General features: G+C 58.2%; 77 protein-coding genes and 1 pseudogene. 47 read left to right on the forward strand and 31 right to left on the reverse strand.

Features of this window, described 5'->3' with window-relative positions:
* The 9 genes from QPJ95_RS23605 to QPJ95_RS23645 all read left to right on the forward strand — a co-directional run bounded on the left by QPJ95_RS23605 (nucleotide 1) and on the right by QPJ95_RS23645 (nucleotide 10,330).
* A complete protein-coding gene (locus tag QPJ95_RS23605) occupies nucleotides 1-1,389 on the forward strand; it encodes an adenylate/guanylate cyclase domain-containing protein (RefSeq protein ID WP_270919698.1) in 1,389 nt (462 codons plus the stop codon).
* A gap of 204 nt (nucleotides 1,390-1,593) precedes the next feature.
* The gene (locus QPJ95_RS23610; RefSeq protein ID WP_270919697.1) at nucleotides 1,594-3,054 is read left to right on the forward strand and encodes a globin-coupled sensor protein; all 1,461 of its coding nucleotides are present in this window, start codon (nucleotides 1,594-1,596) and stop codon (nucleotides 3,052-3,054) included.
* A 154-nt stretch (nucleotides 3,055-3,208) separates the two neighbouring features.
* The gene (locus tag QPJ95_RS23615) at nucleotides 3,209-3,757 is read left to right on the forward strand and encodes a phosphatase PAP2 family protein (protein ID WP_270919696.1); all 549 of its coding nucleotides are present in this window, start codon (nucleotides 3,209-3,211) and stop codon (nucleotides 3,755-3,757) included.
* A 136-nt stretch (nucleotides 3,758-3,893) separates the two neighbouring features.
* Nucleotides 3,894-4,643, forward strand: coding sequence for a glycosyltransferase (locus QPJ95_RS23620; RefSeq protein ID WP_270919695.1), 750 nt, complete (start codon nucleotides 3,894-3,896; stop codon nucleotides 4,641-4,643).
* Nucleotides 4,636-5,988, forward strand: a complete 1,353-nt coding sequence (locus tag QPJ95_RS23625; RefSeq protein WP_270919694.1) for an LssY C-terminal domain-containing protein — start codon at nucleotides 4,636-4,638, stop codon at nucleotides 5,986-5,988. Before QPJ95_RS23620 ends, QPJ95_RS23625 begins: the two co-directional genes overlap by 8 nt.
* A complete protein-coding gene (locus QPJ95_RS23630) occupies nucleotides 5,989-6,648 on the forward strand; it encodes a response regulator transcription factor (protein ID WP_270919693.1) in 660 nt (219 codons plus the stop codon). It abuts the gene before it with no gap.
* Between the two features lies 1 nt (nucleotide 6,649).
* Entirely contained in the window at nucleotides 6,650-7,972 is a 1,323-nt protein-coding gene (locus QPJ95_RS23635; RefSeq protein WP_270919692.1) for an ATP-binding protein, read from the forward strand.
* Between the two features lie 256 nt (nucleotides 7,973-8,228).
* Nucleotides 8,229-9,350 carry an L-dopachrome tautomerase-related protein gene (locus QPJ95_RS23640; protein WP_270919691.1) on the forward strand — a complete coding sequence of 374 codons (1,122 nt, stop codon included), beginning with the start codon at nucleotides 8,229-8,231 and terminating at the stop codon, nucleotides 9,348-9,350.
* Nucleotides 9,351-9,370: 20 nt separating this feature from the next.
* Nucleotides 9,371-10,330 carry a c-type cytochrome gene (locus QPJ95_RS23645; RefSeq protein ID WP_270919690.1) on the forward strand — a complete coding sequence of 320 codons (960 nt, stop codon included), beginning with the start codon at nucleotides 9,371-9,373 and terminating at the stop codon, nucleotides 10,328-10,330.
* 57 nt (nucleotides 10,331-10,387) lie between these two features.
* On the opposite strand, the gene QPJ95_RS23650 is transcribed toward QPJ95_RS23645, so the two are convergent.
* Nucleotides 10,388-11,389 carry an IS30 family transposase gene (locus tag QPJ95_RS23650; protein WP_286018192.1) on the reverse strand — a complete coding sequence of 334 codons (1,002 nt, stop codon included), beginning with the start codon at nucleotides 11,387-11,389 and terminating at the stop codon, nucleotides 10,388-10,390.
* A 182-nt stretch (nucleotides 11,390-11,571) separates the two neighbouring features.
* A complete protein-coding gene (locus tag QPJ95_RS23655; protein ID WP_270919761.1) occupies nucleotides 11,572-12,186 on the reverse strand; it encodes a helix-turn-helix domain-containing protein in 615 nt (204 codons plus the stop codon).
* Between the two features lie 312 nt (nucleotides 12,187-12,498).
* On the opposite strand from QPJ95_RS23655, the gene gcvT reads away from it, so the two are divergent.
* From gcvT to gcvP, 3 genes are all read left to right on the forward strand, one after another.
* Nucleotides 12,499-13,596, forward strand: a complete 1,098-nt coding sequence (gene gcvT, locus QPJ95_RS23660) for a glycine cleavage system aminomethyltransferase GcvT (RefSeq protein ID WP_270919760.1) — start codon at nucleotides 12,499-12,501, stop codon at nucleotides 13,594-13,596.
* An 18-nt stretch (nucleotides 13,597-13,614) separates the two neighbouring features.
* Nucleotides 13,615-13,980, forward strand: coding sequence for a glycine cleavage system protein GcvH (gene gcvH / locus QPJ95_RS23665; protein ID WP_270919759.1), 366 nt, complete (start codon nucleotides 13,615-13,617; stop codon nucleotides 13,978-13,980).
* Between the two features lie 113 nt (nucleotides 13,981-14,093).
* Complete coding sequence (gcvP, locus tag QPJ95_RS23670; protein ID WP_270919758.1) at nucleotides 14,094-16,949, forward strand: aminomethyl-transferring glycine dehydrogenase; 2,856 nt, start codon at nucleotides 14,094-14,096, stop codon at nucleotides 16,947-16,949.
* A gap of 61 nt (nucleotides 16,950-17,010) precedes the next feature.
* On the opposite strand, the gene QPJ95_RS23675 is transcribed toward gcvP, so the two are convergent.
* On the reverse strand, nucleotides 17,011-17,952 hold the full coding sequence (locus QPJ95_RS23675; protein WP_270919757.1) for a zinc ABC transporter substrate-binding protein: 942 nt from the start codon (nucleotides 17,950-17,952) through the stop codon (nucleotides 17,011-17,013).
* 99 nt (nucleotides 17,953-18,051) lie between these two features.
* Between QPJ95_RS23675 and QPJ95_RS23680 the strand changes: the two genes are divergently transcribed.
* The 3 genes from QPJ95_RS23680 to QPJ95_RS23690 are packed head-to-tail and all read left to right on the forward strand — an operon-like array spanning nucleotide 18,052 to nucleotide 20,086.
* A complete protein-coding gene (locus QPJ95_RS23680) occupies nucleotides 18,052-18,534 on the forward strand; it encodes a transcriptional repressor (protein WP_270919756.1) in 483 nt (160 codons plus the stop codon).
* The gene (locus QPJ95_RS23685) at nucleotides 18,531-19,283 is read left to right on the forward strand and encodes an ATP-binding cassette domain-containing protein (RefSeq protein WP_270919755.1); all 753 of its coding nucleotides are present in this window, start codon (nucleotides 18,531-18,533) and stop codon (nucleotides 19,281-19,283) included. The genes QPJ95_RS23680 and QPJ95_RS23685 overlap by 4 nt, the downstream gene beginning before the upstream one ends.
* The gene (locus QPJ95_RS23690) at nucleotides 19,280-20,086 is read left to right on the forward strand and encodes a metal ABC transporter permease (RefSeq protein ID WP_270919754.1); all 807 of its coding nucleotides are present in this window, start codon (nucleotides 19,280-19,282) and stop codon (nucleotides 20,084-20,086) included. Before QPJ95_RS23685 ends, QPJ95_RS23690 begins: the two co-directional genes overlap by 4 nt.
* A gap of 17 nt (nucleotides 20,087-20,103) precedes the next feature.
* Here QPJ95_RS23690 and QPJ95_RS23695 read toward each other — a convergent pair whose 3' ends face one another.
* Together QPJ95_RS23695 and QPJ95_RS23700 are read right to left on the reverse strand one after the other, a co-directional pair.
* Nucleotides 20,104-22,383: a response regulator gene (locus QPJ95_RS23695; RefSeq protein WP_270919753.1), complete on the reverse strand. Its 2,280-nt coding sequence runs from the start codon at nucleotides 22,381-22,383 to the stop codon at nucleotides 20,104-20,106.
* A 22-nt stretch (nucleotides 22,384-22,405) separates the two neighbouring features.
* Entirely contained in the window at nucleotides 22,406-23,194 is a 789-nt protein-coding gene (locus QPJ95_RS23700) for a PhnD/SsuA/transferrin family substrate-binding protein (RefSeq protein WP_270919765.1), read from the reverse strand.
* A gap of 515 nt (nucleotides 23,195-23,709) precedes the next feature.
* Between QPJ95_RS23700 and QPJ95_RS23705 the strand changes: the two genes are divergently transcribed.
* Complete coding sequence (locus tag QPJ95_RS23705) at nucleotides 23,710-27,564, forward strand: PEP/pyruvate-binding domain-containing protein (protein WP_270919764.1); 3,855 nt, start codon at nucleotides 23,710-23,712, stop codon at nucleotides 27,562-27,564.
* 76 nt (nucleotides 27,565-27,640) lie between these two features.
* Here the strand turns inward: QPJ95_RS23705 and QPJ95_RS23710 are convergent, their stop codons facing one another.
* From QPJ95_RS23710 to QPJ95_RS23730, 5 genes are all read right to left on the reverse strand, one after another.
* Nucleotides 27,641-29,062 (reverse strand): mannose-1-phosphate guanylyltransferase/mannose-6-phosphate isomerase, encoded by a 1,422-nt coding sequence (locus QPJ95_RS23710; RefSeq protein ID WP_270919752.1) that lies wholly within the window; start codon nucleotides 29,060-29,062, stop codon nucleotides 27,641-27,643.
* A gap of 16 nt (nucleotides 29,063-29,078) precedes the next feature.
* Nucleotides 29,079-30,041, reverse strand: a complete 963-nt coding sequence (gene fcl / locus QPJ95_RS23715) for a GDP-L-fucose synthase (protein ID WP_270919751.1) — start codon at nucleotides 30,039-30,041, stop codon at nucleotides 29,079-29,081.
* 4 nt (nucleotides 30,042-30,045) lie between these two features.
* Nucleotides 30,046-31,167: a GDP-mannose 4,6-dehydratase gene (gene gmd, locus QPJ95_RS23720; protein ID WP_270919750.1), complete on the reverse strand. Its 1,122-nt coding sequence runs from the start codon at nucleotides 31,165-31,167 to the stop codon at nucleotides 30,046-30,048.
* A 97-nt stretch (nucleotides 31,168-31,264) separates the two neighbouring features.
* Nucleotides 31,265-32,542, reverse strand: a complete 1,278-nt coding sequence (gene tviB / locus QPJ95_RS23725; protein ID WP_270919749.1) for a Vi polysaccharide biosynthesis UDP-N-acetylglucosamine C-6 dehydrogenase TviB — start codon at nucleotides 32,540-32,542, stop codon at nucleotides 31,265-31,267.
* A gap of 71 nt (nucleotides 32,543-32,613) precedes the next feature.
* The gene (locus QPJ95_RS23730) at nucleotides 32,614-33,297 is read right to left on the reverse strand and encodes a hypothetical protein (protein WP_270919748.1); all 684 of its coding nucleotides are present in this window, start codon (nucleotides 33,295-33,297) and stop codon (nucleotides 32,614-32,616) included.
* Nucleotides 33,298-33,850: 553 nt separating this feature from the next.
* On the opposite strand from QPJ95_RS23730, the gene QPJ95_RS23735 reads away from it, so the two are divergent.
* Nucleotides 33,851-35,155 (forward strand): AAA family ATPase, encoded by a 1,305-nt coding sequence (locus QPJ95_RS23735; RefSeq protein ID WP_270919747.1) that lies wholly within the window; start codon nucleotides 33,851-33,853, stop codon nucleotides 35,153-35,155.
* Nucleotides 35,152-36,270, forward strand: coding sequence for a ParB/RepB/Spo0J family partition protein (locus QPJ95_RS23740; RefSeq protein ID WP_270919746.1), 1,119 nt, complete (start codon nucleotides 35,152-35,154; stop codon nucleotides 36,268-36,270). The genes QPJ95_RS23735 and QPJ95_RS23740 overlap by 4 nt, the downstream gene beginning before the upstream one ends.
* 78 nt (nucleotides 36,271-36,348) lie before the next feature.
* On the opposite strand, the gene QPJ95_RS23745 is transcribed toward QPJ95_RS23740, so the two are convergent.
* A complete protein-coding gene (locus tag QPJ95_RS23745) occupies nucleotides 36,349-37,386 on the reverse strand; it encodes an OmpA family protein (RefSeq protein ID WP_270919745.1) in 1,038 nt (345 codons plus the stop codon).
* Nucleotides 37,387-37,570: 184 nt separating this feature from the next.
* Between QPJ95_RS23745 and QPJ95_RS23750 the strand changes: the two genes are divergently transcribed.
* Nucleotides 37,571-39,055, forward strand: coding sequence for a caspase family protein (locus tag QPJ95_RS23750; RefSeq protein ID WP_270919744.1), 1,485 nt, complete (start codon nucleotides 37,571-37,573; stop codon nucleotides 39,053-39,055).
* A gap of 198 nt (nucleotides 39,056-39,253) precedes the next feature.
* On the opposite strand, the gene QPJ95_RS23755 is transcribed toward QPJ95_RS23750, so the two are convergent.
* Genes QPJ95_RS23755 through QPJ95_RS23780 form a run of 6 tightly spaced genes read right to left on the reverse strand, consistent with a single transcriptional unit; the run spans nucleotide 39,254 to nucleotide 43,575 of the window.
* Entirely contained in the window at nucleotides 39,254-40,816 is a 1,563-nt protein-coding gene (locus QPJ95_RS23755) for a DUF4384 domain-containing protein (protein ID WP_270919743.1), read from the reverse strand.
* Nucleotides 40,813-41,220 carry an ExbD/TolR family protein gene (locus tag QPJ95_RS23760; protein ID WP_270919742.1) on the reverse strand — a complete coding sequence of 136 codons (408 nt, stop codon included), beginning with the start codon at nucleotides 41,218-41,220 and terminating at the stop codon, nucleotides 40,813-40,815. Before QPJ95_RS23760 ends, QPJ95_RS23755 begins: the two co-directional genes overlap by 4 nt.
* The gene (locus tag QPJ95_RS23765) at nucleotides 41,217-41,630 is read right to left on the reverse strand and encodes an ExbD/TolR family protein (RefSeq protein ID WP_270919741.1); all 414 of its coding nucleotides are present in this window, start codon (nucleotides 41,628-41,630) and stop codon (nucleotides 41,217-41,219) included. Before QPJ95_RS23765 ends, QPJ95_RS23760 begins: the two co-directional genes overlap by 4 nt.
* A gap of 12 nt (nucleotides 41,631-41,642) precedes the next feature.
* On the reverse strand, nucleotides 41,643-42,260 hold the full coding sequence (locus QPJ95_RS23770) for a MotA/TolQ/ExbB proton channel family protein (RefSeq protein ID WP_270919740.1): 618 nt from the start codon (nucleotides 42,258-42,260) through the stop codon (nucleotides 41,643-41,645).
* A 2-nt stretch (nucleotides 42,261-42,262) separates the two neighbouring features.
* A complete protein-coding gene (locus tag QPJ95_RS23775; protein WP_390923949.1) occupies nucleotides 42,263-42,691 on the reverse strand; it encodes a hypothetical protein in 429 nt (142 codons plus the stop codon).
* A 38-nt stretch (nucleotides 42,692-42,729) separates the two neighbouring features.
* Nucleotides 42,730-43,575: a hypothetical protein gene (locus tag QPJ95_RS23780; protein WP_270919738.1), complete on the reverse strand. Its 846-nt coding sequence runs from the start codon at nucleotides 43,573-43,575 to the stop codon at nucleotides 42,730-42,732.
* A 176-nt stretch (nucleotides 43,576-43,751) separates the two neighbouring features.
* Between QPJ95_RS23780 and tssA the strand changes: the two genes are divergently transcribed.
* The 22 genes and pseudogenes from tssA to QPJ95_RS23890 all read left to right on the forward strand — a co-directional run bounded on the left by tssA (nucleotide 43,752) and on the right by QPJ95_RS23890 (nucleotide 72,780).
* Entirely contained in the window at nucleotides 43,752-44,798 is a 1,047-nt protein-coding gene (tssA, locus tag QPJ95_RS23785; RefSeq protein WP_270919737.1) for a type VI secretion system protein TssA, read from the forward strand.
* A 66-nt stretch (nucleotides 44,799-44,864) separates the two neighbouring features.
* Nucleotides 44,865-45,380 (forward strand): type VI secretion system contractile sheath small subunit, encoded by a 516-nt coding sequence (gene tssB / locus QPJ95_RS23790; protein ID WP_270919736.1) that lies wholly within the window; start codon nucleotides 44,865-44,867, stop codon nucleotides 45,378-45,380.
* Nucleotides 45,381-45,391: 11 nt separating this feature from the next.
* Nucleotides 45,392-46,888, forward strand: a complete 1,497-nt coding sequence (tssC, locus tag QPJ95_RS23795) for a type VI secretion system contractile sheath large subunit (protein WP_270919735.1) — start codon at nucleotides 45,392-45,394, stop codon at nucleotides 46,886-46,888.
* Nucleotides 46,889-46,953: 65 nt separating this feature from the next.
* The gene (locus QPJ95_RS23800; RefSeq protein WP_270919734.1) at nucleotides 46,954-47,454 is read left to right on the forward strand and encodes an Hcp family type VI secretion system effector; all 501 of its coding nucleotides are present in this window, start codon (nucleotides 46,954-46,956) and stop codon (nucleotides 47,452-47,454) included.
* Between the two features lie 77 nt (nucleotides 47,455-47,531).
* The gene (locus QPJ95_RS23805) at nucleotides 47,532-48,335 is read left to right on the forward strand and encodes a type VI secretion system accessory protein TagJ (protein ID WP_270919733.1); all 804 of its coding nucleotides are present in this window, start codon (nucleotides 47,532-47,534) and stop codon (nucleotides 48,333-48,335) included.
* Nucleotides 48,328-48,825 carry a type VI secretion system baseplate subunit TssE gene (gene tssE, locus QPJ95_RS23810; protein WP_270919732.1) on the forward strand — a complete coding sequence of 166 codons (498 nt, stop codon included), beginning with the start codon at nucleotides 48,328-48,330 and terminating at the stop codon, nucleotides 48,823-48,825. Before QPJ95_RS23805 ends, tssE begins: the two co-directional genes overlap by 8 nt.
* A gap of 1 nt (nucleotide 48,826) precedes the next feature.
* The gene (tssF, locus tag QPJ95_RS23815; protein ID WP_270919731.1) at nucleotides 48,827-50,704 is read left to right on the forward strand and encodes a type VI secretion system baseplate subunit TssF; all 1,878 of its coding nucleotides are present in this window, start codon (nucleotides 48,827-48,829) and stop codon (nucleotides 50,702-50,704) included.
* Nucleotides 50,668-51,726, forward strand: coding sequence for a type VI secretion system baseplate subunit TssG (tssG, locus tag QPJ95_RS23820; protein WP_270919730.1), 1,059 nt, complete (start codon nucleotides 50,668-50,670; stop codon nucleotides 51,724-51,726). Before tssF ends, tssG begins: the two co-directional genes overlap by 37 nt.
* Before the next feature lies 1 nt (nucleotide 51,727).
* A complete protein-coding gene (tssH, locus tag QPJ95_RS23825) occupies nucleotides 51,728-54,436 on the forward strand; it encodes a type VI secretion system ATPase TssH (protein ID WP_270919729.1) in 2,709 nt (902 codons plus the stop codon).
* Nucleotides 54,437-54,528: 92 nt separating this feature from the next.
* Complete coding sequence (locus QPJ95_RS23830; RefSeq protein ID WP_270919728.1) at nucleotides 54,529-55,764, forward strand: hypothetical protein; 1,236 nt, start codon at nucleotides 54,529-54,531, stop codon at nucleotides 55,762-55,764.
* 70 nt (nucleotides 55,765-55,834) lie between these two features.
* A complete protein-coding gene (locus QPJ95_RS23835; RefSeq protein WP_270919727.1) occupies nucleotides 55,835-56,689 on the forward strand; it encodes an ion transporter in 855 nt (284 codons plus the stop codon).
* Nucleotides 56,679-57,155 (forward strand): annotated as a pseudogene (gene tssB / locus QPJ95_RS23840) (type VI secretion system contractile sheath small subunit); the annotation flags it as partial. The gene QPJ95_RS23835 and the pseudogene tssB (QPJ95_RS23840), both read left to right, overlap by 11 nt.
* Nucleotides 57,156-57,179: 24 nt before the next feature.
* Complete coding sequence (locus QPJ95_RS23845) at nucleotides 57,180-60,428, forward strand: type VI secretion system contractile sheath domain-containing protein (protein WP_270919763.1); 3,249 nt, start codon at nucleotides 57,180-57,182, stop codon at nucleotides 60,426-60,428.
* Nucleotides 60,429-60,491: 63 nt separating this feature from the next.
* Nucleotides 60,492-62,591, forward strand: coding sequence for a type VI secretion system Vgr family protein (locus tag QPJ95_RS23850; RefSeq protein ID WP_270919726.1), 2,100 nt, complete (start codon nucleotides 60,492-60,494; stop codon nucleotides 62,589-62,591).
* A 9-nt stretch (nucleotides 62,592-62,600) separates the two neighbouring features.
* Nucleotides 62,601-63,203, forward strand: a complete 603-nt coding sequence (locus QPJ95_RS23855; RefSeq protein WP_270919725.1) for a DUF6931 family protein — start codon at nucleotides 62,601-62,603, stop codon at nucleotides 63,201-63,203.
* 19 nt (nucleotides 63,204-63,222) lie between these two features.
* Complete coding sequence (locus QPJ95_RS23860; RefSeq protein WP_270919724.1) at nucleotides 63,223-63,522, forward strand: PAAR domain-containing protein; 300 nt, start codon at nucleotides 63,223-63,225, stop codon at nucleotides 63,520-63,522.
* Nucleotides 63,523-63,530: 8 nt separating this feature from the next.
* On the forward strand, nucleotides 63,531-64,997 hold the full coding sequence (gene tagH / locus QPJ95_RS23865; RefSeq protein WP_270919723.1) for a type VI secretion system-associated FHA domain protein TagH: 1,467 nt from the start codon (nucleotides 63,531-63,533) through the stop codon (nucleotides 64,995-64,997).
* Between the two features lie 44 nt (nucleotides 64,998-65,041).
* Nucleotides 65,042-66,382: a type VI secretion system baseplate subunit TssK gene (tssK, locus tag QPJ95_RS23870; RefSeq protein ID WP_270919722.1), complete on the forward strand. Its 1,341-nt coding sequence runs from the start codon at nucleotides 65,042-65,044 to the stop codon at nucleotides 66,380-66,382.
* Between the two features lie 14 nt (nucleotides 66,383-66,396).
* The gene (icmH, locus tag QPJ95_RS23875) at nucleotides 66,397-67,815 is read left to right on the forward strand and encodes a type IVB secretion system protein IcmH/DotU (RefSeq protein ID WP_270919721.1); all 1,419 of its coding nucleotides are present in this window, start codon (nucleotides 66,397-66,399) and stop codon (nucleotides 67,813-67,815) included.
* Nucleotides 67,812-71,375 (forward strand): type VI secretion system membrane subunit TssM, encoded by a 3,564-nt coding sequence (gene tssM / locus QPJ95_RS23880; RefSeq protein ID WP_270919720.1) that lies wholly within the window; start codon nucleotides 67,812-67,814, stop codon nucleotides 71,373-71,375. Before icmH ends, tssM begins: the two co-directional genes overlap by 4 nt.
* Before the next feature lie 5 nt (nucleotides 71,376-71,380).
* The gene (gene tagF / locus QPJ95_RS23885; RefSeq protein ID WP_270919719.1) at nucleotides 71,381-72,061 is read left to right on the forward strand and encodes a type VI secretion system-associated protein TagF; all 681 of its coding nucleotides are present in this window, start codon (nucleotides 71,381-71,383) and stop codon (nucleotides 72,059-72,061) included.
* Nucleotides 72,058-72,780, forward strand: coding sequence for a PP2C family protein-serine/threonine phosphatase (locus QPJ95_RS23890; protein ID WP_270919718.1), 723 nt, complete (start codon nucleotides 72,058-72,060; stop codon nucleotides 72,778-72,780). The genes tagF and QPJ95_RS23890 overlap by 4 nt, the downstream gene beginning before the upstream one ends.
* A 42-nt stretch (nucleotides 72,781-72,822) precedes the next feature.
* Here QPJ95_RS23890 and QPJ95_RS23895 read toward each other — a convergent pair whose 3' ends face one another.
* Nucleotides 72,823-74,991 (reverse strand): serine/threonine-protein kinase, encoded by a 2,169-nt coding sequence (locus QPJ95_RS23895; RefSeq protein ID WP_270919717.1) that lies wholly within the window; start codon nucleotides 74,989-74,991, stop codon nucleotides 72,823-72,825.
* 48 nt (nucleotides 74,992-75,039) lie between these two features.
* Nucleotides 75,040-75,621, reverse strand: a complete 582-nt coding sequence (locus tag QPJ95_RS23900) for an OmpA family protein (protein WP_270919716.1) — start codon at nucleotides 75,619-75,621, stop codon at nucleotides 75,040-75,042.
* Between the two features lie 181 nt (nucleotides 75,622-75,802).
* On the opposite strand from QPJ95_RS23900, the gene QPJ95_RS23905 reads away from it, so the two are divergent.
* Nucleotides 75,803-76,636: a M15 family metallopeptidase gene (locus tag QPJ95_RS23905; protein ID WP_270919715.1), complete on the forward strand. Its 834-nt coding sequence runs from the start codon at nucleotides 75,803-75,805 to the stop codon at nucleotides 76,634-76,636.
* A 5-nt stretch (nucleotides 76,637-76,641) separates the two neighbouring features.
* Here the strand turns inward: QPJ95_RS23905 and QPJ95_RS23910 are convergent, their stop codons facing one another.
* The 9 genes from QPJ95_RS23910 to QPJ95_RS23950 form a co-directional block, all read right to left on the reverse strand.
* Complete coding sequence (locus QPJ95_RS23910) at nucleotides 76,642-77,262, reverse strand: hypothetical protein (RefSeq protein ID WP_270919714.1); 621 nt, start codon at nucleotides 77,260-77,262, stop codon at nucleotides 76,642-76,644.
* Between the two features lie 27 nt (nucleotides 77,263-77,289).
* On the reverse strand, nucleotides 77,290-78,789 hold the full coding sequence (locus tag QPJ95_RS23915; protein ID WP_270919713.1) for a caspase family protein: 1,500 nt from the start codon (nucleotides 78,787-78,789) through the stop codon (nucleotides 77,290-77,292).
* A gap of 163 nt (nucleotides 78,790-78,952) precedes the next feature.
* On the reverse strand, nucleotides 78,953-79,282 hold the full coding sequence (locus tag QPJ95_RS23920) for a hypothetical protein (RefSeq protein ID WP_270919712.1): 330 nt from the start codon (nucleotides 79,280-79,282) through the stop codon (nucleotides 78,953-78,955).
* Between the two features lie 2 nt (nucleotides 79,283-79,284).
* Nucleotides 79,285-79,671 carry a response regulator gene (locus QPJ95_RS23925; protein WP_270919711.1) on the reverse strand — a complete coding sequence of 129 codons (387 nt, stop codon included), beginning with the start codon at nucleotides 79,669-79,671 and terminating at the stop codon, nucleotides 79,285-79,287.
* A 36-nt stretch (nucleotides 79,672-79,707) separates the two neighbouring features.
* Entirely contained in the window at nucleotides 79,708-80,568 is an 861-nt protein-coding gene (locus QPJ95_RS23930) for a CheR family methyltransferase (RefSeq protein ID WP_270919710.1), read from the reverse strand.
* Complete coding sequence (locus QPJ95_RS23935; RefSeq protein WP_270919709.1) at nucleotides 80,565-81,032, reverse strand: chemotaxis protein CheW; 468 nt, start codon at nucleotides 81,030-81,032, stop codon at nucleotides 80,565-80,567. Before QPJ95_RS23935 ends, QPJ95_RS23930 begins: the two co-directional genes overlap by 4 nt.
* A complete protein-coding gene (locus QPJ95_RS23940) occupies nucleotides 81,016-83,223 on the reverse strand; it encodes a chemotaxis protein CheA (protein ID WP_270919708.1) in 2,208 nt (735 codons plus the stop codon). Before QPJ95_RS23940 ends, QPJ95_RS23935 begins: the two co-directional genes overlap by 17 nt.
* A 1-nt stretch (nucleotide 83,224) precedes the next feature.
* A complete protein-coding gene (locus QPJ95_RS23945; RefSeq protein WP_270919707.1) occupies nucleotides 83,225-83,599 on the reverse strand; it encodes a response regulator in 375 nt (124 codons plus the stop codon).
* Nucleotides 83,596-83,883 carry an STAS domain-containing protein gene (locus QPJ95_RS23950; RefSeq protein ID WP_270919706.1) on the reverse strand — a complete coding sequence of 96 codons (288 nt, stop codon included), beginning with the start codon at nucleotides 83,881-83,883 and terminating at the stop codon, nucleotides 83,596-83,598. Before QPJ95_RS23950 ends, QPJ95_RS23945 begins: the two co-directional genes overlap by 4 nt.
* A gap of 796 nt (nucleotides 83,884-84,679) precedes the next feature.
* Here QPJ95_RS23950 and QPJ95_RS23955 point away from each other — a divergent pair.
* Together QPJ95_RS23955 and QPJ95_RS23960 are read left to right on the forward strand one after the other, a co-directional pair.
* A complete protein-coding gene (locus QPJ95_RS23955; protein WP_270919762.1) occupies nucleotides 84,680-85,624 on the forward strand; it encodes a CheB methylesterase domain-containing protein in 945 nt (314 codons plus the stop codon).
* Nucleotides 85,625-85,649: 25 nt separating this feature from the next.
* Entirely contained in the window at nucleotides 85,650-86,198 is a 549-nt protein-coding gene (locus tag QPJ95_RS23960; RefSeq protein WP_270919705.1) for a chemotaxis protein CheD, read from the forward strand.
* A gap of 118 nt (nucleotides 86,199-86,316) precedes the next feature.
* Here QPJ95_RS23960 and QPJ95_RS23965 read toward each other — a convergent pair whose 3' ends face one another.
* From QPJ95_RS23965 to QPJ95_RS23975, 3 genes are all read right to left on the reverse strand, one after another.
* Entirely contained in the window at nucleotides 86,317-87,867 is a 1,551-nt protein-coding gene (locus QPJ95_RS23965) for a DUF427 domain-containing protein (RefSeq protein WP_270919704.1), read from the reverse strand.
* Nucleotides 87,868-88,048: 181 nt separating this feature from the next.
* On the reverse strand, nucleotides 88,049-88,750 hold the full coding sequence (locus tag QPJ95_RS23970) for a winged helix-turn-helix domain-containing protein (RefSeq protein WP_270919703.1): 702 nt from the start codon (nucleotides 88,748-88,750) through the stop codon (nucleotides 88,049-88,051).
* On the reverse strand, nucleotides 88,722-89,015 hold the full coding sequence (locus QPJ95_RS23975) for a hypothetical protein (protein WP_270919702.1): 294 nt from the start codon (nucleotides 89,013-89,015) through the stop codon (nucleotides 88,722-88,724). Before QPJ95_RS23975 ends, QPJ95_RS23970 begins: the two co-directional genes overlap by 29 nt.
* Before the next feature lie 167 nt (nucleotides 89,016-89,182).
* Between QPJ95_RS23975 and QPJ95_RS23980 the strand changes: the two genes are divergently transcribed.
* The 3 genes from QPJ95_RS23980 (at nucleotide 89,183) to QPJ95_RS23990 (ending at nucleotide 91,633) form a co-directional block, all read left to right on the forward strand.
* Nucleotides 89,183-89,662, forward strand: coding sequence for a hypothetical protein (locus tag QPJ95_RS23980; protein WP_270919701.1), 480 nt, complete (start codon nucleotides 89,183-89,185; stop codon nucleotides 89,660-89,662).
* 142 nt (nucleotides 89,663-89,804) lie between these two features.
* Complete coding sequence (locus QPJ95_RS23985) at nucleotides 89,805-90,422, forward strand: ribonuclease HII (protein WP_270919700.1); 618 nt, start codon at nucleotides 89,805-89,807, stop codon at nucleotides 90,420-90,422.
* Nucleotides 90,423-90,529: 107 nt separating this feature from the next.
* Complete coding sequence (locus QPJ95_RS23990) at nucleotides 90,530-91,633, forward strand: site-specific DNA-methyltransferase (RefSeq protein WP_270919699.1); 1,104 nt, start codon at nucleotides 90,530-90,532, stop codon at nucleotides 91,631-91,633.
* The last annotated feature ends 172 nt before the right edge of the window (nucleotides 91,634-91,805 follow it).

Raw genomic sequence — 91,805 nt, forward strand, 5'->3', positions numbered from 1 at the left:
ATGGCTGAAACAACAACAAACGCATCACCGAATTCCTACCGTCCAAAGCGGCATGTGGATCTTGCGGATGTTGTCGCCGATAACGCCTATGTCGTGGCCAACCTTGCGAGTCATAAACAGCGCGGGCTGGAGTGGGCCATTCGCGCCCGCTGGATTGCGATGCCTCTTATCGGGGTGATGTTGATCTTTATAAACCCGTCCTGGGATGTTCTCTACTATCACGGGGTACTGGCCTTGCTGTGCCTGAATGGCTGGCTGATGGGCCGCTTGGGGAAAGTGGGCCGGTCAAAGGCAGAGCTGTTTTTGATCTTTGTGGACCTGTTGATCATGACCTTGGGCATGGTGCTGCCAAACCCGTTTGCGCCCCAGGATTTTCCGATCGCAATACAGTACCGGTTCGATAACTTCATTTATTTTTACGTCATTTTGGCGGCTGGCACATTGGCCTATTCCTGGCGCACGGTGATCGCCATTGGCACCTGGACGGCGGGACTATGGATGACAGGCGTCGTCCTGGCCTGGTGGCTGTCGCCAGTGGATGAGCCGCTGAGGCAACAGGCGGCTGATGTCTTTGGCGACAACGCGATGCTGAAGCGGTTCATGGATCCAACCGACTTTATGATTCATCTCAGGGTGCAGGAGGTGGTGGTTTTTGTCATCGTCGCGGTGATCCTTGGGTTTTCCGTGCGCCGGTTCAATGCGCTGTTGATGAACAATGCCAGCCTGACCCGGGAGCGGACCAACCTGTCGCGATATTTCTCGCCCAATGTGGTGGAGCAGCTGTCGCAAAACGATGAGCCCCTGAAACAGGTGCGCAGGCAGGATGTGGCGGTTCTGTTCATCGACATCATCGGCTTTACCCGGCTGGCTGCCGGGCTGGATGCCCTCGATGTGATCGAGCTGCTGCGCGGGTTTCATGGTCGGATGGAGCGCGAGGTGTTTCGCCACCATGGCACGCTGGACAAGTATCTGGGCGATGGGCTGATGGCCACCTTTGGAACCCCGATGGCGGGCACTCAGGATGCCACCGATGCCCTGGCCTGTGCGCAGGACATGATCTCGTCGCTGGAGCAATGGAACCTGGTGCGCCGCCGTGCGGGGGACCCCGAAATCCGCGTTGGCATCGGTGTTCACTTTGGCGAGGCGGTCTTGGGCGACATTGGCGCCAACCGATTGGAATATGCAGTGATCGGCACTGCCGTAAATGTCGCGGCACGCCTGGAAGTTATGACCCGAGAGTTGCAATCGGACATCGCGATAAGCGACCGGCTCCGCCAGCAAATTCAGATGGAGAATATCGAGGTCGCTCTGCTCGATCCGTTTATCCAGCAGCCTGATCAAGAGATTCGCGGTCTGGATCAACCGATGAGCGTCTGGACATCGCGCTGATCCATAGCCGCTTCAGCACGCCGGAAAATGCGCATTTTGGATGGGTCCCGGCCGTTTCCTGATCTACCTCCATTTTTGCGACAAATTAATATCTTATTGAGCCATGGGCTTGTGTGGTTTCCGCAGCGACGCATGGCGGACAGTAACTCAATTGAAACCACAAGTTGTAAATATCCCACCTACAACCAGCTAGGGATGAATGCTATGACAACTGAAGCGCGGGACCTGATACGTACATGGTTTGATTTTGGCGACGAGAATGCAAAAACTCTGGCGGAGCTTGGTCAGATCCTGCGGCCAAATTTCGACCAGATTTTGGATGAGTTCTATGAGGTGATTTTAAATCGACCGGAAACCGCCCAGTTTTTTGAGGCTCCGGGTCTGATCGAACATGCCAAAGCCGCCCAGAAATCCCATTGGGAATGTCTGTTTTCAGGCAAATTTGACAGGAAGTATCTTGAGTCCGCCGAACGGGTCGGCCGTGTTCATTTCCAAATCCAGTTGCCGTTTCTGCTTTATCTTGGCGGCTATTCAGAGGCTGGGTCCAAAATGCTGAATCTGGTTCTGAACCGGGGTCGACTGGGCAGCAAAAAGAAAACTGCACAACAGGCCGCGCTTTTGATGCGGGCGATGATGGCGGATTGTGAACGGGTGATTGACGCCTATTTTCAGGCACAACAGCAAGAACAGACACGGGCGATGACCATCATGACGGATGGGATCAAACAGCTGGAACAAGGGAATCTCACTCATAAAATCCGCAAGGACGAAGGCGGTGGGTTTCCAGATAAATTCGACACCATACGCATATCATACAACACTCTGATTGACCGGTGGTGCAGCACCATCGGATCGTCGACAACCAGCGCCCATTCCGTTGACGAAAAAATGGCCTCGACCTCTCAAATGACCCGCGATCTGGCTGACCGGTCCGAACAACAGGCCGCAACTCTGGAGGAAGCGGTCGCCGCGGTCAGCCAGATATCTGCAAACACCAAGGACACCAGCGCCATGGTGTTCAAGGCGTCCAAAAAGTCGGAACAAAATCACCAGGACGCGGAAAGGGGCGGCGCCGTGGTCAAACAAGCAATTGAGGCCGTTGTCCGAATTGAAGAATCCTCCGAGCAGATTGCCAAATTTGTGGACGTGATTGATGACATCAGCTTTCAGACCAATCTTTTGGCGCTGAATGCCGGGGTCGAGGCCGCACGAGCCGGGGATGCTGGACGTGGGTTTGCTGTTGTTGCCTCAGAGGTGCGGGCGCTGGCCGCACGGGCATCGCAATCGGCAAGTGAGATCAAGTCGCTGATCGCAGCAAGCACAGTCCAGGTGCGCGAAGGCTGTGAATTGGTCCGACAGACAGGTGAAAGCCTGAAGGGCATCCGCATGGGCGCCGGTTCTGTGTCAGATCTGATGGAGGAAATCGCCGAGGTCATTTCTGCCCAGTCACAGAGCCTGGTTGAGGTCGACGCCAGTATGACGGATTTAGGCCGCACCACACAGGACAGTGCGGCTTTGGCCTCCAAGGTCTTTGAAACCACAGCCGGGTTGGCTGCAGATTCGGCGGCCCTCAAGCAAAACATGGACGGCTATAGACTCAGAACAAGTGACAGCACCGAAAGACTTATGGATCTGGAATATGAAAAAGCAGAGCGAGCCGGATAAAATGCCTCACTGCGGGACTGCCATTGTGACCGAAAGACCCGCGCCCTTGGGGGTTTTTTGGGAAATCAAAAATTGATCCTGACCTAAGTCTATTCAGTGAGGGTTCAGGATCGCCACTTAGCCCGCCTCCATTCTATCTTGGAGTGGTGCGGCGATGTTCAGAATTTTTGGCTTAACGAAGAACGGACTTGTTCTGTTTGGGGTGTTGCTTTCTATCCTCTGTGGCCGTGGTCAGGTTGAACGCACGGGCGACTATCTGCAAATTGCACTGCCTGTGGCGGCATTTGCCTGTTCTGTTTCAAATGGCGAAGCCCTCAACACGTTCCTGCGGTTTGTCTTGGTTGAAGGGGTTGTTCATGGCACCAAGAGGGGCTTGGATGCTGCGCCGATTAACCATCGACCCGGCGGTGGCCTGCAGGGGTTCCCCTCGGGTCATACGGCGGCGGCCACATTTGGCGTCAGCAGCCTGGTAAACAGCTGTGTGAAGAAAAACCCCTGGGTCCAGGGCGCAGTCATTCTGAGCGGCGGCTACGTGGGGGCATCCCGCATCGAGGTGGGGGCACACTTTCTGTTTCAGGTTGTCGCGGGCGCCCTGCTGGGCTGGCTGGGGGAACGGTCCTCAATGTTGTTTCGGATATTGCGGATTGTTACGCTTCGCCGGTATCGGCAGTTTGCACGTAGATTGATTTTGACCAGACTGTGAAGCAGGGCACATCATTGTCCTGGCCATATTGGCGGCGGAGTCGGCGCCCCACTGAAGGGGCGGATCCAAACGGGCTTAAGGTGGGCTTCAGGTTTCAGAGCGAGGAGAGCGCATTGCCGCTGCCTCTGGAGCCAAAATGAAACCGCCAAGCCTTGCGATCATTATCATCACCTTGAACGAAGAGCAGCGCCTGCCTCTGCTGCTTGGAGATTTGCAACGCCAGACATGGACCGATTTTGAGATCATACATGTTGATAGCAACAGCACCGATCAGACCCTGCGACGATCCGCCCAGATCTCGGCCCAGTTTGCTCATTACCGTATCATCGATATGCAACAGCGCGGGGTCAGTCTGGGCCGCAACATGGGCGCCCGGCAAGCCCGGGCAGACCGGCTGCTGTTTCTGGATTCTGATACACGCCTGGCGCCTGATTTTCTGGAAACCGCCCTGCAAGAGCTACAGCAGCGTGATCTGGGGGTTGGTATTGTCTGCATGGCGACAGATGGATTGGCCTTTCGCCACCGGGTCAGTTTTGGTTTGTTCAACGCAGGCATTCGCCTAACATCACATTTCTTTCCAACAGCAATTGGCGCCTGCCTGTTTTCCGCGCGTGAAATCCATGCCGAAATAGGCGGTTTTGACGAGCGGTTGAGGCTTTGTGAAGACTGCCATTACGTGCTCAAGGCATCAAAGGCGCAGCGGTCCACCGTCGGGGTGCTGCGCAGCCGGTTTGATTTTGACCCCCGGCGTCTGGATCAGGACGGATTTCTGCGAACCGGTTTCACTTATTTTCGGGCCAATCTGTACAGATTTTTCCGGGGCGAGCTGGTGCACAATCAAATCCCCTATGAATTTGGTCATTATCGGTCGGGTCCCCATGATTGAAACACTCGCGCAATTCGGAAATATGCTGCTGTATCCCGCTGTCGCCCTGATCGCCTATTTTGACACGCTGATCGGTGTCGGCTTTTTTGTGTTTGGCGAAATTGCCTTTGTCACTGCCGGCGTGCGATGGGCTGCAACCGGAGACATCTGGATTGTAATATTGGTCCTATGTGCTGCCTGCTCTGGTGATCTGACAAGTTTCGGACTGGGGCGGCGGTATGGCGCGCGCGCCGCGTCCCGATGCCTAAAGCCACTAAGTCGCAGGCGTCAGTGGCGCAGGGCGCGTCGGTTGCTGATGCGGTATGGCATCGGCTTTGTGATCGTGGCCCGTTTGCTGGGGCCGGTGGCTTGGATCACCCCATTCCTTGCGGGATCACTGGCCATGCCGGCTCGCCGGTTTGCCCTTGCAACAGTTCCAGCCGTCCTGATCGGAGCTGGCCAGTTTGTCCTGTTGGGGTATTTTGGGGCGAATGCAGGCCCGCTGTTGCAACGGGCATATGCATTTTTGAGTGACCATATGGGGATATTTGCCATGGGGTTTGCCATTTTCTGCGCCACCGGTGTGATCTGGAAAATGCAAAGGGGGGGGCGGCTGGTGCAGCTGCTCTGCGCGGTGATCACCGCTGCGGCCATAGTCCTGGGCGCAAATCTCTACTACTTTTTTGCCAGTGGTGCGCATGCCGCGACCTCACTTGAGGGGCAGCCGCAAACCGTGGGCCTATGCGATTTGAAAACAATGGATCTGCGGGTGTATCCGGGCAATACAAACATGCACTTACCACAGCCGATCAACGTGCTCCTCATCTCGGATGTTTCACCCGAAGTGGTCATGTCAGGTCTGGGGTGGCAGCAGAACATGACCTTTAGCCGCGACAGAATAGGTCTAAAAACATATGTCGAGCTTTTGGTGAAAAGAACGCCGCCCGTTTCAGAAATGTACTATTTTGGGCAACCCGCGCAATCAGCGTTTCAGTTGCCGGGGTCGCTCACTGAACGGGTCCATATTCGCTGGTGGCCGGCTGGCTGGTTGGGGGACCAGCAGATTTATGTCGGAGCGATCAGCCGAGATGAAGAAATTGCGATCAAATACTATCGTGCGATCCCGGCCTTGCTGCATGATATTGAACCCGAGGTTGACCGGGTTCGTGACCTGCTGGCAGCCCAGATCGTTGGGCATTCCGAGCTGAGCGTTCTGGGGCTGGCGCCATTGCAGAAACCAGTACACGACGGTCAGGAAAGTGACTATCAGACCGATGGTCGGCTATTGGTGGTTGGCAGTTCCTACAGGTCGCTTCTGCCTCAATATTATAATTGCCTGAGTTTGACCCAAAACGGAGAAGTCTGAATGCGTGTTTTGCTGGTCGAAGATGAAAAGTTGATCGCAGATGCGGTGAAGGTTTCCATGACGCGCGATGGTTACCATGTGGATTGGGTAGCCGATGCCAATAGCGCCGAAGACGCCCTGGTCACCTCGCAGTTCGATCTGGTTATCCTGGATCTGGGCCTGCCGGGCAGAGATGGATTGAGCCTGCTGCGCTGGCTGCGCAACACTGACCGCAATGAACCCGTGGTCATCCTGACAGCGCGTGAAGCGGTGGAGAACCGGATCGAAGGGCTAGATCTTGGTGCCGATGATTACATGACCAAACCCTTCGACATGAAAGAGCTTTTGGCGCGGGCGCGGGCGCAGATAAGGCGCGCAAACGGACGTAGTGCGCCGCGACTAACCCATGGTGACATCGAAGTGGACCCGGCGGCGCATACCGTCACCCACAAAGGAGAGGTTGTTGAGATTTCGCCGCTGGCCTTTCAGGTTTTGGTGCTGCTGCTGGAACGCAAGGGGCGTGTGGTCTCAAAGGACGATCTGGCCGAAAGCCTGTATGGCTGGGAAGAGGGGGCGGAAAGCAACACAGTCGAAGTCTATGTTTCGCAGATCCGCCGCCGTCTTACCGGCGATCTGATCCGTACCATTCGCGGTATCGGCTACATCATCGACAAGGACTGACATGCGCAAGAATTCCATTCGTTCCAGAATTCAGTGGCGGCTCATCCCGCTTATTCTGTCCTGTTGGGTGGGCGCGTCGGCGCTGGTCTACTTTGGCACCCGCTCTGAGTTGCGGGATGCGCTGAATGCCCAGGCAGATATTATGGCGACGATCATCGCCAGGATGCAATCAGATGAGATTGACGCCGCCGATTTTGGCAAAGGTCTGGAACGCTATGAAGATGACTATCTGATCCGGATCTGGTCACCGGATGGGCAATTCCTGTTTGATTCACAGACCACTTTATTGGACGGATCCTTTGCTTTTCCACGGGCCACCAAACCAGCGGAATTGGGCCCTGAGTGGCGACAGTCAGAATATCATATGCAATCGGGCGGTCGTATCCTGATTGCGCGACTGAAGGAGGAAACAAACGAGCTGATACTGCAGGTCACTTTGACCTCACTGCTGCCACTCGCCCTGGCTTTCCTCGGGTCGATCCTGGCGGTTCTGTTGTTTGTGCGCAACGGCCTTATGCCGCTGACCCAATTGTCCGATGAACTGGCCAATAGAACGGCTGCGGAACTGAAGGATCTGCCCGATCAGGATCAGGCAGAAGAGCTGCAGCCAATTGTGACATCACTGAACGGGCTGTTCGATCGCATTCGGGGGCTCCTTGCGCGAGAGAGGCGGTTTGTTGACGATGCCGCCCATGAACTGCGAACGCCGTTGACGGTGATCAAGGCACAGTGCCAGTCCATTGATCCGGCGACCCTGGACGCGGAAACAAAGCAGCGCCTGGACAGTGTGGTGGAAGGGGTTGACCGCATCACTCAACTCAGCGCGCGATTGTTGGATCAGGCGCGGGCGGAGCAGCCAGCACCCAGAATGTCCACCGTCAAAGTGGCCCCCTTGCTGAGAGGTGTTCTGGCTGATCTCATGCTACAGGCCGAGGAGGCCGGGGTCACCGTTGAACTGCTGTGCATGGACGAACCAGTGATCCTATGCGCGTCAGATGATCTTCGGGTGATTTTGAGAAATCTGGTGGAGAATGCCATCAAGTTTTCTGCTGATCCGGGACGGGTTTGCGTAACCTTGAAGACAGATTTCTTGGCCGTCGAAGACAACGGTCCGGGAGTCCCTGAGGATCAGCGTTTACATGTCTTTGATCGGTTTTTTCAAATGCCGGAAACAGAAGCGGCGCGGATGAGACGCGGGGCCGGCCTGGGGCTGTCTATCGTGATGTCTCTGTCACAGAGAAATGGAATGCTGGTGTCGGTTACCGACAGCGTTGAATTGGCCGGGGCGTGTTTCAGATTAGATTTTTCTCAAGCCAAACCATAACGCCTCCAGCTTATCTTCAGGTTGATGCCGAGGTTGAACCTGTGGAAACGGGCCGTAAGATCTCCACTTGGGCCTACCTGACAAGCTCGGCGGCTGCGATCCTTGCGATTTCGGCCGTATGGCAGGTGTCGGATCCGGTGGATCCAGCCAGCGCCTCCAGTGCTGAGTAGTGCAAAAAACAAGGCTCCCACTTTCAGGGAGCCTTCAGCTTCACCAGCTACTTGCTCACAATGCAACTCGAACCGGGAATGCGAATATGGGTAAACATCAAGAAAACAAATTTTGGTCTTTGAGCCGTAACATCAGGGATGTTGTCGGTGGGATGCTGATCTTGAACATGCTGGGCCTTGCCGCAACCGCATCGTCCGACACATTGGAAACGGTTGTTCAATCTGCGGATTTTGCCATCAATGGGGTTGCCGTCACTAGGGACGGGCGGGTGTTTGTCAGCATGCCGCAGTGGACCTCGGTGCCATCCCCGTCCGTCGGGGAAGTCCTTGCTGGCGGTGTTCTGACCCCCTATCCGGGCAATGACTGGAACCGGTTTGACGCTGACTTGGCCTTTGATCGTTTCACCAACGTCAATGCGGTTCATGCGGATGGGGTCGGCTCCCTGTGGGTGGTCGACTATGCGGCGCCACAATTTGGGCCGGTTATTGTCGGCGCCCAAAAGCTGGTACAGATTGACCTGGCCAGCAACGAGATTGTCCGCGTTTACCGGTTCGACAAAGACGTATTGCCGGACGGTGCCAAGCTGAATGACGTGCGGGTCAATGCCAAAACAGGCACCGCCTATATTTCGGAATTCGGCCTTGGTGCGATCATCGTCGTCGATCTGCAAAGCGGCGACGCGTTTCGCGCTCTCGACCAGCATAGCTCAACCCGCGCCCATCCTGATGTGGTCTCAAGCTTTTTGGGCGAAGAATTCCGCCCCAATCACCTGCAGGTCAATGATATCGAACTGAGCGCCGATGGGGAGACGCTTTATTATCAACCGACTGGCGGGCCCGTCATGTGGCAAATTCCAACAAAAGCGATTGCCGCGCCGGCGCCCAATGCCGATCTTGAACCCCTGATCCAAGTGGTCGGCAAGACCATGACCATTGGTGGCGTATCACGTGCCCCAAACGGGCATCTGATGCTTGGCAGTGTGCAGGACAATACGGTTTGGTCCCTAGACCCTGAAACCGGCGAAAAGACGGCTCTGATCCAGGATGACCGGCTGTTGTGGCCGGATACGATGAGTGTGGGACCCGATGGGTATCTCTACATTCCTGCGCCACAATTGCGCCTGCTGCCCAAGTTCAACAACGGCCAAAGCAAAGTGATCGGGGAGTTCAGCGTCTATCGCATGAAACTGCCGACAAGTTACCAGTGAAATCCAGGAAAGTTAGCCAGATGAATACCAGCAAAACCATAGCCAGAATTGCAATTTTGGGCGCATTGACTGCCGCCCCTGCGGGGGCCGACAATGTCATCCCCGATGCCCCAAGCTGGTCCACACCAGCAAGAACAGACGTAGCCGGACACGAAGCGGGGCAGGGGGATCTCACTGTCGATGGCAGCGATCAATCCTATACCCAGGTTCAGATCGACGACAAATTCAGTGCGCCTGATTGGTTCCCTGACCAGCATCTGCCAATGCCCGAAACCGTGCAATTCGGCAAAGGTCCAAAGGTCTGGGCCTGCGCGTCTTGCCACCTGACATCCGGCACCGGACACCCGGAATCTGCCAGCCTTGCCGGGTTGGACAGCGCCTATATGCAGGCGCAAATGCGGGCCTTTTCCGACGGTACGCGGGTCGATTATTCCGGCCATATGAACCGAATGGCGGCGCTGATGACGCCAGAGGAAATTCAGACGGCAAGTGATTGGTTCGCAAGTCTGACACCGCGCACGTTTATTGAGGTCATTGAGACAGAGACTGTGCCGGCCAGCTACATTGACAGTACCCGAATGCGCCTACTGACAGAGGCCGAGCCTCGTGAAGAACCCATTGCTGGCCGGATCATCGAAATTCCGGTGGATCCGGTGCAAGTCAAGCTGCGCCACCCGGTCAGCAATTTCATCAGCTATGTGCCAACAGGAAGCATTGCCCGTGGAGAGGCCCTTGTGTCTGGTGACAATGACCGAACCTATGCCTGTGCCGGGTGTCATGGGGACGATCTGACCGGCACCGAAATTGCACCGGTCATTATCGGCAATTTTGGAATTTACACGGTTCGCCAGTTGCATGGCTTCAAATCTGAAACCCGGTCCTCCGAGGAAGCATCATTGATGTCCGATATCGTGGTGGATCTTACCGATCAAGACATCATCGACATCGCCGCTTACCTCAGCGCCCAACAGATAAACTGAACAACATGTGTGAGCGATATGTGAAGTGCGACTCTTGTTGAGCTCAGGGTAGGGGGCTCATCGCATTTCCTCCAATATCTTTTCGCGGAAGACTTCGGCCGGCGTTTTCCATCCAAGGCATTTGCGGGGTGTGTTGTTGAGGCGGTCACTAATTTCCTTGATGTCGTGGTCAGACATTGACCGGATGTCACGCTTCCGCGGCAACCAGCGCCTGGCTCGTCGATTGGTGTTCTCGACTGTGCCTTTCTGCCAGGGTGAAGATGGATCACAAAACCACGTCAGGGTCCCGATCTCGGCTTGCAGATGCGGCCAGGAAACAAACTCGGTTCCGCGATCAAAGGTGATGGATTTACGGGCCATGAAGGGCAGATCTCTGATCGCCTTGATGATCTTGCCCATGACCGGTTTTGTGCGCTTGCTTGGATTCTTCAGCAGCACCGTGAAACGGCTCACGCGTTCAACCAGAGTAGTAACGTTCGTCTGCCCAAGCTTCTGTTTGAACAGGATCAAGTCTGCTTCCCAGTGGCCAAATTGACGCCGGTGGGCCACATCATCCGGGCGAAACAAGATGCTGACATCGCGGTTAAATTTCGGGAGTAGGTGCTTTCTGGCGCGCCGCGGTGTACGTGATTTGCGGTGTGTTGGAAGATACCACCACAGCTCTTTGTTCAGGCCTTCCTTTGAGTAGATGTAGCGATAGATTGTCTCTTGGCAGACCCGCAGTGCTGCGTTGTCGTAAATCATGCGGTTGCCGATCTGCTCAGGTGTCCAACCGTTTTTGAGACGTTCGACCACGTACTTACGTAATGCCCGATGCTTGATCAGTTTACGTTCTCGCGCACGCCGCCCGGACGCCACCAACTGGGCAGCAGCACCGTAGTACCCATCACACTTCGGCATACACGGGTCAGAGAAATGGTTGCGCTTCAGCTCTCGAAATATCGTAGATCGACAACGCTTCAAAACACGTGCCATCTCGTCAACAGGGACCTTTGCGTGTCTCCAGCGTTCTATTCTGCGTCGTTCTGTGATACTAAGTTGGCTATAAACGGTTCCCATGCCGATTCCTCTTGTTAGATAAACTACTGTTTTCTAACAAGAGTCGCAGTTGGGGGTAGCGCGCACCGCTACACAAACACCGCACGCATAATCGGTCTTATGTTAAATCAAAGCCAAGTCACATTTACCTTCAAGACCCGGCCCAAACGTCCAGAATGCACAGCCGGGACAACCCAATTCGGTCATATCTCTAAAGACACCCACAACACCCGAGCGTCCTCGTCGCTGGTGGATACACAGCCATGCCCCATGCTGCTATCATAGTAGACGCTGTCACCCGCGACCATCATCAGAGGCCGATAATGTTCCGTGTACAGCGTCAGCGAGCCACTGATCACATACATGAATTCTTCGCCTCGATGGCGCACCCAGTTTTCATATTCACTGACATCGCGTGCTTTGATGGTGCTGATATACGGCAGCATCCGTTTGCTGGTAAGCTCGGTACACAGCAACTCGTGATCATAGGTTGCGGTTTCCTGATGTTCACCCTTACCGGTCAACGTATAGTCACGACGCCCCGAGATATCGCTTTTACCCGACTGCACAAACAATTGTGGTGTCTTCAGTTCCAGCGTCTGCATCAGCCGTCGAATGATGTCGAAACTGGGCTTAGTCAAATTATTCTCGATCTTGGACAAAGTGGACCGGCCAATCGCAGCCGCCTTTGCCACGTCCTCCAGCGTCAGCCCCTTTTCCTTGCGCGCCACGCGAATCATCTGCCCCAGAACCTGGCCATCAGGCGCGTCACCGACCTCGGCCATGGGGCCTGCGTCTTCTGTCTGAACCGGTTCCATGCACGTTTTCTCCCATCTGCAAGCAATTTAGTCCCGTGCCTGCATAACTCAAAACAACCTTATGATCAATTATGTTGCCAATAGGGGAAAAATTTCCTAAACGAACATTATGAGCCCTTTACGTATACAAGTGCATACACTGTTGATTTGAACCCGCCACTCTCCGAGGCCGCCAGATGACCTTTGTCCGACCAGAAGTGATCCACTGTTGTTCAACCGATCAGAATTATCCAAACTCCGGTTGGGCACATTGCATTCGACAGGTTTCAAATTCCGCACACCTGAACCGCCCCCAACCGAAAGGCCCCAGCCATGACTGACGCGCCCAAACGCACCCCGCTGTATGATCTGCACGTCGAACTTGGCGGCAAGATGGTTGATTTTGCCGGCTGGGAAATGCCGGTGCAATATCCCATGGGCATCATGGGCGAGCACAATCACACCCGTGCCAAGGCCGGGCTGTTTGATGTCAGCCACATGGGCCAGGTGATCCTGCGCGGGGCGGATGCAGCGGCCAAGCTGGAAACCTTGGTGCCCGCCGCCATCACCACCCTGAAAGAGGGCAAGGCGCGCTATACTTTCTTCACCAATGACGACGGCGGCATCATGGATGACCTGATTGTCGCCAATGCCGGCGATCACCTGTTTGTGGTGGTCAACGCCTCGATGCGGCACCAGGACATCCCGCACATGGCCAAGCATCTGGACGGCATCGAGGTCACCGAGATCTTTGATCGCGCCCTGGTCGCGGTGCAGGGCCCCGCCGCACAAAACGTGGTCGGCGATCTCTGCCCCGCCGCGCGTGAGATGAGCTTCATGCAGACCATGGTTGCCGACATCATCGGCGTCGAATGCCGCATCTCGCGGCTGGGCTACACCGGTGAAGACGGCTTTGAAATCTCCATCCCCGAGGACAAGGCGGTTGAAGTCTGCCGCGCCTTGCTGGCGCATGAGGATTGCGAACCGGTTGGCCTCGGCGCCCGCGACAGCCTGCGGCTGGAAGCCGGCCTCTGCCTCTATGGCAACGACATCGACAATTCCACCTCCCCGGTGGAGGCCTCGCTGACCTGGGCGATGCAGAAACGCCGCCGCGAAGACGGCGGCTTCCCCGGTGCCGCCCGCATCCAGCGCGATCTGGCGCAGGGCACCGCCCGGAAACTGGTCGGCATCAGACCAACCGGCCGCGCCCCGGCCCGCGCCGGTGTCGAGCTGCAGGATCTGGACGGCACCGCCATCGGCGCCATCACCTCAGGCGGCTTTGGTCCCACCGTCGGTGCCCCGGTGGCAATGGGCTATGTCGCCACCGAATTCAGCACCCCGGGCCAGAAAATCAACCTGATCATCCGCGGCAAGGCGCAGCCCGCTGAAATCACCGCGCTGCCCTTCGTCGCGCAGAACTACAAACGCTAAACCCCAGGAGAGTCGAAAATGACCACCTATTATTCCGAAGAGCACGAATGGCTCACCGTTGACGGCGACACCGCCACCGTTGGCATCACCCAACACGCCGCCGACCAGCTGGGCGAGATTGTTTTTGTCGAGCAGAAAGAAGTCGGCGACGATTTTGAAAAAGGCGACGACATCGGCGTCATCGAATCCGTCAAGGCCGCTTCGGAAATCTATGCCGCTGTTGATGGCGAAGTGCTTGAGGCCAATGGCACGCTGGAAGAAAACCCCGGCGCCCTGAACGACAGCCCCGAAGGCGACGCCTGGATCTACAAGATCAAGCTGACCAATACCGATCAGCTTAACGATCTGATGGACCTGGACGGCTACAAAGCCTTCATCGGCTAGCCCTTTGCGGATCCAGCCGCCAATCGGATCCGCATTTTCATCTGGCTAAAAATATCCCCGCCGGAGGCTCCCCCTCTCCCGGCCCGCGCTGATCTCTCCAAAGGAACACCAACATGGCCTTCAAGCTGACCGATTACGAAGCCTATGACTTTGCCAACCGCCGCCACATTGGCCCCAGCTCCCGCGAAATGGCGGATATGTTGCAGGTGATCGGCTTCAAAACCCTGGACGAGCTGATCGACGCGACGGTGCCTGCCTCGATCCGCCAGGCTGAGCCGCTGGACTGGGGCCCCGCTATGACCGAGCGCGACGCGCTGTTCCACATGAAAGAAGTCGCAAGCAAAAACAAGGTGCTGACCTCGCTGATCGGTCAGGGCTATTACGGCACCTCCACCCCGGCGCCGATCCTGCGCAATATCCTGGAAAACCCGGCCTGGTATACCGCCTATACCCCCTATCAGCCGGAAATCTCGCAAGGTAGGCTTGAGGCGCTGTTGAACTTCCAGACCATGGTCAGCGATCTCACCGGCATGGATATCGCCAATGCCTCGCTGCTGGACGAGGCCACCGCCGCCGCCGAAGCCATGGCGATGGCCAAACGGGGCAGCCGCTCCAAGGCCAATAACGCCGCCTTCTTTGTCGATGAAAACTGCCACGCGCAGACCATCGCGGTGATCAAAACCCGCGCTGCCCCCCTGGGCGTCGAAGTGATCGTTGGCAATCCCGATGATATGGTCGCCGAGATCGTCTTTGGGGCGATTTTCCAATATCCCGGCACCTATGGCCATGTGCGTGACTTCACCGCCGAGATCAAGGCACTGCATGATAACAAAGGTCTGGCCATTGTTGCCGCCGACATTCTGGCGCTGGCGCTGCTGAAATCGCCCGGTGAAATGGGTGCCGATATTGCCATTGGCTCGACCCAGCGCTTTGGGGTGCCGATGGGTTACGGTGGCCCACATGCCGCCTATATGGCCACAACTGACAAACTGAAACGCGCCATGCCCGGCCGTATCATTGGTGTGTCGATCGATTCCCATGGCAACAAGGCCTACCGGCTGGCGCTGCAAACCCGCGAACAGCATATTCGCCGCGAAAAGGCCAACTCCAACGTCTGCACTGCGCAGGCACTACTGGCGGTGATGGCGTCGATGTATGCGGTCTATCACGGCCCCGACGGCATCAAGGCCATCGCCCAATCGGTGCACCGCAAAACCTCGCGGCTGGCTGCCGGTCTCGAAGAAAACGGTTACACAGTTGAGCCCGAGGTGTTCTTTGACACCATCACCGTTGAGGTCGGACCGCTGCAGCGCACCGTGCTAGAGGCCGCTGTTGCCCGTGGCATCAACCTGCGCAAGGTCGGGACAACCAAGGTTGGCATCTCCCTGGACGAACAGACCCGCCCCGAAACCATCGAGGCGGTCTGGGGTGCCTTTGGCATCAACAAGACAGACGACAGTCAGGCCAACCGCGCCTATCGCCTGCCCGAGCACGCGCTGCGCGAAAGCAGCTATCTGACCCACCCGATCTTCCACAAGAACCGGGCCGAGGCCGAAATCGTGCGTTATATGCGCCGTCTGGCGGATCGTGATCTGGCGCTGGATCGCTCGATGATCCCGCTGGGCTCCTGCACCATGAAACTGAACGCCACCATCGAGATGATCCCGGTGACCTGGCCTGAATTTTCCAATCTGCACCCCTTTGTGCCGCAGGATCAGGCGCTGGGTTACGCCCAGATGATCGACGATCTGAACGACAAACTGTGCCAGATCACCGGCTATGACGCGATCTCGCAGCAGCCCAACTCGGGCGCGCAGGGCGAATATGCCGGCCTTCTGACCATCCGCAACTACCACGCGGCCAGGGGCCAGGGTAATCGCAACGTCTGCCTGATCCCCACCTCGGCACATGGCACCAACCCGGCCACCGCGCAGATGGTTGGCTACAAGGTGGTACCGGTAAAGGCGGACGAGGACGGCAATATCGACATCGCCGAATTCCGCGCCAAGGCCGAATTGCATTCGGACAATCTGGCCGCCTGCATGATCACCTATCCCTCCACCCACGGCGTGTTTGAGGAGACCGTGCAAGAGATCTGCCAGATCACCCATGATCACGGCGGTCAGGTCTATATCGACGGTGCCAATATGAACGCCATGGTCGGACTGGCCCAGCCGGGCAAGATCGGCGGCGACGTCAGCCACCTGAACCTGCACAAAACCTTTTGCATTCCGCACGGCGGCGGCGGTCCCGGCATGGGTCCGATCGGGGTGAAATCGCACCTGACCGAGCACCTGCCCGGCCATCCGGAATACGGCTCGGCGGTGGGGCCAGTGTCGGCAGCGCCCTTTGGCTCGCCCTCGATCCTGCCGGTCAGCTGGGCCTATATCCTGCTGATGGGCGGCGCGGGCCTGACCCAGGCCACCAAGGTTGCCATCCTCAACGCCAACTATATCGCAGCCCGCCTGAAAGATGCTTACGGCATCCTTTACAGCTCCAAAACCGGCCGCGTCGCGCATGAGTGCATTCTGGACACCCGGCCACTGGCGGATGCGGGCAATGTGACCGTCGATGACATCGCCAAGCGCTTGGTCGACAGTGGTTTCCACGCCCCGACCATGTCCTGGCCAGTGGCCGGCACGCTGATGGTGGAGCCCACCGAGTCCGAGCCCAAGGCCGAGCTGGACCGGTTCTGCGACGCCATGCTGTCGATCCGCGCCGAGGCGCAGGATGTGATCGACGGCAAGATCGACCCGGACAACAACCCATTGAAAAACGCGCCTCATACGGTGCGCGATCTGGTGGGCGACTGGGACCGTCCCTACAGCCGCGAGATCGCCTGTTTCCCTCCGGGATCTTTGGGTGTCGACAAATACTGGTCACCGGTCAACCGCGTCGACAACGCCTACGGAGACCGCAACCTGATCTGCACCTGCCCCCCCATGTCAGATTACCAAGACGACGCCTGATACCGGCAGGCCGACCAAAACAGCGCAGCCCCGTCCCTTGCGGCGGGGCTGTCGCATGGTGCTAGGGGCAACCCGCCATCCGCTGTCCCAGATCCAATAACAAGGCCGGGTAAAACTGCGGCCCCAGCGGGATTTCCGTCCCCATCGGGTCAATCACTGCCGTCTTGGCCCCGGTGCCATCCAGCACTGCCGCAACCAATCCCGGATTGAACTGTGGTTCCGAGAACACGCAGCTCACCCCCAGCTCCGCCACCGTATCCCGCACCTCGACAATCCGCGCCGGGCTGGGAGAGCTCGCATCCCCCAGTGAAATGGCCGCCAATGCCGACAGCTCAAAACTGGTCTCAAAATACTGAAAGGCATCGTGGAAAACTACAAATCCACCGTTGCGCAGCGGCGCCAGAGCAGCGTCAATGGTGACCACAGCCTGATCGATTTCGGCCCTGCCAGCCGCAGCATTTGCACGATATGTCTCGGCGTTCACCGGATCAAACTGCGCCAGTTCAATGGCGATCAGTTCCAGCCACAGCTTGCCATTCTCTGGCGCTAGCCAGGCATGCGGATCAATGCCCTCATGGCCGTGAGCGTCATCATGCCCGTGATCATCGTGCCCATCCTCTTCGGTCTCACTGTCATGGTCGGCAAACCGCGCTCCCTCGCGAAACGGCAGCACAGTTATCCCGTCGCTATCCAGCAGCTCTATCACCGTTGCATCCCGCGCCAGCGTTTCAACCGATCCCTCCAGCCAAGGGGTCAGACCCTCGCCCATCCAGATCACAAAATCCGACCGGCTCAGCGCCATCGCCTCGGACGGTCGCATCGAATAGCCATGCGGCGAGGCCCCCGGTTGCATCACCAGATCCGGGGTGCCAACCCCCATCATCACCCGCGCCACCAGCCCATGCACCGGCGCGATGTCAGTGGCTACACGCGGCACCTCCGCCTGCCCTGCGCCGGTGAATAACAGGCTGGCCGCAATTGTAATAAGGGCTGTTCGGAACATGGAGTGCCTCATGTGATTTTATAACATTACGAGGCTTGTTAAATGTCATACTATAACATATCAAGCGATAAATGACCTGACCCAGCGGAGACGTGAAAGATGGGATCCATCGGCTTTACCACCCACGACCATGCCACCTGCATCAGTGATTGCGTTGCCGCCGCCGACCAACGCTGCCTTGAACAGGGGTTGCAACTGACTCCGGTGCGCCGCCGGGTGCTGCAAATCCTGCTGCAACAGCACCAGTCGCTTGGGGCCTATGACATCTTGGACCACCTGCGCGAAGAGGGCCTGGGCTCGCAGCCGCCAGTGGCCTATCGGGCGCTGGATTTTCTGGTCAAACACGGCTTTGCCCACAAAATTGAACGGCTGAACGCCTTTATTGCCTGCACCCACCCCGGCGACAGCCACGCGCCCGTTTTCATGATCTGTCGTCAATGTAATGCGGTGGCCGAGACCCATACCAACCTGAACGACGGCCAGTTGGGACAGCTGGCCCAAGAGGCCGGGTTTCAGATCGAGGGCACCGTGGTCGAGGTCGAGGGCCTGTGCCCGAAATGCCAGGACCTCCCCGCATCATGAGTCTGGTCACCTTAAAAGACCTGAGCATCCGTCACAGCGGCAATCCGGTCTTAACGGATGTCAATTTCAACATCACCAAAGGTGAGATCGTCACTTTGGTCGGGCCAAATGGCTCGGGTAAATCGACGCTTTTGCGGGCCATCATCGGCGCCCTACGGCCAAGTTCCGGCCAGGTGATCCGCGCGCCCGGGTTGCGCATCGGCTATGTGCCGCAAAAACTGCATATCGACGCCACCCTGCCCCTGACCGTGCGCCGTTTTCTGAGCCTACCAAAACGGGTGTCCAATTCTGTGGCAGAACAGGCCCTCGACCAGGCCGGAGCGGGCCAACTGGCAGGCCGACAGATGTCGCGCCTGTCTGGCGGCCAGTTTCAACGGGTTCTGCTGGCCCGCGCATTGTTGTGTGATCCGCAATTGCTGATCCTAGACGAGGCGACGCAGGGGCTGGATCAGCCCGGTTCCGCCGCGTTTTACCAGCAGATCGAAACCGTGCGCCAGCAATTGGGCTGCGCCGTCCTGATGGTCAGTCATGAATTGCATGTGGTGATGGCGGCTTCTGATCGGGTGATCTGCCTGAATGGCCACATCTGCTGCGAAGGTGAGCCCGAACATGTGGCCTCGGCCCCCGAATACCGCGCCCTGTTTGGCACCGGAACCCAAGGCGCACTGGCGCTGTACCGGCACGAGCACAATCATTCGCATGACAGCGATTGCGGTCACGACCCCCACAGACACAAGGCCGCAGAATGATGCTATTTGACAGTTTTCTGATCTACCCGGCGCTGGCCGGTCTTGGGGTTGCCATCGCTGCGGCGCCGCTGGGCTGTTTTGTGGTCTGGCGCCGGATGGCCTATTTTGGCGACGCCACCGCCCATGCCTCGATCCTTGGGGTCGCCCTGGCGCTGAGCTTTGAGATGTCGATCTTTGCCGGTGTGCTGATTGTGGCCCTGTTGATGGCCGCCACTGTCTCAACCCTCAGCAATCGAGGCTATGCCATGGATACGATATTGGGCGTACTGGCCCATTCGGCGCTGGCCTTCGGCCTGGTGGCAGTGTCATTTTTGCAAGGCGTGCGGATTGATCTGATGGCCTATCTGTTTGGCGAAATTCTGGCGGTGGATCTGCTTGACCTCACGGTGATCTGGGCCGGCGCCCTGCTGGTGCTGACCTTGCTGTGGTGGCGCTGGTCGGCCTTGCTGACCGCCACACTGAACCCGGATCTGGCCTATGCCGCAGACATCGACCCGCGCCGCGAGCAATTGGTGCTGACTTTGGCGCTGGCGCTGGTTGTCGCGGTGGCCATCAAGGTTGTCGGCGTGTTGCTGATCGCCGCATTGTTGATTATCCCCGCCGCGGCAGCCCGCCCCTTTGCTGCCACCCCGGAACGCATGGCGCTGATGGCCGCCGCTATTGGCGCGATATCCGCTCTTGGCGGGTTGCAACTGGCCTTTGTTTTCGACACCCCCACCGGGCCAACCATTGTATGTCTGGCGGCGATGTTGTTTGCCCTGTCCAGTGTCGCCAGCCTGCTGTTTCGCGGCAGCTCCGCCTGACGCCGCCCTCTGGAGAATCAGGTTCCGGTTCTTAATACATCTCCGGTTGCCAATATCTTTTCAATGGCACCCCACAGAGCCTTTTTATTGATCGGTTTGCTCAGAAACCCATCCATGCCGACCTGCAGACATCTCTCCTTGTCTGCAGACATAGCATTGGCGGTCAGCGCAATGATCGGACAATGGTCAAGGCGATCTGCAGCCTCAAGCTCGCGGATGATCAACGTCGCTTCCAAACCGTCCATTTCCGGCATCATCATATCCATCAACACCACGTCAGGACGCGAGTCGCGGTACATTTGAACAGCTTCGAGCCCATTGGCCGCCACCAGAATTTCAGCCGGTACATCCTTTAACATCTTGCGCACCACCAGTTGATTGATCTTGTTGTCCTCAGCCAGCAGCACCCGCAATGTCTTGCTCCCCTGGAAGTCTCTCACCGGGTCGGGGCCGGGATCAGCCTGCAGCGGAGCCAGGTGCAAAGACCGGCTGATCACACTGTGCAACTGCGCCGACCGTACCGGTTTCAGGGCCAGCTCATAGGGGCCAAGCATCCGTTTTGTTTCTGCATCCAGGGATTGCTCGACTGACGACAAGATCACCAGAGGCAGGTTCGCATGTTCAGGAATAGCGCGGATCCGACAGGCCAGTTCCCGGCCATCCATACCCGGCATCTGGTAGTCCTGCAGCACCAGATCAAATCTCTCACCGCGGGCCCGAGACGCCGCCAAAATCTCCAGAACTTCCCCCCCCGAAGACGCCAGAGTACAGTGCATGCCCCAGGTTGTCAGCCGCTCGAAAAGGATCGTGCGGTTCAGCTCGAGGTCATCAACAACCAGAACTTTCAACCCTTTCAGGTCAAGATTATCAGCCCAGACAGGTTCGCAATTTTCACCGCTGGCCAACAACGGCAGATGCATTGTGAACACCGAACCTGCCCCCGGATTGGACTGGGCCGAAATCGATCCTCCCATCAATCGCAGCAGCCGTGTGGAAATCGCCAAGCCCAGACCTGTGCCTTCAAAATTCCGGGTTGCGGCACCGTCCACCTGCTCGAAAGCATTGAAAATATGCTCCATTTTATCTTCAGGAATGCCAATTCCGGTGTCGGTGACAGTTATGGCCAAATCACAGAGATCACCGTTCATGCCGCCGGAGACATCAATAAAAACATACCCGTCCAAAGTGAACTTAACCGCGTTGCCAAGGATATTGGTAATCACCTGCCGAACCCGGCCCACGTCACCCTCAAAAACCGCCGGCAGATCGGGGTCATACCGCAGGGTAATTTCCACCCCTTTTTCGACAGCCGTCGGCGACAGCAATGTCACCACGTCTTCCATTGAGGTCTGGAGATTAAAGGTGCAAGATTCCAGCTTCATTTTACCGGACTCAATCTTTGAGAAATTGAGGATATCATTGATGATGGTCAACAGCGCCGCGCCGGATGTGGCGATGGTCTCCGCATACATCTTCTGATCTTCGTCCAGTTCGGTCTCCAGGATCAGTTCCGCCATCCCAATCACCCCATTCATCGGAGTGCGAATTTCATGGGACATATTGGCCAAGAACTCGGACTTGGCCCCATTGGCGACATCCGCGGCCTCGCGGGCCTGCTCCAGGGCAAACTCGCGTTCGTCTCGTTCGACAAAGGTATCCTCCATGACCCCAACCGAAAAATTCAGCGCCGAGTACTCTCGCGAGGCGTACCAGGGCAACCGCATGGATGGTCGCTTCAGGCCGGAAATCGCATCTGACATCCGTTGATGGATCATCTGCAGCGGCCGCATCGCCAGCATATGGATCAGGTACAAGACCAGCAGCGACAGCGCCGCAACCGTCAGCACTGTCCACAGAATCGTCTGATGTACCCTTTGTTGCAGCATGATCTGGCCTTCGGCGGTGGACCATTTGACAACCATATGGGCAAAAACCATGCCTTCCCATTCAATTGGCCGATCATACAACACAAAACTTCCGGGTTCCCCCGCCGCCGCCGTCCGGGCCGCCGCAATGACTATCCTGTCTTCATTCAGGATCTGGATTGTCAAAATATTGGGATTGCGCGCAATGGCCTCGGTCAGGCCGGTTTCCAGCACCGGCACGTCCTCGACAATAATGGCATCCAGCATCAGGCCGCCCAGCAAGGAGACCGTGAGATCCGCCTGCGCAGACAGTTGCTGCGTCATTCTCTGTGTCTCGTAGCGACGTGCCAGATCACCGACGACCCAGGCGACCAAAGAGGCCGCCAGCGCCATCGACACTACAATTTGGAAAAGGATACCCGTTCGCTTCATCAAAGAATGTCTTTCATGCTCTTTAAAATAAGGTGCTTCGGGTCATTGCTCGGCGGACAAAATCGAAATCCGCATCGGTGCCCTCCAAAAATCCGTTTTTCGAAATCTGGCGCACGATCTCATCGTTCTCAGACGAGAGCATGACCCGTCGCATGGCTGCCACAATCCGGGGCGGCACATCTGCACTGGCCAGCCAGGGTTTGGTGACATTATCAAACGACACCAGCTCCCGAATGGGGACTCCTTTGGCAACCAGCTTCTTGTAAGTGCTCTCTTTCAGGGCGCCAGCAGAGAACCGGCCGGCCCCCACTGCTTCGCCAACCAGATCATGGCGACCAAGGTAGGCAAAATCCTGCAGCGCGGCACTGCTGATGCCAGCCTCCAGCAGATGGGCCTGCGCCAGGTAGCGGCCAATCGTCGACAGCTCATCGCCAAAGGCAAAGCTGCGTCCGGACAATTGGTCCAGCGATTGAATGTCGCTGTCCGCATGAACCACGATGACACCTTTGAAACGCTTGGCGCCATTTTTGGATTCCATTGTCACCAATTGAACGCCCGAATTTCGCGCCATGACATGCACATAAGAGGCTGGGCCAAAACGGGCGAAATCCACCTCGCCACTGGCCAGCTGGTCAATCCCGGCTTGGTATTCCTTGGCGATTTTCATCTTGATGGTGACCGTTTCCCCCAGCTCCATGCTCATCCGTTCGGCCAGGAACAATAGGAACGGGCGATATTGCCGAACTGTGTCGGTTGGTTTGTCGGCGGCATAGGTGCCAAAAGTCAGAGTCAGATCTGCCTGGGCAGTCATTGGCAGGGCACTGAGCCCGGCGGCAATAGCAACAGCCCCGAGCTGGGCGGCCAAGCGACGTTTGGGCAAGTAACGACTGATTTTTCGAACAATGGAAAATACAAAGGTCATAACGTTTCCTCAGGTTGCAAGTCTGCCACTTAATCCAGTTGATTCCCAAACCCAACCTGATCACACCAATTAGAAGATAAGGTTAACTTGATCCAAATCCCCCCCCAATTTGCCGCTTTGAGTGATTTCTTCTGGTCCGTTAACCAAACGGTAAGATTCATGACGTTTTCATGACAACTTGACATAAGTTTTATGGACCGGCGCAAAATCGACCGGCGCGGACACACGTGAAAAATTACATTGAACCCTTTCTCCTGCAGTGGGCTACCCGGTTCAGCCGTGCAATTGCGGCTGCCGCCGCAGCGGTTCTGCTGCTGCCCGCCACCGCACACGCAATCCCCTCACCCGAACTGGTGATCGGCTCCGTCTCCTCCCTGGGGCAGGTGCTTGCCGTTGGCTTTGCGATGCTTTCAGGCGTCGGCGCACTGGTCGCGACAAAGCTTGGCTTCGCGCCCAAAAAGGGCGGAGCCGCATTGCGTTACCCGGTCCGGCTGATCGCAACCCTGGTCCTTTTTGCAGGCGGGCTATTGGCCCTAAACTACTGGCAATACACAAAACAGGCCTCGACTGAACTGGCCCGATTACAGGCCACCCTGGTGCGACCGGCACAGTTTTCCGGCACTTCGATCAAGGATGCCACGCTGAAGGAAACCAGCTTTTTAAAGCAAGAGGATCATCCGTTGGCGATTTCAACCCGGGAGGCAGCTGCTTTGCTAGAGGGCGGTGTTACGCAGTTTTACGATGTCCGTGAAACAGGCGAAAACGCCATGGGCACGCTTCCGGGTGCAACCCACATCCGGTTCCCAGATTTCCTGCAGTCGCAGCCGGTGACCGGCAATCAGCCCGTCGTTCTGTTCTGCCACAATGGCAACCGCAGTTCGGAAACCTGCGAAAAACTGGCTGCAATGGGTATTGACTGCCGCTTTATCTCAGGCGGTATTGAAAAATGGATTGTTGAGGGCAACGGCTTTAGCGACGCGCAGGTCAAATCGCTGTCCGACCTGCGCGCCATTCCAGAATACCCAGGCAAGGACGTCTTGCTGGGCACCGATGATTTCAAATCACTGCTCGACACCGAAGCCCTGCAGATCGTCGACACCCGCTATCCCGGCGACTTTGAAACCGGCCACCTGCCGGGGGCGGTGAACATCCCCATTCGCGCCCTGCCAACGGACGAGCTGATGCGTCGCATTGAGGCGCTGGACCCCAGCAAACCCACCATTGCCGCCTGCTATGATCGCCGCAGCTGCTTTATGGGTCAGGTGCTGGGGCTGGAACTGGCACAAAAAGGCTTTGATTTCCGTGGCCGCTATACCCTGCCGTGGGAGTTCTTTATTCCGCCCGCACCAAAACCGCATATTCAGGACTGGCAAGCGGCCCAACAGCTAGGCCTGTGGGATCAGGCTATATCTGCCGTTGCTACCGGATTGCTGTGGATCCACGCGCGCAGCCATATCCTGCTGGGGCTATTGGGTCTGTCACTGCTGACCCGGTTGCTGATCCTGCCGGTGGCGCTGAAATCCGAACGCGATCAGATCACCACCGCCGCAACTGCGGATGAGCTGAAGGCCGTCAAGGATAAGCTGACCGGCGATCCGGTCCGCAAGGCCCGCGCGGTGCAGGCCTTTTACGCAGACAAGGGGCTGACCCCGATGCGCAACCTGACGGCGCTGCTGTTCCTGCCGGTGATGATGATCGGTGTATCCGCTGCCCAACAGGCCAGCACCACACTGCAAATCCCGTTCCTGTGGATGTCGGATCTGGGCCAGCCCGATCCCACCTTTATTCTGCCGCTGCTGTTCACCGCGCTGGCCGGGATCTATCTGGCCTGGGCCGTGGCCAAGACCCCACGCCAGACCATGCTGTGGCTTGGTCTTGGCATGCCGGCGCTGTTTGCCATGGTGTTTGCCCTTGGTGCAGCGGCCAACGCCTATTTGTGCTGCAGCCTGACGCTGCTGCTGGTGCAACGCGCCTATGTCACCGGCCTGTTCAGTCGCCTGCGCCAAGCTCTTGCGGTTCGCTCACACAAGACCGCGCTGCGCAGCCTGCCGCGTGGTGTCATCCCCATGGGCTATAGCGAGGAACTGGCAAGCTCGGGCAACAAAGCTCTGCGGCTGTCGATCCTGAAAAACGCCGGCCTGCCGGTGCCCGGCGGTGTTGTGGTTCGGTCTGAGGCGATTGCCGATCTCCGTCAGATGTCTGCTGCCCAAAAAGATGCATTTGCGGCGCAAATCTGGCGTCTTGCCGGTGAAAAACCCTGTGCGGTGCGCAGCTCGGCCAGCAACGAAGACGGCGCCGATCAAAGCTTTGCCGGGGTGTTCGATTCCGTGCTGGATGTGACAGCTAACACCATGCGCGATGCGCTGGACCAGGTGGTCGCCAGCTTCACCTCTGACCGCGCTGCCAGTTATGATCTGGGCGCCACTGACGAAAACGCGGGCAATATTCTGGTGCAGCAGATGGTGCAGTCGGAATACGCCGGAGTCATGTTCACCCAAGACCCCACCGCCCCCGGTATGGTTATGATCGAATGGGTCAATGGCTGTGGCGAGGACCTGGTCTCGGGTCGCGTCACCCCAACCTCGCTGCGCTTTGGCCGCTATACTGGCATGCCCGCCGATGCCGAGCAGGATCAGACCCTAGACCTGGCCCCACTATTGGAATTAGGCCGCCAGATCGAGCAGACCTTTGGCTGCCCCCAAGACGTGGAATGGGCCTATGCCGATGGCCAGTTTCAGATCGTCCAAAGCCGCGACATCACTACGCTCAATCTCGGCTCCGAGCAGGAAAAAATCCGTCTCGCCGAATGGCGCGGCGTGTTGGACCGCTTTGCCGATGCCGATCCGGATCGACCCATACTGGAACAGGATGAAATGTCCGAGGTGCTGCCGCGCCCCACCCCGCTGTCCTTCTCGCTGATGGGGCGCATGTGGTCGCCCGGTGGCAGCGTCGATCTGGCCTGCCGTCAACTGGGAGTGCCCTATGGCCTGCCCGAAGGGCCGGATGGCCATATGGTCAACCTGTTTGGCAAAACCTACGTTGATGTGGCGCTGAAACAGGGCATGACGCTGAACGTCAGCACCTCCAAGGCCAAACAACTGCGCAAGCAGGCCCGGCCGATGGTCGAGACGTTCCGGGGTGAAGTGATGCCCGAACTGGCCGCGCAATTGGCCCTGTGGCAGGCGGTGGATTATACCGCCCTGCCGCTGCCCAAGCTGGTTGAGACCATCGACACGCTGCAACAATTGCTGGTGCAGGACATCTATGTCGAAGCTGAAAAGATCAACATTCTGGCCGGTTTCACCATGGGCGAGGCCAGTGCGGCAGCGCAAGACAATCCCGCCCTGCGCGCGCAGCTGATGCAGGCTGCACTGCCCAATGCGCCGTCTAGCCTGATCGCCAGCTGCAGGGGAAAATCCGCCCAAACACGGGCGTTGCAACTGATGGGCCACCGCTCAATCTTTGACTACGAGCTGAGCTCGCCGCGCTATATTGAGGCCCCTACCCTGCTGTGGTCGCTGCTTGACACCACGGCAGACCTCGCCCCCACGACCCCGCCACCTGCAAATCTGCCGGGAGAGCTAAGCGAGGTGCTGGAACTGGCGGTGGCCTTCCAGGATCTGAAGGAACAGGCCAAACACGAAGCCCTGCGCGTGGTCTGCGAAATTCGCCGCGCTGTGCTGGCCCTTGGCCGTGTCACCAAACTGGACGCGTTGATCTTTCACCTGACACTGGATGAGTTGCTATCCGCTGACTGGAGCCAGCCCGAGGCTCGACAGACGGCGCAAATCCGCAAGGATCAGGCCGAGCTGCGCCAGAAATCGGCCCCCACGGCGGTCAGCCTGACCCTGCGCGACTGCGAAATGCTGTCACTGGGCAGGCTAGCTCAAGCAGGCGATGACAGCCTTGGCGGCACCTGTGTCTCGGGCCAGCAAAACGTCACCGGGCGGGTGTTCTGGGTCGAGGACGAAAGCGCCATTGACCCGGCCACATTTGACGGCTTCAGCGATGGGGACATTCTGGTTTGCCGGATGATCAACCCTGCCTGGCTGCCAATGGTGCAGCGCTCCGGCGCGGTGCTTTCCGAGGTCGGCGGCTGGCTCAGCCATATGGCGATTGTTGCCCGCGAGAAAGACATCCTGATGCTGGTGGGCTGCAAGGGGCTGGATCAACTGGAGACCGGCAGTCGGATCAAGGTCAGCAATGACGGCACCATTGAAATGGCTCAGATCACCGAGTTGAAAGTTGTCTCGGCCTGACCTTTGAAACAAAAATGGCCCGCCTGCCAGAGTGGCGGACGGGCCATTTAGACCAACGACCTAGAGCCCAGCCCCTTTAGCTGCGCGCATAAACATCATCGTAGCGAATGATATCGTCCTCACCCAGATAGCTGCCGGTCTGCACCTCGATCAGCACCATCGGCAGTTTGCCGGGGTTTTCCATTCGGTGCACCGCGCCCAGCGGGATATAGACCGACTGGTTTTCCGTCACCAGTTTCACCTCACCGTCCACCGTCACCTTGGCGGTCCCTTCAACCACGATCCAGTGCTCAGAGCGGTGATGATGGCTTTGCAGGCTCAGCGCCGCACCGGGATGCACCACGATGCGCTTGACCTGGAACCGCTCGCCCACCACTAGGCTCTCAAACCAGCCCCAGGGGCGGTGATCCTTGGGAAAGGCGGTCGCCTGAGCCGCCTGCTTCTCTTTCAGCGCCGCCACTGCCAGCTTCACGTCTTGCGCCCGGCTGACATCCGCCACCAGCACCGCATCCGGCATCGCCACGGCAATGATGTTCTTCAGCCCGATACCGACAACTTCCAGGCCCGCGTCCTCGGACCTGAGCAGGCTGTTTTCGCAGTCGATCGCGGTGGCATTGGGCGACAGCACCACGCCATTCGCATCCGGCCCGGCCTCGCGCCAGACCGCATCCCAGCCGCCCAGATCGGACCAGCCGGCGGCAAAGGGCACAACGGTCAGGTTATCGGCCCGCTCCATCACCGCATAGTCAATAGAGATATCATCGGCGCCGCCCCAGGCCTGTGGATCCAATCGCAGGAACCCAAGATCGGGCTGCCCCTGATCCACCGAAGCCTGCACCGGATCCATCAGTTCTGGCGCATGGGTGCGAAACGCATCCACAATCGTCTGCACCGAAAACAGGAAGATACCGGCGTTCCACAGGTAGTTGTCCGCCGCCAGCATCTGTTCTGCCGTCTCGGCATCGGGTTTCTCGACAAAGCGCTTCAGCCCAATGGCCCGCGGCGAGAAATCACCCGCGTCCCCCTGCAGCTCCAGATAGCCATAGCCGGTTTCGGCGTGGGTCGGCTTGATACCAAAGGTCACCAGCTGCCCCTCACGCGCCGCCGCCTCACCTGCTGCCACCGCAGCGCGAAAGGCTGCGGCATCGGGCACCACGTGATCTGACGGTGCCACCAGCATCAGCGCCTCGGGGTCGGTCTTTTGCAAATACAGCGCCGCCGCCAGAATAGCCGGAGCGGTATTGCGGCCCTCGGGCTCGATCAGAATGGCACCGGGATCAATGCCTACCTGCGCCAATTGCTCGGTCACGATAAAGCGAAAATCCGAGTTGGTCAGCACCAAGGGCGCGCCGTAGCCATCCCCGGCCAATCGCTGCGCCGAGGCCTGAAACAGGGTCGTCTCCCCCAACAGTGGCGAGAATTGTTTTGGGTAGCTTTTACGCGACAGCGGCCAAAGCCGGGTGCCAGAGCCGCCGCAAAGAAGAATGGGGGAAATCATAAAACGATCCTAACCGCTATTTTTGACGTAATTCGTCCGTGTCTAAAGTTAAAAACCAATCATAAGTGCCCTTGATGCCGTCCTCTAGCGCAATGCTGGAGTGCCAGCCCATCTGGGCCAAGCGCGACACATCCATCAGTTTACGCATGGTGCCATCAGGTTTTGAGGCGTCTTGCGTGATCTTGCCAGTAAATCCGGTGATACCTGCAACCATCTCGGCCAGCTCTCGGATGCTGATATCACTGCCCGAACCGACGTTGATGTGGCTCAGCATGGATTCGGTATTGGCGGCATAGATTTCGGCGTCCAGACCCAGCACAAACAGGCTGGCTGCCGCCATGTCATCCACATGCAGAAACTCCCGCCGGGGCTTGCCCGATCCCCAGATCACCACCTCGTCAGCACCAGACTGCGCCGCCAGGTGAAAGCGACGGATCAGCGCGGGAAGCACATGGCTGTTCTCGGGGTGAAAATTATCACCGGGCCCATAAAGATTGGTCGGCATCACCGAGCGATAATCCGTGCCATATTGCCGGTTATAGCTCTCGCACAGCTTGATACCGGCGATCTTGGCAATGGCATAAGGTTCGTTGGTGGGTTCCAGGGGGCCAGTCAGCAGCGCCGCCTCAGCCATCGGCTGATCGGCCATTTTTGGATAGATACAGGATGATCCAAGTTGCAGCAGTTTCTGCACCCCAGCCAGATAGGCGGCGTGGATCACGTTGCACTCAATCATCAGGTTTTCATAAATGAATTGCGCCGGATAGCTGTTGTTGGCGACAATGCCACCCACCTTGGCGGCCGCCAGAATCACCTGATCGGGTTTCTCCTCGGCAAAGAACGCCTGCACTGCTGCCTGATCGGTCAGGTCCAGCTCAGCACTGGTGCGGGTGATCAACTGATGATCACCTTTCGCCTGCAACTGGCGCAGGATGGCACCGCCGACCATGCCGCGATGGCCTGCCACATAGATCCGCATGTCCCTACCCCTCGACCGCGACCGGAAGGTCCATACCGTGCTGCTGCAACAGCGCGTGACGGCGTGCAGCTTTCAGATCCTCGGCCGCCATTTCAGCGCACATCTCTTGCACGGTGATTTCAGGCACCCAGCCCAGTTTCTCCTTGGCCTTGGCCGGATTGCCCAACAGGGTTTCCACCTCGGCGGGGCGGAAATACCGCGGGTCAATCCGCATCACCACATCGCCGACGCTCAAAGCCGGGGCATTATCACCGGCAATTGCAGCAACCGTTGCGATCTCGTCTAAACCACTGCCCGAGAATTCCAGCGTGATTCCCAGCTCTTCGGCTGACCATTGCACAAACTGGCGCACCGAATACTGCACCCCGGTGGCAATGACAAAATCCTCAGGCGCGTCTTGCTGCAGCATCATCCACTGCATCCGCACATAATCCTTGGCATGGCCCCAGTCGCGCAACGCATCAATATTGCCTAAGTACAGACAGTCCTCCAGCCCCTGCGCGATATTGGCCAGCCCACGGGTGATCTTGCGGGTGACAAATGTCTCACCGCGGCGCGGGCTCTCGTGGTTGAACAGGATGCCGTTGCAGGCATACATGCCGTAAGCCTCGCGGTAGTTCACGGTGATCCAATAGGCGTACATCTTGGCCACGCCGTAGGGGCTGCGCGGGTGGAACGGTGTGGTCTCCGTCTGCGGGGTTTCCCGCACCAAACCGTAGAGTTCCGAGGTCGAGGCCTGATAGAACCGGGTTTTTTTCTCCAGTCCCAGAAAGCGGATCGCCTCGAGCAGCCGCAGGGTGCCCATGGCATCCACATCGGCGGTGTATTCGGGAGCATCAAAACTGACCGCTACATGAGACTGCGCCCCGAGGTTATAGACCTCGTCCGGCTGCACCTCCTGCAGGATCCGGGTCAGGTTGGAGCTGTCGCTGAGATCACCGTAATGCAGTTTAAAACGGGCATGATCGGTGTGGGGATCCTGATAAATGTGATCCACCCGCTGGGTGTTGAGCGAGCTGGCGCGGCGTTTGATGCCGTGCACTTCATAGCCTTTTTCCAACAGAAGCTCCGCTAGGTAAGAGCCGTCCTGACCGGTCACCCCGGTGATAAGTGCTGTTTTGGTCATTCAGTTGCCAATCGTTAATCTGTCCCGCAGCCCGGGTAGGCATCAGGCATGCCACTGCCGCGGCGGCAGTTCAATAGCCGCCCCCAAAGAACAAGCTCTAAAGGCGCAGGTCGGATTGTTCCGCAGATAAAACATATTTCAAATCATACACCACCGCACCGGAACGGCCCAGAGCGCGAATCTCTGCCTCACCCATGGCGCGGAATTCGTCATGCGCCACCGCCAGAATAATGCCCTCATAGTCGCCCTGCTTCGGATTCTGAACCAGATCCAAGCCAAACACCGCCTGCGCATCGGCGGCGGCGACATTGGGGTCATGCACATCCACCGCGACGCCAAACTCCTCAAGCCCCCGCACCACATCAATCACCCGGGTATTACGCAGGTCGGGGCAGTTTTCCTTGAACGTCAGCCCCAGCACCAGCACCCGCGCATCCGCCATCTGAATACGACGCTTCAGCATCGCCTTGATCATCTGCTGAGCCACATACGCGCCCATACCATCGTTCAACCGCCGTCCGGCCAGCAGGATTTCGGGGTGATATCCCACCTGTTCCGCCTTGTGGGTCAGGTAATAGGGATCGACCCCAATGCAATGGCCCCCCACCAACCCGGGGCGGAACGGCAGGAAATTCCACTTGCTGCCCGCCGCCCTCAACACCGCCTCGGTGTCGATCTCCAGCCTGTTGAAAATCTTTGCCAGCTCGTTGATCAGCGCGATGTTGATATCGCGCTGGCTGTTCTCGATCACCTTGGCGGCCTCGGCCACCCGGATGCTCTCGGCGCGGTAGGTGCCGGCGGTGACAATCTCATTATACAGCGCATCCACCCGATCCGCGGTTTCCGGCGTCGAGCCCGAGGTCACCTTGACGATTGTGGTCAACCGATGGGATTTATCGCCGGGATTTATCCGCTCGGGGCTATAGCCCACATGGAAATCCCGGTTGAATTTCAACCCGGACTGCGCCTCGAGGATCGGCACGCAATCCTCTTCGGTGGCGCCGGGGTAAACGGTGGATTCGTAGATAACGATGTCCCCCGGCGCCAGCACCCTGCCCACCAGCTGCGACGCCTGTTCCAGCGGTCCCAGATCGGGGCGGCGGCTGGTGTCAATCGGGGTTGGCACGGTGACGATATAGATGCGGCAATCGGCTATTTCCGTGACATCGCTGGTAAAGCGCAGTTGGCGGGCCTGTGCCAGTTCATCCGGGGCTATCTCGCGGGTCAGATCCTGACCGGCGTTGAGTTGATCAATGCGGGCCTGATTGATATCAAAGCCCACCACATGGCGCTGCTTGCCAAATTCCACAGCCAGCGGCAGCCCGACATAGCCCAGGCCAATCACACAGATCCGATCCTCCGCCGCATTGCTCATTTCTTGCTACCTCTTGATCATCGGATACGCCTGCCGTCTCTCCTATAAGTCAGCGTCAGCCACCGCAACCATCAGGACACCACCACAATATCACTGACATCCGGGTCTACATCACGACAGGCCGCCAACAAGCGTGGGATCAGATGTGCCATCACATAGGTGGCATGGAACCGGCTCGGGGCGATCAGCGTCAACCGCCCGCCTGCTCTGCCCTGCCGGGTCAGGGCCTGAACCCATGCGGTATAGCCTGCCGGATCCTCCGCATGCATCAGCCCCTTGGTCAGGCTCCATTCACTGCCATCTGACAGATCCGGCGCTGGCGCCGGGCTGCTGACCGGCAGTGGCACCACATTGCTGGGTACTGCATCATCGCCGCTGAGGCGCTGTTCAAAGTCCGGCCCTACCGCGGCCCAGATATCCTGGGTGTCGCTGAGAATACGCTCAAGATTGATGCCGTATTCACTGACCCGGCCGCGATAGCCCTGACGTTTGACCACCAGCCAGCCCAGAGCCCGCAGCTTGGCCATCTCGCGCTTTACGGTGCGTTCATCCACATGCCACATGCGGGCCATCTCGCGCTGACCCACCGCCAGCTCATCCCGGCTCCAGTTGTAGCGGGCGGTGATCAGGGTCATGAGTCGCAGCACCAACCGTTGCTTGCCCTTGTCGGAGGCCAGCGCATGCGTTCCCAGCGCTGTGAGGATATCATATTTGATAACCGAAGCATTGCGCCCGGCGGGTTTACTAGCAAGCATCTCTGCCCTCGTGTTAACATCCTGCGCAGCCGCAGGTCTGTACCTCAGATGTCCCGGCATCACCGGCCAGGATCATGGTAGACTGATTTGCCACTGGCTGGCTCTTGGCTGTGTCTCCAACCGGGCCAACTCAGCGCTATTCGTCACCGTTGCCTGATTTGCGTCCTTTTGCTTGATTCTGTCAAGCCCTCTGTGATTTGTACGCTGACCCTAATCCCTATTTCAAAATATTTATTGGTATTAATGGTATTGGGGGACATGCTGTCTGTCCCCTATTGGCGCAAAAATGTCCCCCAATATGCGGTGTGGGGGTAAATCATGTCCCCCTAAATATGCCCTTTATATCAAGTGTTTCGAATCGCTTACGGCAGATCGCTGCGAATCGCTCGGGCCCCTTTGAATCCGCTATACAGGGCTGCGTCCCCGCGGGGACGGAACACCTCATTAGACGATAATAGCTTTTGCGTTTTTTGCAAATCCGCCGTAAATACCCAGTAAGGCGGAATTTGCGTCCACATAAAACGCAAACGTCGAGCAGAGATGAGGATCGTAAATGTTTACCCACCAAGACCTGTCACAAATGCAGGCCAAATCGCTCAAGATGCAAAGCTGGATCAGGCAGCAGACTTTCTCGCCCGAGATGGAGAAAAAGCTGCGTCGCTTTTCCAGCTGGGAGGTGGCCGAGCTGATATTCAAGGTCAACCAATCCACCCTGCGCGGTCGCCTAGCTGCCGACCCCAGCCTGCCTCAGGGCCAGGTCGAGGCCGACGGGCGGCAGCGCTGGTATTCGCTGGAAGAGATCAACGAGCTGCGGCGCCGCATCAAGGTGAACCGCAAGTCGCTGATGCCGGACCGTCCGGCGGGCAAGCGGGCGCTGCGGGTGGCGATCTCCAACTTCAAGGGCGGCGCCGGCAAATCCACCGTGGCGCTGCACTTTGCCCATGCCGCGGCGCTGGACGGCTACCGGGTGCTCTGCGTTGATTTTGATCCGCAGGCCACATTGTCCCATTCGATGGGGCTGAACGACGTGACCGAGGATTATACCGTCTGGGGCATCATGGCCCGTGATCTGGTCCGCGAGACCGAGCGGATGAACGCCACCTCTCAGGGTGCCGAATCCGGCGCCGCCCTGCCCCACCGTCGCCTACCCGAGGCGATCACCGACATGGGGTTGCAGGATCTGCGGGTCAGCGATTTCATCAAATCCACCAGCTGGCCCACCATCGACCTGGTGCCCAGCTGTGCCAATGCCGCCTTTGTTGAATTCGCCAGTGCGCAGTATCGCCACCTCAATCCTGAATGGTCATTCTTTGCGGCGGTGTCGCGCTATCTGGATCAGATCCCGGCCGAGGATTACGACCTGATGATTTTCGATTGCCCGCCGGCCATTGGCTATCAGTCAATGAATGCGGTGTTTGCTGCCGACATGCTCTATATCCCCTCCGGCCCCGGCTATTGGGAATATGATTCCACCACCTCCTTTATCGGCCAGCTGTCCGAAGCCCTGGAGGATCTGTCGGCGTTCAACGGCATTGTCCCCACCGGGACAGCCACCCTGCCCAAGGTGTTTCAGGATGTGCGGTTCCTGCTGACGCGTTATGAATCGGGCAATGATCTGCACCGGGCCATGCGCGATGCTTTTGGCAATGTGTTCGGCGAACGACTGGCCGAACACCCGATTGAAATGACCCGTGCGGTGGAGCAATCCGGCCGCTTCCTCAGCTCGATATACGAGATAGACTATCGCGATATGACCCGCGAGACTTGGCGCCGGGCGCGGGCCTCCTTTGATCAGGCCTACAGTGAATTCAAGACCAATGCCCTGTTGGCCTGGGATGGGTTGGAGGATGAGACATGAGCAAGCGTCGCGTCTTTGACATCAACTTCCCCAGTGCCCCACCCGAAGCCGCAGCCCCCCCTGTCCCCGCGGGGACAGAGCCGTCACCCGTCGCCGAACCCCGGCGCGGTCCTATGGCCACCGCGATCTCGGAAAATGCCGACGCGCTGCGGGTGCGGGCGGATGCAGAACAGAAAATCCGCGCTGAAAACGACCGGTTGGCGCATGAGTTTGTGCGGCTGAAAAAGCTGGGACTGATGGTGGATCGGATTCCGCTGGACCAGATTGAAACCACAAAACTGACTCGCGACCGCAGTTTGACCCGGGATGTGGATCTGGACGAGCTGATCACTTCGATCCGCAGTCTTGGCCTGTCCAACCCCATTAGGGTTGAACAGGATGGCGATGGCTATCAGCTGGTTCAGGGCTTTCGTCGTCTGGCGGCTTACCGGGCGCTGTACGCCGAAACCGGCGACGCGCTATATGCGACAATCCCCGCTGGGCTGGTGGCGCAAGGGGAAACCCTGCAGGGCCTGTACCGCCGCATGGTGGATGAAAATCTGGTGCGCCGGGATATCTCCTTTGCGGAAATGGCCCAACTTGCGCTGTCTTATATGCAGGACGACGCCACCGAGGCCACCACGTTGGAGCAGGCTATCAGCACGCTGTATGTCTCGACCGGTCGTCAGAAGCGCAGCTACGTGCGCCATTTTGCCGAATTGCTGGAATGGCTCGGAGAGGATCTGCGGTTCGCTGAAATGATCCCGCGCGCGCTGGGTCTGGATCTGAAGAAACGTCTAGGCGATGACGGCGATCAGCAGGCGGCGCTTCGGCGGAAACTGCAAGAGGAGCAGCCGCAAACGGCGGAGCAGGAATTGGCCATTCTGCGTGCTGGCTTGGATCGGTCGGTGCCCCGTGCGGCCAGATCTCCGGCCAGATCTGCAGCCCGTGTGGACAGCGCCAAAACCACCCTGCGCTGCACTGTCCCCGCGGGGACAGTCCGCTGTCTGGCGCGCAACGGACGCATTGAGATGGCCATGGAGAAAGACTTCTCGACCATTGACCAGCGCCGTCTTGAGGGGGCAATTGCAGCCTTTTTTGAGGCCCTCGATAATGCGCCAGAGGATGACTCCTAGGCCATTCTATCGGTGATATCGCACATCGGGTAACCCATGCGGGTTACCCGACTGGTTGTCGCCACTAGGGCAGGCGGCTTAGTTCACTACTGAGAATTCGATACGGCGGTTCTTGGCCCGGTTCTGCGCGGTGTTATTGGGCACCAGGGGCTTTGTTTCGCCATATCCGGCTACATTCATGCGGGCCTGGGCAATTCCTTTGGCCTGCAGGTAATCCGAGACCGCGGTGGCGCGTTGCTGGCTCAATCCCAGATTCCACGATGCCTTGCCCTGACTATCGGTATGGCCGCCAATTTCGATGACCAGATCCGGGCAACGGCTGACGACGTCATAGAGCGTGTCCAACAGGGCTGTTGAGCTGGGCTCGAGCCGGGCCGCAGACGGGGCAAAATTGATGCTGCCCGTGCGGGACAGGATTTCAAAGCGACCAATACAGGCGGTGCGGTCAAAATTGCCTTCGGTCTCCATTGCCGCTGAGGCGGTCACAACAGGCGTTGCCGGCGGCGGCGCAGATCCGGGGGCGGTGCGGTCAAAGGTCAGGTTCAGGCTGACAATGGCCAGCGGCGTGATCGTCACCCCCGCCGCCTCTTCCAGTTTTGCCCGTCCGGGTTCTAGCCCGAAATCCTTCATCAGAATGGGGATCGGCTTGACGGTGGCGACGTTGATCCGGTCATTCGACAGCAGAGAGACGATGACAGGTGCCGTCAATTCAGCCTTAACCCCATGTAATGACAGCGAAAATGGCAGTGTTACTTCTTTTCGGCGCAGGTCTGACAGATCGCCCAGGATTGCGGCGTCCAAATGCGTGGTGATGATAGCTTGCGGGTGCAAAAATGTTTCGAAAAACAAAAAACGCATCCGCACGTTGCGCAGATCGACTTTGGTATCAACCGAATCCAGCGCGATGGTCAGCACCGCGGTGCCGTCTTCGCTGATCTGGCCATTGACAGTGGCAAAGCTGTTTGTCTCGGCAATATGGCCCTTTTTGATCGACATATAGGTGATGTTCGACGCCGCCTGATCCAATTGCCAGCCGTTTTCAAAAGGGCTCTGTGCCAGCAGAAACCCTGGCCAAAAGATGAGCAACAACGCAGAGAGAGATGGAAATAGCCGCATGAAGAGACCTCTTTCTAAAAATTTTAAATCCAACCTCGACGAAAAAAAGTCAAAGCACAAACTTAACGGGATATATGTATACTAACAGGAAACTTGCGCCCCAAGGCAAGGAGCGCGATAGTTTGCCAAATAATTTCCGGCAGCTTTTTGTGCTGCCATCGTCAATTTGCTTGGAGATTTGTCTGTGAAAAAAGTCTGGTGGATCTTTCGACTGCTGATCCTGTGTGCGGCTGTCCCATTTGGCTGGGGCAGCCGCGCCAATGCCGAAGAACGGCTGGCGCTGATCTTTGGCAATTCCTCTTACGGCTCGGTGGCGCCGTTGGACAACCCTGTGAACGATGCTGAACTGATTGGGCAGGCTTTGACCCAGGTGGGGTTCAGGGTGACCTTGCTGAGCGACGCAAGCCAGATTGATATGAAACGGGCCATTGCCCAGTTTGGCCGCGATCTGCGCAAGGCCGGCAGTGATGCCACCGGGCTGTTCTATTACGCCGGTCACGGGGTGCAAAGCTTTGGCAACAACTACCTGCTGCCGGTAGATGTGACGCTGTCGGATGCGGCGGATCTGGATCTTGTCGCGGTGGAAGCTCAGTCGGTGCTGCGGCAGATGGCCTCGGCGCGCAACCGCACCAATATCGTGATCCTTGACGCCTGTCGCAACAATCCGTTCAGCGACATTTCCGAGCTGAACGACAATGGTCTGGCCGAGATGAAGGCGCCCACCGGCACCTTTCTGGCCTATGCCACCGCGCCCGGCAGTGTGGCGCTCGACGGGCAGGACCAAAACAGCCCCTTTACCAAGGCGGTGGTCGAGCAGATTTTGGTGCCCGGTCAGCCCATTGAACAATTGTTCAAACAGGTACGCCGGTCGGTGCTGAAGCAAAGCAACGGATTGCAGACGCCCTGGGATGCCTCCTCTCTGGTCAGCGATTTCCGGTTTGTCGAAAAGCCGGAGCAGCCCACTCAGGCCCAGGCCGGCGAGTTGCAGGTCTGGCAATCGGTGCAGGCCACCCGCGATCCGGTGCAACTGACACTGTTCCTGCGCGGATATCCGGACGGCGACTATGCCGGTGCCGCCCGTCTGTTACTGTCCGAGGTGATCGCCGCGGAACTGGCCCCTCCGGCCACCGACCCCGTTGCGCCGCCAGGTGACACGGAAAACCTGCTGTTCCAGTCGGCTCAGGCCGATGGCAACCTGGCAGCCTATGAGGCTTATCTGAAAGCCTACCCGGACGGAACCTACGCGGAAATGGCCCGATCAGAAGTGATGGCGCTGAGCAAGGGAAGCAGTGCAGATCCGCTCGCCGGACCAGATGAAGGGACTGTGGCGGTAGCCACCGCCGCGCCCTCTCCGCTACCAACACAACCCGAGGCGGGGCCCGTTACCTTTGCCAGCCCGCTGGTTTCGGGTCTGGATCCCGTCTCGGGCAAATCTCTGGCCGAGCTGATCACCGGCTCACCTGAATTTCCGCCAATCGAAGGCCTGCCCGAGTCTTATTGGAAAGATCAGACATGCTCGAATTGTCACCAGTGGAATCGCGAGCGGTTGTGCGACCAGGCAAATGCCTATCTCAGCCTGACCATGCAGCGGTCGCTGTCCAAACAGCACCCCTTTGGCGGCGTCATGAAACGCGCCCTGAAAAGCTGGGCCACGGGTGGTTGCCAATAGGACGAGCCTGTCGGCCTAAGACAATCAATACTCCCGCCCGTCGTTGGCCTTCTGACGAAGGCGCGCCTTCCGTTGGGCGTGGCACCGCGCTTGCGCGGTGCCACGCCCAAGGCCGCCAAGGTGGATCAACGCAGTTGGGGCATCTGCGGGCGCGGGAGAGGTTTGAGCAGGATTTGAATGAGCCGGGCAGCCATGCCGCTACTGCGCAGTTGTGGTGACAAAGAAATACACCCATTCGCCTTTGAAGCCGGGGTAGGTCGCGCGCGTTTCGGTGACGCGCTCGGACAGCCAGCTCAGATAGCCGGCGGCCTCTTCACTGAGCGGGCGCACCCCGGGATACAGCGGATGCGAGGCGGCAAAGGCCACTGCGATTTCCTGACCATAGGGCGGGCCGACGGTGATTTGCAGGCCACTGTCCGCAGCTGTTTTGGCGCCCACCCGCATGCGGCTTTGCGCCGTTGTCAGGCTCAGCGGCACCGCGTCATTGGGGGTCAGGTGCAGCACTGCACCTCCTGCATCGAAATAATCCACATAGACATAGGCATCATAATCGGGCGCGGTCAGATCAAAGAACATGCGCTCACCCTGAACATAGTCCAAGACCTGCGCGTGGGTGTCAGAGCCGATCAGCAGCGGATTGGTGATCTGGTCGGTGCTTTGCGGCAAGCCGACATTTGAAATGCCCGCCAGCGCGCCACATTGCGGCCGGGGCAACAGTTTCATCTGGTCCGAGACGTGGATATCGGCGCCCATTTGTGCCTGCAAAGCCGCCAGCACCGGCGCGCGCAATCCGACTTCTGGCAGGTGGCCGCGCAGGGCCAGGGTGGCGGTTTCGGGATCAAACTGGACCTGCAATCGCGAACAGGGCACCGCCGCCAGAATGCCACCCACGCCATCGCGCAATGTGTCACCCGTGGAGGCGATGTCGCCGGGCCTCATGAAGCTCTGGAAGGCGGCCAGAGACACCGGATCGGCCTGGTCTGCGCCCGCGCCGGAAAAGGCCAGCGCGGCCTTGATATGGGGCACTTCGGGGTCTGACAGGGCTGCTTTGACCGGGGCAGGGGGGTGCTCGGCCACAGCTGTTGGTTCGGGCTCTTGTTGCGGGCTGGGCTTGCTGTCCGGTTGGGTCAGCGCCAGCGGCTGGGCATCAGGGGGCAGTTGCAGAGTTGCCGTGCTGGCGGCAGCTGCGGGGAGCACGGGTCGGGGAACAGGGATCAGAGAGGCCGCAGTGCTGGGCTGCACCGAGGTCGCGGTCAGCGGCGGCAGGGCAGGGTGCGCGGTCTCGCTCGCCTGTGATACCACCAGCGCCGCTGGTTTGGCGGCAACCGGATTTGGCGCCGTTGCGGCCGCTAACTGCGGCGATGGAAGAGGGCTTGGAGGCATCGCATTGACCCGTGTTTCCAACGGCTTGGCCTGCGGTGGAGGGTCCTGTTTTGCGGTGAGTGCGGTGCTGTCAGGCTGGGCCTGGGCCAGCTGAGAGCCCTTTGGCGCGATGCTCTGGGCTGTTGACTGTGGCACCGCCCCAGCAGCGACGGCTTCGCCGCCTGCCTCGCTTTGCGCGGCGGGATCGGCCGCGGGCCGCTGCGGCACCGCTTCGGTGCGGGGAACGCGATAAGACTGCAACTGCAGCTCACTTTGGGGGCTGGGCTGTTGGTCCACCGGATCGGGTTGCAGGGACCACAACAACACGGCGGCAAAACCCAGATGCGCCAAGACCGAGCCAGACAGGCCAGCAAACCATATGGCCGGGTGTCGTGTCATTGGTCGCGCTCGGGGGTGACCACCAGAACCACATCGCGTATTCCCAGCGTCTCGGCGCGGGTGACATAGGGCAGAACATGGCGCAGCTCGGCAGCGCGGTGGGCGTTGATACGCAGGCGCAACTCGGGTTGCCGTTCCAGCTGTGCACTCAGCGCCGCATCCAGATCTAGCTTGCTGATGTCGTCGCCATCCAGCGCCAAGGCGCCATCGGCGGCAATCGCCAGAGTGATGCCGCCGGCCGGCATATCCCGCCCGGTCTGGGCGATCGGCGGGCGGACCTCAAACGGCGCGGTGGCATCCATGCGGCCGATCAGCATGAAGAACACCAGCAGGAAAAACACCACGTCGATCAGCGCCACGATGGTTTCCGACTGTGCGGCGCGTTTGGGGCGGGTCAGCTTCATCGGCGTGGCTCCAGCCGCAGCACCCGCAGGTGCTGCACCCCAGCCATTGCGGCGGCATCCATCACTGAAATCAGCGCTTGGGTCGGCGCCGCGCCCGAGGGCAGGATCAGCACCTGCATCAGCGGTTCCTCGGCCAGTTCCTGCACCAGCCGCAGGCCAAGGGCGGTGGCATCAAGCGGGGTGCCCTGCACCACCATCGCCCCATCGGCGCCAATGCGGATCATGACCGTTCCCTCTGGCGTAGCCGAGGCCTGCGCCGCGCCAGCCTCGGACGGGCGCACAGCGGGGATCATGTCGAGGTTCAGATAGGTCGAGGTGACCATGAAAAACACCAACAGGATCAACATCACGTCGACCATCGGCACCAGCGAGATCAGGGCCCCGGCATGGGCCGGACGCTTGAGGTTCATGGGAGACCTGCGCTAACGGGTCTCATGGATCAGCAGCAACCGGCCAACGGCGCTTTCGATAAGCTGCGCGGCACCATCGATACGGGCGGCAAACAAGCCGGCGGCGATGGCGGCGGGAATGGCCACCAGCAACCCGGCGGCAGTGGTCAGCAGCGCCTGCCAGATGCCGCCCGCCAGCACCGATGCATTGGCTGCTCCCTGCGCCAGTTCCAGCTCCTGAAACGACTGGATCATGCCCAGCACCGTGCCCAGCAACCCCAGCAAAGGGGAGACCATGGCGATCAGCTCCAGCAACCGGATCAGGCTGTTCATCTGCATCACTTCGGCGTTGCCGCGGCGCATCAGCTCGCCCTCAAGACGCGGGCCGCTCAGGCCTTCGCTCAGGGCCTGCATGGCATAGCGCATCACCCGGTCTGCCGGCGAGCGCCCGTCGGACATCGCCGACATGGCTTTTTCAGGCGCGCCTGCTTTCCAGAACTCCAAGGCCTGGCCACGGCTGTCTTCGCCGGACCGTACCCGCCACAACTGCGCCAGTTTGACCCCGATCAGGGACAGCGAAAACACCGACATCACCGCCAGCAACATGATCACCGGACCGCCGGTGGTCAGCATTTCGAAAATCGCCGCCATCGCTATTTCACCAGCTGCGCAGAGGATTTCGAGCCCAGCTCTAGGATTGGGAAACAATCCATCTGATCCTCGTTCTGCGGTTGGCATGAGGTCACATCATGCAGTAGAATTTCCGAGATATTGGCGCAGGAAATCTGCGGAATTTCGAATAGTTTCAAGGTTGTACGCTGTACCGGTAGCGGTGCGGCGTCAATCGACAGCAACCGGTCGATCACCCCTTGTCCGTCCAGAATCGCCAGCGACATTTCAAAGCCAGCAAAGCTTTTCCCGGTTTGGTTTCGAAACAGAAAGAACGCCCGGCAGCCGCCGCCTTCGATCTCTTCTACCTTGTTCAACTCGACCTTTAGCAGGCCTGTTAACTGGCCGGTTTCGGCATGGCCGGTCACCGGCAGTGTCACCGGCAGTGTCGCCAGCAAGCCTGCAGCAACCATGGATTTCAAATTCATCTGTGTCTCCGTTGTTGTCTTGCTCAGCTGAGTGTCATCAGGGCCTTTTCGATTTGATCCATCATCTTGTTGGCGCCCTTCAGATCACGGGATTTCAATAGTCTGGCAGCCTGATGTATCGCCCGGTCCAGTTTACTGCGCGCGCCGCCGGGGCTGCGGGCAACATTGGCACGCAGCCCCTGTGCCCGTTTCACCCCGGCGCCCAGAGACATCTTGTCCCGGCTGCGCTGCGCGTCGGACTGGGTTTTTTCTGCGCTGTCCACCGTCTTGCCGATCTTGGCCAGCGCCATTTCCATCATCGAGACCAGCGTTTCGGCCTCTTGCAACCTGCCGTCGTTGACCTGCTTGACGGTCTTGGCTAGCGCCCGGTTCAGTTTTGTCTCAAGAGGGCCCGGCGCCAAGGCAATGCGCGGGCGAATTTTCTTTAACCTTTGCACCAGCTCCTTGGCGCCTGAGCCGCTGCCGGTGGGAGGGGCCAAATCTGCAACCTTGTCGTCCCTGACCACGGCGCCGGATTTTTCCGGCTTCAGACTGTCCAGAAGATTGCCGCCCTTGTCAAAGAACAGCACGTTGACCTTCGGCTGATTCTTACGCAGAAATTTCTTCAGCTGGGTTGTGACCTTGGCCGAAACCTTTTCGCAGATCATTTCCATTTGATCCGACCGCACCACAAATGTGCCCCAGATCATTGGCGGCCCACCCCCGGCTTTTTTCAATGCCGCGCCAAGCGCCTCGGGTTTTTTACCCGGTTCGATCATCAGTACCGGATCGTTACTTTTATCGAGACAAAAGCCAAAACACATACGTTTGCGGGTGCCCTGGCGCACCATCGATTTGACTTCGTCCCCGGCAATACGGGTTGCGGCCATATTCAAGTCCCTACAAAAACATTGAAACCAATTGACTTTAAGAAAACGATAAGGCTCACTTGTGGTCAAGTTATTGTTTATTGTTTCGCATTCCGAACTCTCCAACGGTGCCGTCATTCTGCTCCGACACGTGGTGGCATGGGTAAGGAAGGCTGGCTATTCAGGAGGTCTATTTTATGGACCCAGCTGTTTTGTTGCAGCCCAAAGGGGATGACACCCCAAGTGGCGACGATCTGGAATATGATCCGACGTTCACGAATATGGAACTGGCTGCACAGCCGGGCGAAGAGGTGGTGCTGGGGGATAACACCACCGAAGCCTCTGATCCGGATTACCGTGAGGTTCAGAAAAACGCTCTGGTCATTCTGGACCGCAGCCACGATCTGCGGGCGGCGGTATTTTTGGCGGATGCCATTCTTCATTCCGAAGGGCTGACGGGTTTTGCTGATGTGACCAGCTTTATTCGCGGCTGCCTGGAGCAATACTGGGAGACGTGTCATCCCGAGCTGGACGAGGATGATGGCGACCCGACAATGCGCATCAACAAGGTGCAGGATCTCTGTGGCCAGCCCGATGATATGGCAGGCCCGTCGCCGGTATATCGCTCGTTGCGGCGGGCGGCTTTAAGCAACAGCCGCGGGTTTGGCCAGTTTTCCCTGCGCGATATCGAAGCCGCCGAAGGTCTGATCTCTGCACCCAGTGATATGGCAACGGTGCCGGATACCGCCACGGTCAGTGCCTCGTTTCAGGACAGTGACAAAGAAGAGCTGGAGGCCCGCGTCGCGGCCATTGAGCTTTCGGCAGAGAATGTCGCCGCGATCTCGGCGGTGTTTGATGAGCAGACTCCGGGGCAGGGGCCTGATTTGCAGCCCTTGGTCAAACTGTTGCGACAGATGGCCAAACGATTGCGCGATTATGCCAGCATGGCGCCGGCCGAAACAGTGGATGAAACCGCAGCGGACGAGGCCGGCGGCGAGTCATCGGTTCGCGGGTCGGTGGCCGGTGGCAGCGTTGGAGGCATCAATTCTCTTTCGGATGTGACCAATACGCTGGACCGGATTATCGGCTATTACCAACGGGCCGAGCCGTCCAGCCCACTGCCAATCCTGCTGGAACGGGCCAAACGATTGGTGGGGGCAGATTTCCTGACAATCGTCAATGATATGGCCCCGCAGGGTATCGACAATGTCAATTTGATTGGCGGCATTGACGACGACGACTGAATATAGCCGCCACAGCCCGTTTTTCGGGGCCGCTGGCATAACGATTATTGAGTAAGGGAGTATCAGATGGCCGGCAGTTCACAGAAATTCATAGCGCGAAATCGGGCGCCAAGAGTTCAGATCGAATATGATGTCGAACTTTATGGCGCCGAGAAAAAGGTCCAGCTTCCCTTTGTGATGGGGGTGGTGAGCGATCTGGTTGGCAAATCCGAGGTGGAGCAGCCGAGCGTTGCCGATCGGAAATTCCTGGAAATTGATGTCGACAATTTTGACGACCGGATGAAATCGATGGCCCCGCGGGCGGCGTTTACTGTGCCCAACACCCTGACCGGTGAGGGCAATCTGGCGGTCGATATTACATTTGAGAGCATGGATGATTTCAAACCTGCCGCCATTGCCGCCAAGGTGGCGCCGCTGCGTGAACTGCTTGAAGCCCGCACCCAGCTGTCCAACCTGATGACCTATATGGACGGCAAGACCGGGGCCGAGGATCTGATTTCAAAAATCATTCAAGACCCAAGCCTGTTGAAAACCCTCGCGGCGCAGGCAGCGCCGGGTGGCAGCAGCGACGCTGAAGAATAAGGAGGGTAGACATGGCTGAAGAACAACTCGAGGCGGAAGCCGCCGGTGGTGAAGAAGCATTTGGCTCAAATGAATTTGCAAGCCTGCTGCACAAGGAATTCCGACCCAAATCGGATCAGGCAAAGACAGCGGTAGAATCGGCGGTCAAAACGCTGGCCGAACAGGCGCTGGCCAATACCGCGCTGATCAGCGATGACGCGCTGCGCTCAATCGAAAGCATCGTTGCTGCGATCGACAAAAAACTGACCGAACAGGTCAATCTGGTGCTGCACAACGAAGAGTTCCAGAAACTGGAGAGCGCCTGGCGTGGTCTGCATTATCTGGTCAACAACACCGAAACCGACGAACAGCTGAAAATCCGGGTGATGCCTATCTCCAAGAAAGAGATGCACAAAACCCTGAAGAAATTCAAAGGCACAGCCTGGGATCAATCGCCGATCTTCAAAAAGCTGTACACCGAGGAATTCAGCCAGTTGGGCGGAGAGCCTTATGGGGCCTTGGTTGCGGACTATCACTTTGACCATTCGCCGCCAGATATCGAACTGCTGGGTGAAATGTCCAAGATTGCGGCCGCAGCCCATGCGCCACTGATCACCGGGGCGCAGCCCTCGCTGTTTCAGATGGACAGCTGGTCGGAACTGTCGAACCCGCGTGATCTGACCAAGATCTTTCAGACCCCGGAATATGCCGCCTGGCGGTCGCTGCGGGAAAGCGAAGATTCCAAATATGTTGGTCTGGCGATGCCACGGTTCCTGGGCCGGATGCCCTATGGCTCCAAAACCGATCCGGTCGAAGAATTTGCCTTTGAAGAAGACACCGGCAGTTCTGAAAGCGGTCACTATTCCTGGGTCAACGCGGCCTATGGCATGGCGATGAACATCACTCGTTCGTTCAAAGCCTACGGCTGGTGTTCGCGTATTCGCGGTGTTGAAAGTGGTGGCACGCTGGAAGATCTGCCGTCGCATACCTTCCCCACCACCGATGGCGGAGTCGATCAGAAATGCCCGACCGAAATTGCCATTGATGACCGGCGCGAGGCGGAATTGGCGAATAATGGCATGATGCCGTTGATCCACCGCAAAAACACCGATGTGGCCACCTTTATGGGGGCGCAATCGCTTCATAAACCTGCTGAATATGATGACCCGGACGCATCCTCGAACGCCGCACTTGGCGCGCGGTTGCCCTATCTGTTCGCCACCTGCCGGTTTGCACATTATCTGAAGTGCATGGTGCGCGACAAAGTCGGATCCTTCAAAAGTCGCCAGGGGATGGAAACCTGGCTGCAGGATTGGATCAACAATTACGTTGATTTCAACGCCGAGATTTCCTCGGAAAACGAAAAGGCGCGCAAACCTCTCGCCGCTGCCGAAGTGGTGGTGGAAGAGGTCGAGGGCAATCCGGGCTATTACAGCTCAAAGTTTTTCCTGCGCCCGCATTATCAGCTTGAAGGCCTTTCTGTCTCATTGCGGCTGGTATCCAAACTGCCCTCGGAAAAAGGGGCCTGATTCTCACTGAACAGGCCAATCTCATAATGCTCGTAACGAGTTGATGAATTTGAAAGGAAAATAAAATGGCTGCTAACATGTTTGTCAAAATTTCGGACATAACAGGCGATGCAATGGAGACAGGTCACAAGGACTGGATCGTTGTTCAATCTGCCAGTTGGAATGTTGAACGTGCGGTTGAAATGACCGATCTGGGCTCGACCCAGCGGATGCATGCCAACTCGAACTTTGGTAAGGTCGAGCTGTCATCCCAAATGGGCAAGGCGTCGAATGATCTTGCGCTGTCGGTTGCAAACGGCACTGTCCGCAAGGAAATCAAAATGGATTGGTGTCGCTCGGGTGACAGCGCCGCTGATGGCCTGCTGGTCTATTGTATCTGGAAGCTGAAAGACGTGGTGATCGATAGCTATTCGCTGTCGTCCAGCGAAGATGGTATTCCGGAAGAGACCTGGACACTGGCCTATGCTGCGATGGAAATCGAGTATAAGTCGACCGACCAGAAAACCGGCAAACTGAAGACTGAAGGCAACTTTAAGTGGAACGTTCAGACTGGCAAAGTCGAGTAATCTCGCTTTGCTACTCCGGGCACTTCGGTGCCCGGAGTTTTTTTGTCCAATAGATTTTAGCGACGGAGCACTGTGTGATGACACCCGAAGAGCATCTAAAATCTGGTGATCCCGCGGCGGCGCTAAAGGCGCTGCAAGACCGGGTGCGCGCCGACCCGTCGGATGCCAAGCTGCGTATCTTTCTGTTCCAGCTCTTGTGTGTGCTGGGCGATTGGAAACGCGCCATCGCGCAGTTGAAACTGAGCGCTGAACTAGACGAAGGCGCCACCCTGATGGCCAAGGCCTACCGCGAGGCGATCATCTGCGAGGTTTACCGCGAAAAGGTCTTCGCAGGCGAAAAAGACCCGATGATCTTTGGCGAGCCCGAAGAATGGCTGGCGCTGTTGATTGAGGCTCAGAAATTATTGGCGCAGGGTAAGGTGGAAAAGGCCGCCGCGCTGCGCGCCCGCGCCTTTGACGGCGCCCCTGCCAGCACCGGGGAGATCAACGGCGAACGGTTCGACTGGATCGCGGATGCCGATATGCGCCTGGGTCCGGTGCTTGAAGTGATTGTAAACGGCCGCTATTTCTGGCTGCCTTTTGCGCAGATCAGCAAGTTGGAGATCGAAGAGCCCTGCGACCTGCGGGACGCCGTGTGGACGGCTGGTACCCTGACGCTGGTCAACGGGGGCGAAGTGGCGGTGCTGATTCCGACCCGCTATCCAGGCTCGGCCACTGCCGAGCCATCGCTAATGCTGGCGCGGGCCACCGACTGGCGCGATGCCGGCCACGACACCTTTGTCGGCTTGGGGCAACGGTTGTTGACCACCGAGAAGGGCGATTTTGCCCTGATGGATCTGCGCAGCTTGCAGATAGATGGCCAAGAGGTCGCCAATGGCTGACAAGACCCTTGGCGAACGCCTGCAGCCTTCCTTGCTGGACCGGCTGACAGATCAGCAACCGGCAAATCTGAAGGAAACACGGGATTCGCGGGTCATTGACCTCAACCGCCTGCGCGAGATCATCCAGCGCGATCTGTCCTGGCTGTTGAACACCCATAGCGCCGAAACGCATTTTGACACCGAAAAATTTCCCTCGGTGGCGCGGTCTGTGATCAACTATGGCTTGTCCGAAGTGACGGGCGAATATTCCACTGATGAAAAAGCCGAGGCCATCCGCCGCTCGATCGAGCAGGCCATTTCCACCTACGAGCCGCGCATCATCGAAGGCTCGGTTGATGTTCTGTTGAGCAGCGGCACCAATGACACCAAAATGACCGTTGGTCTGGATATCCGGGCTGACATGTGGGCACAGCCAATGCCGCTGGAATTGTTCCTGCGCAGCAAGGTTGATTTGACCACCGGCGAAGTCGCAGTGGAAAGGGGGCTGTAGCTTGGACACTCGGCTTCTGGAACATTATGAAAACGAACTGAACTATCTGCGCGATATGGGCGGAGAATTTGCCGCCGCCTATCCAAAGATTGCCTCGCGTCTGGGCATGGAGGGGATCGAGGTTCTGGATCCTTACGTGGAACGTCTGCTCGAAGGGGTGGCGTTTCTGTCGGCGCGGGTGCAGCTGGAGCTGCAACTGCAATATCCTAATTTCACCGCCAACCTGCTGGAAATCATCTATCCGCATTATCTGGCGCCAACCCCGTCGATGATGATCGCCGCCTTCAAGCCCGACGTCAGCAACTCGGCGGTCAAAAGCGGCTATGTGTTGCCGCGCCATTCCATTCTGCGCAGCCGCTTGACCGAGGGGGAACAAACCGCCTGCGAATTCCGCACTGCCTCCGAGATGACCATGTGGCCGATCGAAATCACCGAGGCCGAGTATATCGACGGGCGTGGCGAACTGGTGGCGGCGGGGGTGGCCAGCGGGGTGGATGCCCGCGCCGGTATCCGGCTGCGGCTGCGGCGCAGTGATGGCGAGGCGATCTCGGATCTGGCGATGAATAATCTGACGCTGTATCTGAGCAACGCGGCGGGCAATAGCTGGCCGCTGCTGGAACTGCTCTGCACCCAGGTGCAGGGGCTGGTGGCGCGCTCTACCGACCGGCGCGCTGATTGGCACATGGCGCTGCCAGAGGGGCGGATTGTGCAGCGCGGGTTTGAGGCGGACGAGGCCCTGTTGCCCACCCCGCGGCAGGTGTTTGACGGCTATCGCCTGCTGCAGGAATACTTTGCCATGCCCGAGCGGTTCCGCTTTGTCGAGTTGCAGGGGCTGCGGACAGCGTTGCAACGGGCCAAGGGTCCCGAGGTGGATATCTATATCCTGCTGCGCGAAGGCATGAGTGAGGTCGCTCCGGTGGTGGCGCCCGAGGTGTTTACCCTCAATGCCGTGCCCGCAGTGAACCTGTTCGAGAAACGCTGCGACCGGGTGCAGATCGCGCCGCATGACACCGAACATCACGTGGTGCCCAACCGCACCGCCGGGCTGGATTTTGAGATTTACAGTCTGAACACTGTCACCGGCATCAGCGGCGAGGGTGAAGACGATGTGATTTTCCGGCCGTTTTACTCGGCCACAGATTTTACCGCCTCGGGCGAGAATTTTCCGGCCTATTACAGCGTAAAACGACGGATGCGGCAGCGCTCCGAAAAGGAACGGCTGCGCGGGGTGCGGAGTTCCTACCTTGGCTCCGAGATGTATCTGACACTGGTGGACCGGTCCCAGGCCCCCTACGGGGCTGATCTGGAACAGCTGGCGGTCAAGGCCTTGTGCACAAACCGTGATTTGCCGATGCTGCTGGCCACCGGGGATGACAATGTGTTCCACCTGCCCGAAGGCGGCCCGGTGACCTCGATCACCCTGCCGGTCTCTCCGACCCGGCCGCGTCCGACTCTGGCACAGGGCGATACCGCCTGGCGGCTGATCTCACATCTGAGCCTGAACTATGCCTCTATTACCGAAACCGGCAAGGGGCAGTCGGCAGCGGCGCTGCGCGAACTGGTCGGGCTTTATGCGCCACTGGGCAACCGGGTGACCGAGAAACAGCTGGAGGGGATCGTGTCGATTTCGACCCGCCCCATCGTGCGCCGGATGAGCGACGAAGTTCTGTCCACCGCGGTGCGGGGTCTGGAGATCACTCTGGGCTTTGACGAAAGCTTTTTCGAGGGCAGCAACATCTATGCGCTTGGCGCTGTGCTGGAACGGTTCTTGCGCCGCTATTCCACCATCAATTCATTCACCGAAACTGTCCTAAAAACTGAAAAACGCGGGGAAATTGCCAGATGGCGACCGGAAAAAGGTCTGGGCCGGATACTCTGAGCCATTTTGACAAACTGGTCGAAAACCCTGGAAAACATCATATTTTTCAGGCGCTCAGAGTGTTGGAAGCCCATTACGCCGAGGCCCCGCGTCTGGGCGAAAGCCGCCGCCCGCGGCAGGATAAGCTACGTCTGGGCCAAGAGGCCGAGCTGGCGTTTCCGCCCAACACAATTGCCGATTTTACCCCACCACAGGGTGACCAGCCGGCGCGGCTGACCAATCGCTTCTTTGGGCTGTTTGGGCCGCAGGGCCCGTTGCCGCTGCACCTGACCGAATACGCCCGCGACCGCAAACGCAACCACCGGGACCCGACGATGGTTGGCTTTGCCGATATGTTGACGCACCGGATGATGGGGCTGCTGTACCGGGCCTGGGCCCAGGGCCAGCCGGCGGTGAGTTTCGACCGGGATGAGGACCCACTGGCGCGCAAGGTGGCGTCGCTGGCCGGGTATAACGGTGACAGTTTGCGGGGCCGCGATGCGATGCCGGACATGGCCAAGCTGCATTTCGCCGGCCATCTGGGACAAGAGGCCAAAAACCCCGAGGGGCTGGTCTCTATCCTGTCGGCGTTTTTTGATGTGCCGGTGCAATTGCAGGAATTTATCGGCAGCTGGCTGGATCTGGAACCGGATGACCAATGGCAGTTGGGCCGGGCCGGCGGGCTGGGTCAATCCACCAGCATCGGGACAAAAGTCTGGAGCCGCAGTGCCAAGTTTCGGCTGCGGATCGGCCCTCTGAGCCTGGAGGATTACCAACGCCTATTGCCCGGTGGCCCGGCGCTAACCCGGATGCGGGCGATTGTCCGCTCTTATATTGGCGATGTGCTGGATTGGGACGTCAATCTGGTGCTGGCCGGCGATCAGGTGCCGCGCGCCAGTCTGGGCGGCACCACCCAATTGGGCCACACGTCCTGGATCGGCAGTCGTCCAGACCCCGATGCGGAACGCCCAGATGTTGATGATTTATACCTGTACCCCAGTCTTGGGGATCTACAGGCAGACAGTTTAAAGGGAGGTATTTGACATGACTGAGATCAGCCGCGTGGCCCTGTTCGGAAAGCTGAACAAATTGGGCTACCAAGCCGTCGAAAGTGCAACCGTGTTCTGCAAGATGCGGGGCAATCCATATGTTGAGCTGGTGCATTGGATGCATCAGATCCTGGCGGGACAGGACAGCGACCTGCACCGGATTGTCGCCCATTATGACCTCGACCCTGGCAAGATTGCCGCCGAGATGACCCGGTCACTGGATATGCTACCGCGCGGCGCCTCGACCATTTCAGACCTCAGCGATCACCTGATGGACGCGATGGAGCGTGGCTGGGTCTGGGGCTCGCTGCTGTTTTCAGCCAATCAGGTGCGCAGTGGCTATCTGCTACTGGGGATGCTGAAAACCCCAGCCCTGCGCAATATCCTGACGTCGATGTCGCCCGAACTGGCGCGCATCGGGGCGGATGATCTGGCCGACAATTTCATCAAGATTACTGATGGATCGCCCGAGGAAACTATGGGCGCGCAGGATGGCTCGACCACCGGCGGTGGGGCTGCACCGGGCGAGGCCTCGGACGCGATGGCGCCGGCCGTGATGGGCAAGGGCGAGGCGCTCGAGAAGTTTTGCACCGATATGACCGAGCAGGCCCGCAATGGCGAGATTGATCCCATCGTTGGCCGCGACGAAGAGATCCGCCAGATTGTTGACGTGCTGATGCGGCGGCGGCAAAACAACCCGATCCTGACCGGTGAGGCCGGGGTGGGCAAAACCGCGGTGGTCGAAGGCTTCGCGCTGCGGATTGCGCGGGGCGATGTGCCACCTGCCTTGCATGATGTGCGGCTGCTGATGCTGGACGTGGGCCTGTTGCAGGCCGGCGCCAGCATGAAGGGCGAGTTTGAAAACCGTCTGCGTCAGGTGATTGACGAGGTTCAGTCCAGTGATGTGCCGATTGTGCTGTTCATTGACGAGACCCATACCCTGATCGGCGCCGGCGGGGCTGCGGGCACCGGCGATGCTGCCAACCTGCTGAAACCGGCTCTGGCGCGCGGCACCCTGCGCACCATCGGCGCGACGACCTGGGCCGAGTATAAGAAATACATCGAAAAAGACCCGGCACTGGCCCGGCGCTTTCAGGTGGTGCAGGTGGACGAGCCGAGCATCCCCAAGGCCATTCTGATGATGCGGGGCATTGCCTCGATGCTGGAAAATCACCACCGGGTGCAGGTGCTGGACGAAGGCATCGAGGCCGCCGTCAGCCTGTCGGCGCGTTACATCCCGGCGCGGCAACTGCCGGATAAATCGGTCAGCCTGCTGGACACCGCCTGCGCCCGCGTGGCGGTGAGCCAGCACGCGGTACCGGCCGAGGTGGACGATTGCCGCCGCCACATCGAGGCGCTGACCACCGAGCTGCTGATCATCGGTCGCGATGAAACTGCCGGGTATGAGGTCGGCGACCGACGCGAGGCGGTTGAGACAGCCAAGAGTGCTGAGGAAGACCGGCTGGTTGGCCTGAGCGAACGCTGGGATGCAGAGAAGGCGGTTGTCGAAGAGATCCTGGATCTGCGCGCCAAACTACGCGAGGGCGCCGCACCTGTGGATGCCCCTGCAGAGACTGAGGACGAGACTGGCGATAGCCCGCTGGACGATGCGGCCCGCGCCGATCTGATGCAGCAGTTGCGGGCAAAGAACACCGAGCTGGAAACCCTGCAGGCGGAAAGCCCGTTGATCCTGCCGATTGTCGATCATCAGGCGGTGGCCAGCGTTGTTGGTGACTGGACCGGCATTCCAGTGGGTCGCATGGTCAGCGATGAGATCGAAACCATTCTCAACCTGGAAGAACATCTGGCCAAGCGGGTGATCGGACAGGATCACGCGATGAAGATGATTGCCAAGCGCATTCAAACCAGCCGCGCCGGGCTGGACAACCCATCGAAACCAATTGGGGTGTTCCTGCTGGCCGGGACCAGCGGTGTCGGCAAGACCGAAACCGCACTGGCACTGGCCGAGGTGCTCTATGGTGGTGAACAGAACGTCATCACCATCAACATGTCGGAATACCAAGAGGCCCATACGGTCAGCTCCCTGAAGGGCGCGCCTCCGGGCTATGTCGGCTACGGCGAAGGCGGTGTGCTGACCGAGGCGGTGCGGCGCAAGCCATACTCGGTTGTGCTGCTGGACGAGGTTGAAAAGGCCCACCCCGATGTGCACGAGGTGTTTTTCCAGGTCTTTGACAAAGGCGTGATGGAAGACGGCGAGGGCCGGGTGATCGACTTTAAGAACACCCTGATCCTGCTGACCTCAAACGTAGGGTCCGAGTTGATTATGGATCTGTGCAGCGACCCGGACCTGTTGCCGGAACCCGAAGGCATCACCAAGGCACTGCGCGATCCGCTGCTGAAAGTCTTTCCGGCGGCTTTGCTGGGGCGTCTGGTCACCATTCCCTATTACCCGCTGAGCCCGGACATGATCGCCAAGATCACCGTGCTGCAACTGAACCGGATCAAAAAACGGGTGATGGAATCGCACAACGTGCCGTTTGAGTACTCGGATGCGGTGGTCGATAAGATCGTTGAGCGCTGTCAGGAACTTGAATCCGGTGGCCGCATGATCGACGCGATTGTGACCAATACCATGCTGCCCGATATCTCGGCTGAGTTCCTGAAGCGCCTGATGCAGGGCACAGAAGTGACCAAGGTTGGGATCGACGTCACTGACGGAGAGTTTTCTTATAGTTTCGATTAGACAGTTGGTTTTCTTGGCGCTGTGATGGAGATTTTTGATCCCCTCAACGTTGCCAATTCCAATTCATAGAACCAAAGGTAAGGATATCCAAAATGGCCAAAACAACTGTCACCAAACATAAGTTCTATGTTGTCGATCTGATCCGTAGCAAACCTAAAACCACATATCTCGAAATCCCGAAATACCGGGTTGATGTGGAAATTGAGGTGACGACCAAGGCGACGTTGAAAAAGCCTGCGGAAGTGCCAAGCACCAAGATGAAGCGCTTGGAAGAGGCGGGCAGGGCCGAGCTGGAGCGCTATGAGACGATCATTGCGCAAGAAGCGGCAACGCTGGACGCTAAGGTCGCCAAATTGATGGCAACCCCCGGTGAAAAAGCCAAAGCTGACGCTGAAAAAATGATTCAGGCCAGTAACGCCATGATCAAAAATGCCCTGGCCTCGGCTGAGGGCGCAGCGCAAAAGGCTATTGAGACCCGCCTGAAGAAAGAAGCCAAGGGCGATAGTTTGCTGACCGAAGCGCGGGTTAAAACCACGCTTAAGGTTACAGTGGGGGTCATCAAGATTGCCGGATCTGTGGCCAAGCTGGTGGCGACGTCAGGGGCCGAAGTCACCTCGTATAAAACCATTCTGGTTCAGGTGGTGAAGTTGGGGCTTGAAGTCAATCAACAGCTGAAGAATGAGGCCAAGCTGCGCAAGGATCTGTATAGTGGCATACAGGCATATATCGTACTGCGTGGCACCGTTTTGATGCAGGCAGCTGAACGGCAGGGGATCACCGATACCAAAGGAATTTCCCCCAAACATCCACTGGATGCCGTTAAAAAACTGACTGCAAAAGCCTTGGCCATGGGGGAAGAAGTGACCAAGGGCCGGGATGCGAAAAGTATCGCCAAAGAGCTGTTGAGTGCCACCGTCAAGGGGATCAAAGCCAAGGTCAATGATGCGGAAAGTGCCCGTAAAGCCTATCGGGAGCACACTACGAAGACCCGTCAAAAAACCGATGATCTGGGTGGTGCAGCCGATAAGTTGATGAAAAAGGCCCGCGCCTCCAAAACTTTGAAAGACGGGATCAAATTGGGCGCGGAATGTATGACCCTGAAACGGGCAGCCAGCGAATTGGCCGCCAAGTTGCAGGACCGTGAAAAATTTCTGGAGGAGATGCAGGCCCTGATGGAAGGCAACGGTATGAAAGTGGATGATGCCACCACCATCGAAAAGCTGAAAGCGCTGGATAAGAAAAGCATCGCCACCGAGGCGGGTACGGTTTTGAGCACTATCAAGACCATTAAATCCATGGTGGGTAATGTTGCCGATGCCGTCGGCTAATAGGCTGGAACGTTCGGTCCTGGCAGCATGTGAAATGTTGCCAGGCGTCTAACAAAGGAGACAAGAATTCTTGGAAACGGACCTTCAAGAAACCACGTTGCGTGACCGCGCTCGGGCCTTTGTAGAGCGTGATAGTGTCAGGAACACGATCCTTGGCGTTATCATTTTCAATGCAATCACTCTGGGGTTGAGTACGTCATCTACGGTGACAGATCAGATTGGCGGATTGCTGTCAGTAATTGACCGCACCGTGCTGGCGATCTTTGTCGCGGAACTGGCGCTCAAGTTTTTTGCCTATGGCTGGCGGTTTTTTGCTTCGGCCTGGAATATATTTGATCTGCTGGTGGTTTCGGTTGGATTGTTGCCCGATAAACAGGGGCTGTCGGCGCTGCGCGGGCTGCGTGTGGTGCGCGCCTTGCGATTGCTGTCGGTGGTGCCGCAGATGCGGTCCGTGGTGCAGGCGTTGCTGGATGCGCTGCCTGGCATGGGCGCCGTCATCGTGATGCTGTCGATTGTCTATTATGTCTTCGCGGTGATGGCGACGCTTATGTATGGGCCATTTTTTGACGAATGGTTCGGCACCCTGGGCCGGTCGATGTATTCGCTGTTCCAGATCATGACACTGGAAAGCTGGTCGATGGGGATTGTGCGGCCGGTGATGGTGGTGTTCCCGATGGCCTGGGTGTTTTTTGTACCCTTTATCATCATCACCGCCTTCTCGGTGTTGAACCTGTTCATCGGTCTGCTGGTCAACACCATGCAGACCGCGGTGGAGGATGACGACGAGGCGGAATTTGAAAAGCTGCGCGAATTGGTGCGCACAGAAACCGATATTGTAGACGTGCATGTGATGGAACTGCGGCAGGAGATCCGATCTCTGCGCGAGGAACTGTTAGCACCACGGGGAGAGTCGAATGGCCAGTAGCTCGCAAAAATTTATCGCACGTAATCGCGCTCCGCGGGTGCAGATCGAATATGACGTCGAACTGTACGGTGCCGAGAAAAAGGTGCAGCTGCCCTTTGTCATGGGGGTGATGAGCGATCTGGTGGGAAAGTCCAAGGTGGCGCAGCCCGCCGTGGCGGATCGAAAATTTCTAGAAATTGACGGTGATAATTTTGACGACCGGATGAAGGCAGTGGCCCCGCGTGCGGCCTTTAGCGTGCCGAATACGCTGACCGGAGAGGGCAATCTGGCGATTGATCTGACGTTCGAGAAAATGTCGGATTTCTCTCCCGGAGCCATTGCTGCGGGGGTGGACAGTCTGGCGCCGCTGCTGGAGGCCCGCAGTCAGCTGAACAATCTGATGGCCTATATGGATGGCAAATCCGGGGCTGAGGCGCTGATCGAAAAAATTCTCGGCGATACCAGCCTGCTGTCGGCCTTGTCCTCGGACGGGCCGGATGCAGAGGTCGGCATGGCGGCGGCACTGTCCAGCCTGCGCGACGTTGAGCTGCCGCAGGCAGAGGTTGACCAAAGCGGCGATATTCTGGCTGGCCTGAGCGCGCGCGCGCCGGAAGAGACCGCTAAAGCGGATGATCTGGGGTCGGCTCTGTCCAGTCTGGCAGCGGTTGAGATTGAGGAGACGCCTGCTGATGACAGCACCGATATACTGGGCGACCTCGCGGCGCAGGAGTTGGTCGAAGCGGTCGACACCAGCACTGATGATGCGCTGAGCAGTCTGGCGGCGGTTGAGGTCGACGAGGCTCCTGAGGACGACAGCGCTGATATACTGGGCGACCTCGCGGCGCAGGATGTGGCCGAGGCGGTCGACACCAGCTCTGATGATGCGCTGAGCAGTCTGGCGGCGGTTGAGGTCGACGAGGCTCCTGAGGACGACAGCGCCGATATACTGGGCGACCTCGCGGCGCAGGATGTGGCCGAGGCGGTCGACACCAGCTCTGATGATGCGCTGAGCAGTCTGGCGGCGGTTGAGATTGACGAGACGCCTGAGGATGACGGCACCGATATATTGGGCGACCTTGCGGCGCAGGATCTGGCCGAGGCGGTCGATACCAGCTCTGATGACGCGCTGAGCAGTCTGGCGGCGGTTGAGGTCGACGAGGCTCCTGAGGACGACAGCGCTGATATACTGGGCGACCTCGCGGCGTTGGATGTGGTCGAGGAGGTCGACACCAGTTCCGATGACGCGTTGAGCAGCCTGGCGGCGGTTGAGATTGGCGAGGGTCCCGAGGACGACGGCGCCGATATACTGGGCGACCTTGCGGCGCTGGATCTGGCCGAGGAGGTCGATACCAGTTCCGATGACGCGTTGAGCAGGCTGGCAGCGGTTGAGATTGACGAGGCTCCTGAGGACGACAGCGCTGATATACTGGGCGACCTTGCGGCGCTGGATGTGGCGGAGGAGGTCGATACAGGGGCTGATGATCTGTCGGCTTTGCTGGGCGGGCTGGACGATGTGGCGACGCCCCAAGACAATATAGATGACATTCTGGGCGGTTTGGGCGACCTGGGTGCCGAGGAGACCGACGCGCCCTTGGATGCTGGTGGGCTGGATGACCTGTTGGGAGATCTGGAGGCCGCCGATGCCGAAACCGAAGAGGCGGACGCGCAAGGGCTGGACGATCTGTTGGGCGACCTGTCGGATGCCGAGGACGGGGATGATCTGGATGGGTTGTTCGCTGACCTGGAAGACGATGCCGCAGCCGAGCCGGAGGGCGGTGATGGCCTTGATGATTTGCTGGGCGATCTGACCGGGGCGGATGACAGCGGGCTTGATGCGCTGCTGGGCGACACCTCCGAGGGTGAGGACGGTGATTTGGATCTGGACGATCTTTTGGGATCGTTGGAGGATGACAGCCCTGAGGCGGGGGATGATTTAGACGATCTTCTGGGTGCGTTGGACAGTACTGATGACAGTACCGATGACGGTGCGGCAGAGGCTGCGGAGGCAGTGAAACTCAGCCAGACCGAAGAGCCTGAATTTGCCTATGGCACCCTCAGTGCGAGCCGACCTGAGCCGCAGCGATTGGTACGCAAGCGGTTCCGACTGGCCATCCTTGGGGATTTCTCGGGGCGGGCGGCGAAAGGCATTGTCGAGATCGGAGATCAGTTGGCGGCGCGTCGGGCGGTCATTCTGGACCCGGATACTGTTGAAGACGTGATTGAAAGTTTTGCCACCGAATTGGTGTTGCCGATTGGCCGGGATGGCGCTGGCATGGCGGTGAAGCTGGGCGGGCTGGACGATCTGCACCCGGATGAGCTGTACGAAAACGTCGAGCTGTTTTCCGAGTTGGTCGGGCTGCGCAAGCAATTGCAAAGCGGGGTGACGGCGGATCATGCGGCCAGCACACTTCGCGCCTGGGGTGAGAAACACGGCACCCGCGTCAGCCCTCCGAAACCACGCTCCGGCGGCAATGCGGTGCCTGCGGATTGCCGGTTGAGCGCGTTTCAGCTGTTGGTTGGCGATGCCGAGAACCAGTTGGGGCAGGTCTCGCCGGTGCAGGATCTGCTGGCGCGGGTGGTTGGCCCGCATATTCGGGCGCTGCCCAATGCGGATGTGGCCGCAATGATTGTGGCGGTGGACGCGGCGCTGTCGGATGCCATGCGCATGGTGTTGCACCACCCGGAGTTCCAGTCGCTGGAGGCGCAGTGGCGGTCGCTGGATTTGATCGCGCGATCGGTTGAGGACGACGACACGCTGGACGTGATGCTATATGATATCTCGGCCGAGGAACTGGCGGCAGATTTGACCGCGAGTGAGGATCTGAGCGACAGCGGTTTCGTCAAGTTGCTGACCGGTGAGCCGCTGGACGAGGAAAACGGACGCGGCGGATATTCGGCGCTGATCGGGTTGTATCAGTTTGAGGAAACCCCGCCCCATGCGGAATTGCTGGGCCGGATTGCGCGGGTTGCGGCGCATGTGGATGCGCCTTTCCTGGCCGGAATATCGCCTGCATTCCTGGAGACGGAAAAAGACAAACTGCCATCCGTGGTGACTAAGGCCTGGGATACGCTGCGGGGCATGGGTGAGGCTGGGCATTTGGGTCTGGTGTCGCCACGCTTTATGCTGCGCCGTCCATATGGCGCCAAGAGCGAGCCGATCTATGAGTTCCAGTTTGAGGAATTCACCGAAAGCGAAGGTCTGCGCGGCCTGCTTTGGGCCAACCCGGTGGTGCTGGCGGCGATCCTTTTGGCGCGCTCGTTCAAACAGAACGGGGCCTCGATGGGGCTGGGGCAGATCATGTCGCTGGGTGACATTCCGTTCCACTATGTCAACGACCGATTTGGCGATCAGGTGGCGCTGCCCTGCACCGAGCGCAATATAAATCTGGACAAAATCGCGCTGGCACAGGAGCGCGGATTTATGGCGGTGTCGGCGATCAAAGGACGGGATGAAATCCGCCTGACCTCGTTTGGCTCGCTGGCGGGCGGGGATATTCTGGGGCCCTGGACAGGCATGCCAGCGCCGGACCCGTCGCCGCCGGATCCAAAACCCGCCGCTGCGGCTGACCCGGCTGGCGATGATCTTGACGATCTGGGGCTGGACGATCTGGATCTGGACCTTGGCCTTGATGACGATGATAGTGGTCTGGGTGATCTTGACGATCTTCTGGCTGGATTTGGCGATGATACCGATGACAGCGGCGAGGATGACGATGACAGTATGGATGCCGATCTTGCTGCGCTGTTGGACGATTTATGATGTTAACATTTAGCATATCAATGTATTTTTTGTGCCCGGTTTGCCCCGGTGAAAAGAGGCGTCATGGCTGAAAGTAAACCACATGAGCATAGCATTGTTTGGATGACCGGCAGTTATAAGGCCCGTGATCTGCTGCTGAAACGTGCGATCATACGCGAAGGTCTGAGCATGTTGACCGAAACGACGGTTGAGTTTCAGTGCAAGAACAAGGCGGTGAAGCTGGATCAGATTGTCGGCCAAACCATGAACCTGCATGTGATGACCGATGACGGTGTTGATCAGAAGTATTCAGGCCTGTGTATCTCGGTTGAAAATCTGGGGATGCGGGATGGATATGGTCACTACGTGGCCGAGGTGCGGCCGTGGTTCTGGCTGCTGACCCGGACGCAGGATTGCCGGGTGTTTCAGAACCTGTCGGCGGTCGACATCATCAAGCAGATCCTGAACGAACATGGCTTTAGCGATTTCAGGGACAGGTTGAGCGGCAGCTATGAAGCACGTGAATACTGTCTTCAGTATCGTGAAAGCGATTTTGATTTCCTCTGCCGCCTGATGGAGGAAGAGGGAATCTATTACTATTTCGACAGTACCAGCGATAAGAACGCGGCTGAAAAGCTGCTGCTCTGCGATGGTGTCAGCGGCCATTCTCCGATCAGTGGCACGTCGACGATAGAATTCCACGCGCGCGATGACGCGGACCGGCGGCGCAAGGATCACATCGCGGAATGGGGCCGCGAAGAGATGCTGACACGGGGCAAAGTCACCCTGAATGATTTTGATTTCCTGTCGCCGTCTGCGGATTTGAAGGTGAACAACAAAATCGAAAAAGGCAGTCATAACCACAAAGATCATGAGGTTTATGACTATCCGGGTCACTATCGCAAAAACACCGGGCTGGGCAACACTCAGGCGCGGGTGCGGATGGAGGCCGAGGCGATACGGCACAAACGCTGGCGTGGCGCGTCAAGCGTGCGGGGGCTGGCAGCAGGCTATACTTTCAAGCTGAAGAACCACCCGGAAAAGGACGCCAACGCCGAATATCTGGTGGTGGATTGCATCCACTACCTACAGGTGGCCGGCGATTTCTCTGAGCGCGAGTCACAGAAGAAACGACCTCAGAACAGTGGCGAGATGCGCCACGACCTGAAGGCCGCGAACATGGACTTTCCCGAAGAGATGAAGGGCGATGCCTATTCTTCGACCTTTGGGGCGATTCCAAAGCAGGACCAATACCGTGCGCCGCTGGCGACGCCCTGGCCCGAGATTCCCGGGCTTCATACGGCCATCGTTACCGGCCCGGCAGGTGATGAAATCTGGACCAATGAACATGGCCAGATCAAGGTGCAGTTCCATTGGGACCGCGAAGGCAAAAGTGACGAAAAATCCTCGTGTTTTGTGCGGGTGGTGACGCCGTGGTCCGGCAAGGGTTGGGGCATGGTGGCGGTGCCGCGTATTGGTCAAGAGGTGGTCATTCAGTTCGAAGAGGGCGACCCTGACCGGCCAATCTGCACCGGTATGCTGTATAACAAGGACACCATGCCGCCCTATAACTACCCGGATGATCAGACCCAGATGGGGTTCAAGACCAACTCGTCCAAGGGGGGCGGCGGCTATAACGAGTGGATGTTCGAGGACAAAAAAGACGCCGAAATGATGCGGGTGCAGGCGCAAAAAGATCATCAGATGTTGGTTAAGAACAAGTCGGTAGAGACCATCGGCCTGGATGAGATAGACGCTGGTGCTCATGACGAAGACGGCTGTGTTAGCCGCGTGGTCAAGCAACATGTGACAGAGACCCTGCTGGATGGGGATCACTATTTCACCATCGAGACTGGCAGTCAGGAAATTGAGATCAAGACGGATAAGACCCAGACCATCGAGGGCAAGCATACCAAGACCATTACCGGCAATGATGCGACAACTGTGAAAACCGGTAATATGACGGTGGATGTCAGCTCGGGTAAGATTGAAATGACCGCAGCAATTGAAATTTTGCTTAAGGTTGGCGGATCTTCGATTAAGATCGACAATTCCGGGGTGACAATCAAAGGGCCAATGATCAAGATCGAAGGCACGGCCATGGTCGAAGCCAAGGCCCCCATGACGACCGTTAAGGGAGACGCAATGCTGACCCTTAAGGGTGGTCTGACGATGATAAACTAGGTGGGACTGATGATTTTTAATGACCTGGTAAAAATGCCGACTGACCCGGTGGCGAAATTGCTGTCACGGGCCAATGTCATGTTGAAAACACCGTTGCAGGCGCCACCAACGGCGGGCGCCTCTGAGGTGCTGCAAGAGCTGAGCGACAAGGGCGCGCTGGTGGACCTGTTGCGGCTGCTGGCGATCTTGCTGCCGCCGCGCGAGAGGGTCTGGTGGGCCTGTCTGGCGGCCCGCGATTACATCGGGCCGCGCTCAGATAACGACCCGCCCTCGCTGACCGCATCCGAGGCCTGGGTTTATGATCCGTCGGAGGAAAACCGCGATGCGGCGCGGATAACCTTGGACCACGCCTATGTCGATGATGACACGGTGAATTGCGCGCTGGCTGTGTTGTATGCTGATGGCACCCTGGGACCGGGGGACCTGAAACAATATCCCGCGCCTGCCGGGGCCTCGGAAACCGCAGCATTTGCCATGAATATGGTAGCCTTGTCAGAATTGTCTGATAAGTTTGAAGAGCATGGCCAGATTTTGGTCAAGCGGGCGGTGAATATTGGACGCGGTGGCAACGGGCAGGCGGATTCTGTTCAGCCCGCAAAAGATAACGATTAACGAGGAGGAAGGTTAAGCCATGGGAATGCCCCAAGCCCGTCTTACGGATCTACATGCCTGCATGTTGCCTTCGATACCGCCGCCGCCGGTGCTGCCGGTGCCGACCCCTATTTTGCCGCCCTGTGCGGTGACTGTGCTGGTCGGTAAACTGCCGGCCGCGCGGCTAACGGATATGGTGACTGCGGCGCCGCCGCATCCCATTATCAAAGGCTCGATGACTGTTTTGATCAACAAACTCCCGGCGGCCCGCATTGCGGACAACGCCGCTTGCGGTGGCTTGATCCTCAAAGGCGAGTTTACTGTTTTGGTCGGAGGATAACGCCACTTATGGCCGTGACACTGAAATTTCAAAGCTCGGGCTCCATTCCCGGAGATTCTGCGCCGGTGCCGATGCGCGGTCCCAGCCTGACGGTTGGGCGGGGTAACAGCAATGATCTGGTGTTGCCGGATCCCGACCAGTTGCTGTCGCGCACGCACTGTGTGATCGAAGACCACAACGGCAATATCGTGGTGGTCGATCTCAGCTCAAACGGGACCTTTCTGAACTACTCAAAAATCCCGCTGGGACGGACCCCAACTCCATTGAATAATGGCGATGTATTGTGCATCGGCAATTACGAGATGGTGGTGGATATTCGCGATGAGCTGGCAGAAGCTGGCGAGATGATTGCCGCCCCGGCAGCGCAGGCTGGGGTGTCGCATGGTAATGCCGACAACGCGCCTGACCCAATGGATTTGCTGGACGATGTCGGGCCGGGTGGTGATTTTCTGGATGATCTTCTGGGCGGATCCAAACCCACCGGCCCGTCGCAGATGAACCCGGTTGATCCGATCGACGACCTGCTGCCGCCAATGGGCGAGGACGAAGACCCGTTTTTCCGGAAATCCATTGACGGCCGCGAGGGCGACGGTGCCAGCCTGCCCAGCCACAATCCTTCGGCGCAGGATGCGTTTTCACCGCAGGTGGCCCAGGCTGCGGCCGCTATCCCAGATGACTGGGATGATGACTTTTTGTCGGGCATAGGCGAAGTTCCAACGCCAACGCCAACGCCAACGCCGGTCGCCACCAAAGACCCCTTTATCGAGCCTTCGGATCAGGTTGCCGTGGCCCCGCCTCCTCAACCAGTGGCGCCGCCCGTTGTCACCCGACCGGCTGCTGAACCTGTTGCGCCCAAACAGAGCGCGCCGGTGCCGTCGGATCGCAATGATCACGCCGCAGCAGTTGATGCTTTCCTGAGCGGTCTGGGGGCCGAGGGTCTGGAGATCAAATCCGAAGATCACCTGAACACTATGGCCCGTATGGGGCGGGTCATGCGCACTCTGGTCACCGGGCTGCGGGAAATCCTGATGACGCGGGCATCGATCAAATCCGAGTTTCGGATTGAGCAGACGATGATTTCAGCCGGCGGCAACAATCCGTTGAAATTCTCCATCACCCCCGAGCAGGCGGTCGAGGCGATGGTGCTGCCGGCGACGCGGGGCTACCTGAGCCCGGAAACCGCCGCCGAGCAGGCGCTGAATGATATCAAGGCGCATGAGGTGGCGATGATGACGGGTATGGAAGCAGCGCTGAAAGGTGTGCTGACCCGGCTAGATCCCAAAGTTCTGGAAACTCAAATTCAGGACAAGGGCGGTATTAGTGGCCTGCTAAAGGGTAAAAAGGCACGCTATTGGGACGTCTACGAACGGCTTTATTCCGAGATATCGGACCAGGCTGAAAATGATTTTCATGAACTGTTCAGCCGCGAATTCTCGCGGGCTTATAAGCAACAATTGGACAGACTAAAAAAATAATCAGCGCCACTGCGTTGACCTAAAGTTAAGAAGAGGAGAGCCAGGTGTCCTGGGACAGCAAAGTGCTTTGGACCGAGGGGCTGTTTTTGCAGCCGCATCATTTCCAGCAGTCGGATCGTTATACCGAAGCTCTGGTCACCGGGCTGGCGCGGCGAACGCGCCCCTATGGCTGGGGTGTGAACGGGCTGGAAATTGACCATGAGGCCCTGAAGGTTGGTCAGTTCGCCTTGAAAAGCTGCGAGGGGCTGACCCATGACGGTACTGTGTTTCGGGTGCCGATGGCGGACCCGCATCCGCCGGCGATGGAGGTGCCAACCACGGTCAAGGATTGCATCGTCTATCTGACGGTTCCGCAACGGCGTCAGGGCGCGGCCGAAGTGGATCTGTCGGGGGCGGAAATGTCGGCCAGCCGGTTGCGCCCCTCCAAACAAGAGGTAAGCGACGTCACCAGCAGCGAGCGCAAGCCGGTGGATCTGGACGTGGGCAAGATGCGTCTGCAATTTGCCCTTGAGGTTGATGATCTGGCGGACCGGCTGGCGATTCCGGTGGCCCGCATCATCGAGGTGCGCGCTGACAAGGAAATCATTCTGGATCAGGCCTTTATTCCGTCGTGTCTGGATGTGCGGGCGGCGCCGGCCCTGGCGGGGTTCCTGCGCGAGCTGGAAGGATTGTTGGGGCACCGGATGGAGGCCCTGTCGGGGCGGCTGGCCGAAGGCGGCAATGCCCGCGGTGTGGCCGAGGTGTCGGATTTCATGCTGCTGATGGTGGTCAACCGGATGTTGCCGGTCATTCGCCACATGACACAGATTGAAAACCTGCACCCCGAGAGCTTTTTTGTCACCTGTGCGGCGCTGGCCGGAGAACTGTCGGTGTTTATGGCCGCGGACAAGCAGGTGCCGGCTTTTCCACCCTATACCCACGATAATCTGATCGCCTGTTTTGCACCGGTCATTCGCACATTGCGACAATACCTCAGCTCGGTTCTGGAGCAGACGGCGATACCGATCAAACTGGACCCGCGCAAATATGGCATATCGGTGGGCGTCATAGCCGATCGCAAACTGCTGGGCAATGCGGGCTTTGTGCTGGCGGTGAATGCCGATATCCCAGCCGAAGACGTGCGCCGCCATTTTGCCGGTCAGGCCAAGATTGGCCCGGTCGAGGAAATTCGACAATTGGTCAACTCGGCGCTGCCGGGGATCACCTTGCGGCCCTTGCCGGTGGCACCGCGACAGATCCCTTATCACGCGGGTGTGGTATACTTTGAAATGGACGGTGACAGCCCGTATTGGGGCAAAATGACCACCTCGGGTGGGATCGCCGTTCACGTGTCCGGGCAATTTCCGGGGCTAAAGATGGAACTTTGGGCCATTCGCAACAATTAAGGCGGGAATAGAACATGGGTGATTACGACGACCCGTTTGCGGAACCGAATGACACCGAAAAGACGGTGATCAGACCAAATCCGGGTGGCCGTCGTCCGGCGACGCCGCAGCCGTTCCAACAACCTGTGGCGCAACCCGAAGCGACCCCAATGGCGACGGGCAGCGATGCGTTTGGGGTGCCGCAGGCCTCGGCTCCTGCCGCAGCGGCACCAGTAAACGCGGGCAAGGCGACCCAGGTCGCAATGACGGGAATGAACCAGCTGACTGCCTGTGCGTCGACGTTGTTTGCCCTGATCAGCCGCATTCGCAACCGCGCCCAGCACATGGACCCGGACAAGTTGCGCCAAAGCGTGGTGGCCGAGGTGCGCGGGTTTGAAAACCGCGCCCTGCAGGCCGGGGTGACGGCGCAGACCGTCAAAATCGCCCGATATGCCATGTGTGCCACGCTGGATGACGTGGTGCTGAACACGCCCTGGGGCGGCCAGTCCAGTTGGGGGTTGCAATCCATGGTCGGCACCTTCCACCGCGAAACGGTTGGCGGCGATCGTTTTTATGACCTGCTGGCGCGGCTTGAAAAAGAGCCGGGCGGCAATATCGACATGCTGGAGTTCCTCTATATGTGCATGTCGCTGGGGTTTGAGGGCCGCTTGCGGATTGAGCAGGGCGGATCTGAGAAACACATGCAGATCCGCGGCGCATTGGCGCGGATTATCCGGGCGCAACGGGGGCCGGTTGAACGGGATCTGGCGCCACATTGGCAAGGTCTGAAAAAACCGTTCAAGGCGCTGTCTGCCTGGCGGTTGGTGTGGATCTCGCTGATTGTCACCGCCGTGTTGCTGGGGCTGCAATTTGTCGGCCTGTCCTGGGCGCTGTCGAACCAGACCGAGCGGGTGGTTGGCCAGCTGTCGATTGTGGATTCCGGCCCCGTGGCCACATTGGAACGCACCGCACCGCCACCACCGCCAGCGCCGCCAGCGCCCGAGGTGATTGACCAGGTGGCCAAGGTCTCGGGGTTTTTGGAACCCGAGATTGCCGAAGGCCTGATCGAGGTTTTCCAAAAGGGCAATACGTTGACCATTCGGGTGGCCGGATCGGGCATGTTCGGGTCGGGATCGGACCGGCTGAAGCCTGAAATTGAATCGCGGATCATCCGGTTGGCGCAGTCACTGAATAGTGAAAAAGGCGCGCTGATCGTGGTCGGGCATTCGGACAATGTGCCGATCCGCTCGTCCCGGTTCCCGTCCAATATGCATCTGTCGCTGGCGCGCGCCAAATCGGTGATGGCTGAAATGGCCAAGGTGCTGGACGACCCAAGTCGGCTGTCGGCCGAAGGCCGTGCCGACAACGAACCCCTGGCCGATAATGGCTCCAAAGACGGTCGGGCCCGCAATCGTCGTATCGAAGTACTGCTGGTGCAGGAGAGTGACACATGATCCGGCGATTTATAATTCCGCTATTCAAATCCATCTATTCGCTGCTGCTGATTTTCGCCGCAGTTCTATCCGCCTGCGTCTGGTTTTTTGGACCGTTTCTGGGTGGCGAGAACTGGCGGCCCTTTGACGGCATGACCGCGCGTATTGTAACGATGTCGCTGATCTGGGTGTTCTTCCTGCTGCTGATTGGTTTCATCTTTTGGCGTCGGCGTCGAAAAGACCGTGAAATGGGCGACGAGATCGCCGAGTCGCTGGACACCGGCGAGGATGATGTTCTGGCCGAAGAAATCGGCGAGCTGCGCGGCAAGTTCAAGCAGGCGATGGTCGAGCTGCGCAAATCCAAGAACGGCCAGCGGCATCTGAATGACCTGCCGTGGTATGTGATGATCGGCCCTCCGGGCGCTGGCAAAACCACGGCGATTGTCAATTCCGGGCTGCAATTTCCATTGGCCGACAAGCTGGGTAAGGCGGCGATTGGCGGTGTCGGCGGCACCCGCAACTGTGATTGGTGGTTCACCAATGATGCGGTGCTGATTGATACGGCGGGCCGCTATACCACGCAGGAAAGTGATGCCGAGGCGGATAATGCGGCCTGGATCGGCTTTCTGGGCCTGCTGAAAAAATACCGCAAGCGCCAGCCGATCAACGGCGCAATCATCGCGATTTCTCTGTCGGATCTGTCGCAGCAGGATGAGATCACCCAAAAGGGCCACGCGCAGGCGGTGCGCAGGCGTCTGTCCGAGCTGCGCGAACGTTTAGGCGTGCGGTTTCCGGTCTATGTGCTGTTCACCAAGGCCGATCTGATTGCCGGCTTTAGCGAGTTTCACGATGCCTTGGGCAAGGAAGAGCGCGAACAGGTCTGGGGATTCACTCTGCCATTGCCCAAGGGCAAGTCAGACGAAGCACCAATTGCCCGCTTTGACGAAGAGTTTGCCCTGTTGCTTGGGCAGTTGAACGCCCAGTTGCTGGAGAAAATGCAGGCGGAGACAGACCATCAGCGCCGGGCGCTGGTTGCGGGGTTCCCGGCCCAGGTGGCCTCGGTTCGCACGGTGGCACGGGAATTCCTGAACGAGGTGTTTCAGGACAATCGCTATGACCAGCGGCAGATGCTGCGCGGGATTTATTTCACATCCGGCACCCAAGAGGGCACTCCGATTGACCGGCTGATGCTGGGCATGGCGCAGACCTTTGGCATTGGTCGTCAGGCGATCGGCACCGGGCAGGGCACCGGGCGGTCGTTTTTCCTGACCCGCCTGTTTGAGAGTGTGATGTTCCCTGAGGCCGGTCTGGTGTCGGCGGACGACAAGGTGGAGCGCCGGTATAGCTGGACCCGGCGCGGTGCCATTACCGCAACGGTCTTGGTTGCGATGGTCACAGGTGGCTTGTGGGTCAGGTCGTACCTCAAGAACACGGTTTTGATCGCCGAGGCCGAGACACAGGTGGCGGCTTATCAGGTTGCGGCAGCGACCCTGCCGCCCAGCCCGATTGGCGACACAGATCTGGTGCCGGTGGTCGCGGCGCTGAACCTGTTGCGGGATTTGCCCGCCAACCCGGTTTTGTCAGACCCCGATCCCGACCGCGAGATGACCTATGGTCTGTATCAGGGCGAGGTGATTGGAACCCAGGCGGCGCAGACCTATCGCGGTGCCTTGAACCAACGCCTGCTGCCGCGCTTGCTGGTGCGGCTGGAAGAACAGATCATTGGCAATATCAACAACCCGGATCTGCTGTACGAGGCGCTAAAGGTCTATCTGATGCTGGGCCTTCAGGGACCGATGAATCAGGATCTGATCAAGGAATGGATGCGGCTTGACTGGGAACATGTCGCCTATCCCGGCGTTGCCCGCGTGCAGTTACGCAGTGACCTGACGGATCATTTGAACGCCCTGCTGTCACAGCCAATGCAGGAAGTTTCGCTGAACGGGCCACTGATTGAGCAGGTGCAGAACATCCTGTCGGAACTGCCGTTGGCGCAACGGGTCTATAACGGTATCGTCAATTCCAACACCGCCACCAGCCTGCCCAAATGGCGCCTGACCGATATTGGCGGGCCTTCGGTAAAGCGGGTGCTGGTGCGCAGTTCGGGCAAGCAGCTGAACGATGGCATCGAGGGTATCTATACCTACGACGGTTTCCACAATGTGTTCCTGCCCGAAGCGGTCAGCGTCGCCGAGCGGGTGCAGCGCGAGAGCTGGGTTCTGGGGCAACGCAGCGAAGAGGATCAAAATAATTCAGTGCTGCTGGCGTTAAGCCGGGATGTGCTGGACCTGTATTACAACGACTTTATCACCCGCTATGACACCATGCTGGGCGATGTGGACATCATCCCGCTGGAATCCCTCAGCCACGCGGTGGAGGTCACCAATGTGCTGTCTGGCCCAACCTCACCGATGGTCAATATCCTGACCGAAGTGTCGCGGGAAACCCAGCTGGCGGTGGATCGCAATGCCGTGGATACCTCGGCGCTGACGGGCGGCGCGTCGCAGGTGGCGGCACTCGAGGCGCGATCGAATCTGTCGATCCAGGGTCAGATCCTGATGGAAGCGCTGATCCAATCCTCGGCCGGGGGCGATGGAGCACCGCCCAAACCGCCCGGATCTTACGTCCAGGACCGGTTCCAGTGGTTGCATAATCTGGTGCAGCGCCCCGAGGGTCAGCCGTCGCAGCTGGATGATCTGATGGTGTCGCTGCAGCTGGTCTATCAAGAGCTGAACAAGATGTCGTTCAGCGGAGTCGCCACTGGCGGCGAGGCCCTGTTGCAGTTCCAGCAATCGGCGTCCCGCGCCGACGGGCCGGTGCAGCGATGGGCGTCGCAAATCTCCACCGGCTCATCCGGGATCACCTCTGAGGGCACCCGCGCCTCGATCAACGCGCGCTGGCAGGCCTCGGTGCTGCCATTCTGCACGCAAGCGCTGGACAATCGCTATCCGTTCAACCGGCGGGCGCGGGCAGATGTGGCCATGGCGGATTTTGCCAAGCTGTTTTCACCCGGCGGCCTGATTGACGGTTTCTTTAATGAAAACCTGGCAAAGTTTGTCGATACCCGCAGTCGCCCCTGGACCTGGAAACGGGTCAATGCCGTGGATCTGGGGATCAGCCCGGCGGTTCTGGTGCAAATGCAATACGCCGCGGAAATCCGTGATGCTTTCTTTGCCGGTGGACCAACGCCAGCGGTGCAATTCCAGATCACTCCCAAGGCGCTGGATCCCAAGGCCAAGAACGTGCTGCTAGAGATTGACGGGGTGCAGGTTGCCTATGGTCACAGATCGGGGCAGCCCAGCCCCGTCGCAGTGACCTGGCCCGGAACGGTCGGACTGGCGCGGATCACCCTGTCACCCAAGAAACGCGACAATGAAAACTCCATGTCGCGTGATGGGCCCTGGGCTTGGTTCCGATTGCTCGATTCAGCCGAGGTGCGACGCACCAATGTGTCCGACCGCCGCCGGGTGAACTTTCGCATCGGCGGACGGCTGGCGCTGTTTGAGCTACAGTCGGGATCTGTGATTAACCCCTTTGCCCTGCCGGCCATGGCAAAGTTCAGCTGCCCTAAGTCGATGTGATCGCGATGGGATTTGGAGCATTTGGAAAAATACCTTCGGTTGGCGACTTCTTTCGCCTGTCACCGCCCGCCGGATTTACTCGGGTATGGGACGAATGGTTGCAGGAGTTGCTGCTGGCCGGGCAGGGTGCGCATGGACCCTATTGGGATGGCTATTACATGACCGCTCCGATCTGGCGGTTCACCCTGTCGCCGGGGCTGGCCGGACCACAAAAGGTGATGGGGGTGCTGATGCCATCGGTGGACCGGGTTGGGCGGCGGTTCCCGCTAACCCTGATGGCGGCGCTGCCAACACCGGGGCCGGCCTCGCTGGATCATCTCTGCGAGAGCAAATTATTTGAGCAGTTGGAGGATGTGGCCCTGACCTGCCTTGAGGATAATATGACACGAGAAAAACTGTCACTGGATCTGGCCGGATGTCTGGTGCCAACGCAGCGGGCTCATGCCCCGGTGCGCGGGGTCGTCGAGGGCTGTATGTTGATGACGGGCGCCAGCAATCCAGCTGCATTGCCCAGCCTGCTGGCCGGCGATCTGCTGGATCGGAAAATACCCGGCGCCAGCCTGTGGACAGCCGTTTTGGACGGGGTGCCCCGGCTGATGGTGTGTCAGGGACTGCCCAGCGGCAATACGGCGCTGGGATTATTTGATCTAGCGGCACCAATCTGGAGCGAGGCACGACCAATATGAGTCAGTTTCAAAACTATCGCTATACCGTGCAAACCCATGTCGGGCTGAAGCGCAAGGTGAATGAAGACACGGTTCTGGCCCTGCCAGAGCAAGATATCTGGTTGGTTGCAGATGGCATGGGCGGCCATCAGGCCGGAGATTTTGCCAGCCGCGCCATTGCCGATACCGTCGCTATGATCCCGCAGGGACTGGACCCGACAGCGCGCATGCACGCGCTGCGTGACGCCATCCAAAGCGCGCATCAGCTGATCCTGGCCGAGGCCGAGGCGCGCGGCGCAGGGGTTATTGGTGCAACCGTTGTGGCGCTGATGTTGGCCAATGGCCATTTTGTCGGGTTATGGGCCGGCGACAGTCGTATCTACCGGCTGCGCAATGGTCTGATTGAAATGCTGACCACCGATCATTCCTCGGTGGCGGAATATGTGCTGGCCGGCCGGATGACCTGGGACGAGGCCGAACAGCACCCGCAGTCCAATGCGATCACCCGGGCTGTCGGCGTCGGCGAGGTGCTGGAACTGGACAAAGTGCGCGGCGAGGCGCAGGCGGGGGATCGGTTTCTGGTCTGTTCAGACGGGCTAACCAAATATGCCACCTTTGCCATGCTGCAGGACATCCTGAGCAACACTCCGATTGAAACCGTGGTTGAACGTCTGGTGCAGGTGGCCTTGGCGGGCGGTGGTGCCGACAATATTTCGGCCATCGTGGTGGACGTGCAGTAAGCCACCGGAGAATTGAAAATTCAGGATTACGGCTGCCCAGAATTAGGGCTGTGCTGTGATCAGGATTTTGCTGTCCAGTGACAGGATCCGCCCGGCATCGGACTCGGCACTGGATCGCAGCGCTTCGGCAAAGCCAACAGCACTTTCCGAGGTGGGCCGCATACCGTCGAACAACGGGGCAGAGGAATGCAGTACCAGGACCTTGCTTTTCCCAAGTGAGCTGTCATCCACCCGAAAGGCAATGCCGCCGCCGGTTGAGGCCGCGTCCAGGCCAAAGGCAACCCGCACCTTTATCTCGCCACTGCGCCCATCACGCAGCGTTGCGACCGCGTTTTCGGGGCGCGAAATATTGGGCAGCAGGTGGAACACATTGCCAGAAACGTCGAGGATCGACACCGTCAAAAACCCCGTTGTCATCTCGGCTGGCAGCACCACATCAATCACCGGGTTCTCGCCGACAAAGAAGCGTCCCGACGGGTTTGGTTCGTTGCGGTCGCCAACGGTAAAAGCCACCGAAGTCGCCCCGGTGGGAGCTCTGGGCAGATGCTGTTCAATCAGACAGAGGCTGGGGTTCAGAACATTCAGATCCAACACCACCCTGCGGTCACCAGCAATGGCTCGCAACTCATCAAACAGGCCAATACGGGTGGAGGTTTCTGCCACCCGGCCAGTCACCGTGATCGGGTCCTGTGGACCATAGCCGCCGATAGATCCTGTCTGCGGTGCGGTCAGTTGTCCACAATCGCTTTTGGTCTGCAAAATTGCACGCACATCGGCTGCCAGCAGGATGGGGGGCATAAATGTGATATCAATTTTGCCGTCCAGCGCCCCCGGCAGGCCAGACTTGAAAACTGTATTTATCCGCGTCAGAACATCCACATCTGACGTGGTGCCGGTCAGTTTGGCTTTGTTGTTGGAGACCACAAACCGCCATTCCTGCAGCGCGCCCAAGGGCTGCAAACTGGCCAGAACGTCCTCTCCCCAACTGTCGGCAATATCGCCGGTTGCCAATGTCAGATCCGCGTCACCAACCAGTGCAGTCAGCGCATCGCGGGTGGATTCCGACGGCATAAAGCCTACCGCCTGAATGTCACCTTGGGGGGGCTTTTCAACGATCAGGGTAAAGGGATTGGCGGGCGGGTAGGCCGGCGCAAGCAGGCCGTCGAACAGACCCGAAACATAGCCGCCAAACCCAACGGCCGCTAGGGCAACGCTGAGTCCGATGGCCAGTATTCGCCCCCGACCCGAACGGGGTTTTGGTGCTTCTGGTTTTTGGGTGTTTGGGTTTGACTTTTTCGCCGGCACCGCAATCACAGTGGCCTCATCAACCATAGCCCTGGCTGCCGCGGTTTCTGGCGCAGGAGCTGACGGGACCTGAGACTGGGACTTGGGATCATCAATATAGGCCAGGACATCACCCGCACTGGCAAGACGCTTGTCCCGGTCAGGCTCGCACATGCGGTCAATCAGCCCCTTCAGCGGTTGCGGCACGCCGGAGGTGTCCAGTGGTTTTTGCTTGTTCTCAACCACCTCCATCGGATTGGCACCCAGATTTGGCGGGGTGCCGCGGAAATTGGCCAGTAACAGGGCGCCTAAGGAATAGATATCGGCGCGGGCATCGGTGTTGCCGCTTAGCTGCTCGGGTGCGGCATAGGAATACTTGCCGGCAAATTCATTGCCGACGATGGTCTGCGCCCCGGGGTTGGTGTCTTTGGCAATGCCAAAATCGATGATCACCGCCTGGGCAGGATCACCGCCACGCAGGATAATATTGTCGGGGCTCAGGTCGCGGTGAACGATATTGCTGGCGTGAGCCGCGCGCAGCCCCTGGGCGACCCGACGGCCGACAATCAGCAGATCCTCGGCGGACATCGGGCCCTGTTTCAGCTTTTTGTCCATCCCCGGACCGTCGATGAAATCCATCAGCAGATAGATCTGACCCTCGGGTGTCCGGTGATTTTCAGAATAGCGCACCACAGCATCATGTCGAATTTCGCGAATATTTTCCTCGCGGGCCATCAGCACGGTGAAATCTTCGTTGCCGGCCAGTTCCTGCTTTAGAACCTTCAGCGCCACCAGGTTGCCGGAAATTTCCGAGCGCGCCTTGTAGACATCCGAAGTGCCGCCGCGACCCAACAGGGTTTCGATGCGATAGGTATTATTCAGCAAGTCACCAGGCTGAAACATATCGCCCGGGCGCGAATCCATCATAGCGCCCTCCTTGGCGCAGGTGCAGCGGCGTGAAGCGCGCGCAAATGCTTAGCCAAGAGCCTGAAATTCAACCCGGCGGTTGATATCGGCGCGGGTATCATCGCCATCAAATGGGGCTGTCTCGCCCATGCCAATTGCCTTGAGCATGGAGTCATCGATACCGCAGGCCGAAATCAAATGACGGCGCACTTCCTGTGCACGCAGCAAAGACAGCCGCTGATTGTAACCTGCAGAGCCGGAGCTGTCGGTATGGCCGATGATCTGAAACACAGTTCCGTCAAGCAATTGCATCGACCGGCACATATTGACCAGTTTTGGTTGCTGATCAGCCCGCAGAGCGGCGCTGTCAAAGTCAAACGAGATCTGCACGTTGATCTGAGCCTGCCGTTCAACCGGCTCATACTCTTCGGCGTCGACGGCTGCGACAGTTGCGGTTTCCTGTGTTGCCGTGTCGGCTGTTGCATCCGCAGCAGCATTGGGCACGATGACCAAGCCGCGTGTCTTTTGCTTTTTAAAGGCCGCGGTGAGTTCTTCGACCGACATTTCTTCGGCGGCTTGCGCAAATACGCTTGGTGCGGTCCCCAGACCGGCGACCAGAAGGCTAACAAATAAAACGTTGAGACGGATCATTACATGCCCCCCCTAATAAGACCAGTTACCGCCTGAGCCTATACCACTGCCATGAACCTGCCAATGGCTTTGACGTATTGGTTGAATATTCTAAAGGTAAGGAATTTCGCCTGACATTCACGAAAAGCTTTACTCAGAGGCCAGAACCAGATGAATTGGCATTGATAATTAAGAGGTTCACATGCGCGTATTACCAGCCATAATCTTAGCCGTTGCCCTGATGATGGTGCCGGGCATCTGGTTTTCCCTGAAATGGGCCTTGTCCGATGAGGGGTTTGAGGGGGCGGCGGTGGATTCCACGGCGCGCATCGAAATTGAAATGCTGCGGCAGCAAATCGAAGACCTGCAGTTGCGTCTGTCTGACCTGAAAAGCGAAGTGGCGCGCCTGCCTATTGGCGGCGCATCGGCGCCGGCAACCGAAGACGCCGATGGCGAACGCGAAATTTGGGCCCAAACCCCCGGTGCCGATTTGGATTATGCTCAGGTGGTGCTGATTGCCGACCGGACCAATGTAAACCAGGGGCTGCAGGTGGCAGGCGGATCCTACCTGTCGGAAAAGCTGGGCCGCCCCCGCGAAGACCTGAACGACAATTGCCAACCGATGACCCACCCGGGGCTGAAGGCAAAGCTGGTCACCGAACAGGTGGGCCCGATCCGGGTCAGCATGTTGCAGCCGGCCATCACCAGCCTGAAGGTGGTTTTCGAGAACATCCGATCCGTTGACCCGGATTTATACCAGCGCATCAATACGGCCGGGGCGCTGTGCGTGCGACGCATCCGCGGCACGCAGAATTCACTTTCGACACATAGTTATGGGCTGGCGGTGGACCTGAACATTGATGGCCAGCTGGACAATTTCACCGATGGCAAAACACAACTCGGCCTGACCATCATTGCTGATTTTTTCAACGATGAGGGCTGGGTTTGGGGCGCCGGGTTCCGGCGTGAGGACAGTATGCATTTTGAAATCAGCCGCCGCCAGCTGGATCAATGGCTGGCCGATGGCAAGTTGTAGATTGCTCAGGACGACCGTAGCAATACTTTGTTGGAGCCCAATGCAGCGGCGATCTGCTGATACTGCACCGCCCGTCCCAATGAGGCTTCGCCAGACCGTAGCAACTGGGTTTCCGCCTCGGCCAGAACCGCCACGGCCTGTGATATGGCGCTGCGCCTCTGGGCTGCTGAAACGGCAGACAAAGGCCGGGTCGAGCGGAAGCTGCCATCGATCGCTTCCATCCGTGCCCTGGGCCTGTCCTGATCCAGATTGTCCTGAGTGATCTGCCTGAGCTGGTCCGCCGTGTCGCGCAGAATGCGCCGCGCCTCGCCATATCGGGCCAGCCCGGACATACTCTTTTCCAAGACCTCTAACCGCTCGGCCAGACAGTCAATCACATAGACATCCGCGACGCCGCAGCGGCCGTGAATAGCGGCCAGCTGCGGTACGATTTCGTCGGGGTTATTCAGCTTGGGCCCATTTTCCCTTTCCAGATCAAAATCACCGGACCGGCCCTCGCTCTCTTCAGAGCTACTATATTCCGGATATACCGGGTTCTCAGGTTCCTCGGTCTGTGCCTGCGCCGATTGGGGCAGGAAAAACACGACAACTGACAGCGATAAAAGCACCACTCGCAATAGGTTCATAATACCATCCAACCTTTTCGTTCTGGTTTACTCTTCAATACCATAGGCGCGCCGAATGCCACGCTGGGTGCCGGGGCCAAAATCCCCGTCGATGGAGCCCTGATAGAAATCATTCTTCTTTAGCATGGTTTGCAGCGCACGTCGGGTTTCCCCGGTGAACATGGTGGGGCGATCGCTGAGCAAGTCCAGCACATCCGCGCTGCCCGAACGCAACGCCTGGTACAAATAATAGGCAGAGTCGTCAGGACCCTTGTTGGCAATCAGCCCATCGTCGATCAACGCCGCAAAATTGAACTGTGCCTGCGGGTGGCGCAGATCAGCGGCACGTTCAAAAAACGTCAAAGCCTTTTGGGGATCGGCTGGCAGACCCAGCCCACCCTGATAATGCAAAAACCCAAGGTCGTTGATTGCATCGGCAAAATCCTGTTCCGCGGCGGCGCGATACAAAGTCAGTGCCCTGGGGTGATCAACCGCCACTCCGGTTCCGCGTTCGTATAGTTTAGCCAGCTCAAACTGCGCCTCGGGAGAGCCGGCATCCGAGGCGGTCTGCAGGAATGCAACCGCGGCCTTTGGGTCAAACCGGCCCTCGTTTGGGTTCAACCGGATATAGGCCAGCCCCAGCATCGAGCGGGTGTCGCCCTGATCTGCCAGGGCCAGCAACTGATCCTCTTGATCGGAGCGCAGCGAGGCCCAGCCATCGATCGGCTCAACTGAGGCGACATCGACCTGGCCTTCTGTCGCGCCGGCCATATAGAAGGGCACCCCGGTCAGAGACCCATAGGTATGGGGTTCCTGCAGGTTGCCGGTCTGCCGCAGCACACTGTCGCGGACCTGCCTGAACATCAGGCTGATCTCCAACCCCGGCTCTGCCATTTTTTCCATCAGGGCAAGGGCATAGGGGCTATTGTTGCCGTTACCATCCAGCGCCACCTGGCCATCACGCGCCGCAAAGGCCACCAATGTGCCCCGGTCCGGGTTCGCGGCCGCCATGCCGCCGCCGCCGCCTCGGGTGCCTTCCGCATCAGCGCTCTCGACGGTGTCATTGGTCAATGCAATGGCATCGCCCAACGGGTTGTTGCGGCAACTGTCCAGAATGACGATGCGCATTGTTCGGGCCCGGTCAACGGCGGCCAGTAAGCGTTTCAGCGACATCGACTGGCGCTGCACATCCAGATTGCTGGTCACGGATGCATCCACCGGGATCAAAAAGTTTTCGCCCTGAACCTCAATCCCATGGCCGGCAAAATAGATCAGCGCCAGGTCAGCCACCTCGGAGCGGAAGGAAAAATCTTCCAACAGCCGCTCAACCTCTGCCACCCCAGCATCTACCGAAAGCGTGACATCAAACCCAATCCGTTCAAGCGTCGCCGCCATGGCAACGGCGTCATTTTTAGTGTTGTCCAAAGCAGGCAGGGTTTGATAGTCGGACATGCCCATAACCAGGGCGATCCGGCGACTGTCAGCCTGAGCCAAGGCCGGGGAGACCGACAAGAGCAAAACACAAATTATCCGAAAAACAGCCGTCATTTCAAAACCTCAATACACCAATTACCGATTGAGGATCAGCCTATCGCGCCCCCCCCCTAAAGAGAAAGGAAAAAACCGTGATCGCTAAGACCACGGTTTGTCGCTGGAGTATCAAATCGCCAAGAGATGCGCCGCCCAACCAGGGCAACAGGGCTCTTTTCGATTATCTGGCGGAAAAAGAGTCGTCTGGGTCGCGCAGACGCTCGCGCAATTTCTGCAAAGTTACCGCTTCGGAGGCCCGCATCAGGTCAGTGTCGCCCCCATCCATCGCCTGCAACCGCAAGCGTTGAAAAAAACCAGCCAGGCCTGCAAGTGTTTGCGCCACCAAGTCAAAATCCTGAAGCGCCTGACGGTCTTTACGTGTCGGCTTGGAATCGCTTTCTAGAATGGTAAACACCACATCTTCAAGCTGTTGTACCTGAGCCTGTAGATGAGACATTTCCCGAGCGGAAACCGCGCAGAGATCAGTCAAAGATTTGCCATTCTGTTCCATGATTACAGGCGTCCCACCACTTGTTCGATTGCCTGCTTCATGGTTGCGACAGTGAACGGCTTGCGGATGATGTTGTTCATCGCCAGACGACGGCCAACTTCGACCACTTCTGGTGTTGGCTTACCGGTCACCAGAATGAACCCAGTGCGCTGTGTGGCGCGATTTTCACGCATACATTTAAGCAGCCCCAACCCATCCATGCCAGGCATGTTATAGTCCGACAACACCAGGTGCACCGGATTGGTGGCGATCTTTTGAAAGGCGGATTGGCCGTTGTTTTCAACCATATAATTCTTGATGCCCAGTTCATCCAGTGTCTGGGTCAGAATTCCACGACTGGTGGACATGTCATCAACAACCATAATGCGCAGAGAGTCTTTGAGGCTCATTTTTTAGTTCCTTGTAGTTTCTTCAGCGCCGATAAATCAGGCAAGAGTACCGGCAGAAGAGTTGATGTAGGTTGTAATCCCCGCAGTTTTCAATTGCGTGGCAGCGGGACCGGACATGCGTTCCGAATGGCCAATGAACAGATAGCCATTTGGGTTCAGCGAAGCCTGAAACGCCGCCCAGACTTTCTGCTGGGTTGGGGTGTCAAAATAGATCGCCACATTGCGGCAGAAAATGGCATCGAACTTGCCGCGGAACGGAAAGGGTTCGATCAGGTTCAGGACACCAAAACTGACCCGTGAACGGATCACTTCTGGCATTTTATTGTCGGCGCCACTGTCGCCCTTGACCCGGTACTCGGCCGGGATCTGCGCCAGTTCATCAGCGGGGTATTGCGCCGCTTGGGCCGTGCGGACAACCACTGGATCAATATCCGTTCCAAGGATCTTGATATCCAGCCGGCCGGCCTCGGGGCAGAGCTTATGCAGCACCATTGCGATGCTATAGGGCTCCTGCCCGTTCGAGCAGCCCGCAGACCACAACCGCACCCGGCCACCACTGCGTGCTTTTTCGATCAGGGGCGGCAGAACGTCATTGCGCAGGGTGTCAAAATGATGCGATTCCCGAAAGAACTGCGTCACGTTTGTGGTCAACAGCGACAATAGTTCGCTGCGCTCCCCCTCGCCACCGGGCGCATCCAGGCTGGCCAGGTATTTATTGAAGTTCTGCACCTTCAGCTTGTTCAACCGCCGCGACAACCGCGAGGATACCAGAGGTTTCTTGTTGCTCGACAGAGCCAGCCCAAAATTCTTGTGGGCAAACTTGGCGATAGCATCAAAATCCTGATCTGACAGGGAAAATTGACCCACTCCGGGATCTATCGAGCTGGCAATACTCACTGTGTCACCTGCTCCCGCGATGAAATCACAGCATTCAGATTGATGATCCGCACCATTTCATCATTCTGGGAAATGATCCCCTGAATAAAGTCCATGGTATTGCGACTGTCCACCTGCGGTGTCTCCTGAATGTCATCCGGATCGATCGAGATGATCTCGGACACCGCTTCAGCCAACAGCCCCACGGGCTTGTCATTGACCGAGACCACGATCACCACATTGCGCTCGCTGGCGGCGGTCTGTTCCAGCCCGAACCGGGCAGACAGATCATAAATCGGGATCACTGCGCCGCGCAGGTTCATCACCCCCAGCACATCCGCAGGGGCATGTGGCAGCACCGTGACAGGCTGCCAGCGGCGGATCTCGCGGATCTGGGTTATCTGCAGGCAGAAGGCCTGACCTGCAACAGTGAAACTGACGAATTCGCTGTGCTCAACGTGTTTGGCTTCAGCTTGCAATTGCATTGTTCATCCTCCGTTCGGTGTCAAAGACGGCTGCCGAGGACGACGCCGTTACGATGCTTTCGGGATCAAGGATCATGGCAATCTTGCCATCCCCAAGAATAGTTGCGGCGGAAACGCCGGGGACATTGCCACAGACGCCATCCAGACTTTTGATCACCACCTGGCGCTGATCATGAATGTCATCGACAGCAAGGGCGCAGCGGTCGCCGTTTTCGGTTTCCACCAGGAGGTAGACACCAGCCGGTTCGCTATGGGAGCTGCTACGCAGTCCAAGACTGCTGGCAACATCACAAATCGGAACAAAACTGCCGCGAATGGACAACAGGGTGCCATCAGCGCCGAGATTATTGATCATGTCGTCATTGCCGCGCATGGTTTCGACAATGGCGGTGATCGGGACCACCATGGTGTGACCGGCGACCGATACCACCATGCCGTCCATAACGGCCAGCGTCAGCGGCAGGATGATCGAGAACACCGATCCCTCACCCGGGGTCGACGAGATATTAACCCGACCGCCAAGCGCCCCAACTGCGTTTTTCACCACATCCATGCCAACACCCCGACCCGACAGGTTGGAGATTTCAGTGGCGGTGGAGAAACCCGGCAGGAACAGCAGATTGTCGATTTCACCGTCGTTCAGTTCGGCATTTTCCGGGATCAACCCCTTGTCGATGGCGATTTGTCGGATTTTTTTGCGGTTCAACCCAGCGCCGTCATCCTTGACCTCGATACAGACCGAGCCCGACCGATGCGCCGCCGTCAACCGGATTTCGCCGATTTTCCCCTTGCCTGCAGCGACCCTGACTTCCGGTTTTTCGATGCCGTGATCAACAGCATTTCGCAGGATATGCGTCAAGGGATCGGCCAGGCGTTCGATCACCGTTTTGTCGACCTCGGTGGTCTCGCCAATGGTGATCAGTTTTGCCGTTTTGCCGGTCGCGGCCGAAGCCTCGCGGACAATACGTGCCATCCGCTGAAACAGTGGTTTCACTGGCTGTGCGCGGATCGCCATGACACCTTCCTGAATGTCACGGGCCAGGTTTTTGAACCCTTCCAGTTCCGTCTCGACATCGCGGGTATCCGTGACATCCAGGTTGGCAATTTGCTGTGCAAGCATGGAGTGGTTGATGATCAACTCCCCCACCGCGTTGATCAGGCGGTCCACACGGTCAAGCTCAACCCGCAGGGTTGGTTTTGGTCCACTTGATTTTGCGGTTTCCTTTTTGGCTTCGGCAGTTTTTTCAGCGGCCCTTTCATGTTCGGCATCCGGCTCCATATCGGCGGCAGCCTCAGCCTCAACAGGGGCCTCAACAGAGGCCGGTGCGGGGGCCGGGGTCTCGTTGGCTTCAGGCGTCGGCTTCTCTAAGGGGAGCGCCACAGCACTTTCTTCTTCTGCCGGAGCCAGGCCAAAAGCCGCGTTCAAGGCCGCCAGGGCATCCGCGTCATCTTCGTCTTCCCCTTCAGAGCTGATCGACAGCTCACACAGGCCTTCGACAAATTCAAAGACCGCTTCGATCGCAGAGCGGGATTCGCTGGTCACCAGTGTCAGCTCCCAGGATAGATAGCTTTCGCCATCTTCCATCGCCTCAAATCCGGGAAGTTCGCTATCGTCCAGCCGCACCGAGAGAGCCCCCAGATCAGACAGCGCCTGAAACAGGAAATAGGGCTCGTTGCCAGTATCGAACATTTCTTTGAGCGGATGAAAGCGAATGTCGTACCGGGCCTCCTGAACCTCAGCAAGCGGCGCAAGGGGCGTTGGGTCAAACGCCGCCCCGACCCCCATGGGTTCAAAGACCAGCTCTTCTTCTTCGTCGTCAATATATTCGCCCAGGGCCGAAATCAGCACATCGTGATGCGCCTGATCGACCTCACCGCCATCGCGTGCACAGGTCACCAGATCAGACAGGTGATCACTGGCCCGGAACAATAGCTGGATCAGCTTTTCGTCCAGTTCCAGTTTGTTGGAACGTACATCGTCAAAAACAGTTTCGAAGTTGTGCGCAAAGGCCACCAGATCGTCCAGGCCAAACGCACCCGCGCCGCCCTTGATGGAATGCACAGCTCGAAATACCGCGTTGACGGTTTCAGGGTCCTGATCGCCTTCTTCGATGGCAGCCAGCCCCGCATCCATTGCTTCCAGGAGTTCTTCGCACTCCTCAAAGAATGTATCCAAGATTGAACCAGTCATTTTATGCAACCGCCCCTGTAACACGCTTAAGTGCAAAGATCAGAGAGTCGTCGTCAAACGGCTTGGTGATCCAGCCAGTGGCACCGGCAGAGCGCGCCCGCGCCTTCAGATCAGCAGAACTCTCGGTGGTCAGCACCAGGATCGGAACCTTGGAGTTGATGTCCTCTCCGCGCAGCTCCTCGATCACGCCGAACCCATCCAGGTTAGGCATGTTGATATCAGTGATCACCACATCCGGGGCAATATCTGGATAAATATCCACCCCTTCGCGACCGTCTACGGCGCTGTGATACTCAAACCCGGCCTCTTCCAAGCAGGCTGCAAGTAAATTCCGAATAGTGCGGGAATCATCTATCGCAAGAACTTTGGTTTTCATGCTGTGTCCTTATCTTCAAATCGGTTTGCATCGACCCCCATGAGGGATAGAGCCCGGCGGCAGCCTTCAGTGATATTGGTGACCGAGAATTCTAATCCCTCGGATCGCCATTGTTGTTCCGCCCCAAGCAATAATTGCAGGCAACGAGACGGCAGCATTGCTACCTTGCTGCAATCAACCTCGATCGGTTGTGATCCGGCCCCATCTAGGAACGAGATCAGCGGTGTCAGCTCAGAAAATGCATTTGGCAAATCCAAAACATGTATTTGTGGTTTGGTCGTCATATTCAGCGATTCGCACCCCCGTTGTAGGCGACGTGTTGGACTTCGATGCAGAAGACATATGCGGCGGGCCTTAATAATTTATTGCCGGAGACCGCCAGTTTCGGAAAATCACCGGGGCTCTTGGAGCGACAATTTACCCTTTATTTTATGAGAATTTCTAATGCATCGCGGCAACCTGCGTTCAGGGGCGATCAGGTCGCGGCATCGGCGACCAAGCCCCACCTTATACTCTATAGCTGCGCTTTCAGCGAACTCGATTAAGGGTTTCGGCAACAATATGGCGTCAACCAGCGGCAGCTTCGGCCTAAATGAATTCCAAAAAATGGAAAAATATCCGGTTTGTAAGGTTCAAATTAACCCTCGATGGACCATCAAGAGCATCAGTGCAAATACGGCACTCTAGGTCACGTTCTTTTGGGAGGATAAAATGAAATCAATCAGATCTCTCCAGTGGACGCTCAGACTGTCCAAACGGGTGTCTCAATTCATTTTCGATGGTGGTAGCCGGTATTTTCGACCGAGCAGCACATTGCCCAGACTAAGCCAGCGCTTCGGCGGACAGCCCCGGGCAATAGCAAAGGCGATCCCTGGCCCGGTTGATGTCTGGTGGGGTTTTTAGCCCTAGGCGGGCCTTGCTGCCAACAATCTGGGAATGACCCAGATTGGCAGGCGGCTCCCGCTCCTTGAAACTGGTTGATGTTCAACCACGCAATAACGAATGGGTAAAATATTGTCTTCCTTAAGCGTTCTGATCGTCACTTTGGACCGGGGATTTGCCCGGTCACTGCAAAGTCATATGGAATCTGCCTACCCCGGCATTCAAGTTCTTTTGGCCAACAACCTGATGACGGCCTACAATCAAGCCGAAGCAGTGCAGCCAACCTTTGCTTTCGTCGAAGATGGGTTCACCAAATTACCGGAATTTGAAATGATGATGGCGATGTTTTCGGCGCTGGACACCCGGTGGGTGTCAGTGATGGACAGCCATTCAGCTGCGCCCGCCCGGAAATCGAACCCACTGCTGGACCGCGGCTCCGGTATTTTTGAGCTCAGTAAATCCGACCATCCGGTTCAGTTCGTGCAGTATTTCGACATGATGGTAAAGGCGCCCCGCCGCGGTGAAGCCACCAGCCGTGCTTCGTCAAATGGCGGCGCATCTGCCGCAACCAACACAACGGATAAGATTATTCTGATCGGATCGTCCACTGGCGGAGTTGAGGCTCTGCGCAGCCTGTTGGTCGGCTTTCCCGCCAACTGCCCACCGACGGTGATTGTTCAGCACACAGGCAAAAATTTCGGAGCTGGCCTGGTGGCCCTGCTGAACCGCATCTGCGCCGCATCCGTGGTCGGGGCCGAGGACAGTATCCAGCTGAAACCAGGCACCGTACATATTGCAGCGGGTCAATCCCAGCACCTGGGTCTGACGCCGCGCAAACCGCATCGCACCCGCCTGAAAGACGGCCCCGCAATCTCTGGTCACACGCCATCAGTGGATGCCCTTTTCAGCTCGGCAGTGCCCTTTGCCAAGAATGTTGTTGCAACAATCTTAACAGGTATGGGGCAAGATGGCGCCAAGGGCCTGCTGGAGTTGCGCAAGGCCGGGGCAACCACATTTGCCCAAGACGAACAAAGCTCCGTTGTTTACGGCATGCCGCGCGTGGCCTGGCAGAACGGCGCGGCACAAAAACAGGTGTCATTGGCGCGTATGGCCGGGACACTTCTACAAGCCTGCAAGGCTTGATAACAAACATGGGAAGGAAGCGGCTTTGAGCTCTGTATTTGCAAACACGTCTTCGGTTACAGTCCTGCAGGGTGAATATCGTGTATCCAATAGTCCGTCGGTGATGTTCACCACGGTTCTGGGATCCTGTATTTCCGCCTGTCTGTACGACGCGGAAAGTGGCATTGGCGGCATGAATCATTTTCTGCTGCCCAGTACCAATGCCGACAATGGCAAGAACGCCCGCTATGGGGTCCATGCGATGGAATTGCTTATCAACGGGGTGCTGAAAAAGGGGGCCATCCGAAGCCGGTTAAGGGCCAAGGTGTTTGGCGGCGCCAAAATGTCTGTCAACCTGTCTGACATTGGTCTCTCAAACGCCGATTTTGTGCAGCGTTTTCTGCGTGACGAAGGGATCTCTTGCGTGTCGTCCAGTATTGGCGGCACCTCGGCACGGCGGGTCCGGTTTCATCCGGTGACGGGCAATGCCCAGCAGACGCGGGTTGCCAATGACCGCCGTCTTGGCGAACAGGAACGTGCAGCAGCAAAACCAGCCCCGACCAAAGAAGACGTCGGCGCAGTTATGCTGTTCTGATCCTGTTGGATTGATGACATATTGGGTTGCCGTGTCTGACAGCACGGCAACCCAGTGGTGGCTCAGCTGCGCAAAAACTCACGGCAAAATCCACCACGACCGGCCGTATGCGTCCCATTTACGGCACTGAAACGGCGAAACTTTCCACTGGTTTGGACACATTGTGCAAGGCCACCGCCCCCAAGGACAAAGCCGGTGATCCCGCCGCAAGAATATCTTGGCTCACCACGATGGGATGGCCGCGTGACTTGCCATAGTCACCCAACCGGGCGGCGATATTGGCCGCCTGACCAATCACCGTGAAATCCAACCGTTCCTGCGACCCGACATTGCCATAGGTGACACCGCCGTATGCGATGCCTATCGCACATTCAGAGCGATGACCGCCCTCCTCCAGCGCGATGTCAGCCAACTGGGCCACAATGACACGGGCTGACTTCAGCGCCTGCGCACGGGCCGCCTCCGGATCTCCATCAGCGGGAAACACCGCCAGCACCGCATCGCCAATGAATTTCAATACTTCGCCACCGTGATCATGAATAATCGTCGAGGTGGTCTCAAAAAATTGATTGAGAACCTTGATATAGGCCACACGGCCCAGTTTCTCTTCAAGCAGGGTTGATCCGCGCAGATCACAGAACATGATGGCGGCATCAATGTCATCGCCGTCCCCCCGGTGGATCTCACCGCCGAGCACCCGGGCGCCTGATCGTTTGCCGACATAGGTTTCCAGCAACGACTGGGCATTTTCGCGTTGCATAAAGACCTCATAGTACCGCCCTATCACCGCCGAACACTCAAAAATAAGCCCCAGATTGGCGGTGGAAAAGCCGGTGGGATGATCGCTGGTCAGGGTCAGCACATTGATACTGCCGTCCGAGAACCGCAGTGGCATCGCGACATAGTCTGTCGCTCCTTCTTTTTTCAGATCCTCAAGGATCGGGAAGGCATCGGTGGGATGGTTGCCGCTGAGCCGGTGCCGCACTCCGCCCATCCCATTGGAGACATGTCGCAGCGGGCTGTTTTGATAGGCCGGATGATCGTGGATCTCGTAAGACGGCGCAAAGGTATTGACCTCGCCGCTGTCTTTCTTCCAGACAAAATTCTTGCCCGCAATCATCGGATGCAAAGACCAGACCATCACCGCCATACGCGACAGAAACACCCCCTGATCCCGTAACTTTTCAGCCAGGGCCGCGGTGAACTGTTCCGGTGTCGGCAGCGCCGCCGCCTCAAGCAGCAGCCAGTCAATCACCGGCCCCGAGATATTGCCGTCATTGCGCGTCAGGATTTCGTTGTCGCCAAGATCCACCTCGGTAAAGGCATTGGGCATAAAGCCAATATGCCCGCTGATGGCCGCAGCCTCCTGCTGGGCCTCTTGATAGGTCCAGGCGGCATTTGTGACCGAGCTACCGGGTAGAATCAGATCGCGGTAAGTCGCGGTGCCCTTGAACGGGCAGAAAGTCTGCAGCTCGGTCCGCCTGGACAGATCAGCACACACATCCTCCGGAGGAAAATAAAGGGTCGGCGGCAGGCGGGTTTCATACATCACCTTGGCCTGATCACTTTGCGCCAGCAGAACCCCATTGTGTCGCAGGCTCACGGTACCGTGAAGTTGCTCAATCAGGATGGAATAGCCATCCGGTTCCGGCTTTACCTGTACATTCATTGGCCCGGCCCTCTCGTCAGCTCTTTGCAATGACTATGTGGGGTGCGCCAGATTGAATTCCAGAGCCAGCACCCGTTATTGATGTGATGTGACAGCCGCCACCAAGCGGCCATTTTCTTTTTGCCTGAAATACTCAGCCACAACGGCCCCATGCGCGGAGGGTTTGAGACATCCAGGCGGATCAGATCATCCGGATCACATCTTTGCTGATGGCCAGCACATAACCCCGTTTGGCAATGTTCTTGACCAGCAACTCACTGATCATCTGATTGCCCAGGGTGTCGCGCAACCGTTTTATGCGGGTGGCACCCGCCGCTTCATCACAGTCTGTGGCATCGCGACCGGAAATCACCCCCTCGATCTCGGCCCCCGACATGACGTCGCCGTCCAGCCGGGCCTCGGCCAGAACCGACAGCGTCTCTATTGCCGCCGGAGTCAGGCGGAACCCCATATTGTTCAGATACACAGTATTTTCCTCGCGGCTGATCAACAGTTCAGTGACCTGAATGCCGGCCCGTTCAATCTGCGCCATTCGCCGGTTCAGCAACACCAGCATCGACAATACCACCAGCGCCGCCACCATCATTGCGGTGGCAAACACCAACAGCACAAAAATCACCATGCGGTAGCTGCTTAGGGTGTCGGCAAATGCGGTGCCGGACTGGGCCAGAATCTCCAGCAATTTGATTTCAACCTGGGTGGTCAGATCATTTTCCACAAACAACTGTTCAACCCGCGCGTTAAAGGCGTTGGCGTCAGGCAGGGTCAGCAGCAGCAGGGTACCGGCCGCAATCAGCAGCGCGACAATGGCTATTATGCCAAATGTGATGACCCGGCTGCCGGCGCTGCGGGCTTCAGAAACGGAGATAGTAGGATCCGGCATCGGGCTTCCTTTGTTGCAGTCCTTCGGGGCCAAAGACCGAGATGACATTCAGCAGGGTCCAGCCCTGCGGCGCGATGCGATTGCGGATCTCAGCCCTAGCGGCCGCCTTTTGGCAGGCACCGGACAATTGCACGACACCATAGTGCAGCCGCAGCGGGTTGTCCTGTTTGGCCTTGTAATCGGCATAGCAATCCGCCGCTAGGGCAGGGGTGGTCAGCCCCAGAAAGGCGGCAATCAGGGCGGGTTTCCAAAGAAGATGTTTCATGCGGCTCACCTTGGCCAAAGACGCGGTGATATTCAATAACCACAGGAGATTGCAGCGGTTGATATACGATAACACTGGGCTGATATTGCCTGTCTGACAGCGTCAAAGCCAGGATGGGACAGAGCGGCCAAGTGCCGATCATGACACCCAATTGGAAAGGTCCTCTCATGCCATCTGCCACCCGCCCCAACCCGCAGCGCAAATTCATTGCCTTTATCCTTGCCGCCTCGATCGCCATCACCGGATTTTCCGCCGCCCCAGCCCGCGCCGGTGATGATGTGGCCAAACTGCTGGCCGGACTGGCCGTTCTGGGGATCCTTGGCGTCGCCATCAACAAGGACCGCCATCAACGCGGCACAGTCAGCCGCCGGGTGGTCGAGCCTGCAGTTGTGCCAGTGTATCAGCGGCCACGCCCCTTGCCGCCGCGTGTGACGCGCTATGACCTGCCCGAAAAATGCCTGCGATATTTCCCGGCCTTCCGGGATGGGCGCGCTCTGCTGGGTCAGAAATGCCTGCGCAACAACTACCGCCATGTAAAGGCGCTGCCGAAACAATGCCGGGTCACCTTCGGGAAAGGCCGCCGCAACAAGAGCGCCTACAAGCCGCGCTGCCTGCGCCGCAATGGCTATCGCATCGTCCGGCGCTAACCCCGCGCCCCTCTGCACGGCCCTGTTTCGCCCGGCGGCAACGTCGGGCTGCATCTTTTTTGGGCTCAGGCCCAGCGGACAGACTGCGGGCAGACTATAGAATTCTCTTGAAGCGGCGTCGGAAATTGGCTTTGACGGACCTATGGAACAGCCAGATTACAGCCTTGAGAGTGCCGCGCGGCAGCGTGGATTTATGCGGATTGCCGGAGTGGACGAGGTCGGCCGGGGCCCTTTGGCCGGCCCGGTCACCGCTGCGGCGGTGATCCTTGACCCCGCCAACATCCCAAATGGGTTGAACGACTCCAAAAAGCTAAGCGCCAAAAAGCGCCAAGCCGTCGAACAGCAGATTTTTGACCGGGCAGAGGTGGCAATTGCCCATGCTTCGGTTGAAGAGATCGACGAAATCAACATCCTGCGCGCCTCGCATCTGGCGATGGAGCGGGCGGTGGCAATGCTGGACCCAGCCCCGGACTATCTGTTGATTGACGGTAATTTGATCCCCCGCGGACTGCAGTTGCCGTCGGAAGCGGTGATCAAAGGCGACGGCAAATCAGTGTCGATTGCAGCCGCTTCGATCGTCGCAAAACTGTGTCGCGACCGGTTAATGGTGGATTTGGCGCAACAGTTCCCAGGCTATGGTTGGGAGAGCAACGCCGGCTACCCGTCTAAGCAGCATAAAGACGCCCTACAAGTTTTGGGGGTGACACAACATCACCGGCGTTCCTTTAAGCCGGTACACCAGATGTTGTATCAAGATTAAAGGGCAGCTAATTGTTTTAAAAAAGAAATTGACCTCGAATCCCAGATGACTCATCCTGTGGATAACCGAATGAGCGTAAAAATACGCCGTGGTATCGAGGCAGAGACATGAACAAAACAATGGTAAAGAGCGCAGCTGCGCTCCCTTTAAACACGATTCTTGGTGGCGACTGCATCGAAGTGATGAACAGTCTGCCTGCGGAGTCCGTCGATCTGATCTTTGCGGACCCGCCCTACAACCTGCAGCTCAAGGGTCAGCTGCACCGTCCCGACAACAGCAAGGTCGATGCGGTCGATGACCATTGGGACCAGTTTTCCAGCTTTGCCGCCTATGACAAATTCACCAAAGTCTGGCTGAAAGCGGCCCGTCGCCTGTTGAAACCCAATGGCGCGATCTGGGTGATCGGCTCCTATCACAACATCTTCCGGGTTGGCTCGGCGCTGCAGGACCAGGGCTACTGGATCCTGAACGATGTGGTCTGGCGCAAGTCGAACCCGATGCCCAATTTCCGTGGCAAGCGGTTCACCAACGCACATGAAACAATGATCTGGGCCTCAAAGGCCGAGGGCGGCAAATACACCTTCAACTACGAGGCGCTGAAGGCGCTGAACGAAGGCATCCAGATGCGCAGCGACTGGGTGCTGCCGATCTGCACCGGTCATGAGCGTATCAAAGATGAAACCGGCGCCAAGGCGCATCCGACACAAAAACCCGAAAGCCTGCTGCACCGGATCATGGTGGGCTCGACCAACCCTGGCGATGTTGTGCTGGATCCGTTCTTCGGCACCGGCACCACCGGCGCCGTGGCCAAGATGCTGGGCCGTGAATTCATCGGTATCGAGCGCGAAGACGCCTACCGCGAAGTGGCCGAGGCGCGGATCGCATCGGTGCGCAAATTCGACCGCGACGCGCTGCAGGTATCGACCTCCAAGCGGGCCGAACCACGGGTGCCCTTTGGCCAGTTGGTCGAACGCGGCATGCTGCGTCCGGGCGAACAGCTGCTGAGCATGAATGGCCGCCACAAGGCCAAGGTGCGGGCAGATGGCACCCTGATCGGCGATGACGTCAAAGGATCGATTCATCAGGTTGGCGCCAAGCTGGAAAACGCACCTTCGTGCAACGGCTGGACCTACTGGTGTTTCAAGCGCGACGGAAAGATGGTGCCGATTGACGTGCTGCGCCAGCAGATCCGCGCCGAGATGCAGGCCTGACCTCACCGAACACTTAACAACTCAGCCACACTGCCGGTGCGCGTGATCAGTCACGCGGCACCACACCTTGCCCCGCCTTATAGGCGGGGTTTTTTGGATTTAGGCGCTGGCACAGCAGGGTTCTTTTTGATCTACTGAGGCGATATCCTGGCTCTGCCACGAAGGAACAGAT

Origin of the sequence: Parasedimentitalea psychrophila (genome assembly GCF_030285785.1) — a bacterium.
Classification (GTDB): Bacteria; Pseudomonadota; Alphaproteobacteria; order Rhodobacterales; family Rhodobacteraceae; genus Parasedimentitalea; species Parasedimentitalea psychrophila.

Excerpts from the sequence above, each read along its gene's own strand:
- QPJ95_RS23805 (WP_270919733.1), top strand. The coding sequence starts at position 47,532 with ATGACACCCGAAGAGCATCTAAAATCTGGTGATCCCGCGGCGGCGCTA.
- QPJ95_RS23860 (WP_270919724.1), top strand. The coding sequence starts at position 63,223 with ATGGGAATGCCCCAAGCCCGTCTTACGGATCTACATGCCTGCATGTTG.
- QPJ95_RS23765 (WP_270919741.1), bottom strand. The coding sequence starts at position 41,630 with ATGAACCTCAAGCGTCCGGCCCATGCCGGGGCCCTGATCTCGCTGGTG.
- gcvP (WP_270919758.1), top strand. The coding sequence starts at position 14,094 with ATGGCCTTCAAGCTGACCGATTACGAAGCCTATGACTTTGCCAACCGC.
- QPJ95_RS23980 (WP_270919701.1), top strand. The coding sequence starts at position 89,183 with ATGCCATCTGCCACCCGCCCCAACCCGCAGCGCAAATTCATTGCCTTT.
- QPJ95_RS23925 (WP_270919711.1), bottom strand. The coding sequence starts at position 79,671 with ATGAGCCTCAAAGACTCTCTGCGCATTATGGTTGTTGATGACATGTCC.
- QPJ95_RS23935 (WP_270919709.1), bottom strand. The coding sequence starts at position 81,032 with ATGCAATTGCAAGCTGAAGCCAAACACGTTGAGCACAGCGAATTCGTC.
- QPJ95_RS23845 (WP_270919763.1), top strand. The coding sequence starts at position 57,180 with ATGGCGGCGGCACTGTCCAGCCTGCGCGACGTTGAGCTGCCGCAGGCA.
- QPJ95_RS23800 (WP_270919734.1), top strand. The coding sequence starts at position 46,954 with ATGGCTGCTAACATGTTTGTCAAAATTTCGGACATAACAGGCGATGCA.
- gmd (WP_270919750.1), bottom strand. The coding sequence starts at position 31,167 with ATGACCAAAACAGCACTTATCACCGGGGTGACCGGTCAGGACGGCTCT.
- QPJ95_RS23755 (WP_270919743.1), bottom strand. The coding sequence starts at position 40,816 with ATGACACGACACCCGGCCATATGGTTTGCTGGCCTGTCTGGCTCGGTC.
- QPJ95_RS23735 (WP_270919747.1), top strand. The coding sequence starts at position 33,851 with ATGTTTACCCACCAAGACCTGTCACAAATGCAGGCCAAATCGCTCAAG.
- QPJ95_RS23620 (WP_270919695.1), top strand. The coding sequence starts at position 3,894 with ATGAAACCGCCAAGCCTTGCGATCATTATCATCACCTTGAACGAAGAG.
- QPJ95_RS23685 (WP_270919755.1), top strand. The coding sequence starts at position 18,531 with ATGAGTCTGGTCACCTTAAAAGACCTGAGCATCCGTCACAGCGGCAAT.
- QPJ95_RS23640 (WP_270919691.1), top strand. The coding sequence starts at position 8,229 with ATGGGTAAACATCAAGAAAACAAATTTTGGTCTTTGAGCCGTAACATC.
- QPJ95_RS23945 (WP_270919707.1), bottom strand. The coding sequence starts at position 83,599 with ATGAAAACCAAAGTTCTTGCGATAGATGATTCCCGCACTATTCGGAAT.
- tssA (WP_270919737.1), top strand. The coding sequence starts at position 43,752 with ATGGACCCAGCTGTTTTGTTGCAGCCCAAAGGGGATGACACCCCAAGT.
- QPJ95_RS23605 (WP_270919698.1), top strand. The coding sequence starts at position 1 with ATGGCTGAAACAACAACAAACGCATCACCGAATTCCTACCGTCCAAAG.
- tssH (WP_270919729.1), top strand. The coding sequence starts at position 51,728 with ATGACTGAGATCAGCCGCGTGGCCCTGTTCGGAAAGCTGAACAAATTG.
- QPJ95_RS23780 (WP_270919738.1), bottom strand. The coding sequence starts at position 43,575 with ATGGCCGCAACCCGTATTGCCGGGGACGAAGTCAAATCGATGGTGCGC.
- QPJ95_RS23955 (WP_270919762.1), top strand. The coding sequence starts at position 84,680 with ATGGAATCTGCCTACCCCGGCATTCAAGTTCTTTTGGCCAACAACCTG.
- tssC (WP_270919735.1), top strand. The coding sequence starts at position 45,392 with ATGGCTGAAGAACAACTCGAGGCGGAAGCCGCCGGTGGTGAAGAAGCA.
- QPJ95_RS23630 (WP_270919693.1), top strand. The coding sequence starts at position 5,989 with ATGCGTGTTTTGCTGGTCGAAGATGAAAAGTTGATCGCAGATGCGGTG.
- tssB (WP_270919736.1), top strand. The coding sequence starts at position 44,865 with ATGGCCGGCAGTTCACAGAAATTCATAGCGCGAAATCGGGCGCCAAGA.
- tagF (WP_270919719.1), top strand. The coding sequence starts at position 71,381 with ATGGGATTTGGAGCATTTGGAAAAATACCTTCGGTTGGCGACTTCTTT.
- tagH (WP_270919723.1), top strand. The coding sequence starts at position 63,531 with ATGGCCGTGACACTGAAATTTCAAAGCTCGGGCTCCATTCCCGGAGAT.
- QPJ95_RS23705 (WP_270919764.1), top strand. The coding sequence starts at position 23,710 with ATGCTTTCAGGCGTCGGCGCACTGGTCGCGACAAAGCTTGGCTTCGCG.
- gcvH (WP_270919759.1), top strand. The coding sequence starts at position 13,615 with ATGACCACCTATTATTCCGAAGAGCACGAATGGCTCACCGTTGACGGC.
- QPJ95_RS23770 (WP_270919740.1), bottom strand. The coding sequence starts at position 42,260 with ATGGCGGCGATTTTCGAAATGCTGACCACCGGCGGTCCGGTGATCATG.
- QPJ95_RS23900 (WP_270919716.1), bottom strand. The coding sequence starts at position 75,621 with ATGATCCGTCTCAACGTTTTATTTGTTAGCCTTCTGGTCGCCGGTCTG.
- QPJ95_RS23695 (WP_270919753.1), bottom strand. The coding sequence starts at position 22,383 with ATGAAGCGAACGGGTATCCTTTTCCAAATTGTAGTGTCGATGGCGCTG.
- QPJ95_RS23760 (WP_270919742.1), bottom strand. The coding sequence starts at position 41,220 with ATGAAGCTGACCCGCCCCAAACGCGCCGCACAGTCGGAAACCATCGTG.
- tssE (WP_270919732.1), top strand. The coding sequence starts at position 48,328 with ATGGCTGACAAGACCCTTGGCGAACGCCTGCAGCCTTCCTTGCTGGAC.
- QPJ95_RS23775 (WP_390923949.1), bottom strand. The coding sequence starts at position 42,691 with ATGGTTGCTGCAGGCTTGCTGGCGACACTGCCGGTGACACTGCCGGTG.
- QPJ95_RS23650 (WP_286018192.1), bottom strand. The coding sequence starts at position 11,389 with ATGGGAACCGTTTATAGCCAACTTAGTATCACAGAACGACGCAGAATA.
- QPJ95_RS23970 (WP_270919703.1), bottom strand. The coding sequence starts at position 88,750 with ATGCCGGATCCTACTATCTCCGTTTCTGAAGCCCGCAGCGCCGGCAGC.
- QPJ95_RS23920 (WP_270919712.1), bottom strand. The coding sequence starts at position 79,282 with ATGGAACAGAATGGCAAATCTTTGACTGATCTCTGCGCGGTTTCCGCT.
- QPJ95_RS23830 (WP_270919728.1), top strand. The coding sequence starts at position 54,529 with ATGGCCAAAACAACTGTCACCAAACATAAGTTCTATGTTGTCGATCTG.
- QPJ95_RS23990 (WP_270919699.1), top strand. The coding sequence starts at position 90,530 with ATGAACAAAACAATGGTAAAGAGCGCAGCTGCGCTCCCTTTAAACACG.
- QPJ95_RS23985 (WP_270919700.1), top strand. The coding sequence starts at position 89,805 with ATGGAACAGCCAGATTACAGCCTTGAGAGTGCCGCGCGGCAGCGTGGA.
- QPJ95_RS23700 (WP_270919765.1), bottom strand. The coding sequence starts at position 23,194 with ATGACTGCCCAGGCAGATCTGACTCTGACTTTTGGCACCTATGCCGCC.
- QPJ95_RS23905 (WP_270919715.1), top strand. The coding sequence starts at position 75,803 with ATGCGCGTATTACCAGCCATAATCTTAGCCGTTGCCCTGATGATGGTG.
- QPJ95_RS23855 (WP_270919725.1), top strand. The coding sequence starts at position 62,601 with ATGATTTTTAATGACCTGGTAAAAATGCCGACTGACCCGGTGGCGAAA.
- QPJ95_RS23965 (WP_270919704.1), bottom strand. The coding sequence starts at position 87,867 with ATGAATGTACAGGTAAAGCCGGAACCGGATGGCTATTCCATCCTGATT.
- QPJ95_RS23910 (WP_270919714.1), bottom strand. The coding sequence starts at position 77,262 with ATGAACCTATTGCGAGTGGTGCTTTTATCGCTGTCAGTTGTCGTGTTT.
- QPJ95_RS23745 (WP_270919745.1), bottom strand. The coding sequence starts at position 37,386 with ATGCGGCTATTTCCATCTCTCTCTGCGTTGTTGCTCATCTTTTGGCCA.
- QPJ95_RS23915 (WP_270919713.1), bottom strand. The coding sequence starts at position 78,789 with ATGACGGCTGTTTTTCGGATAATTTGTGTTTTGCTCTTGTCGGTCTCC.
- QPJ95_RS23675 (WP_270919757.1), bottom strand. The coding sequence starts at position 17,952 with ATGTTCCGAACAGCCCTTATTACAATTGCGGCCAGCCTGTTATTCACC.
- QPJ95_RS23690 (WP_270919754.1), top strand. The coding sequence starts at position 19,280 with ATGATGCTATTTGACAGTTTTCTGATCTACCCGGCGCTGGCCGGTCTT.
- QPJ95_RS23740 (WP_270919746.1), top strand. The coding sequence starts at position 35,152 with ATGAGCAAGCGTCGCGTCTTTGACATCAACTTCCCCAGTGCCCCACCC.
- gcvT (WP_270919760.1), top strand. The coding sequence starts at position 12,499 with ATGACTGACGCGCCCAAACGCACCCCGCTGTATGATCTGCACGTCGAA.
- QPJ95_RS23635 (WP_270919692.1), top strand. The coding sequence starts at position 6,650 with ATGCGCAAGAATTCCATTCGTTCCAGAATTCAGTGGCGGCTCATCCCG.
- tssM (WP_270919720.1), top strand. The coding sequence starts at position 67,812 with ATGATCCGGCGATTTATAATTCCGCTATTCAAATCCATCTATTCGCTG.
- QPJ95_RS23895 (WP_270919717.1), bottom strand. The coding sequence starts at position 74,991 with ATGATGGATTCGCGCCCGGGCGATATGTTTCAGCCTGGTGACTTGCTG.
- QPJ95_RS23610 (WP_270919697.1), top strand. The coding sequence starts at position 1,594 with ATGACAACTGAAGCGCGGGACCTGATACGTACATGGTTTGATTTTGGC.
- QPJ95_RS23890 (WP_270919718.1), top strand. The coding sequence starts at position 72,058 with ATGAGTCAGTTTCAAAACTATCGCTATACCGTGCAAACCCATGTCGGG.
- QPJ95_RS23975 (WP_270919702.1), bottom strand. The coding sequence starts at position 89,015 with ATGAAACATCTTCTTTGGAAACCCGCCCTGATTGCCGCCTTTCTGGGG.
- tviB (WP_270919749.1), bottom strand. The coding sequence starts at position 32,542 with ATGAGCAATGCGGCGGAGGATCGGATCTGTGTGATTGGCCTGGGCTAT.
- QPJ95_RS23625 (WP_270919694.1), top strand. The coding sequence starts at position 4,636 with ATGATTGAAACACTCGCGCAATTCGGAAATATGCTGCTGTATCCCGCT.
- tssG (WP_270919730.1), top strand. The coding sequence starts at position 50,668 with ATGGCGACCGGAAAAAGGTCTGGGCCGGATACTCTGAGCCATTTTGAC.
- QPJ95_RS23730 (WP_270919748.1), bottom strand. The coding sequence starts at position 33,297 with ATGCTTGCTAGTAAACCCGCCGGGCGCAATGCTTCGGTTATCAAATAT.
- QPJ95_RS23710 (WP_270919752.1), bottom strand. The coding sequence starts at position 29,062 with ATGATTTCCCCCATTCTTCTTTGCGGCGGCTCTGGCACCCGGCTTTGG.
- QPJ95_RS23655 (WP_270919761.1), bottom strand. The coding sequence starts at position 12,186 with ATGGAACCGGTTCAGACAGAAGACGCAGGCCCCATGGCCGAGGTCGGT.
- fcl (WP_270919751.1), bottom strand. The coding sequence starts at position 30,041 with ATGCGGATCTATGTGGCAGGCCATCGCGGCATGGTCGGCGGTGCCATC.
- QPJ95_RS23850 (WP_270919726.1), top strand. The coding sequence starts at position 60,492 with ATGGCTGAAAGTAAACCACATGAGCATAGCATTGTTTGGATGACCGGC.
- QPJ95_RS23645 (WP_270919690.1), top strand. The coding sequence starts at position 9,371 with ATGAATACCAGCAAAACCATAGCCAGAATTGCAATTTTGGGCGCATTG.
- QPJ95_RS23940 (WP_270919708.1), bottom strand. The coding sequence starts at position 83,223 with ATGACTGGTTCAATCTTGGATACATTCTTTGAGGAGTGCGAAGAACTC.
- icmH (WP_270919721.1), top strand. The coding sequence starts at position 66,397 with ATGGGTGATTACGACGACCCGTTTGCGGAACCGAATGACACCGAAAAG.
- QPJ95_RS23615 (WP_270919696.1), top strand. The coding sequence starts at position 3,209 with ATGTTCAGAATTTTTGGCTTAACGAAGAACGGACTTGTTCTGTTTGGG.
- QPJ95_RS23680 (WP_270919756.1), top strand. The coding sequence starts at position 18,052 with ATGGGATCCATCGGCTTTACCACCCACGACCATGCCACCTGCATCAGT.
- QPJ95_RS23950 (WP_270919706.1), bottom strand. The coding sequence starts at position 83,883 with ATGACGACCAAACCACAAATACATGTTTTGGATTTGCCAAATGCATTT.